Genomic DNA, 115343 nt, shown 5'->3' with positions numbered 1-115343 from the left:
GCGTCAAAATCAGTAATTTCGGCTGTAACTGTTTGACCAGTAACCGTCACTTTAAAGAATTTATCAGCTTCACCCTTGATAACTGGAGTACCTTTAATCGTCAAACGCTCATCAACATCATCAAAAATGACAAATTTCTTATACGTAGAAATTTCCTTTGGCAAGATTGATTTCACGTTGTAAGTGTAATCCGCTTCTGGCAAGACGACCGCATTATCAAGCGTGTCATTGATTTTCTTAGAAACATTTGGAGCATCAGCTGGTGGAGTAACTGGAACTTCTTCTGTTTCTTTCTTCTGACTTGGTTTATCACCAACTGTCAAGGTCGCCTTGTTCGGAATAGAACCAGCTGTGTTCGTTGGAGTCACATACTTCGCAAGTTCTTCTCCCTTCACCCCTTCTTTGATGCGGGCTTTGATTTCTAATGTGACCTCTTTGCCTGCATAATTAAGTAGAGCGTCTTTAGCGATGGTTGCGACAACAAGCCCCTTGTTTGTGTTAGCTTTCTCAACAGTAGTCACAGCAATTACTTTATCTTCTTTACCTGCAACAAGCACTTTTATGTCTTTCACAGTCAAGATATCTTCAAGGTCATCACTGATATCAAACTTTGTAAAGCCGGTCACATTTTGCGGAACAGTTACTTTTACTTGATAAGTGAATTCTTGATCCAGACCTGTAAGATCTAAGCTCGCTTGATTATCAACTGTTTTCGTTGGGGTTGGTGTTTCACCTGGTGGGGTAACTGTTACAGGCTCAGTTTCTTTTTTCGTTGTGAAATCATTATTAATAGTGAAACTTGCGGTATTCGGTACTTTAACTATACCGTTTGTTATGTAAGCCTTCAAGTTTGCACCTGCAACAATTTTAGCTTTGAAAGTAACGAGAACAGATTGTCCTACGTTGTTCTTCAAATGTTCTGCCGATAGGCTGACATTTAATGTTTTACCTGTTGCAGTAACGGTCGTGGCAGCCGTGACATCCACTCCATTGATATGAACAGTTGCACCACCTTTTTCACCATCAAATGCGAGAACATCTTTAAGTGTATCGCTAATAACAAAATTACTTGCCCCAGCAGGTACTTGTGTTTCGATTGTATAAGTGAAAGTTTCCGTACTTTCTATTAAGTCATAATGTTTCTTATTATTGACTTTCTTATCAATAGATGGAGGAGGGGTTACAACAACTGGTGGGGTTGGGGGAGTTTCTTTGTCTCCACCGCTTGATGGATTGTTATATACGATTTTTGAAGTATTTGGAATGTCATCAAATGTGTTACCAGCTTTAATTTTAGCAGGAATGACCAACTCTACAGTGTCATTACCCGACAAAAGAACAAAGTTACCAGCTTTTACTGATGCAGTAACAGTATTCGTTGCAGAGTCATATTTTACGTCGAAAAACGCGGAGTGCGGAGCTTTTACAAACGGCGCTTGAGAGCCCGTCAACTCTAAACGCTCATCAAGTTTATCTACAATCGTATAAGTCTTATAAGATTGAATATTGCTAGGCAGTTTCGTTTTGATATTGAAGTTAAATGTTTCATCGGATTTAATTGTATCCAACCTATCCAGATTATCATTAATCTTCTTACTTACAGAGGGCTCATCCCTAGGTGTCACATAAACCGTATTAGATTCTTGAGATTTGCCGTTGAGCTCTACTGTAGCTTTATTCGGTACTTTAATCTCGCCATTCACAACATACTTAGAAAGTTCTGCTTTATCACGAATTTTCGCTTTAATTGTCAACTTAATAACCGCTGGCTCCTTTGAGCCTTTCATAGCGGCTGTGATTTGACGAGCTATGGCACGTCCTGTAAAATCTGATTTCGATAATTCAAGTTTTACAGTATTTTCCTTAATAACCAACCTGTCAGTAAGAGCGGATATTTCTTTTCCGTTAACAGTGATTTTAGCTCCACCTTTACCATAAGTTGATACAAACTCTAACTCTGGAACCAATGTATCAGAAAGTACATAACTATCCGCTAGTCCCGGCCAAGTAGATTCGACATTATAGAAGTACTCTTGCGAACGACTATCCAGATTTAATTGACTTTGATCTTTTACATAGCTAGCCCCGGTCCCTTCAATAGATTGAACATCTTTTTTGATATCTGTCTTAACAGGGGGAAGTACATACACTGTATTTGAACGACGAGTTTGAGCAGATGGATCACTTGGATCCTCCGAACCATTCCAAATAATGTTTGCTTGGTTCAGTAACCCCAGTCCATTATTTTCTTGAAGGATTTTCTTGTATTCATTTGGATTATTATCAGATGAATACTCGTCTTTCAATTTTGCTTCAATAACTAAATAATAACGTTGGAACTTGTGCTTGCCGTATTTCCCTTCCTTGACAGTATCAGTATTGATACCTGGTTCTTCAGGAATCGTCGCATATACAATTGTTCGCTCTTTACCAGTAGCCACGTCTGTCGCAACTTTTGTATGCACGGTAAATTTATTTAGACGATCACCATTGACATCTGTTACATATGCATTTTTATATTCAACACGATAGTCCAATCGGTCAACCAACATTGCATTCTTATTAAATTCAAGTGGAGCATTATTCATGCGATACAGAATTTTATAAGTAAAGCTTTCATTATCCGTCGTTAAGTTTGCGGCATAGGATTGTTTGTTTTTTATGATTGGATCATCAACAGTGCCGAGATCGTTGCTTGCATCTGTATCTTTCACATCTTTAGAAACGCTTGGGTAACAATATTTCAAGTCAGTCACTTCAACATTTGTCGGAGTCTTTGAACCAATTGTTGCCGTTTCGTAAGTTCCAACCTTAAATTTACCTGTTAACTGACCAACTTCAACGTTTTTCTTACTTGGGACGTAGTCTTCATCAGGAACAACCTCATCTTCCTCAGAGATATTTGGCGCATCTTCAACGCGTTTTAACTCATAATCAAATTTATTATCTCCCGATTTGAATACATTTTCAGGTACAGAAATAGTGACCGTTTGACCGGTTTGTTTTACCGTTCCACGAATCTCAGTGGCCGGATTTTTTACTGTATCAACGATTTTTTTCTGATTTATCGTAACAGACTCGACAGTATAGCCTTCTGTTACCGTGAACTCACCTGATACATCTTCTTTCACAAGGGCTTGAGCCACTGCCTTTAGGATTTTATCCGAAAACGCTTTTGCGTCCGATTGTTCGTTCACATAATACTTATCATTTGTTGCAATAGATTGTAAAGCTTCGTGGAAAACTTGTTGTACACTACGTGCATCCCCTGTATCTACGCCTGTGCCTGCAAAGCCGTTTTGATAGACAGTACCATATGATCCACCAGTAGTGAAACTCTTCACATCTTCCCAGAAACCAACAACTACTGCACCATCATTCTTACTATTTCCATCATTTGATGTGACTAATGCTTTAAGCTTATCTCCCGCTACTGACAATTCTTTTGCACGTGCAAGGTAGTTCTGCGAAGCTTCAGGGACATAGCGATCCGAGTCGACAACTCCCTGCTGTTGGAAGTATTTCTGCAAAACACTATCCCTATAGGAACTTCTTTCAAGTATTACTTTTCCATCTTTTCGTGTCCCGTTCGCAACTCCGTCAGTAACTAATAAAAATACCGTTTTACGATTGTTCCTCATATCCCCTTTGACACTATTGTACTTCGCAATTGTATCTTCAATCGCTGGAACAGTTGGGGTACCACCATTTGTAGCAAATGCATTAATAGCCTTGTTAATATCGGTAGTATTCGTCATCAGAGGAGAACTTTTAAATTGATAAATATATCTGGGATCTGTTTGTTGGTTGGTTGACTTTCCTGAAGAAAACTTTGTATCAACTGGCGTAGACCATCGCCCTGTCCGCGAATCATAGACCCAATCGTAGAAGTCGGTCGCATCAATCCCCTGATAGGTATTGATCATAACACGGTCAGTTGTCGCTTCATTACCCGTAAATACTAAACGTGGATTATTTTCATCATATTCTTCTAGACTAACTGGCTTAGTCAACTCTTTAAGGGCAGACTGCACATGATGAATCGTATCTTTAAAAGAGCCCGATGTGTCCTGCAAGATAACCAAATCAATCGGCTGACGCGGTAATGTCCACGACACCTTCTCAGTCGTCTCAATCTTAACAGCACATCCCTCTTGCATAGCCTTTGTATTAGTTCCTACTGTGTTCAATTCCACAGCATTCGCAAGACTTCCCCCGATTATACCTAATCCTATTATACCAATTGTCCACAGAGACACTATCCAATTAGTAAGCTGCTTTAACCTACTAGCTTTTGTTTTCTTACTCATAAATCCCTTTCTATCCTTTTCTCCTTCTCTTTACTACCGACAATAAAATTCCTCCAAGAAAACTTACGCCAAGCATTGTCAATACAGAGGATTTATATCCTGTTTCTGGTAATGCTTTTTTATTGACAAGCGGTACTACAGTTTTATCTTCCACTTTAGACTTAGACTCTGTTTTTTCTGTTGTCACGTTCGGAACAGACGCCTTTTTCGTACCAACCTTGACTACCTTGGTAACCGCTGGAGTAGTAACCATGTCACTCTTCACCACTCGACCTGTTTCCACACCATCCGTTTTGGTTACAGTGTAGACAATCGTGCGGACGCCTGAACGACCTTCTGTAGCTACAACTGCCTTGCCTTCTTCAAGGTTTGGATCATTCTCACGAACAGTTTCAAAAGCAACAACTTCTGTTTCTGTCACGTCTTCGGTGATCACAACTGGAACAACTGCCTTCTTCGTACCAACCTTGACCACCTTGGTAACCGCTGGAGTAGTAACCATGTCACTCTTCACCACTCGACCTGTTTCCACACCATCCGTTTTGGTTACAGTGTAGACAATCGTGCGGACGCCTGAACGACCTTCTGTAGCTACAACTGCCTTGCCTTCTTCAAGGTTTGGATCATTCTCACGAACAGTTTCAAAAGCAACAACTTCTGTTTCTGTCACGTCTTCGGTGGTCACAACTGGAACAACTGCCTTCTTCGTACCAACCTTGACCACCTTGGTAACCGCTGGAGTAGTAACCATGTCACTCTTCACCACTCGACCTGTTTCCACACCATCCGTTTTGGTTACAGTGTAGACAATCGTGCGGACGCCTGAACGACCTTCTGTAGCTACAACTTCCTTGCCTTCTTCAAGGTTTGGATCATTCTCACGAACAGTTTCAAAAGCAACAACTTCTGTTTCTGTCACGTCTTCGGTGGTCACAACTAGTGTACCTCCACCATTTAAACGAGAAACTAAATTTTCCCAACGTAGAGCTTGAGCTTTCCCCTCGGTCGTTTTAGCTAAATATGACTTCCAACGCGACACCTGTTCTGTCTCATCCTCAACTAAATAGCGAGCTTCCTCGGGATTGCTATCAATAAGAGATTCCAATTCATTATTGAGTTCTGTAAAATCTTTGATTGCTTTTAGTTGTTCAGCATCTGGCAAAATTTCATCCTCTGGAGGAGTATCCTCTTCAGCTCGTACTACACCTGCGTTATTACCAAGGTGAAGATTTTGAAGAGTCGCCACAGAAAGGACATTAGTAGAAAATAAAGTGACTACTGATGCAATTGCGAATTTTTTCATTCTTTTGTTCATTGATTTCTCCTTTTTAAAATTAACACAAACAATAACTATTGGCTTCAACCAACACACAACCACACAAAGGTTCTTGGCATATTGAGTTTACCAAACTCTCCCGCATACTGAACCTCATTTTATTGTAGCCCTACAAACCGGCTACCGATTTAACCTTTTATACACGAGTTGTCAACTAGTTTGATGCTTTTTAACAACAAAAAAGTAGACAAACCAAACCTTGTCTGTCTCTGTGTTCATAAAAGGCTCTCTAAAGCCCCCCTTTATTGTATTAGTCTTGTAAATATGTATATCATAAAAAATACATTTATGCAACTACTTTGAATTCCCAGTATATCCCATTTTTAACAGTCAACTCCCATACTATACATCGTATAGTATTTTTATGTCGAATTATCCCTAAAACAAGGCCTTAAAACCGTAAAACATTTTCATATTATTCATAATTGCCCTATATATTTTTTTATAGCCTTCCATGTATTTCATCTAAAGTGAATTGTACGTAAGTAAAAAAAAGAGAGACAAATCAGTATTTCCTGATTTGTCTGCATCAATAATCAATATAAAACTCATCTAAACAGATACACTACATAATTGAATAATTTTTATTATAGAGAAATATTCCTCTTCTTATATCTGTACTTAATACCAAATTTTCAATTACATATAAATCATCGTCATTCGTTTAAAGCTATTTCGCTTAATGCACAAGTACATTTACTCCATTTGGGTCAAATAATTTAGCTTTTATATCTTTGGTAAATGGTGTGACAGTTGCAAGTTTACACATAGCACTTCCTCGACATTCTTCAATGTCAGCAGTCGCTGTCAATATTCCGATAATCTCCCCATTTAAATAAACAGCGGATCCTGAATTTTGCTCAGCAACATAAAAATCTACTGTTAAAGTACCATCAGCTTCAACCGCTAGAACACGCCCCGAGGTTTTTGTAAGATCTCCATAGAAATAATTCGAGTAACCAACAGTTGTAACTTCTTTCCCTACTAATTGTTGTAAATCTGAATAAACAGCTAGGCGAACATTACTTGTATCCAAATTTATAGTTTTAGGTTCTGTAACCGTCGTAATACTTACATCATTCTTCAAATCTGTAAAGCCGCTATATCCAGGCATTGGTTTAAAAGGGTTCTTACTCAAAAAATTCTTTTTATACATCTTAAAGTCTACAGGGTGAGTACTGCCATTTGATTCAGCTTCTGCACTCTTCGTTTTTTTCGAATCCCCATCGCGAGTAGTTACACAGTGTCCAGCCGATAAAAACAGTCTGTCGCCAATATAGGTACCTGTACAACGCATCACACGCCCATCACCCTTTGTAATATTCCAAGCATAAGTCAAACTATTCGGAAACTGCCCGCGCTCTTGTTCAGAAACCGGTTCTCGTAGATAGTCTGCTGAAACCGCTGGTATGAATCCCAAGACAACAACAACTGATAATAAACTAGTAAGAAACGTTCCTATTATCTTTTTCATGATTTTACCTCATTCATTTTCTCCTCTCTGTTCAGATGAGCCTTTTATGTCATTTTAACACACTTCTAACAATATGTAAACGTTTTCTTATTTGTAGAAGACAAAAATCTAAAGAAATCAAATAAAATTTCCCTAAAATATATCCTTTCAATACTATACATATGTACGTTATTACAAAAAACTCTCTAATCGGGACATTACTAATTCACGCCCTAATAAATAAATCGTATCTGGCAATTCTGGTCCATGCATTTCACCTGAAACGGCAATACGGATTGGCATGAAAAGGTTTTTCCCTTTAATGCCTGTTTCTTTTTGAACAGCCTTGATTTGTGGGAAGATATTTTCTGATTTGAAATCTTCATCTGACATTGCTGCCAATTTTTCTTTAAAGCTGTTAAGAACAGTTGGCACTGTTTCAGCTGCCATGACTTCTTTTTCAGCTTCTGTTAATTCCGGGAAGTCTGCAAAGAAGAGGTCAGTCAATGGCACGATTTCATCAACAGATTTCATTTGTGGTTTGTAGAGTTCAACCATTTTTTCCGCTTTATCAGTCAAACGACCAGTTTCTTCCAAGAAAGGTTTTGCCATGTCAAAAATCGTTGAAAGTTCTGCATTTTTGATGTACTCGTTGCTCATCCAGTCCAATTTCTTCTGGTCGAAGGCGGCTGGTGATTTGCTGAGACGGTTTTCATCAAAGAGTTTAATCAATTTTTCACGTGAGAAAATCTCATCTTCACCACCTGGGTTCCAACCAAGGAGAGCGATAAAGTTGAAGACAGCTTCTGGAAGGTAACCTTTTTGACGATAATCTTCGATAAATTGAAGGGTATTGGTGTCACGTTTAGACAATTTTTTACCCGTTTCAGAGTTGATAATCAATGTCATGTGACCAAATTGAGGCGCATCCCAACCAAGAGCTTCATAAACCATCAATTGTTTTGGTGTGTTTGCAATGTGGTCGTCTCCACGGATAACGTGTGAGATTTGCATATCATGGTCATCGATAACTACGGCGAAGTTGTAAGTTGGGTAACCATCGCGTTTTTGGATAACCCAGTCACCACCGATGTTACCACCTTCAAACTCGATATCACCTTTAACGATATCCGTCCATTTGTAGATACCAGTTTCGTTAACGGCGATACGAACAGTTGGCACGATACCAGCAGCTTCACGTTCAGTAATGTAGGTTGCTTTTTCATCCTCAGACATGCCAAGGTATTCGTTAATATAGCGAGGTGTTTCACCAGCAGCTTCTTGACGTTCACGCTCCGCAGCTAATTCTTCTTCCGTCACGTAAGATTTATAAGCTTTTCCTTCTGCCAATAATTGGTCGATGTATTTTTGGTAAAGGTCGAGACGTTCTGACTGACGGTAGTTTTCATGTGTTTCGGGGCTTTCATCCCAATCCATTCCCAACCATTTAAGGTTTTCAAGCTGAGAACGTTCCCCATCTTCCACATGACGTTTACGGTCAGTGTCTTCGATACGGATGATAAAATCACCACCGTAGTGACGTGCGTATAGATAGTTGAAAAGCGCCGTACGCGCATTACCGATATGTAGCAATCCAGTTGGACTTGGTGCGTAACGCACACGAATTTTATTTGCCATGATGCATTCTCCTGTAAAATTTACGTTCCCTACATTATATCAAAAATAGCCCCAAGACAAAAGCCTTAGCGCCATAAAGAATTTTAGATATAGTAAACCGTCAAGCGGCTAAAGACATAGTCTCCACTGACAACCAATGTTTTATCAGTTGGTAGACCGCTTGGATTGGCTTCAATTGAGCTAAAGACGCGGTCTCCTGTAAATTCTACTTTCCAATTTCTTGGAACAAAAAGTTTAACACTTGAGAAGGCAGCATCCCCAGAGTAGCTAGCTGTATCACCCAGAATAATAGCCTGATCAAAATAGATAGACGTGCCAGAGAAGACGACATCTCCGCCAATATTGACAAAATTATCGTCATTGACATAACGAGTGGCGTTACCAAAAACGGTGTCCGAACTTTCTTTAAACTCAGGATTATTTGTCCAGCCCACAAATTTACCCTTTTTGCCCTTATAATACTTCATGCTGATTCTATTTGGTTTCAAAATCATGCTAAATCCGAAGTAAAGCAAGACGGTAACAATAATCAGCGTCCCTGTTCCCACTTGCAACCATTGAAAATGACCATTGAGCAAAATGAAGGTAATGGCCAAACCAATAAAACTCGCTTTAACATCCTTTCTAAAGGCGTTTTGAAGAGTTTCTACCCCAAAGAAAACAATCAAGGCTAGGCGCCATAATGGCATACCATAGCTAAGAAAGGATAGCTGGTCTCTAAATAAGATGGCCACCGCTAAGACAATCAAACCAATTCCTGTTAGTGTTTTTTTCATTTTCCTACCTCATTTCCTGCAATTTTTCTTTTAATAATTGATAATAGTGCCGCGAGGCGTGCACCTGCTTCTGCGTCTGATAAAACTGAACTGTGCTGGTTCCCGAAAAGGATTTGTCCAGGGCATAAATCTGTCGGATATTGGCAATGGCGGACTTGGCAACTCGACAAAAACTTGTCGGAAGATAATCTTCTAATTCGTAGAGTTTCAAGCGCACTTCATAGGCATTGTCCTTGGTGTGACCAAAAATCTTGTTTCCATCCGTTTCAAAGAATAGAATCTCCTCCAGTGGAAGAAAAAATTCGCTGGTTCCTTTATAAAAAATAAGCGGCTTTCGATCTAGCTTTGCCAGCGCTTCTTGAATCTGCTGAACCTGCGGAGTCAGTTGACTAGTTCGCAACACAATTTCCATCTCCTCACAAGTCGGATCCATTTCAATACGAATCTTCATGCCATCTCCTCTCTCTGGTTTTTCAATCCTAAGCTATGTACTCATTATAGCAAGTCCGTCCACATTTTCAAGTCTTTTTCAGTAAGCGGTAGATATACAAGGTTAAGTGGTGTAGAACGGTAAGTAAAAAGAGCCCTGATTTTTTCATCTAGGCTCTTATTCTATTCGTAAAATGTTCCCTTTTAAGAATTTCCAGTTGGAATAAAGGGTTTGAGTTGATTGACAAACTGTTCCAAATTGAGACTTTGAATATAGACCTCGCCGTAACCTCTAAATGTATTGACCACTCCTTCACCAGTACCGATAGACTGCATAAAGCCATTTTCTAGATGAATGTCATAGTCCAGACTGGTGCTCCAAGCCACGACATGGGCATTGTCAATGGTGATGCTATTGCCATTGAGCTCCATTTTCTTAATTGAGCCAAAACTATTGGCTAAAAGCGTTCCTTCCCCTTCTGTTGTCATGACAAAGAAGCCACCCTGTCCACCAAACAAGGCACGTCCCACACTTTGTCGCTCCATTTTATACTGGGCTGAGCCGTCCAATGCCAAAAAAGCACCATCATTCAAGCGGTATTGATTGACTCCGAGCTCAAGTGCAATCACTTGACCTGGTGTGTTGGGTGCTAAGGCCAGCTTGCCATCGTTCCCGTTAGAAATTGCCTGGGTGATAAACATAGACTCACCAGACACCATAGAACGTCCGATAGCTCCTACCAGTTTTCCCAAACCTGATCCGCGTCCATTGAGTCGAGTATTGAGAGTCACACTTGGTGTGTGGTAGACCATGCTTCCTTGCTGGATGTAGGCTGACTCCCCTGCCTCAAGCTCAATTTCTACCAAGGGAAATTGCATTGTAGGGTCAATAGTGTATTTCATGCGATTATCTGACATAGTGTGCTCCTTTTATATCGAGGAAATGACATGTGACTAGAGAAATTCTAGTTTTTGTCGTTTTGTACTATTTTTATAACACAATTATAATCCTCGACTTAGAATCTGTCAACTGATAACTAAAAAACAAGCCTATCTTTGTTAGAATTTGGCTTGTCTGATGGTTTATTTAACTGCTGCTACAATCAATCATCCACTGCGATAATCCGACCGGTATCTACATCATAGTAGGCACCATTTATCTCCACATCGTCTGGAATTAAGGGAGATTTTCTCAATAGCTCCATGTCTTCACGAACACTCTCTTCAATATCCGTAAAGGGTAAAAAGTCTTGACCAGTGACATCTACACCCATCTCTTGGTGGATATGTCTTGCAAAACTTTCATTTGTAAATGTCTGCGCGCCACAGTCCGTATGGTGGAGAAGGACAATTTCGCGCGTCCCCATTTGCTGCTGGGAAATGACCAGCGAACGAATCATATCATCCGTCACGCGCCCACCTGCATTCCGCAAAATATGGGCATCCCCCAAGGCTAGTCCAAGAGCCTGGGCAACGTGAAGCCGTGAGTCCATACAGGTCACAATGGCTACTTTTGTCTTAGGCTTCAGCGACAAATGCTGGGTACCATGTAAATCAACATAGGCTTGATTAGCCTTCATAAAATTTTGAAAGTAGGACATAAGAGGTCTCCTTTTAGAGAAATTGTTTGGTTATCAAACTAGTACCTCCTTATCTTATCACTTTTCATCCCATTTGTCCGACTCAAGCTCTCAGGCAAAGACTAGCTTCAAGACCTCACTCAGCGTTGTGACACCGACAACTTGAATATCTTTTGTCGGTTGAATACCGGCTAAAGAATTTTTAGGGGCATAAACCTTGGTGAATCCAAGTTTAGCTGCTTCGTTGATACGCTGCTCGATTCGATTGACGCGACGGATTTCTCCTGTCAAGCCAATTTCCCCGATGAAGCACTCCTGAGGATTGGTCGGCTTATCCTTATAGGATGATGCAATGGCCACCGCCACAGCTAGGTCAATTGCCGGTTCATCCAAACGCACGCCACCAGCCGATTTGAGGTAGGCATCTTGATTTTGCAAGAGGAGGCCGGCGCGTTTTTCCAAGACTGCCATGATGAGACTCGCCCGATTAAAGTCCAAACCCGTCGTCGTCCGTTTTGCATTGCCAAACATAGTCGGCGTCACCAAGGCTTGCACCTCAGCTAGAATTGGACGTGTTCCCTCCATAGTCACCACAATAGCTGACCCTGTCGCACCATCCAAGCGTTCTTCCAAGAAGACTTCGCTTGGGTTGGTCACTTCAACCAATCCCTGAGACTGCATTTCAAAAATACCAATTTCATTCGTTGAACCGAAGCGATTTTTCACAGCCCGTAAGATACGGAAGGTATGCTGGCGCTCCCCTTCAAAATAGAGCACCGTATCCACCATATGCTCCAGCGTCCGTGGTCCAGCCAAGGTTCCTTCCTTGGTCATGTGTCCAACGATAAAGGTCGCGATGTTATTTGTCTTGGCAATCTGCATGAGCTCATTGGTCACTTCCCGTACTTGAGAGACTGACCCCTGCACACTGGAAATGTCCGGGCTCATAATGGTCTGAATGGAGTCAATAACCAAAAAATCTGGCTTGATTTTCTCGATCTCCGTGCGAATAGATTGCATATTGGTCTCGGCATAGAGATAAAACTCGCTATCAATGTCCCCCAAGCGCTCCGCACGCAGCTTGATTTGTTGGGCAGATTCTTCCCCAGATACATAGAGAACTGTTCCGATCGTCGATAGCTGAGTGGATACTTGCAAGAGCAAGGTGGACTTGCCGATACCAGGATCCCCGCCAATCAAAACCAGACTTCCTGGAACGACACCACCGCCAAGTACGCGGTTGAATTCATCCATCTCCGTTTTCGTGCGCGCAACTTGGATTGAGGAAACCTCGTTGAGCTTCATCGGTCGTATCTTTTCACCCGTCAATGAGACGCGTTCATTTTTAACTTCTGCCACTTCCACTTCCTCGACAAAGCTAGACCAGGCACCACAGTTGGGGCATCGTCCCAAATACTTTGGTGAATGGTACTCACAATTTTGACAGACAAAGGTCGTTTTTTTCTTAGCCATTCATTCCTCTTTCTTTCATGAAACAAGGGTAACTTATTGCAAGTACCCTATTGATTATTCGTATTTAATTGCCTGTCGAACCAAATCCACCTGTCCGCACGCCATCTGCATCATCGCCATCAGCCATCAAAAATGGTGCAAAAACAGCTTGGACAATCCGTTCTCCCACTTCTAGTGTAACCGTCTCATCGGTGATGTTTTTCATTTGAGCAAAAATATGACCTTCATTTCCAGCGTTGCCATAATAGTCTCCGTCAATCACCCCAACCGAGTTGATGAGCACCAAGCCTTTTTTACGAGGATTGGATGAGCGATCATACAAGTAGAGTACCTCGCTGGGCTGCATGTAGGCCTTGACACCCGTCGGTACTAGCTGGATTTCTCCGGGTGCAATCGTCGTTTCGACCGCCACCTTCAGGTCATAGCCAGCCGCATGAGCCGTCTCTCTTTTTGGCAATAAATTTTTATCTGTAAAGGCACTAACTAATTCAAATCCACGAATTTTCATCTTTTCTCCTCAAAGCGTTTTTTTCATTATACTATACCTGAGCTTCTGAAGAAATAAAAAAGTCCGAATCTCGAACTTTTCAACAGGCAATAAAAAATCGCATCAAAAGGATTGGAATGAGCTGCCTTTTGGCAAGCCTGCTTCCCGTCTAACAGGAGTTAATTTGGGGTTTCTATCGTTACACGAGAATCATGCTAGGATACAAGTAAAAACACTTGATGGCTCCCTTTCATGCGATAAATCTATTTTACCATCTTTTTTCAATAATTTACAAATATATAAATTTTAATGCTTACATAAATTTAGTTTATGTAACTTTCAACATATTTAAGATAACAAAAATAGCCAACTTGGCTATTTTTGTTTATTTTGATTATTCAAAGACAAACTGATTGTGGTAGAGTTCCGCGTAGAATCCACCCAATTTCAGCAATTCGTGGTGATTGCCTTGCTCAATGACCTCTCCATCTTTTAGGACGATAATTTGGTCCGCATTGAGGATGGTTTTGAGGCGGTGAGCAATGACAAAACTTGTCCGTCCAGCGATAATGGTTTCCATGGCTGCTTGGATTTTAGACTCTGTCACCGTGTCTACATTGGATGTTGCTTCGTCCAAAATCAAAACTTGTGGGTCTGTTAAAAGTGTACGAGCAATGGAAATCAGCTGTTTCTGTCCAGTCGAGAAAACATTTTGCTCGTCGTCAACATGAGTCTCGTATCCATCTGGCAAACTCATAATAAAATCATGAATATGAGTGGCACGCGCTGCTGTTTCAATCATTTCTTGGCTGATATTTTCCCCACCAAAAGCAATGTTTTCTGCGATGGTGCCTGAGAACAAGACCGACTCCTGTAGCACGATGCCGACATGTTGGCGCAAGCTATTGAGCTCATACTCGCGAATATCGCGCCCATCAAACTTAATAGCTCCTCCATTAACGTCGTAAAAGCGGTTGATGAGGTTCATGATGGTCGTTTTTCCTGAACCAGTTGGTCCGACAACAGCTGTCATCTGACCTTTCGGCACAGTAATGGTCACGTCGCGAAGGATTGGCTTGCCTTCCACGTAAGAAAAGTCTACGTGGTCAATTTCGACCTTGTCTGTCAGCTCGGTAAAGGCTGGTGTCGCTTGTGGCCGTACTTCCTCCGGCTCGTCAAACATTTCTTGAATGCGGTGAGCACCTGTGAAGGCTAACTGCATTTCCGCCCAGCTGGCAGCAATTTGCATCATTGGTTGATAATATTGCTGCGAATATTGGACAAAGGTCACAACTAGACCAAGTCCTGCGGCTACTGACAAGCTCTTGTCCTGCAGTACCATGCTAGAACCTGCAAAGATTACAATGGCTGTGTTAATCAAACTCAAACCATTCATCACTGGGAAAAGAAGACCTGAGAAAATTCTCCCTTTAAAAGTTGCCTTGCGTACTTTTTCATTTTGCTCTAGGAATCCGTCAATGACTTGCTCCTGCAAGCCTTGAACGATAATGGCTTTCTGACCTGAGATATTTTCATCCATGTAGGCATTGAGTTTTCCTACTTCTTTTTGCTGCAGATCCGTATATTTTCGAGCGGTCTTGATGATAAAGAAGAGGAAGAGAAGAGCAATCGGCGTCGTGGCTGTCGTGACCAAGGCAAGCTTGGCATTTTGCAGGAACATCATGACGAGAATTCCAACATAAAGCACCGCTTGCGTAACCACCGTTACTGCTGATTGGTTGAAGGCATTTTGAATATTGTCCAAATCAGACGTGAAGCGAGAAAGGATTTCTCCATCTTGATGACGGTCAAAAAAGGAAACGGTCAATCGTTCCAATTTCCCGAACAACCCCTTACGCATTTCATTAGTAGAATTGGCAATAACCCGTGTAAACAAGAGCGAGTAAACCATAGAAGCGCCAGCCATGAGGACAACTGCTAAGAGTAAATTGTGCAAAGTGGCAAAAAATGCGCTGGTATCCGCTCCACCATCTTGAACAAAATGAGTCAATTCTGTCACCGCTCGTCCCATATAGACCGGCGAGAGAACTTGCATGGCAACCGAAGCAATCACCGCTAAGAAAATGATGAAAAACTGAAGTTTATAGCGTTTAAAATAAGACCAGAAAAAACGTGCTGTCTGCATTAGTCTTCCTCCTTTCCTTTTTGCGTTTCAAAAATTTCTCGGTAAACAGCATTTCCTACTACCAATTCGGCGTGGGTCCCTTGCCCGATCAAACGTCCTTCATCCAAGACCAAAATCTTATCCGCTTTGACAACAGACGAGATTTTCTGTGCAATAATGATGGTCGTTGTATCCTTCAAATCATGAACCAGAGCTTCTTGAACCAATTTTTCAGACTTGGCGTCTAGGGCTGAAGTCGAGTCATCCAAAATCAAGATTTTTGGATTGGAAACGAGACCGCGAGCAATGGACATCCGTTGCTTCTGACCGCCTGAGAAGTTGTTACCGCGCTCTTCGACTTGACTGTCGTATTGGTCCGGCATCCGGGTAATAAATTCACGCGCTTGAGCAATCCGAGCCGCACGTTCAATCTCGGTATCATGTGCATCTAATTTCCCTTGACGGATATTGGAAGCCACCGTTCCCGTAAAGAGAATGGCTTTTTGCAAAACAATCGATACCGTATCACGCAACGTCGATTGGCTGATGGTTTTTATATCAACTCCGCCGATTTTAATCTGACCTGCTTGTGGGTCAAACAAACGTGGAATGAGCTGGGCCAAGGTTGACTTACCAGCACCCGTCGCACCGACGACACCAATCATCTGACCCGCTTCAATCTCAAATGAGATATTTTTCAAGGTCGGATATTCATCGTGTGGATAGGTAAAGGTCACATTTTCAAATGAAATAGTCCCCGCTACGTCCGTGACACCATTTTCCTCAAAGGTCATGGCTGGATCCGTATCCAAGACTTCCTTGATCCGATTGATGGAAACCATGGCACGAGTGATATTGCTTCCCATAAATCCTACCATGATAATGGCAAACATGATTTGCATCAGGTAGGTATTGAAAGAAGCCAACTTAGTCACTGCATCTGGCTGACTGCCTGTCATCGTGTAAACCACGTAAATTGTCGCATAGATGGCAAGATAGGAAACCAGCATGAAGACCGGCTCTAGAAAGGCGAAACCAGTTCCGATAAAGAGATTTTGTTCCAAAAGTTCGTCAGAAACTTTCTGAAATTTATCAGCTTGATTTTTCTCTTGAACGAAAGATTTTACGACACGAACGCCACGAAGATTTTCCTTGGCAATGGCGTTAATCTGGTCCATCAGCTTTTGGAAAATAGCAAAGCGTGGCCCCATAATCCCCATAATGACCATCATAGCGATAGCAATCAAGACAATCATCAGCACAACAATCCACCACAATTGCGGCAGAGTCGTCAAGGCCAGAACCGTTGCACCGATAAATAAAATCGGCATGCGCAAGAGAACCTGGAAGGCCATCATCAGCAAGTTTTGTACTTGGTTGATGTCGTTTGTCATCCGAACAACCAGATTTCCAGCATTGAATTCTTCAATATTGGCATAGGAAAAGGTTTGAATTTTACGAAAAACCTTCTCCCGCAAATCTGCTGCGACAGACTGGGAAACGTAGGATGCTAGAACTGTATTCAAAGCTCCGGCAGCTAGACCGATAACCGCAATGACCAAGAGCCAGACTCCTAATCGCATAATTTCAGATTGCTGATTTGCCGTGACAGCAGCCAAGACATTCTGTAAAAAACGCGGTTGCAAGAGGCTACTAAGGACATAGATGAGAATCATCCCAACTGACCCGATAGCCTGCCATTTGTACTTTTTCAAGAGATGAAAGAGCATAATTTCTCCTTATGTAAATATTAACTATCTTTCCATAGTAACATAAGATGGGAAAACTGACAAATTACACATGCTGCTGAAAAGGCTTTTATCCTTTCGCTTTTTATCAATAAATATGGTAAAATGGAATGAATAGACTAGGCTAGGAGAATCCGAATGGAAAAACAAAAAATTGCAGTCTTAGGGCCAGGTTCTTGGGGAACAGCCCTCTCTCAAGTATTAAACGACAATGGACATGAAGTACGCATCTGGGGAAATGTCCCTGAACAAATCGATGAAATCAACCAAAAACACACCAATACACGCTATTTCAAAGATGTGGTATTAGACGAAACTATCAAGGCCTATACAGACTTAGCGCAAGCCCTAGATGGTGTAGATGCCGTCCTCTTTGTTGTCCCAACAAAAGTAACTCGCCTTGTTGCCAAGCAAGTCGCTGAAACGCTAGACCACAAAGTTATTATCATGCACGCTTCAAAAGGATTGGAACCAGATACGCACAAGCGTCTTTCTCAAGTTTTGGAAGAAGAAATTCCAGCAAGTCTTCGCTCTGAAATCGTTGCTGTATCCGGACCAAGTCATGCTGAGGAAACAATCGTTCGTGATATTACCTTGATTTCAGCAGCTTCAAAAGACTTGGATACTGCCAAGTACGTGCAAAATCTCTTCAGCAACCACTACTTCCGCCTCTATACCAATAATGACGTTATCGGTGTGGAAACAGCCGGCGCTTTGAAAAATATCATCGCAGTTGGTGCTGGTGCTCTTCACGGTCTTGGCTACGGCGACAATGCCAAAGCAGCTATCATCGCTCGTGGATTGACTGAAATCACACGTCTCGGTGTTCAACTAGGCGCAAATCCCCTGACTTACAGCGGTCTATCTGGTGTGGGGGACTTGATTGTAACCGGAACTTCTGTGCATTCACGTAACTGGCGTGCAGGTAATCAGCTCGGTCGCGGTGAAAAATTAGAAGATATCGAGCGCAACATGGGCATGGTCATCGAAGGAATTTCCACTACAAAAGCAGCTTACGAATTAGCTCAAGAACTCGGTGTCTATATGCCAATCACCCAAGCCATCTACAGTGTTATCTACCAAGGTACTACAATCGACCAAGCTATCAAAACCATCATGTCTAGCGAATTCCGCGAAGAAAACGAATGGTCTTAATCTCAACAATTATTACATTATCTCAAAGGAGACAATATGACAAAAAAAGTTAGAAAAGCAGTCATTCCAGCTGCTGGTTTGGGAACTCGTTTCCTCCCTGCTACCAAAGCATTGGCAAAAGAAATGTTGCCAATCGTTGATAAACCAACCATCCAATTTATCGTTGAAGAAGCCCTCAAATCTGGCATTGAAGATATTTTGGTGGTGACTGGTAAGTCAAAACGTTCTATTGAAGACCACTTTGACTCAAACTTTGAATTGGAGTACAATCTCAAAGAAAAAGGAAAAACGGATTTACTAAAATTAGTTGACGAAACAACTGGTATCCGACTTCACTTCATCCGTCAAAGTCATCCTCGTGGCCTTGGTGATGCCGTTCTTCAAGCCAAAGCTTTCGTTGGAAATGAGCCATTTGTCGTTATGCTTGGTGATGACCTAATGGACATCAACGGTACAAGCACACCACTGACAAAACAACTAATTAACGACTTCAAACATACACATGCATCTACTATCGCTGTTATGCCTGTCCCACACGAAGAAGTGTCAGCTTACGGTGTCATCGCTCCTCAAGGTGAAGGCGTAAATGGTCTTTACAGCGTTGAAACTTTCGTGGAAAAACCCGCTCCAGAAGATGCTCCTTCTGACTTGGCAATCATTGGTCGCTACCTCTTGACGCCTGAAATTTTTGATATTTTGGAAAATCAAAAACCTGGTGCCGGTAACGAAATCCAATTGACAGATGCCATCGATACCCTCAATAAAACACAGCGCGTATTTGCCCGTGAATTCAAAGGCAACCGCTATGATGTCGGAGATAAATTTGGCTACATGAAGACATCAATTGACTACGGACTCAACCACCCTCAAACCAAAGATGATTTGAAAAAATACATCATCGAATTAGGGAAGGAATTAGAAGCAACTGAGAAATAGAAAATAGGCTCGGAATTTCCGAGCCTATTTTATTCCCCAAAAGAGAAGGAAGCCTGTCAACAGAATGTAGCCTCCCGCTGCAAGCCATCGTTGTTGCTTGGTAAAGAGCCAGGGTTCTCTAGGTAAGGCCAAAATAAATGCACACAAGACACCTCCGACTAAGCCACCAATATGACCTGCAACGCTGATATTGGGAGTGATAGCTGTCACAATCAGATTGGCAATCAGCAAGCCCACATAACGCTGACCCAAAAAACGGACATAGGCACTGCGAGACTGGTAACGGAGCACCGCCATTACCCCAAACAAGCCAAACAAAGACGTCGAAGCCCCTGCTGCAACAACAGTTGGAGTGAAACACAAGATAAATACATTTCCTAATAAGCCAGACAAAAGATAGAGGGCTAAAAAATGCCAACTCCCCAATATATCTTCCACCTGATAACCAAAAATCAGCAAGGTGAAACTATTGAAGAGGAAATGTTCCCAGCCAATATGAACAAAAATTGGCGTCACCAACCGCCATATCTGCGTGATGTCTTGCTCCACAGCAAGCCCCAACAAGCCTCCGAAGTCAAAAATCGTCTGTGCGCTAGTCGCTTGTCCAAAACGAAAAATTTGCATCGCCAAAAATACAGCCGTCGTAATAGCCAATAAACTATTTGTAATAGGATATTCTTTCTTAAATACTTGTCCCATCTCATCCTCCTTAAAATACTGTAATAGTAGCACAATTCCAGTTGCTGGGCAAGTTTACTTGATTTTTACTAATCATGCCTGTAAAATCATGATATAATGACGGTTGAAAAAGGAGAAAAACGTGCACGATTTAACTAAAGGAAATCCTCTACGAGTCATATTAGCTTTTACCATCCCGCTGCTAATCGGTAGCTTTTTTCAGTTGGCCTACAACTTCGCCGATAGTATGATTGTCGGGCACACACTTGGTCAGACATCTTTTGCGGCTGTCGGAGCAACGGGCAGTCTAACCTTCTTGATTATTGGTTTTGCTCAAGGGCTAACTTCGGGATTGTGTATTGTCACCTCCCAAAAATTTGGTGCAGGTGATGAGGCTGGGATCCGTTCTAGTTTTGTGCATGGCTTGTTCTATTCCATTCTAGTCAGCCTTGTCCTGACGGTACTCTCCTTGATATGGTTGAAGCCTCTCCTGGTCCTCATGCAGACTCCTGACAAACTCATCGAGCATTCTCATCGTTTCTTGCTAGCTATTTTTGGTGGAATGGTCTTTACGATTTTGTTTAACTACCTCTCTAGCGCTGTGCGGGCTTTGGGCAATTCAAAAACGCCCTTAGTCGCTCTGGTCATCGCTTGCTGCATCAATGTTGCCTTGGACTTTATCTTCATCCTCAACTTTCATATGGGTGTCTTTGGGGCAGGCTTAGCAACTGTGATTGCTCAGATTTTCTCGGTAGTTTACTTGTTGGTCTATATTCATTTTCGGGTGCCCTATTTCCAAGTAAAAATGAGCGATTTATATCTGGATAGGGACAACCTCAAGCACCATGCTAGACTAGGATTTCCCATGGCTTTTCAAGCAAGTATCATCGCTCTTGGCTCCATTACACTGCAGGTCACTCTCAATAAACTGGGGACAGATGCCGTTGCAGCGCAAGCCATTGCCAGTAAAACCGACCAACTTGCCATGCTCCCTATGATCAACCTAGGGCTGGCAATCTCTACTTTCAGTGCCCAGAATTATGGCGCTAAAAAATACCAGCGCATCCTCGACGGACTCAAGAAGACCCTGCTCATCAATATTATCTGGGCTATCTTCTTTGCTATTATACTGGTGGTCTTTAACCGCTTCTTCTCCAATCTTTTCTTATCCGATGGCAATCCTGCGGTCTTCCACCTGGCCTTGGTCTACTATGTTATCAACGGCTCTTGTTATTGGATTCTGGCCATTCTCTTCATCCTACGTAGTTTTATTCAGGGGTTGGGATATGGATTTGTGCCAACCTTGGCTGGGTTTATGGAATTAATTATGCGGGCTGGCGTCGCTATTATTGGGTTGATTTACTTCGGCTTCAATGGTGTTGCAGCTGCGAATCCTGCCGCTTGGATTGGAAGTGTGCTCGTACTCATTCCAAGTACGTTGATTTTAAGAAAAAAATTACAAAAAGAAGCCCTTCATTAGGCTTCTTTTTTAGGTGTTAAAACAGTCTGAACTGCTATATCAAATGATTCTGCCTCAAATGCCTGGACTTGAAAATCGTAGATGGTACTGACTGTTTTCCCCTGGAAATCAGCTAGATAACGATCATAAAATCCGCCGCCATATCCGATACGAAAGCCAGCATCGTTCCATGCCAATCCTGGCACATGAATCAAGTCAATAGCTGACTTTTCCACAATCTCCCCTGAAATCGGCTCAGGTACTCCAAATGCAGAAGTCTGAATCGCTCCAGCATCATAGACCATAAAAATCATTTTCCGTCCCGGCAAGACCTTGGGAACGACCACTCGTTTTCCATCTGCTAAGGCTTGGGCAATCAAGTGTTGGGTGTTAAACTCAAGCTCTGTGGACAAGTAGGTTGCTATCGTTTTGGCTGTTTGATAGGCAGAAATATGAGTAAAGTGTTGCAAGAGTAACTCATCTCGACGATTTTTCCCTTCTTTTTCCTGCTTTTTCAGAAAAGATAGCATCTGCGCTCGAAGCTCTTTTTTCTCCATCTCAACCCGCTTTCTTCTTCAAAAATGCTCCGATATGCTCAACGCCAAAGGCAAGGGCTGCCTCATCTGGGCTCATCATGGGATGGTGAAGAGCGTATGGAGTATCAATTCCTAACCAAAACATAACGCCAGGCACTTTATTCAAAAGATAACCAAAATCCTCTCCCGTCATAGCCGGTAGGCAGTCAATCAAATTGACACCATTCTGCTCTGCAAAGAAAGTCATCAGGTCAGCTGCCAAGGCTAGATTATTCTCCACAGGTAGATAGCCTCCCTGCTTGAGCTCCACATCCACCTGCATGTCAAATGCGGCCGCAACACCATGAGCAATCGTCCGTACACGGTCCTGTATGAGCAGACTCATGTCCTGCGTCAAGCTACGAATGGTTCCGTGCAAGAAAGCTTCATCTGCGATGACATTGTTGGTCGTACCAGCTCTCATGGCGCCAAAGGTCACAACCCCACCTTGGATGGGATCTACATTGCGGCTTACGACCGTCTGTACTTGAGTCACAAAATGCGCTGCAGCAACCAGAGCATCATTGGCCATATGAGGAAAGGCCGCATGTCCACCTTTTCCTTTAAAGGTAATCTTCATCTCACAGGTTCCCGCAAAAAGTGTTCCTGTATTGGTCGCAATATCGCCCACCTTCAAATCTGGTCGCACATGAAGGCCATAAAATTCATCCGGCAACCAGTCGCCAAAGGCGCTGTCTTCATACATGAGCATACCACCTGCTTCATTTTCCTCAGCAGGCTGAAAGAGAAAGAGAACATTTTCCTTGGGTTGCTTCTGCACCAGTTCATTGAGCAAACCGAGCGCAACCGTCATGTGCATATCATGACCACAGGCATGCATCCGCCCTTCATGGGTACTGGCAAAGGCTAAACCCGTCTGCTCCACAATAGGCAAGCCATCAATATCTGTCCGCCAGCCAATAGTTTTTTCTGGATTTGACCCCTTTACGAAAACCAAAATTCCTGTTCGCCAAGTCCGCTTTTCCACAAAATCCTTACCTACTGTTATGTCAGCAATATGTTCTAACAAGTAAGCCTGTGTCTTAAACTCCTCAAGCCCAATTTCAGGAATTTGATGCAAGTCCCGACGAATCTTTATCAAATCTAGTGTCATTCTCTATCCTTTCGAAGAAAAGCCTGTGTCACCACAAGCTTTTTCTAATTGATTACAAATTACGGAGAGCGTCTTCCAAGGCTGTTTTTTGTTGTGTTTGCGCATCAATTTCCTTGATAATACGAGCTGGCACACCAGCCACAACCACATTTTCAGGGACGTCTTGAGTTACAATCGCGCCAGCCGCTACGACTGATCCGCTGCCAACCTGAACGCCTTCAATAACAACGGCATTGGCTCCCACCAAGACATTGTCGCCGATGCGCACCGGCTCAGCTGATGCAGGCTCAATCACACCTGCAAGTACAGCTCCCGCACCGATGTGGCTATTTTTCCCAACTGTGGCACGACCTCCAAGGATAGCACCCATATCAATCATCGTACCCTCCCCAATTTCAGCGCCAATGTTGATCACAGCACCCATCATGATAACAGCATTGTCACCGATGGTCACTTGGTCTCGGATAATGGCACCTGGCTCAATACGCGCATTAATCGCACGTTTATCAAGCAAGGGCACAGCAGAATTGCGGCCATCTTGCTCTACGACATAGTCCTTGTTTTCAGTCAAGTTAGCAAGCAAAGGCTGGATGTCTTTCCAATCACCAAACAGAACATTTCCAAGCTTAGTCACTGTTTCAGGCACGGCCGCAGCCAAGTCTCCCTCAAAAGTCACCTTGACAGTCGTTTTCTTCACAGCATTACCGATAAAAGCAATAATTTCTTGCGCAGTCATTTTTTGTGCAGTCATACATTTCCCTCTTTCAAAGATTTTACCTTTTTAGTATATCAAAAATTCAGAAAATTTGGAAATTTGATATTAAAAAAAGATTTCTGGATCCAGAAATCTTTTTTTAAATTAATTTTTTGCAAATTTTTTCAACGTTCTTAAATAGAGAGAACCACCAATAATTGCTAAAATTCCGCCAATCCATCCAAGAAAAGGAGTCAAAGAAACTGCTCCCCCAACAATCAAAAGAACGCTCGGAGCCGCTCCAACTCTCTCATCTCCTTTATAGTAGGCAATTCCAACTATCCCCAATACTAAAAGTGCGATTTTCACAATGTATACAAAAGTGGTCATCACTCCAGTTGCAGCAACTCCTAAAATAAACCAAATTCCAAACAGAAGGAAAATTCCTCCAACTAAACCTAAAATTCCGTTTGCCAATGCTAATGTTTTTGTTTTCAATTTATTTTCTCCTTACTATTGTAGTGATGCAGCAATGGTATCTACAGTTTGTTTTAAATTATCTCTATAATCTTTCAAAAACTTAACCAAAGTATCTTTGCCAATAATTTTTGTGTCCTTAATGGATTCATACTGTGCTTTTTGTTGTTCAAAAGCTGCTTGGTTTTCTTGCTTCATTTTTTCAATGGTTGCTCCGCCATCATCCAGAGCAGTTCCCGCAATGGTATTCCCATAATTTGTATAATACTCATCTAAAATTTTCTGATACATATCTAGATAATTACTATAAGTAACCATACTCTCAATGGTAGCATCTGATGTATCTGCTGCAACGAAGTTAGACTCAACTTTTTCAGAAGATACTTCTGAACTTGCAGAACTCGAACTCAAAGAAGCTGCTGCATCTTTTAATTTCGATGATGTGGTCGAACAGGCCGTTAATGCAGTGATAGCCAGCACTGACATAAAGGCTAATTTGATTCTTTTCATAAAAATCTCCTTTTATATAAAACTATTCCCATTTATTATATATATAATTTGTCAAGCGTTTTCTTTATTGATATGAAGCCATTCCCACCAAAAAAGTAGGCATTTCTACCTACTTTTCTCTATTTTTCGAAGTTCCGGGCAAAGTCTTCCATGAGTTCTAGGATAATGGCTTCCTGGTATTCTTTTTCAGGTTGGTCACTCCATACGGCAAACATTGCACCCCACTGAGGAATTTCCCCCGGTTCCTGACTTGGTAGTTGGTCAAGTGGCACTTGAGCCACCCCTGCCTTGGTTTGCGCGACATGATAGAAACCATCTTCTTCTACCAAACGACCTAAAACGTGGTACCATTTGTCACTTGTATTGAGAAGGACGTGGCCTCGCTGGTGTAACAGGGCTGGCTTCGCAACGTCATAGCCTTCCCAGCCGCTTGTCCAGTAAGAAATCATGACATCCTTATCTAGAGGATAGGTTGTGTCACCTGCAAAATAGAAACCATCATTGAAGACAATCGGTGTCATGCCGAATGATTTTACCAAGCTGGCTAGGTCATTCACATAGGCGATAAAGTTTTTGTACTCCCCAGCTTGTTGGAGGGCGGAAAATCCATTGGTAATGCCTTTAGCGGCAGCCGCTTCAACATACAGGTCATTTGCGAACTCATCCGCACCAATGGTAAAATAATCTGACTTATCTCTAAAGTAGACCAAGTATTTACTGAGCAATTCTTTTACAAAAGCGCAGGCTACTTCATTGTCCAAATCTAGCGTCTGCCTGGATGTCATGTCGCCATAATGGTGGCGTGGACTCTCAACACCTAAGTGCTCCATAGCTGTCAACATGGCATTCATGTGCCCTGGTGAATTGATAGCTGGAATGAAACCCAGACCCAACTCGGCCGCTTGATGAATCAGACTTGTCAATTCTCCCTCTGTCAAATACCGACCATTGTCTTCTGCATAATAGCATTCGTTACCAATACGGATGGCTTCAACTACTGCATCATGAGGATAGGATTGCCCTGCTACTTCAAGGGACATATCGTCAAGAACAAAGCGTAGGCCTTCATTTCCCAACAAGAGATGAATATCCGTGTAGCCAAGCTGGGCAGCTTTTGCTACTAGAGTTTTCAACTCTTCTAGTGAGAAATATTTTCGACCTGCATCCAGTGAAAAAATGCGTCTACCTGTCGCTGTCATAAGAACCTCCGAAATTCTCGTTTTTTCTGTATTATAAACTGCAATCAGCTAGAAAGCCCTCCACATTCTTTATTAACTACTCTACAAAACATAGAGAAAACTGACCTCAAACGAAGTCAGTTTTTTGTGTTCTTTTCTTACAAGCTATTGACCACGTTCACAACATTTTCTACTGTGAAGCCGTAGTTTTCGATAACTGTCGCTGCTGGAGCTGATGCACCAAACTTGTCGATACCGATGACTTGTCCATCAAGACCGACATATTTGTACCAGCTTTGTGTTGCAGCCATTTCAATCGCTACACGGCGGCGAACTGCATTTGGCAATACTTCTTCTTTGTAAGCTGCATCTTGTGCATCAAAGAGTTCAGTAGATGGTACAGAAACCACGCGCACTTTTGTGCCAGCTGCTTCCAATTCTTTAGCTGCTGCAACAGCAAGGTTGACCTCTGAACCTGAAGCAAGAAGGAGCGTATCAAAGCCAGGAGTTTCATAAACAACGTAAGCGCCTTTGGCAACTTTATCAAAGTCTGTACCTTCTTCTACAGTCAAGTTTTGACGTGTCAAGACAAGAGCAGTCGGAGTTGTTGTGCTTGTCAATGCTAGGTACCAAGCCGCTTGTGTTTCACGCGCATCTGCTGGGCGGATAACGTTCAAGTTCGGCATAGCACGAAGTCCAGCCAAGTGCTCGATTGGCTCATGAGTTGGGCCATCTTCACCAACGGCGATAGAGTCATGTGTGAAGACATATGTCACTGGAAGACCTTGTAAAGCTGATAAACGAATCGCTGCTTTTACGTAGTCTGAGAAGACGAAGAATGTACCACCGTAAACACGAAGTCCACCGTGAGCAGCCATACCATTCAAAATAGTACCCATGGCAAACTCGCGTACACCAAATTGAATATTGCGGTTCAGTGGGTTTGCTGCATCTTGCAAGCCGTCTGCTTTGATGTAGGTCATATTTGAATGAGCCAAGTCTGCAGAACCTCCAAGGAAGTTTGGCATCACATCTGCAGCTACGTTCAAGGCATCTTGTGATGAATTACGAGTTGCTTGTGAGAAACCTGCTTCCAAAGCTGGGAAGTCTTCTGGTTTGATAGCAACCGGGTCTTTACCTGACAAGATAGCTGTTACTTCTTCTGCCAATTCTGGGAAGGCCGCCTTGTAGTCTGCAACTAATGTTTCCCAAGCAGCGTAGCTTTCTGCACCACGGTCTGTCACATTTTCTTTGAAATCTGCATATACTTCTGCAGGTACTTCAAATGGCGCATAGTCCCAACCAAGATTTGCACGAGTTGCTGTTGCTTCTTCAGCACCAAGAGGAGCGCCGTGTGAAGCATTTGAGCCTGCTTTTGCTGGTGAACCATAACCGATAACTGTTTTCACTTCAATCAAGCTTGGTTTGCCAGCAACTTTTGCTTCTTCGATAGCTGCATGAATAGCATCAACATCTGTACCGTCTTCTACCAAAGCTGTGTGCCAGCCGTATGCATCGTAACGTGCACGGACATTTTCTGTGAAGGCGTCTTTTGTTTCACCGTCCAAACAGATGTTATTTGAATCGTAAAGCACGACCAATTTGTCCAGTTTTTGCAAACCTGCATAAGAAGCTGCTTCTGAAGAAACACCTTCCATCAAGTCGCCATCGCCACAGATAACATAGGTGTAATGGTCAAAGAGGTTGTAGCCTTCTTTATTGTATTTTGCAGCAAGAAAACGTTCTGCCTGTGCAAAACCAACTGCTGTCGAAATCCCTTGTCCAAGAGGACCTGTCGTCGCATCAACACCTGCTGTATGACCAAATTCTGGGTGACCTGGTGTTTTTGAACCCCATTGACGGAAGTTTTTGATCTCATCCATGCTCACATCCGCAAAGCCAGACAAGTGCAAGAGTGCGTAAAGCAACATTGAACCATGACCTGCTGATAGGACAAAGCGATCGCGGTTAATCCAGTTTGGTTGCGCTGGATTGATGCGCATGTGTTTAGTAAAGAGGCTGTAAGCCATTGGCGCAGCACCCATTACAATTCCTGGGTGACCTGATTTTGATTTTTCAATTGCATCGATTCCAAGGAAACGAATCGCATTTACAGAAAGAATTGACATAAGTTCCTCCTAATTTTAAGATAGCTCTATTATACCATAAAGCGTTTTCTAATGTGATATTTTATAAAATGGAAACCTAGGACTTTTGCCCTAGGTTCACATGATAGATTACAAAAGTGATTTGAATTGAATATCTGAATCTTCTAAGAAGTAGTCATCAAATCCACGTGGGTGGTGGTATTCAATGCGGTCTTTATCAAGCGGATAAGTGTACTTGCCGCCCACTTCCCAGATGAATGGATGGAATTTGTATTGCAGGCGTTCTTTGCGCATTTTCCATAGTTCAATGATTTCATCTGTTGATGCCATGAAGTTTGACCAGATGTCGTAGTGAACTGGGATGATGACTTCTGCACCGAGATTTTCAGCCATCCGAAGAAGGTCAATAGATGTCATCTTGTCTTGGATACCGATTGGGTTGTCACCGTAGTTATTGATAGCAACGTCAATCTTGAAGTCACGACCGTGTTTTGCAAAGTAGTTTGAGAAGTGTGAATCTGCACCGTGGTAAATCGTCCCACCAGGTGTTTCAAAGACGTAGTTAACAGCCTTAGATGCCATGAGTTCGTCTGTCACTGGAAGACCTTTCAAGCTATTGCCATTTTCTTCGTAACCTTCAATTGGAAGGGTTACAAGACAGGTACGGTCAAAAGATTCGAGAGCTGTAATTTTAATGTCTTTAAATTCAAAACTGTCGCCTGGTTTGACCACTTGAATGCGGTCTTCTGGCACGCCCCAGCCTTTCCAAATTTCTGCACAGCCGCTTGGTCCGACAAATTTTACATGGTTCAGTTTTGGATTGTTGAGAATGGCAGCTGATGTTGAGATGTCCATGTGGTCAGAGTGAACGTGTGACACGAGATAGTAGTCCAGTTCATTGATGGCAAATGGATCAATGACCATTGGTTGCACACGAAGGTTTGGTTGGAGTTTACGAACACCTGCCATATTCGCCATTTGATGTCCCCAAATCATGTCTTTGACTTTTTTTGTTGCTTTCCCACGGTTAGCCCAAAGGTCCATAACCACGTTGGCACCGCCAGGTGTTTTAATCCAAACACCACAGTTGCCTAGCCACCACATAGCAAAGTTGCCTTCTGGCACCACTTCTTCTTCGATTTCTTCATTGAGCCAAGTTCCCCATTCTGGAAACGTTGAGAGAATCCATGATTCACGTGTAATTTCTTGTACTTTACCCATCAGACTATCCTCCTGATAATTGTTTTTGATGTTTCTTATATGATAAGTATAGCGCTGATAGCCCTTTCAAAAAAGACCAAGAAGTACACAGTCAAGTGTTCAAAAGTGGACCTTCTGGCACTAAAAATACCCAGTTGGCTACCAACTGAGTTCCAAAATTTATGACTCATGAACCGCTTCAAGCAGCAATTCACGATGAATTAATTGTTCAATTTTCGAGCGAAGAACGTAAGCAGATTTGTCATCTTTGACATAGTGCTTGATGTAGCGATCTAGTTGCTGACGCAAATCCTGATGATTGTCTCGACCTTGTTGGCGAACAAAACGGAGCAATCTCACCGTGTCCGCATCCGTCAATATCGGATGCACAACCAATGTCGGCTGCTTTGCATCCAAGGCATCCGTCGTTGAAATCAGCAAGTCAGCTGTGATTAAGTCACGCACGCTGTTAAACTGCTCGGTCGTAAAAACCGCTTCAATCGTTTGCTTTGGCAAGTACCGTTGACACTGCTTTAGAAGTAGTTTTTGAATAGCAATCCCCTCATCACAGACGATAATGAGTCGCTGTGCCTTTGGGCAATACTCACTCCGTCTCAACTCCCCGCCCAGATGGATGGTCAGATAGGCAATATCATCATCACTCAAACGGATAAACCAAGCCTCTTCCAACACCTCTGAACAAGCCTTGGTCATTTCAAAAAGCTCGGTGTATTTTTCCTTAATATGGTCCGTCAAAGGATTACTTGATAAAATACCGTACGTTTTCCGATACAGAAGCGCCTTGCAATGGGTCAATAATTGATGCAGTAACTCCGAACGGTGTTCAAATACCAAGCCATATCGTGCAGTTAATTCGTCTAAAAAGACCCCCAACATCAAGCGCATTTCATCATAATCACGACTCTCCAAGTGGCTGTCTTTTTCCTTACGAAATGACAAAAGCAACATCGCAATGATAGAGACCTCAATCTCATCCAGCTCAAAGTCAAACGAATCACTCAAACTCGCCCTTAACTGCTGGGCAATCTCGTATTCTTTCCTCTGTAGAATTAAATTAAAGTCACGTAAATAGGCAGCTTTTAAGTCCTCATCCAAAGCCATATTACGGTAACTAAGCAGGATATACGGGAGGCTAAATTGCATAAATGCCTTGTCCTGCTGACCAATCTTCTTCCCCCATTGGCTCTGAGCCTGAGTTAGAAAATTACTGATAAAATCCACTAACTCTCTCGAAAAATACGATTCGATGGCTACAAATTCTTCCATTTTCCTCTGGAAAAAATCCCAAAAATGATCACTTCGTTGCCAATAAATCGTATTGAGCAAATAATACAGACTTTGGAATTTTGTCAGAGGGTGCCCTTCTAAAAGGTAGCCACTTGATTTTGTGGCAATCAGCTGGAGTTGGTAGGATTCTTCCGTCAGGCGATCTCGGATGAGGCTGAGGTCATGAAGTGTGGTGTTGCGCGATACATCGGTCAACTGCATGAGCTTGTCGATGGTCACGCGCTCCATTGAAACCGCGATATAGGTCTGCATCAACTGCAAACGCTCATCGATATTCATGACATAGGAGTAATCATCCACTTCGGCCAAGAGGTGCCTACAGGCTTCCTTTTGTGGCTCATCTAAAACAACGCCCACACGAGGATAGGCTATGATTTGTGCCACATCTTTTGGAAGTGCGTCATTCACTTTATCTAAATGATAGTAAATCTTCCGACGTGATTGCCCTAAAGCTTGGGATATAGTCATAACCGTCTCTGGAGACTCTAACTTAAGCAAATACAGCAAGAGCTCGTGACTTTTTTTATCCAATAACATCTGTGCACTCCTTTCTTTAACCCTCTGCTACAAAGGTTATTATTTCAATGACAATTTTTTAGACTGTAGTCTTATTCTACCATATTTAGCACTTGTTGTGAGCGCTATCCTTTACAGGTAAAAAGAGGCTGGAACATTACCAGCTTCTTTTTGATTATGCATTGGACTAGTGTACTCAGTGTGCATCACCCTTTTGTCCATAATAGGCATTTGGCCCGTGTTTACGGAGATAGTGCTTGTCCATGATGTATTTTGGCGCTGGCTCAACACGTGGATTGATTTGCTCGGTGAAGCGGTTCATCTTAGCCACTTCTTCAAGCACCACTGAGTGATAAACTGCCTGCGCTGGGTCTTTGCCCCAAGTGAATGGTCCGTGATTGCGAACGACAATACCTGGCACTGCCATTGGGTCTAAGCCACGACGGGCGAATTCTTCGATGATAACTGCTCCTGTCTCTTTTTCATAAGCAGAGTTGACTTCATCTTCGCTCAAGCTACGCGCACATGGTACTGGTCCATAAAAATAGTCCGCATGCGTTGTCCCATAAAATGGAATGTCACGCCCTGCTTGTGCCCAACCCACCGCTTCAGTTGAGTGAGTATGCACGATACCTCCAACCTCTGACCAAACCTTGTAAAGCTGCACGTGTGTTGGTAAATCGGATGACGGATTGAGGTCCCCTTCAATGACATTCCCATCAAGGTCTGTCACTACCATATTTTCAGGAGTCAACTTGTCATAGTCAACGCCACTTGGCTTAATAACAATGCGTCCGAGTTCACGGCAAATTTCAGAGACATTGCCCCAGGTGAATTTGACCAAACCATGTTCTGGTAAGGATTTATTGGCTGCACAGACGCGCTCGCGCATTTCTTGTAAATCTTTTGGCATTAGCGTAACCCCGCTTTCTCGATGAGTGGGTAGAGATAGGCTTGCGCTTCTTGGATGGCAGCTCTTGTCTCTTCCACTGTTTCACAATTTTCAGACCACATTTCAATCAAGAATGGTCCTTTGTAATTGGTCTTTTTGATGACCCCAAACATGTTTTCCCAGTCTACACAGCCCTGACCAAATGGCACGTCTCGGAACTGACCTTTTGAGGTTTCCGTGACCGCATAAGTGTCCTTGAGGTGAAGGGCTGCAATGGAGCGGTGTCCATTGTAAAACTCACTCCAAATATCATTGTGCCAAGCTGAGACATTGCCCGTATCTGGGTAAACGAAAAGATAAGGAGAATCAATTTCTTTTTCGACTGCCAGGTACTTCTCAATAGAATTGATAAAGGGATCATCCATGATTTCAATCGACAACATGACTTGTGCTTCTTCAGCCCAGTCGCAAGCGGTACGTAAATTTTTAATAAAGCGAGCACGTGTTTCAGGTGATTTTTCTTCGTAGTAGACGTCATAGCCAGCTAGCTGGATCGTGCGGACACCCAAGTCTTGCGCTAACTCAATGCATTTTTTCATCAAGTCAAGCGAGGTTACCTCCACCTCAGGATCGTTTGACCCTAGTGGATAACGACGGTGCCCTGAAAAGCAAATGGTTGGAATGCGAACACCTGTCTCGTAAATGGCTTTGACAACTTCCAAACGCTCAGCTTTTGTCCAGTCGAGACGAGCGAGGCGAGCATCTGATTCATCAACCGACATTTCAACAAAGTCAAATCCTAACTCTTTTGCAAAATTAAGGCGTTCAAGCCAGCTGAAGTGCTTCGGCGTCGCCTTTTCATAAATACCAATTGGTCGTGTCATAGACCTCACCCCCAGATACGTCTGATTTCGTCTTTAAAGTCACGAGCAGCTTGGGCTGGATTTTCAGCTTCTGTGATGCCACGTCCTGCGATAAAGGTAAAGACATCTACACCTTCAAAGAGTTTCAAGGTATCCACATCAAGACCACCTGTGACAGACACACGGAAGCCCATGTCAACCAATTTTTTCACCTTAGTCAAGTCTTTTTCACCCCAAGTTTCGCCTGCAAGTAGGGCATCACGTGATTGGTGGTAGATGGCTTGTGAGATACCTGCGTCAAGCCATTGTTGAGCTTGTTCGTAAGTCCAGTCGCCATAGAGTTCCACTTGGATTTCTCCCTTTTCGCCACGTTCTTCCTTGATGGCTTTTAGGGCTGCTTTCATAGTTGGAATAGTCGCTGAGCAGATACACGTCATCCAGTCTGCACCACGTTTGGCATTGTTTTTGGCAACTGTTCCTCCAGCATCAGCACACTTAGTGTCTGCCACGATGATTTTTTCAGGGAAAAGGCTGCGCAAGACTTCAACGAGTTCTGAGCCAACTTGAAGCAAGCAAACGGTGCCTGCCTCAATCACATCAACCTCTGCACCAACTGAAACAGCTGCTGTAATCGCCCCTTTCAAATCAGAATGGTCAAGGGCAACTTGTAAATTTGGAATGTGTTTTGTCATAGTATTATCCTCTCTTTATCTTGTCTTATCGTCTTTTGTTAGCTTTCCAAATCCATACCTTCTAAGAATGGACTTGATTTTGATTCTTCAACCATTGCCAGTACTTCTTCGGCTGTTTTGCAATTTACCAAACGCTCGATTGAATTTTCTAACTCGAACAAAGCCACGATTTGCGGAATGGCTACTGTCGTATGGATATCTGCCGATGTTGCTGCGAGGCAAAGCAAGACAGAAACTTCCTTGCCATCTGAGAAAGTCACAGGCTCAGTGAGGGTAATGAGTGAGAAAGCGTCACGATTGACCCCGACACCTGCTTGAGCATGTGGCATAGCCATGCCCGGCATCAAAATGTAGTACGGTCCGTATTCCTCAGTTGATGCGATGATGGCTTCGTAGTATTCTTCCGTAGCCGCACCGCTTTCAATCAAGGGTTCCACAGATTTATGAACCGCTTCTTGCCACGTCTTCGCAGACAAGCCCAGACGAATGGATTGATTGTCAATAAATGATGATTTGAGATTCATGGAAATTCTCCCTATTTATCTTCTAAAGAGAAGGTGCTCTCAATCGTCTTGAAAGCACCCACTTGTTATTCGCTTACAAAACTGCTTGCAATTTTGTTTTGATTTCATTGTCATCCATCAAGTTGTCAAGACCAACAAGATGACCTTTTGTACGACCAGCCAATTCATGGATGAGGTGATTTGACGCAATCACGATATCATATCCTACTGCGAGACCTTTTGCTTCACCTACTGAGCAAGACGCAGATTGGATATCTGTCACACCGAGTTCACGAAGGGCTTTTTCAACTTTCATTTTAATGACCATCGATGAGCCCATGCCATTTCCACATGCTGTAAGAACTTTAACCATTGTGTTTTCCTCCTATAAAGAAATCTTCCATTTATTGTGCTTCACCACGATAGTAAGCTTCTTTGTCTTTTGCTTTTGCAAATTGCAATTGTGGGATTGCAAGCAAGAAGACACAGACAATCACGTAACCAGCAATTCCTAGGTATTTGAATAAGTAGCCAAATGGCAACCAAGGAATTTCAAAGTCGATATTTCCATGGTAACCACCAGTCAAGCTCAGCAAACCAACTGCAACTGCACCAAGCGCTACTTGAATAACACCTGAAATGAAGGACAGACTTGCTGCAGCTTTCCAACCACCGCGTTTGTCAGCGTAAACTGCAATGGCTGCATTGTCGAAGAATACTGGAACGAAACCAGTGATGATCAAAATTGGATTTTTGAAAATAACGAGAAGTGCGATCGTAATCAATTGACCGATCAAACCAAAAGCAAATCCTGAAAGTACTGCATTTGAAGAACCAAAGCCGTATGAAGCTGCAACGTCAACCGCTGGGAATGAACCAGGGAGCAATTTGTTTGAAATACCTTGGAAGGCATTTGTCAATTCAGCAACGAACATACGTACACCTTGCATCAAGATAAACAAGTAAACTGAGAATGTAAGTGATGTTTGTAGGATATACATGAAGAATGCTTGTTTTGCTGGGTTAAAGGCACCAGCACCAATGAGTTCTGCATTGGACATGATTTCTGGGCCAAGGACAGCAAGGATACCACCAAAGAAGACAAGCATCAATGTTGCAGAAGCAACGACTGTATCGTGGAAAATGCCCAAGAATGTTGGCAATTTCAAGTTGTCCAAGTTATCTTCTTCTTTACCGAAGAATGGTGCAACCTTGTCGACAAACCAGATAGCAAATTGTTGTTGGTGTCCAATGGCAAATCCACCGCCACCAGTCAAGCGTTGGGTTGGTTCAACAGTCATATTTGAGCTGACAGCCCAGTAAAGACCACAGATGATACCAACTGCCCAAGCGCCGAAGGCATTTTGAAAGGCTGGAATCAAAAGCAAGACAAATACTGAAATAGTTGCTGCTTGTTGAACCATGATGTGACCAGTGATGAAAAGAGTCCGTACTTTCGTCACTTTGCGAAGAGCAACGAGCAGGATATTGACACCAAAACCAATCAGCAAAGCTGTTGTCGCCACACTGATGAAGCCCATGGTTTCCAATTTCGCATTGGCAGCTGCCAAACCAAAGTAAGGGTCGATAACGGCTGCTTCCAAGCTAAATTTCTTAGCCAGGGCAACGAGGATTGGACGGAATGTCGTTACCAAACCACCGGCACCAACGTTCAAAATTAAATAACCAACAGTGGCCTTGATGAAGCCTGCAAACACTTCATGAAATGGCTTTTTCAGGAGAAGGTATCCTATTAAAACCAAGAGACCAACGAAGAAGGCTGGGTTCTGCAAGATATTTTGCGAGAACCAATTTAGGGGAGCTAGGAATAAATCCATGATAACTACCTCTTTTCTTTTATTTGTTTTCTATAGGTTCATTATAGTTTTTGTAAGCGTTTTAAAAAAGACCAATAAGTACACACCCAAGTGTGCAAAACTAGACTTTTCATTTTCACCTATAATAAAATGGCTTGGAAAACGCAAAAGAAAAAGGCTAGGTCAGTTAGACCTTGCCTTTTCTGGTTGGATATTTCCATTGGAAATCCAATTTATTTTAACAACATGTTAGCTCCGCCGCCGTAGACAGACTCCCAATCCGATTGAAAATCTACTACCGCCTTTTGAACCGCAGGAGTCTCGACAGCATTCCACAACAACTCTGGATTGACCGTAACACAATGCCCACCCAATGTTAAAGTGTGATTAACTTGCGCTATATTTTTATAGCTCGCTCCTAAAATTTTTGTCACAACTTTTCTATCTCGAATATATTCTACAATAGCTGTCATCGTATCTGTCATGTCACTATTCAGATTTTCCATACGATTGTAGTAAGGAGCGATATAATCCGCACCAGCCTCAATAGCTAGAAAAGCTTGTATTTTTGAATAAATTGCTGTCGCCGTAACTCCAACACCTCTATTTTTGAGAGTCTTTATTACTTTTAAACCCTCTGTTGTCACCGGAACTTTAATAAAAACTGTCGCATCTATTTCCTTTAAAATACAATCGGCTTCTTCTAGCATTGTATCCGCATCTGTCCCAACAACTTGTACATGAAGCGTTTTTTCTGGTCCAATAATTTTTCGAATTTCTCTTAGATGAGTATAGGTGTCAACCTTTCCCACCTTTTTCAAAATAGATGGATTTGTTGTTACACCTTCAATCGGAAAAATTTCTTGATATCGTTGAATGTCTGCAAGATTTGCACTATCTAATAGAAAGGCCATATTCCCTCCTTATGCAACTATTTGGATAAGGCTTCCTTCTTTTAATTGCGGTAATGTTTCTGCCTGGATGTGAAGAGTCCCTGGCAGACTGCCTTCTTCACTACCATCTAGAGAAACTGTAATATGCCCTAAATTAGCAAGATTCGTTTCTACCAAATTCCCAACTGCTGTGATAGGATAGGCAACACCATCTACCAACAATTTCCCACCGATTTGAATTTCTCCAGCAAGATTTTTATTGTCAATGGTGAAACAATACTCTGCCAAATCAACCGGGGCACCTGCACCAAAAAGAATAAACATATTTGCCTCAGAGAGCATCCCTTCAGCCTCTGGACCAATACCTACAATATGTGTCTCAAATAATGTTGTCATTACAATTCCCTTCTCTGTTTTCTCCTTCTATTTTAACTATACATACCAAAACTTGCAATCCATGCTACGATAACACGAGGAACACCGTTCAAGAAACGTGAGTAAAGCACAGATGGCACACCAACTTCTACTGTTTCAGCTTCTGCTTCTGACAAACCAAGCGCCACCGGAATAAAGTCACAACCGTTTTGTGTATTGATGGCAAACAAAGCTGGTAATGCCATTTGTGGTGGAATGTGACCTTTACCAATTTCAACACCAATCAAGGTACCAATAATTTGAGAAATGACTGCACCAGGACCTAAGAGAGGTGACAGAAATGGTAGTGAACAAATAAAACCAATAATCACTAATCCCCAGACATTTCCTGTCAGTGGAACCATTAATTTCGCAATCCAATTTCCGACACCAGAACCATTGATGATCCCAATCAGCAACGATACAAAAGCCATGAATGGCAAAATAGTATTCAACATAGTTTGGATTGCATCACGTGCAGCCTGATTAAAGATGGCTACAACCTTACCAGCTCCCATACCGATACGTGCTACAAAGCTTGTTTCTGCACGTTGCTCTGTAATTTTCTTGCTAGTATCATAAGTCGCTTGTTTTGGAGTTGAAACTTTTTCGACTGCTACTCCTGTTTCAGTTGCTGGTGTAATTTGATCAACCCCAACAGCAGATACATAGATTTCTTCAGTGATGTACTGAGCTAATGGACCGCTTTTTCCTGTCGCAACAATATTGATAGTTGGAATACCTTTTTTAGGATAAATTCCACAGCGAAGGGTTCCACCACAATCTACAATTGCTAAAGCAATTTCTTCATCCGGAATAGAAGTTTTAAAGCCATTTACAGCTTCCATACCTGTCAATTCTACAATTTTATCCACAATCTCTGGTTTTTCACCACCACCTGTGATATAGATAAATTTATGTTTTTCTTCTGTTGGTGTAATGACTAAGGGACCACCAAAACCGCCACTACCTTTAACAACTTTAATGCTATTATATGCCATTTTCTTATCCTCTTTCTCTTATTAGCTCAACGTTTTGCTCAATGTAACGCCTTGTTGTTTACATACCCAGGCAGTTGTAAAGTCAGTTACCCAACCACCCACAGCATTCATCACAAGACCAACCAACATATAACGAATCGCCAAATCCATTGTACTTAGACCGAGTGTTTCAAGACCAGAAGCGATTCCCAACCAAACAAATAATTCACCTGGATTGATATGAGGGAATACACCGTTTGAAGTGTGACAGAATTGCATTTGAGCTGCAACAAAACTTGGTTTGTAGTACTCTGGCAAGAAGCGTCCCATACTGATGGCCATTGGATTTCCAAGCATAAAGGCTGAAATGAATGGAAGAATCATGTACCGACTCACTGGATTTTTAGCAGATGCTTCTGCTAATTTATTAACCTTTTCTTCTCCTAAAAGTGCAATCAGTGCATTCATTGCTACCAAAAGCATCAGTACAACTGGTACAATTCCAGTCATCCAACTAATGAAAGTCTCGCCCCCTGATTGGAACAATTTCATGAAACCTTCTGCAAATTTTGTAATGTAGTTCATAATCAAACTCCTTTATTTATGATTAAATTGTAGTTTAAACCGTGTTTTTAAGAGCTGCCATTGGCTAGTTACATCCAATAATGGTGCAGATTTAGGAACTTCTTTGTAGTTTCCTGCTTCCACACGTAGATAGAGCTCACGCGCATCCTCTATCGCGATTTGTAGTAATTTATTTTCCTTACGTACCAGAGGGTTGTATGTGTCAAAGTAATGAATATCTTGTCCAACATAATCAGGCATGGGTTTAAATTGAGCTAAGACAGTTACTCCCTGCATCTTACGTGCATCTAACACCATCCCGTTAGCATCCACAGCGAACATGACAATCGTCCCTGATTTAATTTTTCCAGCTCGACGTCCAATCGCAACACACCCTTTCTTTCGTAATTCTGAGTAGGTCTTATTGAAATTCTTCAATTGCTGTAACCCCAATATAATTTGCAAAACATAGGCTACAATTACAACTGCCCCGAATATATAAATACTATTCATATTGTCCTCCTAGTCCATCTCCCTGATACTCTGCAAAGCAGTCATAAATGGAAAACCCAACCGTTCTTTAATTTGTGATTTCTGTTCTAAACGAAATGTATTATCAAATATTTGATAGAGTAAATCTTGGTGCTCTTCGCTCAATTCTTCTGGAATTAGTAATAAAATAAAATCTGTAATCTCTTGACCATGAATGGTCATCAAAGAAACTTCATCATTTTCTGGTACTAATAATGTAATTTGTGAAAGACCGCTGACTGTTAAATGTGGAAAAGCGAAGCCATTGTCAGAAATTGCTGAGTGCTTTTTCTCTTTTGCAATCAACTTATGAACCGCTTCTGGCATCAAAAATCCCTTATCTACCAATGTGTCCAACAAAGTTTGTAAATTGACTTCGTAAGATGCTTCTTTTATAAAATCAACCGTCAATACCTGACCATATAATTGAATTTTTCGAGCCAACACCATCCTCTCGATACTTTCACGCTCTGCTTGATTTTCTTTCGTTACCCACGTCAAGGATAAAAAAGATTGAAATAGCTCTTGACTGCAAAGTAAATTATCCGTAAAAATCAGATCATACCGTTTTTCTAACTCTTCATACGGTTGATGATTCGTAAATTCAAGAAAATCCAATTGAACATCTCTGCCGAACAAACGAACTATCTCTTGTTCCACAAGTTGGTTAAATGAAAGTCCTGCTTGAGTAATGACTGCAATCCGTGAAATCAAAGGTTTACTATTTCTAGCTAGTAGCAAATCCATCCATACAGCCAAAAGAACACTTTCTTTTTCTGAAATGCGCATGTGAAGGGCTGCTCCCAATTGTTGTAGAAAAAACTGAGCAACAACTGTCGAAAATGAAGATCGCATCAACTGTTCACGAAGCCCTACTTCTGAAAATTCCCATTGCATGGTACTTCGATTTAACAAATAAATCAGATGTTGCTCCAGTAATTGAGCGCTTTCGTTAACTGCCAACTGAATTCCAAATTCTTCAACCGTTCGTCGCAAGGTATCCTGTACAACTTCCATAACATCCGAACGATGAATTTCTGCAGGTAACAAACCAATCTGCATCGGAAAAGTTAAAAAATCTTTTTCAGCTTCTGTGATCGAACGCTGCCAATAATATTCCAAAATTTCGTAGAATATTGTCGGTAAATCCAACTGATTTTGTCTTGTAAACCACTTAAGTTGTTCTAGGTCCACTGGCTTATCTTTGCGTATCCAGGTGATTTTCATGGTATATAAAAAGCTTTTTTGTACATCCAAAGGAAGATTCTTACTTAAAACAAAGTCACGATAAGTCTCATTAACTTCGCTTGGCAATTCAATGTCGTCTTCAACATAATCCATCACTTCATACAGATAGAGCAATCGTTTTGACAGTTCTGCACCATCTAGGCGAATTCCAATCCCCGTTTTAGAAGTCAATGCTAATCCATACCTCTCCAAAACGAGCTTCATTTTGGCCATATCTCGACTGAGGCTTCTTCGGCTGATCCCTAGTTGATCTGCTATATCATCTGCAGAAATATAACCATCAACTGCAAGTAAGGTTTTAAAGAAAATAGCTTGTCTTTTATGAAATGAATTTAAATCTGTTGACAGCAATAATTGTTCTGATATCAGCAAGCGAAACGCCTCTGAATCATAGATAAATAACGAAAGTTGTTCTCCCTTTTCCTGTATAGAAAAAATGTGACCATAGCTATAGAGTAAACTCTCTACCAACAATTTAATTGATCGTTTAGAAAGTTGAAGTCTAGAGCTTATCTTCTCGTAATGTACATGTGGATGAGAAGACAAATAATATAGTAATTCTTTTTTGTTTCGTTCTAGACTCATAGTTCTCCATTTCTAGCCTCTTGTCTTACCTCCTGCCACATTAGTCGTTACCCCAGTAATATAGCTTGCCCGGTCTGACAAATAATAGCAAACCAAGTCAGCAACTTCGCTCAAACGCCCACTGCGTCCCAATGGAATGGTGCTAGTATTACTGTAACCTGCGCGGAGTTCTTCAACTGTTTTACCACGTGTGTATGCGAGGGCACTCTCGTATGCGGGAGTACGTAATCCTGTCGCTTCCATAATGCCCGGAGCAATACCTACTACTCGAATTTGATGCTTGGCTAGTTCCTTGGCCCAAGACCGTGTCAATGAATAAACAGCACCTTTTGTGGCTGCATAGATACTTTGTCCTTCGCTACCTTCAAGTCCTGCTTCCGAAGCCATGTTGATAATAACTCCTTCTTTTTTAGCAACCAAAATGCGCGCTACCGCTTGCGATACGAAGAACAGACCCTTGATATTGATTCCCACCATCTTATCAAACTTGGCCTCATCTAACTCATAAGTTCCTTGTGGCTGGGCTGCATCTACTAGTAAGCTTGGGAGGTTAATCCCTGCATTGTTCACTAGACCATCAATCGTGCCAAAACGCTCAATTACCCTATCAACTGAATCCTGAACCGCTAAAGCACTTGACACATCCGTCTCTACAAATAACAAATTTTCATCTTGAAAATCTGAGTCTCGAATATCGAAATTTGCAACTTTAGCTCCTTGTTCTAATAAGCTCTGAACAATAGCAAGACCAATTCCCGAGCTACCTCCCGTCACAACATAGACCTTGTCACGGATTCCTAACCAATCTGACATACGCTTTCCTCCTAATGTCTTTTTCAACATTATTATAGAATGAAAGCGATTAATACTTAAGGACATTATTTTTTTCGCTTTTAAAAAGATATGTCCTTAACTCGTAAATTATCATACATAACAAGTATATCAAAGCAATTTACCCGATTCAATACAAAAAAATCCCCAGTCATTCGACTGGAGATTTCGGTTTTATCGGTTACAAACGTGCATTCAATTCTGCTGCAAGTTCTTCAAATCCTGGTTTGCCAAGAAGGGCAAACATGTTTTTCTTGTAAGCTTCTACACCTGGTTGGTCAAATGGGTTAACACCGTTGAGGTAACCTGAAAGACCGATAGCCAATTCGAAGAAGTAAATCACATAACCAAGAGTGTACTCGTCTTGTTGTGGAAGTGTCACAAACATATTTGGCACGCCACCGTCTGTGTGAGCAAGGAGAACGCCGTCTGTTGCTTTTTTGTTTACAAAGTCAACGTCTTTACCTTGGAGGTAACCAAGGCCATCCAAGTCTGCTTCTTCAGTTGGGATTGTGATGTTCTTGCGTGGTTTTTCTACACGAACAACTGTTTCAAACATGTTGCGGTAGCCTTCTTGGATAAATTGTCCAAGTGAGTGCAAGTCTGTTGAAAAGTTTGCTGAAGTTGGATAGATACCTTTTTGGTCTTTACCTTCTGACTCACCTGCCAATTGTTTCCACCATTCTGAGAAGTATTGGAGAGATGGCTCATAGTTAGCAAGAACTTCTGTCACATACCCTTTTCTGTAAAGGATGTTACGAACAACTGCATATTGGTAAGATTCATTTTCTGAAATCTTGTTTGATGAATAGTGCTTACGAGCGTCATTAGCACCTTCCATCAATTTTGTAATATCAGCGCCAGAAGCTGCGATTGGCAAAAGACCTACAGCTGTCAATACTGTAAAGCGTCCACCTACGCTATCTGGAACAACAAATGTTTCCCAACCGTTAGCATCTGCTTCAACTTTTACAGCACCTTTTACGCGGTCAGTTGTCGCATAGATACGTTTGTTCGCTTCTTCTTTACCGTATTTTTCAACCAAAAGTTCTTTGAAGACACGGAAAGCAATAGCTGGCTCAGTAGTCGTACCTGATTTAGAGATAACGTTAACTGAGAAGTCTTTGTCTTTTACATATTCTACGAGGTCTGCAAGGTAGTTTGAAGAAATTGAATTTCCTGCGTAAAGAATTTGTGGTGCTTTGCGCTCTTCAGCAGTTTGCAAGTTCACAAATGATGTGTTTAAGAAGTCAATTGCCGCACGCGCGCCAAGGTATGAACCACCGATACCAATGACCACCAAGACTTGGCTGTCTGATTGGATTTTCTTAGCTGCTTCTTGGATACGAGCAAACTCTTCCTTGTCGTAATTTTCAGGAAGGTCGAGCCAACCCAACATTTCTGCTCCTTGTCCTGTACCTTCACGCAAAGCTGCATCTGCTGCTGTTACGTGCATTTGTAGGTAGTCTAGCTCATGTGGTGCTACAAATTGGTCCAAGACCTTTGAGTAGTCAAATTTAATATGTGCCATAGTAATCCTCCATTTTTGAATCTATTCTATGATACCGCTTTACAAGCGATTTTTCAAGTAGTTTGTTAACTTTTACACATTTTCAAGAAATTTTCATAAAGCAAAAGAGCACACACCTGACATCGCTTAGGGCTGCTGGATTCCTCCCCTGACCCGCTTCACGCGCAAATGTTGCTCCAAAGAGTATTATACCACAAATCTCAGTTTATGCAAGTTCGGTACCTGCTCATTGTTAATAATAATATACAACTCTATCTAGTAAGTAAGAAGGCAACATCTACCAATCAAGAAGTAACTAATCAAAAACATTGCCGTTGATAACAGCTCTGAGTTTGCATCTTTGAGTGAACTTGACAATATCCAACATCCTTACACTAGACGAAACATCAAAGCGTTATCATTCTGATTACCAATGAAACCAAAAACGATGGTTAAAGTAACCGCCAAAACGATTAGAGACAATTACTAATCCATAGCACTGAAAACACTATAAAACAAATCTAAGAAATCATTAAACAAGAATACTTCACAAGCGGGGGATACCCAGTCAATACAAATCTAAAGGTATCATGAACTTGTCAACGGATTCCTCAGAGAATTTATCTCTAAGGAGAAACTACTGACGCTCATTACAGCAGAAAATTGATCTAAGCTAACTTCATATCTCAACCAAAAACTGAAAAATGTGTTTCAAACAGTCAACTATTTACCAGATAAAACTTATCACACTTAGCTTAATATTCTTTAAAAACTATTTTTTATCGGTTGAGGCAACTTCCTCCTTTGGAGTATTTTCCGAAATGTCTCCTCCCTTAACTTCTGGGAAGTTTTGGGCAATAGCTTGTGGAATACCTTCGCTATTAGGAACAAGCTCTTCTTGTGGAATATGGTTTTTGCTGACATCAATCGTTTGGAGGCTTTGGTTAGTCTCTGACAATTTCAAAGTTTCAATCGTATTGTTTGAAGCATTCAGGTTTTCAAGAGCCGTATAATGATTGATTCCTTCCAAGTTTGTCAGTTGATTGCCAGAAACATTTAGAGTTTCAACAGAAGTCTGCTCACCGTCAATTGCTAAAGTTTCGATATGATTTCTTTCCACAGAGAGAGTCTTCAGCTTCTCTGCTTCTTCCACTCCCTTAAGATTGGTCAACTGGTTCTCAGTCAAATTCAATTCACGCAGGCTTGGATTGTTTTTTAAGAATTCAAGATTAGAAACCTTACTATTAGTTGCTGTCAATTCTTCCAATTTCTCTGCCTTCAAGGTTGACAAGTCAATTTTTTCATTGTAGGACAGGAACAAACGATTAAGTTTGTCTTTGTTAGAAAGCGCAGAAATATCTGAAAGGTTGTTGTGTTCCAAACTTACAGCTGTCAAATTGGTCAGATGGGAAATCGGTGTCAAGTCAGAAATGCGGTTATAGTCCAAATTCAAGGATTCTAGCTTGCTTAACTGACTTAGAGGGCTGAGGTCTGTCAAATTATTCCCAGCCGCCGCAACAACTTTCAAATGAGTAAAGTCTTTCAAGAAGGACAGGTCTGTAATCTCATTTTGAGAAATATCAATGCCTTCCAGCTGGGGCAACTCTTTTAGGAAGGTAAAGTCCTTAATACCTGTCTGCGTCATCCAGATCTGTTTCAAGTTCTTAAACTGCAAAACCGGTCTAACATCATCAATCTTTGTAAAACCAATACCCAAGACTTCAAGATTTGGCATCAAATCCAAGTTCTTTCGTTTCAAAGGATCTGTACGCTGACCAATATTGAGGTATTTAACCGTCAACAACCATTCTTTCATCCGTTCAGGGTCAGTTTCTGTCGAAGGAAATGGTTGATCTGCTGTCGCATGAAGAATATCTTCGATAATTTCGTCATCAAAACCTAATGATTTTAAGGTAGCCATCCCGATTTTATCATGGGCATGAGGATCTTGATGAGGATCATCAATCGGCTTTCCAATATCAACCTTATCAATCAAAATCGCATGGGAATGGTCACCGTGGGGATAGACAAAAACTGGTCCATCTTCGGTGTCTGCCACTTTGATACTGTCCGCTGAAAGACCCAAAATATGAGCCAAATATTCTTTCTTTGACTGAATTTGCTTGGCAGTTTCATCTTCTTGAGGTTTTTGAGGGCTAACAGGTGGTAAATCTTTCTCTGTCACAGTTCCCAAGACCTGATATTCTTTCCGAGCTACTTCAAGGTAGACCTGAGGAATATGGCTTTCCCATTTACTAGCAACCAAATGACTATAAGGAATCAGGTGGGTGTGACCATGATGGTCTACCAGCAGACCTAAACTTGTCTGACCTTGAACGCCACTACCATTAAATTGAAAACCGTCACTGGTTGGATAATCGACACCTGGGAATCTCTTCTTAACAGATGGTACCGATGGTATCTGACTACCGTTTGACTGATTTTTTTTAGAACTTGGAGCCAAAGCCTGTCCTGTCTCACCACTGTTAAGATGTCCTAGAGGCCTTGGACTGACCTTAGGGAGCTCTGTTCCTGAAAGGTCTTTTTTCCAGATATAGTGGAAATGATCCCCATGTCGTACCGTGTAGCCATTTTCATCTTCGGCAACAATATCCTTAGGATCAAAAACATAGCCATCATCTAGTGTCACACCAGAAGAAACCTTCTCACCAGTTTTTTTTGTGCTGGCGCTAGTACCGCTGCCAGATTGGTTAGGAATTAAGTAAGCCCATTTGCTATTCTGTAAATCCTTATAGAAAATAAAGTGAGAGTGTCCATCATGGTCAATGACAAGCCCGTCATCCGTCTTACTGATAATTTGTGACTCTTTTTCAAATAAGAATCCATCATCTGTTGGAAAATCAATACCTGCAACACCCTTGGCATCCATTCTCTTTTGATTTTTTGTTAATTTTTTAGCGTATTTCAGAGAGATAATATTGGCATCTTTTTCTTTCGGGTAATAATGATAATGGCCGTTAACAGAAATAATGTAACCCTGCTCAACCTTATAGAAAATATCTTCTTTTTTAAAGGTATAGGACTTATCTGGGAGGGTCTCTTTCAAGAACATCGCCCTATACGGAACTTGCCCTTGAACAAAATAGGAATCTCCTCCTTGGAGTCGCAGATAGCCTTCCTTTTTAATGGCAGTTACGACAACAAGCTCTTCTTCCGAAACCTTATCGGTTTTTGAAACCTGCTTTTCCACTTTATATGACTGGTTAGTGGTTTGTTTTTGTTCGATATGACAAGCTGTCAAAACAAGTTGACAAGACAGCGTAATTCCTACCAAATACATAATACGATTGTTTTTCTTCACAACGTCTCCTTTTGTTAACTAGTTGTTATTTAACTAGTTAAGTTTAACCTTATTCACCAATTTTGTCAATATCAATCTAAAAATTATTCCCGCTTATATCACTATTTGACTCTTGTTGGGCTAAAAGTTTAGCCACTTTTTTCTTTTTCCGCCCCTGCCGAAAAAAATCTTTCATAAGGATCGTACATTCTTCAGCAAGAACACCTGTCTCCACCTCAACTCGATGATTGAGGCGTTGGTCTGTCAAGATATGGTAGAGGCTTCCTGCTCCCCCAAACTTTTGATTGGCCGCGCCATAAATGACCTGAGGAATGCGCGCCAACCCAATCGCACCGCTGCACATAACACAGGGCTCGATGGTCACAAACAAGGTTGCATCCAGTAAACGCCAGTTGCCTTCCGTCGCATTGGCTTCATTGATGGCCATGATTTCTGCATGCATAATGGCTTGATTGAGTTCCTCACGCGCATTGTGCCCACGCCCGATAATCCGTCCCTCTTTGACAATAACGCAGCCAATGGGAATCTCCTCTTTGGCCAAGGATTTCTCTGCCTCTTTCAAGGCCTTCCTCATATAATACTCTTTTTCTTCTTGTGTAAATTCCATGACAATAGTATATCACAAAAAGACCAGCACGGAGCTGGACTATTTTATCATTCCTTGATCCAAGTAACTTCCCAGAGATAAATTCCCTCGTAATTCGTTTCTTTATGATGAGCATCTAATATATCGAAGCTTAATTGTCCATTCTTATTTACCGCTGAATCTACTACAATAATCTCACCAGCATGTAAACCAAAGTTATCTGAGGTCGTTTTTTTAAGAACTGCTTCTTTTATGTGGTAACCCTCAGGAGCAGGCAATTGCACTACCTCACCTCCACGGATACGTTGCCCACTGATAAGGTGGCTCCCCGCAGGTCCTTGTGTTCCTTTAAAAATAAGCGATTGGTCAGCTGAAATATTTACAACCTGAACCCTATAGCCTGTCAATTCCTTTCCCGAGCTTTCTGGAACTTTTGGAGTTGAATCAGATCCCGAGCCTTCTGGAACTTTTGGAGCTGAATCAGATCCCGAGCTTTCTGGAACTTTTGGAGCCGAATCAGATTTTTTTGCACTCAAAGCCATAAATGCAACACCTTCTTGTGACCAACCGCGAGTTGCCAAGACCGCGTACTCATTGGCATCTTTCGTGTAAAGGTGCTTTTTGAGACCACGGTTATACAAGCGGTAAACAGGCGTTTCTCCAAATGAACGGAAGGCTACACCTTCTTGTGACCAACCGCGAGTTTCCAAAACAGCATACTCATTGGCATCTTTAGTGTAAAGGTGTACTTTCAGACCACGGTTGTACAAGCGGTAAACAGGCTCACCTTGCTGATCTTCAGTATTCCAAGCCACACCCTCTTGTGACCAACCACGAGTTCCCAAAACAGCGTATTCGTTTGTATCTTTTGTATAAAGGTGCACTTTAAGACCTTTATTATATAGACGATAGAGCGGTGTATCTGCTTGAACAGTTGTGCCAAGCATTCCAACAAAGAGCATTGCTGCCAATGCCAATAACATGTTTTTCTTTTTCATATTAAACCCCTTTCGTTTTTATTATAACGAATATTTCCTATAAAACAACCTTTATAATTTAGCAGTAACCGACCATTCACATTCGTTTTTATGTATCAAATTTGTTTATTATGGTTTTTATAGGTTATTTACGAACCTATTTTTTACCGAACATTTTGTTCGTTTCTGTTTTTCTTATAAAAGAAGCGTCTTTCTAAATCAGTGTTCATATTTTGATTTTTTTTAAAAAAATAAGAGAGAGGCCCACCTCTCTCTTATGCTATTTTGATATGCAGTGCTTATTTCACCACGATGTTGACCAATTTATTTGGCACTGCGATAACCTTGATGACTTCTTTACCTTCAATTTCAGCTTTGACCTTGTCGTTTGCAAGAGCCGCAGCTTCTAATTCTTCCTTGCTCAAGTCTTTGGCAACCGTCAATTTAGCTTTGACTTTACCTTTAATTTGGACAACGATTTCGACTTCGTTTTCAACCAGTTTCGACTCGTCCCATGTTGGCCATGCCACGTATGAGATTGATTCACCCGATGCGGTCAAACCTTGCCACAACTCTTCTGCCAAGTGTGGTGCAAATGGTGCAATCAACTGAACAAAGCCTTTAGCGTAGTCTGCAAAGAGTTTGTCTTCTTTGTTTGCTGCGTTAACAAAGACCATGAGTTGGGCAATGGCTGTGTTGAACTTCATTTGCTCAATCTGCTCTGTCACCGCTTTAACAGTCTCATTGTAAACCTTGTCCAAAGCGCCGCTATTTTCCGCAGAAATCTCCTTAGTTGTCATCAAGCGGTAAACGCGATCTAGAAACTTGCGTGACCCTTCGAGACCTTCTTCGCTCCAAGCAATGGAAGCGTCAAGTGGACCCATGAACATTTCGTAAACACGGAGGGTGTCGGCACCGTATTGCTCAACTACATCATCAGGATTGACAACGTTCTTGAGGGATTTAGACATCTTAGCAGGTGCTTGTTCGAGCTCTTCGCCTGTTTCGATGTTGAAGAAGCCACCGTCGCGTTTTTCAACCTTGTCTGTGGCAACAAGGGCGCCACGGTTATCTCGGTAGCTTGTTCCCAAAATCATGCCTTGGTTAAAGAGTTTTTGGAATGGCTCTTTGGTTGGTACCACACCGAGGTCATAGAGGAATTTGTGCCAGAAACGGGCATAAAGCAGGTGAAGAACAGCATGCTCTGCACCACCAACATAGATATCGACTGGCAACCAAGCTTTAAGCAGCTCTTCGTCAGCTAGTTTTTCATCATTGTGTGGGTCGATGTAGCGAAGGAAGTACCAGCTTGAACCAGCCCATTGCGGCATGGTGTTGGTTTCACGACGTCCTTTGACACCATCTTCACGAGTGACTTCCAGCCAGTCAGTCAGGTTGGCAAGTGGTGACTCACCTGTACCTGAAGGCTTGATGTCTTTGGTCACTGGAAGAACAAGTGGCAATTCGCTTTCTGGAACAGCTGTTGATGTACCATCTTCCCAATGGATGATTGGAATTGGTTCACCCCAATAACGTTGGCGACTGAAAAGCCAATCACGAAGGCGGTAGTTAATTTGTTTCTTACCGTAACCATTTTCCTCAAGGAAGTCAACCATCTTGTTGATGGCTTCTTCTTTGTTGAGGCCGTCAAGGAATTCAGAATTGATGTGCAGACCGTCTTCTGTATAAGCTGCTTCTTGTACATCCCCACCTTCAAGGACTGGAATAATGTCAAGACCGAATTGCTTCGCGAAATCCCAGTCGCGTTCATCATGCGCAGGAACCGCCATGATGGCACCAGTACCGTAGCTTGCAAGCACATAGTCAGAAATCCAGATTGGAATTTCGCGACCATTGACAGGGTTGATAGCATAGGCACCTGTCCAAACACCAGTTTTCTCTTTGGCAAGGTCTGTACGAGCAAGGTCAGATTTTAGGCTTGCTTGGCGTTTGTATTCGGCTACGCTTTCTGCTTGTTCAGGAGAAGTGATGGCGTCCACCAAGTCATGTTCTGGAGCCATAACAGCGTATGTCGCACCAAATAATGTATCAGGGCGAGTTGTAAAGACGGTGAAGTCCTTATCCGTACCGGCCACTTTGAAGGTCACATGCGCACCCGTTGATTTGCCAATCCAGTTGCGTTGCATGTCCTTGATTGATTCTGGCCAGTCTACTTCTTCCAAATCTTCAAGCAAACGTTCGGCGTAGGCTGTGATTTTAAGCATCCATTGGCGCATTGGTTTGCGGACAACTGGGTAACCACCACGTTCAGATGTTCCGTCAGGAAGCACTTCTTCGTTGGCGATGGCTGTTCCCAATTCTTCAACCCAGTTTACAGGCACTTCAGCTTCATAAGCCAAGCCTTTTTCGTAGAGTTTTGTGAAAATCCATTGTGTCCATTTGTAGTAATTTGGGTCAGTAGTATTGACTTCACGGTCCCAGTCGTATGAGAAGCCGAGAGCGTTGATTTGGCGCTTAAAGTTAGCAATGTTTTCCGCTGTAAATTCAGCAGGGTCATTACCAGTGTCCATAGCGTACTGCTCAGCTGGAAGACCAAAAGCGTCCCACCCCATTGGGTGAAGCACGTTGAAACCTTGCGCACGTTTGTAACGGCTAAGGATGTCCGTCGCTGTGTACCCTTCTGGGTGACCTACGTGAAGACCAGCACCTGATGGATATGGGAACATGTCAAGAGCGTAAAAATTAGGTTTTTCCGCGTCCGTTCCCGTTTTAAATGTTTCATTTTGAGCCCAGAAGGCTTGCCATTTCGGCTCAATTTCTTTGTGATTAAAGTTTGCCATATTGATGTTCTCCAAAAAATATCGTTCTTTTTATTATAACATGAATAATAGTAATAAAAAAGCTGAAAATCCACGCCAATAACTGCTTTTCACAAAATTTTCTTGACAAGGAGACCAACTTCCTCTATACTAATTCCAAATGACATACTGCTTTAATCATGTCCCGTGAGGCATATAAGCGCTACAAGAGGTTTTCAGCATTGACTACCTACTATTTTTGTGGACGTTTACTGGCTCAAGGACTTTCCTTGAGTTTTTTCTTTGCGCATGTGACAAGCAGCATGGCATGATTGTTTTTAAAGGTCTTGTTTGGACTTTTATGCCATTTAATAAAGCTGGCCCGTGAGCCATCATTAAAGGAGAAGACGAAATGTCATCATTACAACTTGATAAAAACAATTGGCGTGCTTTGACCGCTGCCATTGTTGCTTCTGGAACTGACGATTTGAACGTTATGTTTCTGGCTTTTTCCATGTCCACGATTATATCGGACCTATCTATCTCGGCAGCTCAAGCAGGCTGGATTGGCACCATTACCAATCTCGGGATGCTGGTCGGTGGACTACTCTTTGGACTCTTGGCTGACCGCTACAACAAGTTCAAGATTTTCAAGCTAACCATTCTCATTTTCTCAGTAGCGACAGGTTTGATTTTCTTTACAAAGAGCTTGCCTTACCTCTACCTCATGCGCTTTATCGCAGGAATCGGGGTTGGCGGCGAGTACGGTATTGCCATTGCCATCATGGCGGGTATCGTCCCTCCAAGTAAGATGGGGCGTATTTCCTCACTCAACGGCATCGCTGGTCAAGTCGGATCTATCAGCTCTGCTCTCTTAGCTGGATGGCTCGCACCTGCTCTTGGTTGGAAAGGCCTCTTCCTCTTTGGACTACTTCCCATCCTGCTACTCGTCTGGATGCAACTAAGTATCAACGACCAAGCAATCAATGATAACGGGAATACTGCTGCAGAGAAAAAAGAGCCGATTAACATCCACGAACTCTTCAAAACACCAGCTATCGCTGCGCAAACAATTGCCCTCATGGTCATGACAACTGTCAAATTGCGGGCTACTTCGGCATGATGAACTGGCTTCCAACCATTATCCAGACCAGTCTCAATATTTCTGTCAAAAATTCATCTCTATGGATGATTGCAACTATTCTTGGTATGTGCGTTGGGATGCTGGTCTTTGGTCAATTGCTAGATAAATTTGGACCAAGACTCGTATACGGTATCTTCTTGCTAGCTTCTGCCGTCTGCGTCTACCTCTTTCAATTCGCCAATTCTATGGCAGCCATGCTCGTTGGCGGAGCCATTGTCGGATTCTTTGTCAATGGGATGTTTGCGGGCTACGGCGCTATGATTACCCGACTCTATCCCCACCATATCCGCTCAACTGCAAACAATGTCATTCTAAATGTCGGTCGTGCTGTCGGTGGCTTCTCCTCTGTTATCATTGGAATGATTCTTGATGCCTCTAGCGTATCCATGGTGATGGTATTCCTTGCAAGCCTCTACGTCATCAGCTTCCTTGCTATGATGGGCATCCGCAATCTCACGCCAAAAATGTATACCAAGCCCACAACAATTTCCTAGACAAACCAAACCCACCAGAACAGCAGTTTTGGTGGGTATTTAGTTTGCTAAATATTTTTCTAAATCAGGTAATCTATCCCGCGTATCTTCCAAACCACGGTCATAAATTTCTTGGAGTTTATCCAGATCTTTTTCAAGTCGGCCAATTTTTAGTTTTTCCTGCGGACGGAAGACAAACAATTCTCCAGCTTCTTCCAACTCAATCACGCGCTCGACAGCTTGATTGTAATGTTTGTAGCGCATAGAAGCAACTTTTACAAAGTTTGGATACTTGCGATAAAGTAGCTTGTAAGCTCGTCCACTAGATGGTTTTTTCCGGTATTCTTTTGGCTGAGTCAGGACCACGATGAGTTTGTCAAAACCAAGGCTGCGTGCAAACTCGACCGGAATACTGTCTGACAATCCACCATCGAGGTATTGCTTCCCTTGCCATTCGACCATTTTGGAGACGATAGGCAGAGCTGAGCTTGCCCGAAAAATCTCCATTTGCTCAAAAACATTATCAATCTTGAAGTAAGCTGGCTGACCAGATGACATTTCCGTTGCGACCGCATAAAAATCAACACCAGATTGTTCAAAAGCCTGCTCATCAAACACATCTAGTTTCATCGGAATTTCGTAGTAGGTAAAGTCTTTGTTAACCATATTTCCCGTCTTCAACCAAGAGCCAAAACTCATATAGTTTGGATAGGAAATGTATTTCTTATTGTAGCGAAGGGCCCGACCACGCTGACCAGACACAAAGTTGACACCAAACAAGGCTCCAGCTGATACTCCGACAAGGCCATCTACCTTGATGCCCGCGTCCAAAAAAGCATCCAGAACTCCAGCTGTGTAGAGCCCACGCATGCCGCCACCTTCTAAGACCAATCCTACTCTCATCGTGTTCCCTCTTTTCTTTTAGTTTTTATTATAGCAAAAAAGCAGAAAACTCTCTTTAATTTACTATAAAAAAAGCCGAGCTTACGCTCAGCTTATTCTTGTGATTCTTCTTGTTTGACTTGCTGGATATACTTGTAAATAGATACTTCTGACATCCGGAAAGCTTCTGCTGTTTTAGAAACTGAATCCTTAAAGTCAAAGAATCCTTTCTTGTAAAGCGAACGGACAATGGCAATCTTTTCAGTGCGTGTCATCCGGTGCTTGGTCAAATCTTTCCCTTGGGTTTCACGAATAATAATATCTTCAATCAATTGGTCTGCTGTTTCATAGAAGTTTTCAATTGCTGAGAAACTGATTTGCTCAGCTGGTTCATCTGTCAATTGGAGAGATTCTTTCAAACTAATCAAAGTGCTTTCAAATAGATTTTTCAGAGCAAGTAATTTTGTCTTGTCAACATTTACACAGATAGCTCCGATTAGTTGACCTTCATCCTTAATAAAGTAGCTTGACGAATACATTTCTTTCCCGGCAGCTGTTCTTGTGCGGTAATTGACAACGTAATCCTCCTCCAAATAAACCTTTGATTGTAAGATTTCCAAAATCAAGTCCGTAGCTGGCGCACCAACTTGGCGACCTGATAGGTTATTCTTAATGTAAACCAAAGAATGATCTAACCCTTCTGTAAAATCTTGAAGTACAATCTCTGTCTCTTTCCCCATAACTTTTGCAAAAAAGTCAATTAGGGGTGGGTAGGGATTAAGTCTTGCGTCCATTTTAACCTCATCTTTCTACGCAAAAAACGATCATTTATATTTAAACTCATTGTAGCATAATTATCTTAAAACTCAATCATTAAAGCACTAATTTTTATGAAAATCATGAAATTTTCACAAATTATATTTTTCTTTATCGCTTTATCAAATAGTCTATAAAACAGGTATTTTCAGACTATTCAATAAAATTACAAAAGACAATTTTTCACAAATTAATGATAAATTTTCTTTCTGCTTTAGCTACTGAATCCTTTTCTATCGTAAGAATTTGAAATAGACAAAAGCCAGATTATTCATCTGACTTCTTTTTTTACCAAATAATGACACGTTCTTCTGCTGCGCGCCACATGCCGTCGCCTTCTTTGACATCGAAGGTCTCGATAAAGTCATCGAAGTTTGGCAATTGCACATTGGTCCGTAATTTACCCGGAGCATGCACATCGACTGAGATCAAGAGTTGAAGGTACTCTTCACGTGCCTTCATACGCCAAATACGCGCAAAGTTGGTGAAGTATTCTTCAGCTGAGAAATCGGCATCTTTCTTGGCTGCTTCAAGTGCTGCCGCAAGACCACCTAGGTCGGCTACATTTTCGGAAACCGTTAATTTCCCGTTAACCTTGCCACCTGCAAAGTCAATCCCGTCAAACTGAGCTACGACCTTGTCTGTGCGTTCTTGGAAGGCTGCGTAATCCTCTTCTGTCCACCAGTTATTCAGACTACCATGCTCGTCAAAAGATGCACCGTTGGTATCAAAAGCGTGTGAAATTTCATGGGCAATCACGGCTCCAATACCGCCATAGTTGGCTGACGAAGACTGATCCAAGCTGTAAAATGGTGCTTGTAAGATGGCAGCTGGGAAGACAATCTGGTTTTGTTGTGGGTCATAGTAAGCGTTAACCATGTGAGCAGGCATGTGCCACTCGCTGCGGTCTACAGGCTGATTCCACTGACTCCACGTATGCGCAATCGAAATCTTAGCCAAGTTTTGTGCATTTTCTACCAAGCTAAGATTTTCGTCGATAATTTTCTTGCTATAGGTTTCTGGCAATTTTTCTGGATAACCGATATGTGGCGTGATGACATTTAATTTTGTAATGGCTTTGTCACGCGTTTCAGGTTTGAGCCAGTCATTTTTCGCTAAGCGGTCCTTATAAACCTCAATCATAGTGGCTACTTTTTCTTCCACATCTGCCTTAGCTTCTGGGGAGAATTTTTCAGCTGCATACCAGAGACCGAGTGCTTGACTGTAAGGTCCTTGCGCAAGATAGTAAGCCGCTTTCTTCTTGTCCATGGCCTGAGGCGTACCAGACAAGGCACGACTGTAACTACCTGCAAGCACACGAATCTCATCTGTCAAATAGCTGACATAGTCAACCGCAGCATTTTGCACCAAGCTAGCCTTAAGCAGTGGCCAATTCTGTTCAGAATAAAACTCTGCTGCAAAGTCTGTCCAAAAACGTTCTTCTGGTACGATAACCTTGTCAGGTTTTTGACCCAAAATAGCTGTGAAAATGGCGTCCAGTGGCAACTCTGGTGTCAACTGTGTAAAGTCAGCCCAGTCGTATGGATGATAGAGTTTGACATACTCTGAAGACTCTTCGCTTGAGAGGACGTACTTGGCAACTTTTGCATCCAAGGCCATGCATTTATCCAAGATATCCGCGACATCTTCAGCTGTAAAGCCGAATTTGGGAAGAAGTTCTTCCTGCATTTCACGCCACTTGGCAAGCAATTCCTTGCCTTTTTCATTATCATCAGCGTAGTAAGTCGTATCTGGCAAGATTGTATGCGGAGCGTAAGCCCAAAGGACATTCATCTGTGCATTCATGAAGTCTGGAGATACACCAAATGGAAGATAATTTGGCTTACCAGCCAACTCATACTCTGCAATTTTTTCAGCAAACTCAGCAAATGAACCCAAGGCCTTGTATTCTGCAATCAAGTCTTGCACAGGCTCTGTTCCCAGTGCTTCACGTTTGTCAAAATCAGCAACCATCTTGTGGAACTTGACAAAATTTTGGAGAACAGCATCCTCTGGCAAGTCTTGTCCTGCCAACCAAGCATCTGTTTTGTCCATCATCAAGTCTTCAATCTCGTCCGCCAAGTCTGAAAATCCACCTGTACGAGGCTTATCATCAGGAATAACAGCTGTTTTCGCCCATTCGCCATTGATTGCTTCGTAAAAATCATCTTGTAAACGTACCATTTCAATTCCTCCGTTTCTTTCTATACTATCTTAGCAAAATTGACTTAGATTTTCACTTCCCAACTAGGCTTTCTTTATTTTTCTAAGAATCATGCTCAAGCAAAACATCACGAGGCTGATACTGACACAAGTCCCTGATAAAGTGAGGTCCAGTTTATTACCCACAAAAAATCCTAGACTAGCTGTCAAGAGGCCGCTCAATTGACCAAACAGTAAAAATTGACCAAAGTGACGAGACCAAGGTAAGACTGTCATAGCTGGTGCTACCAAAAAGACAATGACCGTCATAGAACCCACAGCATCAAAGGCCAAAACCGTTGTCAGAGATACAAATAGTAAAATTGCAAGTCGTATGGACTTGCCAGCCACACCCGAGAGGTGAGCCTGCCGTTTATCGAAGAGATAGAGTTTGAGATGTTGATAAGAAAGCAGGAAAAAAACGAGATTGGCCAGCAAGGTGATGCTAGACTTAAAGACCGAAACCGGGATTGAAAATCCTAGGAAATCCATTCGATGGAGAGGTGCAAAAATCACTTCCCCCATCAAAACCATGTCCACATCGATGTGGACATTTCGTGCAAAAACGGAAATCAAGATAACAGCCAAGGCAAAGAAAAAGGAAAAAACTAGCCCTGTTGCCGCATCGTACTGTATTTTTTGGCTATGCAAAAAGTCAATGGACAAAACAGCTAAAACCCCAAACACCGTCGCTCCCAACATAAGAAGAGGGGAATCTAGGCTATTGCTGATGAAAAATCCCAAGACAATTCCCAGTAAGACTGAATGCGATAGGGCATCTGCTAGCAGGGATTGATTTTGCAAGACCAACAAGGAACCGATGAGACCGCAAGAAGAAGAAACCAATACTAAAACTAACCAAACTTCAAACACGAGTATTCTCCTTCCTTACATAGGTCACATAGAAAAAGGCAAGTAGGGTGACAAACGTCATACACACAATAATACTTGGCCCCGTCGACAACCCCGACACAGCCGAGCTAACCCAGGTTCCCAAAAAGGCAGAAATAACTGCTGACACGGAAGACAAGAGTAAGACACGACGATAATTTCGACCAAGGAGTAGACCAAAAACTGCTGGAGCAATTAAAAAACTACTCATCAAGACTGCCCCGACCACCTTCAAACCAACAGAAATTAAGCAAATCATCAAGAACATGGTTAGTCGTTTGAGAAAGGTCACACGAACCCCGACCAATTCTGCAAATCGTGCATCAAAGAGATAGAGCTTAAATCCTTGATAGCAGACAAAGAAGAGACCTAAGCAAATCACCGCTACCACACAAATCAAGAGAATATCATCTTTTTGGATAAAAGCCGCCTGCCCGAATAAATAGGTCGCAAGCCCTGCTTGAGAAGCCCGAGAATAATGCGCATTCCCCTGAATGTAATTTTTCAAGACCATTCCAAGACCGAAAAAGGAGGCCGATACGAGGGCTAAAATATTGATGAGACTATGTCGGCTATTTTTATTGACCCATTGAACCAAGGCATAAGAAAGATAGCCAGACAAGACAGACCCCAGCATGAGCAAGAGTGGATTGCGCGATTGAAAGAGGATAAAGGAAAAGACAACTCCTGGGTAGGCCGCATGTCCCAAGCTATCCCCAATCATACTTTGCTTGGTCAACACGCTAATAGTACCAACCATGCTAGAGGCAAACGCTAGCAAACAGGTTCCCAAGGCGACTGTCCAAAAGGAATATTCTGTCAAAAGAGAAAACATGGTATCACTCTCCTCCTTTGGTCAGAAAGAAATCACCCATAGCGCCATAAGTAGCCTGATAATGACTTGTCGTCAAGACTTGGTCCACTGAACCGCTGGCTACAACCGTACGATTCAACCAGACAAGATAGTCAAAATAATCCGCAACGGTTGTCAAATCATGATGAATCACAATCGATGTTTTTCCCTCAGCCTGAAATTCTTTTAGCGTATCCATGATGATTGCCTCTGTAATCTGGTCAATCCCAGCCAGAGGCTCATCCATGAGATAGACTTGCGCTTCCTGTGCCAAGGCACGAGCTATAAAGACCCGCTGGCGCTGACCACCTGATAATTGGTCAACCTGACGGTAACGCAAATCTTGCAGGTTCATACGCTCAAGCGCAGCCTCTACGATTTCCTTGTCTTTCTTTCCAGGACGTTTGAGCCAGTTAGCTATATGAGCATAGCGCCCCATGAGAACAATCTCAAAAACCGTTGCAGGGAATTGCCAATTGACCTGACTGGCTTGAGGGATATAGGCTAACTTTTTCTGAATCAACTGACCAAGCTGATCGGACTGTCCCAAGAGCGACACCTGTCCTGTCACTTGTCCTTCTAATCCTAATATAGCTTTCATCAAACTAGATTTACCTGCTCCATTTGGCCCGACAATAGCGGTTCTACTCCCATCAGGAATGACCAAATTCACATTTTCCAAAGCGGAAACCGAACCATAGGTCAAGTTCACTCCCTGCATTTCAAGGGCTGCTTCCATGATAATCCTACTTTCTACTAAAAGAGAGTGGGACAAAAATCGTGATTTCGTAGAAATCGATCCCCTCACTTTTTATTTTTAGGTTTGGGCTGAAACAGTCTATTCCCAGACTGTTTCACTCCCACCTCCGCACAGTTGACTAGCTTCAAAGGTCCAAGATGAGCTTTGAAGGTTGGAGATAGAACTGACGAAGTTAGTTACAAGATTCGAAATTGCTTGCGCAGCAAGGAATGAGAGCATTCAGTCAACCCCTGCGTCAAACTGTTCAACCTGAAAAAGTCGGAGAGTTTAGAACTTTCATCCCGCTCCCTGACTTTTTATGCAATTATTATTTTATTTCAATGATGATACGATGAGGTTGATATTGTGTTTGTACATATCAATGTATGTATCCCCGTCTTCACCTTCTGGTGCCAAGGAATCTGAGAACAATTCTTTTCCTTCGCCAGTCACAACATCTACCTTACCACCTTTAGCGGCAACTGCTTCTTGTAGTTTTTTCATACGCTCAGGGTTAGTTGTAGACTCTGTAAAGATTGCTTTCACTTTGTGGTCAATGATCAAATTCACTGTATCAATCATATCGCTATTCGCAACTTCTGAGTCTGTGCTGACACCTTGAGGTGCATACAGTGTGAAATCGTAACGCGCAGCGAAGTAGTTAAAGGCATCATGTGGTGTTACCAAGTAACGGCTGTTTTCTGGGATAACGCTCAATTCTTTGCGTACCCAAGCGTCCAAGTCATCCAGTTGAGCAAGATATGATTTTTCATTTTCTTTGATTTTTTCTGCTTTAGCAGGAAGCAATTCTTGCAGTTGAGCTGACGCGACTTTAACCGCTGATTGGTAGAGGCTAATATCAAACCAAAAATGTGGATCGACGATTTTTTTCCCATCCTCTTCCATTGTGTTAATTTTATCTTTAGGGAAGTTTTTGGTTACTGCAACACCTGTTTGTTCCAAGGCATCAACCATTTTTCCTTCAAAGTGCAAGCCGTGGTAAAGTACCAAGTCTGCATTTTTCAACTTATTGAGGTCGCTTGATTTTGCGACATAAAGGTGTGGATCTTCGCCAGCTGGAATGATTAATTCGCGCTTGACATCGTCACCCGCCAACTGGTAAACCATATCGTAAAGGAACGATGTGGTTACCGTTACAGTTGGTTTTTCGCTTGATTTTTTTTGAGTTGTTGTGGATTGACAAGCAAACAAAACACAACACGACATTACGGCAAGCAAACTTGCAATGATTTTCTTTAACATAGAAACTCCTTTTTATGTTATGTGTATTATATTATTAGGTACACCTAATTCATTGTTTAATATATATTAAAAAAGATGATTTGTCAACCTTTTCTATTATTTTTTGATATAATAACAATGAAAGTGAGCAAAGATGACACCAAATAAAGAAGATTATTTAAAATGTATTTACGAATTGGGGCTAGACGGACAAAAGATTACCAACAAAAAAATTGCTGAAACCATGCAATTTTCTGCGCCAGCTGTCTCTGAAATGATGAAGAAACTCCTAGCCGAAGGATTGGTCCAAAAAGATGATCAACTTGGTTACCGCTTGGAAGTTCAAGGACAAAAAATGGTTGCCGACCTTTATCGGAAGCATCGGCTGATTGAAGTATTCTTGGTCAATCAACTGGGCTACTCAGCCGAAGAAGTCCACGAAGAAGCCGAGGTACTAGAACATACCATTTCAGACCTTTTCGTTGAACGACTAGATGCTGTACTCGGTTTTCCACAAATCTGTCCACACGGTGGTACCATTCCAAGAAAAGACCAGCCCTTAGTTGAACGGTACTCAACCAAACTGGCCCATGTGACAGATATCGGCCCTTACCGACTCTTGCGCGTCAAAGACTTTTACCAACTCTTGCAGTATCTGGAACAGCATCAGCTAGCGGTTGGAGACCAATTGGACGTGCTCGAAATTGACCTTACATTTAGCCAGACCATCACCATAGCCTACAAAGGGAAGCAACTCACCATCCCTTTGAGCATTGCAGAAGTTTTATATGTAGAAAAAGAAAAAAGCTGAGAATTTTCTCAGCTTTTTTTAGTTTTTCGTGTCCAGCACAATGGTCACAGGACCATCGTTGACTAGGGAGACCTGCATGTCGGCGCCAAATACCCCGGTTTCGACAGGAACAAGGGTTGCTAGGGCTTGATTGAAGCGATTGTAAAATTCGCTAGCCATGTCTGGTTTGGCCGCTCCTGTAAAAGCAGGACGGTTGCCTTTTTTAGTGTCCGCAAACAGTGTAAATTGGGATATGGATAAGATAGAACCTTGAATATCTTGCACAGACAGGTTCATCTTGCCAGCTTCATCGGAGAAAATGCGCATATTGACAATTTTCCGAACGGCATAATCCATATCTTCCTGGGTGTCCTCAGGACCAACTCCCACCAAGAGCAGCAAGCCCTGACCAATCTCTCCAACTTTTTTCTCATCGATTGTCACCGCTGCTTGAGAGACACGTTGTATGATAATTTTCATCTTTCTCGCCTTATTTGTTTGAAATCTTACCCATTGGTCCGTTTGACAGAATAAACTTCTGGCACAGACTTAATCTTGTCTACCAAACTTGTCAGACTAGCTAGGTTTGGAATACCAAAGGAAACATGAATCGTTGCGTACTTCATATCCTTAGTTGGTTGAGCGCTGACTGTCGAAATATTCTTACTTGAATTTGTCAATACTTTCAAGACATCATTCAAGAGACCTGAACGATTGAGCCCGTAGATATCAATGTGGGCCACGTATTCCTTGACAGAATGCTCATCTTCCCAATCAACATCAATCAAACGGTCTTCGTAATTATCCTGAGCCTTGAGATTCATACAGTCTGCGCGGTGAACAGCGACACCACGCCCCTTGGTAATGTAACCGACGATCTCGTCACCTGGTACGGGATTACAGCATTTGGCAATCCGAATCAAGAGACCTGAAGCTCCTTCGATAACAACCCCGCCTTCATGGCGGATTTTCATGCTGTCCTTGCTGGCTTGTTTGACCTCACCACCATTGACCAATTCATCCGCTTCTGCCTTAGCTTTTGCCCGCTCAGCCTCTCTCCGCTCTTTTTCCGTTAAGCGATTAAAGACAGACATGGCAGAAATTTCACCAAAACCAACTGCTGCAAACAAGGACTCATCCGTCTTGTAGCTGGTCTTCTGCAAGACTTCATCCATGTGCTTGCGGTCAAAGTATTGGTTGGCCACATAACCATGCTCCTGCAAGAGCGTCTGCAACATTTCACGTCCTTTAGAGACAGACAGTTCCTTGTCTTGATTTTTGAAAAATTGCTTGATTTTATTCCGAGCCTTGTGGGTTTTAACGATATTGACCCAGTCACGACTTGGCCCAAATGAATTCGCATTGGTTACAATCTCGACCTGATCCCCTGTGTGGAGTTTCGTCGTCAAAGGCACCATTCGACCATTGACCTTGGCACCCGTTGCCCGCTCCCCGACCTTGGTATGGATTTCATAGGCAAAGTCAATAGGAACAGAGTCCTTAGGCAATTCACGAACCGTTCCATCCGGTGTGAAGACGTAGATTCGCTCGGTGAAAATATCGTCCTTGACAGAGTCGACAAAGGTCTTGGCATCTCCTGCATCAGCTTGAAGTTCAATCAGATTGTTGATCCATTTGAGCTCGCTTTGTTTGGCAACTGCATCGCCTCCGCGTTTGTAAGCCCAGTGAGCCGCAACCCCGTATTCGGCTACTTGGTGCATTTCACGGGTTCTGATTTGAAACTCAATGGGACCTTTAGGTCCGTAAACCGTCGTATGAATAGACTGATAGCCATTGGCCTTTGGATTGGCAATATAATCCTTGAAACGTCCTGGCATTGGACGCCACAACTCATGAATATAGCCCAGCATAGCATAGACATCGCTCGGCGTTTCCATGACACAGCGAATAGCAATCAAGTCATAGAGCTCATCAAACCGCTTCTTCTTGTCGTGCATTTTACGGTAAATGGAGTAAATGTGCTTTGGTCGACCGTAAATATGACCTTCCAAGTGGCGATCACGCGCATAACTCTCAATCTTATCCACAACCTCTGTCACCAAGGCCTCCCGCTCACGGCGCTTCTCTGTCATCATGCGGGTAATCTTGTAAAATTCAATCTCGTTGAGATAGCGGAAAGACATATCTTCCAATTCCCACTTGATAGAAGAAATCCCCAAGCGGTGCGCAAGTGGAGCATATATTTCCATGGTTTCTCGTGAAATCCGCTCTTGCTTGTCCTTGCGTAAGTGCTTAAGAGTACGCATATTATGCAAGCGGTCTGCTAATTTGACCAAAATCACACGCATGTCTTTGGACATGGCGATGAGCATCTTGCGGTGGTTTTCTGCCAATTGCTCTTCGTGGCTCTTGTACTCGACTTTCCCTAACTTGGTCACTCCATCTACGATTAAACGAACCTCTGGACCAAATTCATTTTCCATGTCTTCTAAAGTCGTATCCGTATCTTCTACCACATCATGCAAAAAACCGCAGGCAACTGTGACTGCGTCTAGCTTGAGTCCCGCTAAAATACCTGCCACCTGGATAGGATGGACAATATAAGGTTCGCCTGACTGACGGAATTGCTCCTTGTGAGCCTCAACCGCATAATACAATGCCTTTTCTACAAACTTCACATCTTCTTCTGGCATGTAGGCGCGAGTCAGTTCTACAACTTCCTCCCCCGTAAGATTGACTTCCTTCATTTCAGTTCTCTCCTCATTTATTTCTACTATTTTACCATTTTAAAGTAAAAAGAAAAAGGCAAGGATTCAAAACTAGCTGATTATTTATCCACTTTTATGGTACACTGAATGTGACGATTTTAAGGAGTTTTAACATGATTGATGTAGAAGAAATTTTAGCCACCATGCAGCCCAACCAAAAGGTCAACTATGATCGCGTTATGCAAGAAATGGTCAAGGTCTGGCAAAGCAAAAATGAGCGGCCACGAATTCTCATGCACGTGTGCTGCGCCCCTTGTAGCACCTACACACTCGAATACCTGACTCAGTGGGCCGACGTAACGATCTATTTTGCAAATTCTAACATTCATCCCAAGGCTGAATATAAGCGTCGCTCCTATGTTACACAAAAATTCGTCCATGATTTCAATCAGCAAACAGGACAACGTGTTCAATTCCTTGCTGCCGACTATGTGCCAAATGAATTTTTTAAAACGGTGCATGGATTGGAAAAAGAGCCAGAAGGCGGCGACCGCTGCCGGGTTTGCTACGATTACCGCTTAGATAAGACCGCACAACAGGCGGTGGAGCTGGGATTTGACTACTTTGGCAGTGCCCTTACCATCAGTCCACACAAAAATTCACAGACCATCAACGCCGTCGGTATCGAAGTCCAGCAGGTCTACAATACGCAGTATTTGCCAAGTGATTTCAAGAAAAATCAAGGTTACAAGCGCTCAGTTGAAATGTGCAACGAATACGACATCTACCGCCAATGCTACTGTGGATGCGTGTTTGCTGCGCAGGCTCAAGGGATTGACTTGGTTCAGATCAAAAAAGACGCCCAACTCTTCCTGGCAGATAAAAATACGGCGCACGATTATGCTCATATCCGCTTCACCTTCAACGGAAAAGAATATTAAAAAGTCTGGATTTCCCAGACTTTTTCTTTGTCTTTATTTGGCTAATTCAAATGCATAACTGACAGCTGACAAGGCATAGAGCGGTGCAGTCTCTGTCCGCATGATGCGTGGTCCCAAGCCGACTTTGAGGGCTCCAGCCGCTTCAAAGACCTCAACTTCCTCAGGTGAAATGCCACCTTCTGGTCCGAAGATGAAGAGGAGGTTTTGTCCTGCCTCTGCCTGCGCTAATTCACGTACCAGTACAGCTTGTTCCCCTTCCTTGGCTGATTCTTCATAAGCGATGAAAATCTTATCAAAGTCTGCCAGCTTTTTCAGAAAATCAGCTTTCTTCTCAATCAAAGTCACTTCTGGGACCAAGTTGCGTTTGGATTGCTCCGCTGCTCCCAACACGATTTTGTCTAATTTTTCTTGGCGTTTGGCCAATTTTTTCCCGTCCCATTTAACGACTGACCAGTCGGCTGGGAAGGCCCAGAGGGCTGCTGCGCCTAGCTCGGTTACCTTTTGTGCGACAAATTCTAGCTTGTCCCCTTTTGGAAAGCCTGAAGCAATTGTCACTTGGACTGGTAATTCTACATTATCGGATAGTGCTTCTATGATTTCAAAGGAATGGGCTGCGCTGTCCAACACTTTTGCCAAGCGCTTTATATGATCGTTGAAGACCAACACTACCTCATCTCCCTCGGTCAGCCGCATAACGTTAAACATGTGCTTCACCGTGTCTTTGTCTGTGATAGTGACTGGATTTTCCGCTCTGCTATTTACAAAATACTGCTGCATCCTAGCCTCCGATGACGCCTGAAATGTCGTCCGTTTTCTTGAAGATGACACAGTTCCACTCGCCCTGCTTCATGTGAGTCTCAAGGAAAAAGCCTGCCTTTTCTGCCGCATCAATGACCATTTGACACTTCTCAGCGATAATGCCAGACATGATGAGATAGCCCTCGTCCTTAACCAATCGATAAGCGTCGTCCGTCAAGTGGATGAGGATGTCCGCAAGGATATTAGCCACGATGACCTCAGCCTCAATAGCAACACCCTTGAGCAAGTCACCAGCCGCCACGTGAATGTTTTCTGTCCCGTCGTTTAGGTCAATATTTTCCTGTGCCACGCGCACCGCCACGTCATCTAGGTCGTAGGCATAAATATCTTTGGCACCGAGAAGGGAACTTGCGATTGAAAGCACACCAGAACCAGTTCCCACGTCAATAACCGTTTCGCCACCGCGTAAGATTTGCTCAAGCGCAAAAAGGCTCATTTTTGTAGTTGGGTGCGTTCCTGTACCAAAAGCCATGCCTGGGTCAAGTTTGATGAGCTTTTCACCGCTTGACGCCACATAGTCTTCTGTCCAACTTGGGACGATAGTCAAATCATGGGTAATCCGAGCAGGCTCGTAATATTTTTTCCAGTTTTCAGCCCAATCTTCCTCGGCCAGTTCCTGTGTATTGAGTGCGATTTCCCCTGTTTCCACACCGAAACCAGTCAACTCTGCCAAGCGTTCATTGACCTGCGCCCTAACTGCCTCAATATCTGCCGTTTCTGGATAGTAAGCCGTGATAGTTACCATATCGGACTGCTCAATCTCAGGGTACAATTCCCCAAAACGGTCCTCCTGCCCAATGTAGTCGGCGCTATCATCAATCGCCACACCAGCACTCCCAGACTCAATTAAAATATTGGAAGCCGCTTCCTCAGCCTCACGATTGACCGTGATGGTTAGTTCTTTCCATGCGTTCATAAAATACCTCTCTAATTTCTATAAAATCAATCACATATTCCCCAATAATAACCATCTGGATCATAGACACAAAGCCTCCTATCATCGTCATAGTGATATGGATACTTTTCCTTATCAAGAGTTGCAGGTAAATATTGATAAGTGCGTCCCAAACAGATGGTTAACTTGACATTTTGTTGTACCGGCTCAACACTAATTTTTTCCACCAACCTGACTATTCCAATTTGAGAATCTTCCCATGCATTCGAGAGAACGTGTAAACCGCTTTCTCTATTTTCATATAGTTCTGATAAATGCAACAATTCACAGTAAAAATATCGGGACTTTTCCCAATTTGAAATAGATAATTCTGAAACTAATGAATAGTACCTCATCTCAATACCTCGGATACCCGTAAAACTCCGTCTCCGTCAACTCAGCTCTGCCTTTTTCAAAAGTTTCTGCATCCCAGTTGAGACCAAATTCTGGGATGGTATCGTCACGCAAGAAGTCCATAAGGTCGCTGAGTCCTTCTGTTGCGACGTCGTTTAATATTTGAGAAAAGTAGGCTAAAAATTCACGCGATAAACCTTTTTTTGGCTCATAAGGTACGGCTACTAAATAATCTTCCGCATCAAATTTTGTCTTTTCAGGGTTGTAAAAGAGCACATAATCTTCAAAAATGATGTCTTCTGCTGAGACTTCCCCCGCTTCATCAACGGTTTCCACTTCTGATTGATTTTGCGCTTCGAGGACAAACGTCACCTCTACCGCATGGTTTTTCTTGTCCCAATTCATGGCGAAGTCAAAGTCTAAGTGCTTCTCCAACTCCTCTTCTAATACTGATAAAAATCCAAATTTAGCCATTTCTCAACTCTCTTTTCTAATTTATAGTATAATTTTATTATAACATGATTGAGGGAGAAAAACATGAGGATAAGAGAAATCACGGACAGTGACCTAGAGGCTTATGTCCACCTGCAAAATACTGGCTGGACAGTGCAGACTTCTCCCGTCTATCAGCGGATATTCACCGTCGAACAAGTAAGCAAATCGCTGAAGAATCAGGGAAATACCCTAGTCGCAGAAATCGATAATCACATGGTCGGAGCCTTAGACTACTCTCCTTTTTACCCTTTTGAATCAGGAAAACACGTTCTGATATTTGGCATCCTCGTGGCAGAACCATCCCGTGTTCAGGGCATTGGTAGAGCATTGATGGAGAGTTTTTTGACTCGTGCCACAGAACTTGGCTACAAAAAAATTGCCATGCATGTCATGGGGACAAGTCCCGAAGCTGTCGCTTTTTATGAAAACTATGGTTTTCAAGTTGAAGCCTGTCTCACCGACCATTTCTACCTAGAAGGGCAGTATGTCGACGGCTTGATTTTTGGAAAATGGATAGGAGAAGACCATGCTTGATAATCTCGCTCTTCGGATGCGCCCTCGGACTATTGATGAAGTCATTGGACAGACTCATCTGGTAGGTGCTGGAAAAATTATCCGCCGTATGGTGGAGGCCAATCGTCTGTCTTCCATGATTCTCTATGGGCCTCCTGGTATCGGAAAAACGTCCATTGCATCAGCTATCGCAGGCACCACTCAGTATGCCTTTCGGACCTTCAATGCCACTACTGACACCAAAAAACGCCTACAAGAAATCGCAGAAGAAGCTAAATTTTCAGGCGTCCTCGTCCTTCTCCTCGATGAAATTCACCGCCTAGACAAGACCAAACAAGACTTTCTGCTTCCTCTCTTGGAGAATGGCAACATCATCATGATTGGTGCTACCACTGAAAATCCATTTTTCTCCGTAACGCCTGCCATCCGCTCGCGAGTACAGATTTTCGAGCTAGAGCCCCTCTCCAACGAAGACGTCAAAAAAGCAGTTCAGAACGTGCTTGACGACAAGGAACGTGGCTTTACATTTGAGGTTATCTTGGACGAAGAAGCACTTGATTTTATCGCGACAGCTACCAACGGTGACCTGCGGTCTGCCTATAACTCGCTAGACCTAGCCGTTCTCTCAACTCCTGAAGATGCCGACGGAAGGCGACACATCACGCTGGATATCATGGAAAATTCCCTGCAGCGCAGCTACATTACCATGGACAAAGATGGCGATGGGCACTACGACGTCCTCTCTGCCCTGCAAAAATCCATTCGCGGCTCCGATGTGGATGCCAGTCTGCACTATGCTGCACGTTTGGTGGAGGCAGGAGATTTACCGAGCTTGGCCCGCAGGCTAACGGTCATCGCCTATGAGGATATTGGCCTGGCCAATCCCGAAGCACAGATACACACCGTGACCGCCCTTGATGCGGCACAAAAAATCGGCTTCCCAGAAGCACGTATCCTCATTGCCAATGTTGTCATTGATCTGGCGCTTTCGCCCAAGTCCAACTCAGCCTATCTAGCCATGGATGCCGCACTAGCCGACCTACGAAAATCTGGAAATCTCCCTATTCCACGTCACTTACGCGACGGACATTATGCTGACAGCAAGGAGTTGGGCAATGCCCAAACCTACCTCTACCCGCATTCCTATCCGGAAAAATGGGTTGACCAGCAATACCTGCCTGATAAGATAAAAACTGCTCACTACTTCTCTGCCAATGAAACTGGAAAATACGAGCGTGCACTTGGTTTGACACAAGAAAAAATAAAAAATTTGAAAGCTGGAAAATCTAGTTCTGCCAAGGGATGAGACAGATTTTGATTGAGACCGTTTCCAATTTTTCATTTTTCCTCTTGAATTTTTTAGAAATTGTGATAAGATAAATGTACAGAATAAATGCTGTGGTATACGAATCCGTATCTAAGTGTTGACCGACTATTTTTGTATTACTAGGGAAACTAAGGTTTTCTGGCAGTATGCAGGCCGTCTCACACGGAAGCGACTAAGTCAGAAACGCGTTGCCCACCTGCTTATAAGCGTGCGGGATCAATACAAATCACGGGTCACCGGTACCAATACAGCTTTTTAGCCTCCTTAGCTCAGTTGGTAGAGCAGTAGACTCTTAATCTATGGGTCGCAGGTTCGAGCCCTGCAGGGGGCATTGTTGAACATGAGGAAAAGCCTGATTTGTCGGGCTTTTTTGCTTATCTGAAGTAAATTTGTTCAAGTAACTTGATGACACAAACTTTGTGTAACTAAAAAATGAAGCTAAGTTCTGCACTAGCTTCATTTTTATATTCAATGCCTTTTATTCTCCGAATTCTTCTTTTACAACATTCAGCGCGCGTTCGATGACTGCGTGCATGTCGTAGTATTTGTAATCCGCCAAGCGGCCACAGAAGATGACCTTGTCCCTCATGGCTGTCGCTTTTTCTTGATAGCAAGCATAGATGGCGTTGTTTGTCGCATCATTGATTGGATAATAGGGCTCGTCCCCACGTTTCCAATCAGCAGGGTATTCGCGAGTGATGACCGTCTTTGGCTGCGTCCCAAACTCAAAATGCTTGTGCTCGATAATCCGTGTATAGGGCACTTCACCTTCTGTATAGTTGACAACTGCATTTCCTTGGAAATTTTCCATATCCAATACTTCGTGCTCAAAATGCAAACCACGGTACTCCAACTGCCCAAACTCATAGTCAAAATACTGGTCAATCATACCTGTAAAAACAACTTTTTCAGCGCTGGCTTCCAAGTCAGCACGGTGAGCAAAAAAATCCACCTCCAGCTCTAAGTCAATGCCTTCCAGCATCTTTTCGATGATGACATTGTAGCCACCGATTGGGATCCCTTGGTAGCGGTCGTTGAAGTAGTTATTGTCAAATGTGAATCGAACAGGCAGACGCTTGATGATAAATGGCGGCAAATCTGTCGCAGAGCGGCCCCATTGCTTTTCTGTATAGCCCTTAATCAAGGTCTGATAGACATCTTGACCAATCAACTTGATGGCTTGTTCCTCCAAGTTTTTGGGCTCCGTATCCTGTAAATGCGCTGTCTGTTCTGCAATTTTATCCTTGACCTCTTGCGGCGTCTTGGTTCCCCACATAGCATAAAATGTATTCATATTGAAAGGAAGATTGTAGAGTTTTCCTTGATAATTAGCCACTGGAGAGTTGATATAGTGATTAAATTCCGTAAATTGATTAACGTAATCCCAGATTGCCTGATTGGACGTATGGAAGATATGTGCTCCGTACTTGTGAACGTTAATTCCTTCAACATTTTCACAGTAGATATTGCCACCGATATGGTTGCGCTTGTCAATCACCTTAACCTTTTTCCCGCGCTTAGTCGCCTCATAGGCAAAAATTGCTCCCGACAAACCCGCACCAACAATCAAATAATCGTACATTTTCTTCTCTCTTTCTTCTATCGCCATGCCATTATACCATATTTTAAATAGAAAAAAGAACCTGGGACTCAGTCCTGGGTTCTTGATTTTTTATAATTTTAGCAGTTTGACGCAGAGGTTGACATGTTCTCATTCCTTGCTATGCAAGCAATTTCGAATAGTTGAGGCTAACTTTGTTAACCTTATCTCCAGCCTCCTTGGATCTTTAAAGCTAGTCAACTGAACTGTGCGGTGATGGGTTAAAAAGGTCTGGGAGATCTTTTTAATCTGGAAATAGAGCTTGCAAAGCAAGTGTCAACAAAATCGATTTCTGTGAAATCACGATTGAGTCCCACGCTCATTCTTCTCGTTTGATTTGCTCAAAATTCGCCTTGCCATCATTGAGTTTGTCCCAGATGACAACTTCTCCCTGTGCCAACGATTTTTGTACATCAATAATGCGCTGATTGGACGACCCTCTGAACTGCAACATGAGATTTTTCTTGGTGCGGTCAAAGCGCCCATCTACCAAAATATCAATCAGATTCAACAATTCTAGCTTGTCATCGGTCTCCAGCATCATCTCCTCCCACATATAGCCTGTCCAAGACCAGATGTCTTTTTCAGGCAATTCCCGGCGAATCCGCTTGACCAAGGGCAAGAGAATACCTGTATTGAGAAAAGGCTCACCACCCAGCAAGGTCAATCCCTGCACATAAGGCTGTGCCAAGTCCGCCATAATCTGCTCTTCCAGTTCTTTGGTGTAAGGAATCCCCGCCTTGAAAGACCAGGTCGCTACATTGTAGCAACCCTCACAATGAAACATACAGCCCGCCACATAGAGCGAATTCCGCACACCTTCACCATCCACAAAGTTAAAAGCCTTATAGTCGATGATGCGCCCCTGACTCAGTTCAGACGACTTCCATTCCTGAGGCTGTGGATTGTTCATGTGACTCCTCCTTTGCTCTAGATTACCCTATCCAGTACCTTTCTGTCCCCTCGCGGACATCCTCAAAAACACCGCTATTAGCGATAATCACCGCTCGACTGGCTGGATTGTCCACGCTACAAGTGACCAGCACCTTTTGGATGTTTTTGGACATAGCTGCGCTGATACCTTGTTCTAGCATAGCTTTGGCGTAACCTTTACCACGCGCTTCTGGCTTGACTGAGTAACCAATATGCCCACCATGGTTGAGCAAATGGTCATTCAAACGCAAGCGGAGGCTGAGGAAACCAATGGCTTCCTCGCCTACAAATCCTACAAACTGGATAGCAGGCACCCAGCCCTCAGGGATGTTTAGCCCCATCTCCGCGTCAGCATTGCCAGCAATCCAAGCTTCGTAGTCGAAGTTGTCCGCATCCCAGAAACCACCATCGTGAGCGGATCCCGCTTCTTCAAAAGCCCGCATCAAGGCTAAAATGGCTTCTTTATCGGCCAAGGTTGGTCTACGTAGTTCCATTACTTTTTCTTTCCAGCTTTTTTCAGCAATTCTTGCACGCGCGATTTTTTGTCTGATTTGACGGTTGAGTGTTTCTCGTGAAACTTCTCCACACGCTGCATTCCTTTATAATCTAATTGAAATTTTCCCATTTTCTCTAATTTCCTGGTGTTTTAATCGTTGACCCATTCATGTGTTTAACACGGGCTGAGATTTCCTTGTGGCGTCCGTTTACCATTGGACGAGCCTGAGGATTGCCCAGATAGCCGCAGGTACGTTTGACCACATCGACGGTTTTAGGATCGGTGTTGCCACAATTTGGGCACTTAAAACCACGCTCTGTTGGCTCAAAATCGCCTTCAAAATCGCACTTGTAACAGCGATCAATCGGTGTATTGGTTCCCAAATAACCGACACGGTCATAGGCATAGTCCCAAACGGCTTCCAAAGCTTTGGGATTTTGCTGCAAGACAGGGTACTCGCAATAGTGGATAAAGCCGCCACTGGCACCCGCTTCTGGATACACCTTTTCAAAGTCCAATTTTTCAAATGGCGTCGGATTCTTGCGCACGTCGTAGTGGAAAGAGTTGGTGTAATATTCCTTGTCCGTGATGTCTGCAACTGGTCCAAATTTCTCCGCATCCAAGCGACAGAAGCGGTCTGTCAAACTTTCAGATGGCGTTGAGTAGACCGAGAAGTGATAATCGTATTCATCAGACCAATCCGCACAGAGTTCCTTCATCTGACGAACGATGTCAACGGTGAAGTCTTTTGCAACCTCATTTTTCTCCCAATCACCACCATAAAAGACTGTTGCCACCTCGTAAAGGCCGATATAGCCCAGCGAAACCGTTGCGCGACGATGTCTAAAGAGGTCGTCTACGTTGTCGTATTTCCCAAGGCGATTGCCAAATGCGCCGTATTGATACAAAATTGGTGCGTTGGCTGGCGTCGCTTCTTTAACACGTTCTACACGGTAGACCAGAGCATCTTTTGCAATTGCCATCCGTTCCTTGAAAATATCCCAAAACTTATCCATGTCCCCTTTGGATTCCAAGGCGATTCGTGGAAGATTGACCGTCACAACCCCAAGATTCATTCGACCAGAGTTGACTTCTAGGCCGTTTTCATCCTTCCAGCCTTGTAAAAATGAACGACAACCCATAGGTGCCTTAAAGGAACCTGTCAAGTCAATAATCTTATCATAGGACAACATGTCTGGGTACATGCGCTTGGTCGCGCACTCCAAAGCTAATTGTTTGATGTCATAGTTGGGCGAATCCGGCTCAAGATTGAGTCCACGTTTAACTGTGAAAATCAACTTCGGAAAGATAGCCGTACGGTGTTCTGACCCCAATCCCTTAATCCGAATTTCCAAGATGGCTTTTTGAATCTCGCGCTCAAACCAGTTGGTACCAAGACCAAAACCGAGCGAGGTGAAGGGCGTTTGACCATTGGAAGTAAAGAGAGTGTTGATCTCATATTCTAAGGACTGCATAGCATCATAGATATCTTTACGCGTCTTAGCACGCGCATACTCTTCCCGCTTATCCTCAGCCACCCAAACTTCCGCATCCTTGAGGTGCTTCTGATAATTCAGCTCCGCATAAGGTGCTAAAAATTCATCAATTCGGTCAGCAGTACAACCACCGTACTGACTAGAGGCAACATTTGCGATAATTTGTGAGATTTGCGCTGTCGCAGTTTGGATAGACTTGGGACTCTCGACCTCAGCATTCCCAATCTTAAAACCGTTGGCCAACATGCCTTTGAAATCTATGAGACAGCAGTTGGTCATAGGCGTATACGGACTATAATCCAAGTCATGATAGTGAATATCGCCCTTTTGATGTGCATTAGCCACATGGGCAGGCAACATTTTTAGACCGATCGATTTACCGACAATGCCTGCGGTCAAGTCACGTTGCGTGTTAAAGACGTCGCTATCTTTGTTAGCATTTTCGTTGACGACAGTCTGGTCTTTGTTGAGCAATTTATCAATCGTAAAATTGATATCGGTCGCCTTTGCCCGTTCAAAATCACGCTTGGTACGATAATGGATATACTCGTTGGCAATGGCGTATTCATTTGCCTGCAAGAGCTCGTGTTCCACGATATTTTGAATCTCGTAAATCTTGATATTTTGTGGGAAGCGATCCGAAATCTCTGCGATAACGCGGTCACAGATACCCTTTAATTTCACTTCCATTAACGGAGACATGGGAACCACTTCCGCAGTCGCTTTCAGCAAAGCCTCGTAAATCTTATCCTCGTCAAAAGCCACCCGACGGCCATCCCGCTTGATGACAACTGATGGTAAATCTTGTACTGCAACTACTACATTTTCCATATCATTTCTCCTTTAACTTACTGATATCTAGTCTACCACTTTAAAAAAATAAATCAATATATTGTGTAAAAAAAATAAAAAATAAATATTTTATACAATATATAGGAATTGCAAATATAAAAGAAAAGACTGTTTTCACAGCCTTTTTCACTTATTTCTTTTTATAAAGCGTAAGATGTGAGGTGCTTAAGTCCTCTTTTTCGTAGTTATCCTGCAAGACAGATTTGAGTTTTTCTGGCAAGGAAATCCCTTTATTGACCACCACATATTGTGCCTTGCCATTGTTCAAATCATAATCAAAAGCAGTTTTAGCCTCATTTGTCAAATATGGCTGGGCAGCAATAAACCGAGAGGATGAAAGATGACCTGAATCAAGATAGACCTCCGCACTGTTATCCCAGCTGTAAATCTCCGCATCTTTATCCGCATGAGTCTTAATGTAGCTGGCCACCTCTGTACGTTCCTTCGCCACTTGACCGTCCAAGGCAAATGCCAAAACTGGCTGCATTGGGATAAACAAGCACACGAGTATCGGAAGGAAAAATTGTGAGCGAAGATAGCTGTAGGGAGCAGGCTTTTCTTCCTCCTCAATCATCAACTCTTCCAGATCAAGACTTTCCTTTTTCTCCTCCACAGAGGAAAGGGCCATGACAAAACCACAAGGCAACAATAAAATAAATTGACTCAAATCAATCACTGGATTGCCTAAAATAAAGACAATTTGCACCAAGAAGGTTAAAATAACAACCATCTTGATAGCCAAATGCTTACCAGACGCCATAGAAGCCAAGGCCATGATAAAATTCTTCAGGAAGCCAGTCAGGAACAAGATCAACAAGACAATCCCTGCAACCCACAATATCGTTGCAGACATGAAATTCAACTGCAGATTGTAAAAGAATGTCTGAGAGATGGCCACACCCAATATCTGCTTCACGAAGGTATAGTAACCAACAGAGTATATTATAAGTAAGAAGCCAAATAAACTTGCCAAAAATTGGTAGACAGCGCGCGCTTTACGACCATAGCGAATATTGTAAACGAATAAAACTAAGCTCGCCACAATCCACAAGATCACACTCTTTGGATAAATCATGAAGACCAAGGCTGCATCAATTCCGTACAGGATGAAAGCCTCGTCCCGCACCGCATTTTCAAAATAACGAACCAAAAACCAAAGGCTGGTCAACACAAATGGCAAGGCAAAAATGGTTGCATAGAGACCACCAAAGCCCAAGGCCAGTACAAACAGGTAAAACCACACACTCAACTGAGTGGCCGTTTCACGGCTTTGGCTAAAATAGGCCATTAATTTGTAGAAGTAGACACCCGCGATCACCAAGGCGATAAACTGTAATCCGACGAGCACCAGTGGATTTCCTAGAAACGTGCCTAAGAAAGTCAACAGATGGTACAGAAGACCATTGTTACTGAAGAAGTCTCCGTAGGGACTCTGACCGGCTTTCATAGCCATTCCCGCATACAGGGTATGAGTCTGAAGATTATTAGCCAATCCTGTAAATAAAGGATTGCCCACACTCAAAAAACTAAGGATGAGACTCCATAGTAGAGCCGGAAAAAAGCGACCCGGTACTAGATTTTTCTTAAATTCATGATTAAAAGATTCAGATTCAACTGTCTCACGACGACGTCGTCCTCTTTTCTGTGAACGTCTGGACAGATTTTCTGTTCCTACTGTATCGATTTCTGTCATGTTACTCTCCTTGGTGTAATGAATTCATTATACCAAAAAGTCTGATGTCTGTCATTTTCTCTCTGATTTGAGATGCAATTTAGCATAGCGCTCCAATTCACGGAAAGTTAGCCATTTCTTCCCAGGATACTCTTCTTTATTTGTCTTTTGTTCACTCTTCATACCTATTTATTCGAAAAAAACTGCCCGAAGGCAGCCCTTATTTTTTCTGATAAATAGAAGCCTCTCCATCGTCTTCTGTCAAGGTTAATTTGTCCCCTTCCAACCGATAAGTATGATAGTCCTCGCCGATACGGAGTTGGTTCTTAGCCGTATCAACCGTCACTTGCTCAACTTCTTTTTCTCCATCTTTTTCAAGCGTTTCTAAACTACCTTGCCCTTTGGAAATTGTCAAAGTCTTGGTTTCGTCCATCTCTTCCAAAATATAAGTTCCATCAATGTCTGTCGCAGTAGTGCTGGATGACTGGGAACTTCTGACTTGGCTACTAGCTGCTGAGTGACCTACCTCACGGTCATCACAAGCTCCCAAGAATATCGCTGTTGCAGCGAGCAATAAAATTAAACCTCTTCGTTTCATTTACAAGCCTCCATTTCTATTTGTACAATTATTATTGTAGTATAGGACGTAAAAGAGTGTCAATTTTGACGCCTAGGTCTACAAAACAAAAAAGGCGGTATAACCGCTCTTTCTTTTATTCTTCTTCGTCTAAGAAGCTGTTGAATACTTCTTCGATCATGTCCCATTCTGCTGTTGCATCTTCTGGGATTGGTTGCAGGTCGCCTTCAGTACCGTTTTCATTTTCGATAAATGAGTAGGCTTGAATTTCAACTTCACCGTTTTCATCTTCTTCCGCACTTGCAGGAATCAAGAGAACGTAGTTTTTACCAAATTCTTCTTGACCATCAATTGTCAAAAGAATTTCAAATAATGTCTCATTACCTTGGTCGTCAACCAATGTAATCAACTCACGTTCGTCGTGATTGTGGTCGTGTTCATGATTGTGTGCCATGGTGGCCTCCTTAAAATGTTCTATCTAAATAATTTTGTAAAATCAACTGAGCAGCTAATTTATCAATAACCTTTTTACGCTTTCCGCGGCTGATATCTGCTTGTTCAATCAACATCCGCTCCGCAGCAACCGTCGTCAGACGCTCGTCTTGGTAATCTACTGACAAACCAAACAATTCGATGAGTTTATCGCCGTAAGCCTGACTGGCTTCGACACGAGGACCGCTCGTATTGTTCATATTCTTAGGTAAACCGACCACGAACTTATCGACCTTATAGTTTTTCACAAGATCCGCTAAACGCTCAAACCCAAACTCACCTTGGTCTTCATTAATTGGAATAATCTCTAACCCTTGGGCTGTAAAGCCTAATGGATCGGAAATGGCTACCCCAACCGTCTTAGAACCAACGTCTAATCCCATGATTCTCATTATAAATCAATCCCGTTTTCTTTCAGGTAGAAACGAACCAACTCTTCAACAATCTCATCACGTTCATATTTACGGATTTGATTCCGAGCATCGTTGTAACGAGGGATATAAGCTGGATCTCCACTCAATACATAACCAACGATTTGATTTATAGGGTTGTAACCTTTTTCATTTAGAGAGCTGTAAACATTTGTCAATGTTTGACTAATCTCTTGCTTATTACCATCATCCAAACGGAAACGAACTGTTTCTTCAGTGAATCCCATACTTACACCTTCCTTCAATCTATTTTACAGTCTATTATAGCACATTTTATCAGCGCTTTCAATGATAGGGCATCATTTGGAAAAGAAAACAGTCTGATTGTTTCAGACTGCTCACTTCATTACAAAGCTGCTCGCATACGCGCTTGAGCATTTTCAACATTCCGTACAGAACGAGGCAAAAATGCTCGAATATCGTCTTCTTTGTAGCCCACTTGCAGACGTTTTTCGTCAATCAGAATCGGACTTTTTAGAATACGAGGATTTTCCGTGATGAGGTCAATCACCTCATTGACACTTAATTCTTCGATATCACAGTTCAAACTCTTGGCATAGCGGTTTTTAGACGATACGATGCTGGCAATGCCGTTTTCTGTTTTGGCCAAAATTCGTAGAATTTCTTCTTTTGTGATGGATTCTTTGCCAAGATTATGCTCGTTATAAGATAATTGGTGAGCATTTAACCAATTTTTAGCTTTTTTACAACTCGTGCAACTAGATACAGTATAAATTTTAATCAATGTAGTATCTCCTTTGCTACCTATACTAAATACATTATAGACCATTATATCACAAATGAACTCGGTCTGGAGACCTATTTATAACTTTTTTAGCGTTTTGTCAAGCAAAAACCAGAGATTCCCGAAAAATCTCTGGTCAGTTGGTTAATCTTCTAATTCGATACCACCATCAAGGTCTAAGACCAAGTCTTGTTCTGCCACAACTTCTTCTGCTACTTCAACACTAGGTGATGCATCTTCTTCAATCAAACCATAGTGAATACGGATTTTACGATCAATTTCATCAAAGATAGCTGGATTATCTGCCAAGAATTTCTTAGCATTTTCAGAACCTTGACCAATCTTCTCACCATTGTAAGAATACCAGGCACCAGCCTTATTGATAATACCGAGATTACTTCCGATCTCAATCAATTCACCCGTACGTGAGATTCCTTCACCGTACATGATTTCCACAACGGCTTCCTTAAATGGAGGCGCCACCTTGTTCTTCACGATTTTGACTTTGGTTTCCTTACCAACATTGGTATCCCTTTGATCACCAGTACCCTTGATTTGCGTATTTCCACGAACATCAATACGAACAGAGGCGTAGAATTTCAAAGCACGTCCACCAGGTGTTGTTTCTGGATTACCAAACATAACGCCAACTTTTTCACGCAATTGGTTAATAAAGATCGCAATCGTTTTTGTTTTGTTGATAGACGCACCCAATTTACGCATAGCTTGGCTCATCATACGCGCTTGCAAACCAACGTGGCTATCACCGATGTCACCATCAATCTCTGCACGTGGTACAAGTGCTGCTACAGAGTCAACAACTACTAAGTCAACCGCTCCAGAGTCAATCAACTTACCAGCGATTTCAAGGCCTTGTTCTCCTGAATCTGGCTGTGACAAGAGCAACTCATCAATGTTAACCCCCAAAGCAGCTGCATAAGCTGGATCAAGTGCATGCTCCGCATCGATAAAGGCTGCAATTCCGCCCTCTTTTTGACATTGTGCTACTGCGTGAAGAGCGACAGTTGTCTTACCTGAGCTTTCAGGTCCATAAATCTCGACGATACGCCCTTTAGGATAACCACCTGCACCAAGAGCGATATCAATTGACAAGCTACCTGAGCTCATAACTTGAACTTTTTGCTCCGCACGTTCACCAAGACGCATGATAGAACCCTTACCAAAATCTTTTTCAATTGATTTTAGGGCGTCATCCAGAGCCTTCTTACGCTCATCGCCGAATTTTTTTGTAATATCTTCTAATTTTTTGCTAGGTTTTTTAGCCAAAATCATGTCTCCTATTTCTATTCAATTTAATTATTATAGCATTTTTTTACTCGTTTAGAAACTCTTACGCATATAGTCCAAAGCATGTAGGCAGGCAATTTCTCTTAGTTGTGGCAAGGCATATCCTCCTATATCAACAGACTGAGCTTGGCTGCCTTTTTCACTAGAAATCGCCAAAGAAAGACGAACTCGTTGAAGATTTTCCTGCGCTGAGGGTAAAAACTCTCCAAAGAGCGCTAAACCTAGACTAGCTCCTGTTTGCTGGCGAATCAAGTCTGCATGAGATTGAGCGGCATCTTTGCCATAAAGGGCTACAGAAAGGACTCGACCGCCCTCAAATACAGTCGTATCTGTCTCTACACTGGCAAGTTGATACTGTAGTAAACCTGCTGTCAAGTTTTCTGCAACTGCAAGGGTCTGCCCAGCAGAGGCTAATTCAGCCACTATCACTTTGGCTAAACTATTTTCTTCGCCGTAACCATAGAGGTAATCTGTCAACTTATCCTGACTCAAAATCTCTGCCTCGTAAGCATCTAGCTTGACCGTAGCTTCCTCAAAGCTACTAGCTTTGGTAGAGATACGCAGGGTGACTTCGCCGATTTTTGCATAAGGGGCAAGCGTTGGGTCTGTCTGATTCTCAATCATATCTTCCAAAACAGTCACCAGCTGACTCTCACCAATCCCAAAGAAACGCAATACCCTTGAATAAAGCTGACTCCCTTTTTCAGCCAAGATGGGCTGTAAACTTTGTGTAAACATAGGCTTTAATTCACTAGGTGGGCCTGGCAAGAGGATATAACGAACACCTTCTTGCTCAATGATGCCACCAACTGCTAATCCAGTTGGATTTTGCAATGGAATACTTCCCTCAACCAACTGAGCTTGCCTATCATTATTTGGTGTACGAAGACGACCTGAACGACTGACAAAAAATTGATCGAGCTTTTCCATAGCTTGATTGTCAAATACCAATTCTTTCTCCAAAAACTTGGCCAAAGTCTGCTTAGTCAAATCGTCAGCCGTCGGACCTAGCCCTCCACAGAGCACGACTAAATCACTCCGCTTACTGGCAATCCCTAATATGGACAAGAGTCGTTCTTCATTGTCTCCGACAGCCGTTTGGAAATAAACATCAATCCCCAATTCTGCAAATTTTTCAGATAAAAATTGGGTGTTTGTATTGACAATCTGACCTGTCAGAATCTCCGTCCCAACCGCAATGATTTCTGCTTTCATCTTGACCTCCTCACACAAACTATTCGTAAATTGATTTCATTGTAACAAAAAAAATAGCAAAATAGCTATTTTCACCACTCTTTCTTGAGTAAATTTCACTTCCACTCACACTCATCTTCATGGTCATTAATCAAGCCCGTTGCCTGCATAAAGGAATAAATGCAGACGAGACCGACAAACTTAAAGCCTCGTTTTTTCAGGTCTTTTGAGATTTGTTGGGAGAGGGCTGTTTGGGCTGGTACTTGATGATAATCTACTACGGTATTTACCCGCGGCTGACCATTAACATAGGACCAGATGAAACGGTCAAAAGTTCCAAACTCTGCCTGTACTTTCAAAAATGCCTGCGCATTGGCTCGGGTAGCATATAGTTTGGCTCGGTGGCGGATAATCGACGGATTGTCTAGTAAGGCATCCAAGTCTTGGTTCGTCATTTGAGCGACTTTTTTAATATCGTAATTGTGAAAAGCTTGACGAAAGGCGGCACGTTTATTGAGCACCGTTTCCCAAGATAGACCAGCCTGATAGGTTTTCAAACAAAGAAGTTCAAACAGTGCTTGCTCCTCATGGAGAGGTTTTCCCCATTCCTTATCATGGTAGGCAACATAAAGGAGATTGTCAATTTTTACCCACGAACATCTAGTCATAGCTATCCCTTCATCAGCATTTTCAAGCTAGAGCTGATATACTTGTCAGCTGTCTCGTTGGTGCCTTCAAAGAAGGTGCGGATTTTCTTGAGCTCGGCGGCTTTGTAACCCAGAGCCAGTAGGGCCTCCATGGCGTCGTCCAGCTCCTGGTTGCCTGCCGCCAGTGCTTTCGTAGCTTTGCCATTTTCCACCGGTGCTTCGACAAACTTACCAGCCAAGTCTAGAATCATCTGCTGAGCTGTCTTCTTGCCGATTTTAGGGAATTTCATGAGGTACTTGATGTCGCTGTTGTCGATGGCAGCCACAAGCCCTGCATTGTCATCTACTGCTACAATCGCAAGCGCTGTTGTCGGACCAATCCCTGAAACGGATATCAGTTTGAGAAAGACGTCTTTTTCCTCTTCTGTATGAAATCCAAAAAGCAGGTGAGCATCCTCACGGATCACTTGGTGCAGGTAAATCTGAACCTCCTGCTGCATCTGGTCTGAAAACGAATAGGGGTTGGCAACATTGATAATATAGCCCAAACCACCCGTTTCTACCACGATATACTTGGCAGTAATTTTACTTAATTTCCCTTTGATATAATCGTACATCTTCTCTCCTTAATCTTGAATATGGCGCATGTGCGCTGCTTTTAAAATAAGCCACAGACCCGTACTTGCTAAGAGTAGTAAACTAATCTGAACACCGATTTTTCCTGTAAAATGGCTGAGCGAAACCATACTACCTGCGATAATACTGGCAATCGGCTGAGTAATCGATAGAAAACCTGAGTAGGAGCCTATCTTATCTTGATTCATCATGTCAGCTCGCAAAACTTGACTGGCTGGAACGTTGATCATCTCCCCAAAGGTAAATCCAATCATAGAAAACAATAAAAGCCAGAAACTGTTGAAAGAGATATTCAAAAACATTCCAACAGCACAAATGACACTTCCGATGGTCAGCTGATGAAGTAGTGGCCACTTTTTAGTCCAACGATTGACTGTTGTCATCAAAAAGACAATCAAAAATGTATTGGTAAACACTGCAATACTCAGCATCTTGGCACCTGTAATGGTCTGGCCGAAGAGAACGATTTCTTGAAAATTTAGCTTAAGATTAACCGAGAAAAAATTGTCTACCTGAAGCCAAACAACGCTAGTCCCAATGCTCCCTAAGGTATAGATAACAAATGGTTTATCTACCAATACTTGACGGTAATTTTTAAAGGTTGAAAATAAGCCGTGCCCATGCTCGAAGGTCATACCGTCTGGTCTTGTCTCATCAAAACAAAAATGAGCTACCAAAAGGCAGATGACCGAAATCATCAATAGCACAAGCAAAAGTTGAAAGAAATAACGGTCATAAAATAGCCCTGCGATTCCCGCTCCCAGCATAACCGCAATATTGATCAGCCAGTAGCCAATGGTATAGACGAAGCGCCGATTGTGCTCATCTGTCAAGTCAACGGTCATGGCCTCATAGGCGGGAGAATAAAATTGGTGAGCAATCTCAATCATCAATATCCCAGCAAAAGTCAGCTGTGGCAAGACGTGATGGGGTAGATTGGCAACAACTGTAACCGCCCAACCCAAAACTGCCAAAAGTGAGCCTAGGTCAACCACTTTTTTACGTCCCCATGCATCGGACAAGTGTCCACCGTATAAGGTCGCAAAAAATCCGGATAATTGTGTCAAGATAATAAGAAAGCCTGTCATCAAATTACCAAAATAGCTAACATAATACATGGCCATAAATGGAAAAATAGCTGAACTAACCGTAATTGAAATAAATCGCAGTAGCTCTCGCAACTGTAATTGCCTTGGTAGGGCAAAAAACTCTTTCATGATATCTCTTTCTCTTAAAAATCTACTACAAAATGCCTTAGCAGTTACTTGTAATGTCGGTTGACAACATTGTCAACTTAATATTTCCCCAACTCCCTTAGGCTAGTGTGGTTTTCTTGGATCCGACGGAACATTTTTTCCATATCTCCACTTGTAAAATGAACCAAGACAGGCCGTCCGTGCGGGCAATTGTAGGGGTTTTTACATTGAGCCAACTGCACTAGCAAATCTCGGGCTGAGTAGTCATCTAAAGTATGATTGGCTTTAATCGACCGTTTACAACTCATCATAATGGCCAACTCTGCACGATACTTTTTGACAGAAACTTCATTGGTCAAGAGGAGCATATCACACATCTCGTAAATGCCTGACTCAATCTCTTCCTCTTTCATCCAGATAGGATGTTCACGTAGGATAAACGTATGATTTCCGTAAGGTTGTAAGAAGATACCTACTTCCTCTAGTAGAGTCATTTTTTCCTGTAATTGGATGGCATCTGATGGTGAAAATTCAAATAAATAGGGCACTAAAAGTTGCTGTAAAGAGCTGTCAACTTCTCCAATTTTTTCACGATAATATTCATACTTGACCCGCTCTTGAGCCGCATGCTGGTCAATGATGTAGAGACCACCCTTTCCTTGGGCGAATAAATAGGTCCCATGCATCTGACCGAAGTAGTCCAATTCTGGGAAAGTAGATGTTTCCTCATTTTCTAGGCTATCGAGCATTTTTTGTAGTTTGGCCTTGTTTGCAAAATCCAAGTTTTCGTGTTCATCATCTACCACCGTCTCTGGGCGTTGGGCTTGCTTGACCGCACTTGACTTGTCAACCGTACTGTCAATGGAGTTGACAGAGTTGTCAAGCACTTGAAAACTTGCTCGGCTCTCCTCAACCACTGGCTCTTTTACAAAGAAGTCTTGTCTCTGAGAGTCATAATAAAGGTTAGTTTGTTGCAAGGGAAGGCTAGTTTGGACTGGTTTTTCAGCACGACGAGTGCTAGATTTAGCTAGATTTTCCAAAGCATCTGGAATCAACTCCTGCTCTTTCAAAGCAGCAGCAATCGCTTCACGAATGACCTGCATCAGTTCTTTTTCTTTTGAGATCCGGACTTCCTGCTTGGTCGGATGGACATTGACATCCGCTAGATATGGGTCAATTTGAATGTCAATGATAGCAAGTGGAAAACGACCAACCATCAACTTCGAACCGTACCCATCTAAAATCGCACGATTGAGCAAGAAATTTTTAATGTAGCGACCATTGATAAAAATACTGATGTAATTTCGATTCGCACGTGTCAATTCTGGCAGAGACACATAGCCCGATACTTGAAAATCTAGGTCTTCTCCACTAATTTCAACCATTTTTTTAGCAGATGAAATGCCGTACACCCCTGCAATGGCTTGTCGTAAGTCACCTGTACCAGCTGTTTTCAACAGTTCACGACCGTCATTGATCAAAGTGAAGGCAACCTCTGGATGCGCCAAACCGAGACGATTGACCACATCGACAATATGCGCCAACTCCGCTTGCTGGCTCTTGATATACTTGAGACGCGCCGGAGTGTTGAAAAACAAATCTTCTACGCGAATCTGAGTCCCAACTGCGCGACTAATAGGTGCTTCGTGCTCAACGCGGCCGGCCGCCGACTCCAGCTTAACACCGTGCTGATGCTGGGCTGTTGCTGTCTCAATGCTGAGACGACTCACTGAGGCGATAGACGGCAGAGCCTCCCCACGAAAACCCAAAGTCCGAATACGAAAGAGGTCGGCTTGACTTTTTATTTTACTGGTGGCATGGCGACGCAAGGCTAGATTTACCTCATCTGGAGCAATCCCTTCGCCGTTGTCGATAATCTCAATCAGCTGAAGACCTGCTTCTTTGATGGATACTGTAATCTGATTAGCTCCCGCATCAATGGCATTTTCCATCAGTTCCTTGACTACGCTAGCAGGGCGTTCTATCACTTCTCCTGCTGCAATTTGGTTGGCTAAAATTTCTGGTAATTCAATAATTGTTGACATAAAACTCTCATTTCTAATTAGGACTATTATAGCAAAAAGAAAGAGAACAGTCTTTACTTAGACTGTCCCCAATTTTTCCATAGAAAATAGAGATTTGCCCCACAAAAAATGGTGATGAGAAATGGAACTAGGGCACTCGACCAATCAAATCCTTGGCTGATATTGTAGCAGAGATAGAGGAGATTGAATAGCAAGAAAAATCCGTAAAATACTGCTCGAATAATCTTCATGAAAACCTCCTTTTTTTCTCATTATAACAGAAATCCCTTACTTTTCCAAGGTCTGGTTGATCTCTGAGACACTCCGCTTCATTTGCCAGTAGTTAATGGCATAAACCAGAGCGTAAATCAGGCTAAATTCAATGAAGAACCAGAAAATATTGAGCCAGTAAACTTGAAACCAACCTCCTAAGATGGCACACGCCAGCATCCCCAATGAAGTGACAATAAAGTGCACCACATTCATCTGGAGTAAGCTCCAATCTTGTTCAAAAACAATACTGGCTGCTTGGAACAAGACACCAATCAAAGCCCAAAGACTAACCGCAATCAGCATGGTCAAGGCTGGGCTAAAATGAGTCGTGTAGTAGGCTCCGAAGGTTGAAAATGGATTGACGGGCATGTAGTTACTATCTGCATAAGCAAATGAATTTACCAGTGAAAAGATGGTGCCAATACTTGCGCCTGCTGAAGCAGCTAAAAGATATTTTTTCATAGTCCGATGGCCTCCTTAATTTGTTTGAGATAACGGCGAGAGGAATAGGTTACTGCGCCGTTTTTTAAGACGATTTTTACCAAGCCATTCCCCGTTAGGCTCAGATGGTCCAAATACCTTAAATTGATAATTTCTGATTGAGAAATTTGTAAAAAATCTCTCGGTAACAGCTCCGATGCCTGATAAAGTCGTAGGTGAGATGTGAATTCTTCCTTCTCTGTCTTGGCATAGAGAACTTTGTCTGCAAGATAGAGTTGATAGATATCCGTAATCGGCAGAAAATGAATGTCCTCTCCTCGACGAACAGTTAGCTGAGGAGTCTCGCCAAGTTGCTTGATGTAGTCTACTAGCTTGGTCACATCATCGCTCAGTTCTCTCGCCTCAATCCGTACCCTATCTTCTGTTAATCCTTGGTCTATTTGTAGATTTACTTTCATTCCTTCATCTCCCTTCTGACACTATTAAACACTATTCCTAGAGCCATTGCAATAGCTCTCAGCCATGTGGTCTATTTTGCCTTCTATATGGCAAAAACCCCGACTAAGTGGGGTTCTAAATTTCTTTTTTCAATTCTGCCAAAGCATTCATAGCTTCAAGTGGGGTCATGTTAAAGACATCCAGCTGACGCAATCTATCCAAAACGGGATGTTCTGGATTGTCAAAAAGGTCCAGCTGCTGAACTGGAAACGACTGAGTTTGGACAGGAGCTTCTTGTCCTTGATTTTCCAAGGTTTCAAGAATGGTTCCTGCACGCATCAGCAAATCTTCCGGCATACCGGCAATTTTCGCGACATGAATCCCGTAGGACTTATCCGCAGGTCCCGGGGCAATCTTATGGAGGAAGGTCACCTGACCATCTTGCTCCAAGGTCGACACATGTACATTTTCCAGCTGAGGCAGGCTATCACTCAAGGCTGTCAACTCATGGTAATGGGTCGCAAATAATGTCTTTGCCCCAATCCGGTCATGGATATACTCGATAATTGACTGGGCGAGAGCCATCCCGTCATAAGTCGCGGTCCCACGTCCCAACTCATCAAACAAAATCAATGATTTGTCCGTTGCTAGGCGAATGGCCTTGTTGGCCTCCATCATCTCCACCATAAAGGTCGATTGACCGCTCACCAGATCATCTGCTGCTCCAATCCGTGTGAAAATCGCATCAAATACCGGCAAGACTGCTTCCTGGGCTGGGACATAGGCTCCAATCTGGGCCAATACAACTATAACTGCCAACTGCCGCATGTAGGTTGATTTCCCTGACATATTTGGCCCTGTAATTAGCTGCATGTGAGTCGTCTTGTCCAAGAAAATGGAATTAGGAATGTAAGACTGAGCTCCCATCACTTTTTCCACAACCGCATGACGTCCATCACGAATGGCAATCTTACGCTCAGCTGTAAATCTTGGTCGAATGAGGTGTTGGCGCTCCGCAACAACCGCAAAAGCTTGCAGAACATCGACAGTCGCAATGGTCTGCGCTAGTGCTTGCAAGCGGCCGATGTATTTTTCCACCTCTTGTCGAATACGCATGAAAATATCGTATTCCAAGCTGGCAGATTTCTCACGTGCCTCTAGCATCTGACCCTCGACCTTGGCCAACTCCTCCGTACCATAGCGCTCAGAATTTTTCAGGGTTGCTTTTCGGAAAAAGTGGTCTGGCACACTGCCTAGATTTGAATTGGTCACGTGGAAGTAGTAGCCATCTTTTTTATTGTAATCAATTTTCAGGTTATGAATACCTGAATTCTCACGTTCCTTGGCTTCAATCTCTGCAATCCAACTCGTCCCTTCACGGAGTACAAGGCGATACTGGTCCAGAGTTTCATCAAATCCTGTCCGAATGATATTGCCCTCGGTGATGACCATAGGTGCATCTGGGTCAATAGCCGAGCTAATCAAGGCATGCAACTCAGGAATATTGTCCAATCCTAGAACCAAGCTTCCCAAGGCTTCATGACCAATCTGTTCTAAAATTCCACGGATAGCAGGTACATTGCCCAAAGTCTGCGCCAACTGCAACAAGTCTTTCGGAGTCGTCTTTCCAAACGACACACGGCTGGCTAACCGCTCGATATCGTAGACTCCTTTGAGGCTTTCCGTCAAATCGCTTCTCTCAAAAAAGTGGTCTAAAAATACCTGAACAATATCTTGTCTCTGCTGGATTTTCTCCTGATCAATCAGGGGTCTGTCAATCCAAGCACGCAAGAGACGTAAGCCCATCGCTGTCTTGGTTTCATCTAAAAACCAATAAAGACTGCCGTGTTTTTTTCCTGTTCGGGCATTTTCCAGCAGATCCAGACTCGACTTTGTAGCAAAATCCATTTGCACAAAGTCTTTGATTTCATAGCGGGCCACCTTCTGTAGGTGAATCAAATCCCGCAACTGAGTCCGATGTACATAGCTCAACAATTTACCCGCGACAGCTTTTTCCAAAGCAATCAAGGATTGATCTAGAAGCTGATCATCTTCCAGAGCCTCCAACTCGACCGACAAGAGAAGATTCATCTGACGCGATAGAATGTCTTCTTCGCTCTCTGATAAAGCATAGCCAAGGACCACTTCTCTAGCACGAAGATTGCGAATCTCACTGCATACGCTGGCAAAATCCGTCAAACTCGTCACGTAAAATTGACCCGTAGCCACATCCATATAAGCCAAGGCATAGCTCGCCCCCTGCTTATCAATCGCCACCAAAAAATTACTTTCCGCATCGGGCTTGAGAGAATCTACAACCGTACCAGGTGTGACAATCTGTACCACCTCGCGCTTAACGACACCGATAGCTGTCTTGGGATCTTCCATCTGCTCGGCGATGGCCACCTTGTGACCCAGCTCGACCAAGGTATCAATATACTGCTGGGCAGCATGGTAGGGAACCCCCGCCATAGGAATTGGATTTTCTGCATTTTTATTACGACTTGTGAGTGTCAACTCCAAAATCTGTGCTGCTTCCACCGCATCGTCATAAAAAAGCTCGTAAAAGTCACCCATTCGGAAAAGCAAAAAAGCATCTGGATGATTAGCTTTGATATCCAGATACTGCTGCATTCCTGGAGAAATTTTTTCTACTGCCATGCCCTTACTCCGCTAAAAATTGGTTGATTTCGTCTTCAACCTGCTTGGCAGCTTCTTCATTTCGGCAGATGACCAAGAGAGTGTCTGCTCCTGCAATCGTCCCCAGAATGCTCGACGGCTTTTCTGCGTCAATGATGTTGGCCATCAAGGCTGCCTCTCCAAGGTCAGAATGGAGCACCAAAACAAAGCTCGCACGTTCAACTTTATAAGCATATTGCGCCAAGAGTTTACTGAACTTTTCTTGCTCTTCTTTGATCGCTAGGGAGTAGTAAGAATGGCCATTTTCATAAATCTTGACCAAGCCAATCTCCCGCAAGTCACGTGACAAGGTTGTTTGCGTCACAGAAACGCCTGCTTTTTCTAGATTTTCTTGAATATCCACCTGACGGCTAATTTTTTCTTCACGGATCATCTGTTTGATGAGCTCATGACGTTCTGATTTATTCATTATTTACCTCTAAAATGTATAATTATATGCATATTATAACAAATTTACCGCTTTTTACCTAATACCAACTGAAAATTATGTTAAAATAGAATCAAGAATATTGGAGGAATCATTATGAATGACAAACAATTAGTGGCAGAGCGTTTGGCAGCCGTCATCCCTAGCTTGGATGTGGACCAAATTTTTGCCCTACTCGAAAAACCAAAATCATCTGATATGGGCGATATCGCCTTCCCAGCCTTTTCTTTAGCTAAAGTCGAACGCAAGGCGCCTCAAGCCATCGCAGCAGATATAGCTGAAAAAGTCGAGACTGAAGGCTTTGAAAAAGTTGTCGCTATGGGACCTTACTTAAACTTCTTCTTGGACAAGTCAGCAATCTCAGCAAAAGTTCTCCATACAGTTATCTCTGAGCAAGCAAACTATGGTCAACAAACTGTCGGAACTGGTAAAAGCGTGACATTTGACATGTCTAGTCCAAATATCGCAAAACCTTTCTCAGTAGGACATTTGCGCTCTACCGTTATCGCTGATGCTTTGGCTAATCTTTATACAAAAATGGGCTACCGCAGCTACCGTATTAACCACCTCGGTGACTGGGGCAAGCAATTTGGTCTTTTGATCGTAGCCTACAAACTGTGGGGTGACAAGGCTGCTGTTGAAGCAAATCCAATCGACGAACTCCTCAAATTGTACGTCCGTATCAATGCTGAAGCCGATGAAAATCCTGAATTGGACGAACAAGGACGTCAATGGTTCAAGAAATTGGAAGATGGCGACCAAGAAGCTTGGGACTTATGGAAATGGTTCCGTGATGAAAGTATGGTAGAATTTGACCGTATCTATAAAAAACTCGGTGTCACTTTCGACCACTACCACGGTGAGGCTTTCTACAACGATAAGATGGATGAAGGTATCCAGATTTTAGAAGAAAAAGGTCTTCTGAAAGAGTCCAAAGGTGCCATGATTGTTGACCTTGAAAAATACGACCTCCCACCTGCTCTTATCAAAAAATCAGACGGTGCTACCCTTTACATCACACGTGACATCGCGACAGCTATGTACCGTAAAAAGACTTTCGACTTTGTGAAAAATATCTACGTTGTTGGTCAAGAACAATCTCATCACTTCAAACAATTAAAAGCTGTTTTGAAGGAAATGGGCTTTGACTGGTCTGATGACATGGTTCACGTCTCATTTGGTTTGGTCACAAAAAACAAAAAAAAATTGTCCACTCGTAAAGGAAATATTATCCGCCTAGAACCTACTCTTGATGAAGCTGTTTCACGCGCCTTGACACAAATCGAAGCCAAAAATCCTGACCTTGAAAACAAGGACGAAGTGGCGCACCAAGTTGGGGTTGGAGCTGTGAAATTCTACGACCTCAAGACCGACCGCGACAATGGTTATGACTTCGATCTTGAGGCCATGGTATCTTTTGAAGGAGAAACTGGACCATACGTCCAATATGCTTACGCGCGTATCCAATCTATCTTGCGCAAGGCAAACTTCTCTGCAATTGAAGAGGCTGCTTACTCCCTCAACGATGCTGAAAGTTGGGAAATTATCAAACTCTTGCAAAACTTCTCTGCCAGCATCCAACGCGCAGCTGACAAATACGACCCATCTATCATCGCCAAATACGCGATCAACTTGGCACAAGCTTTCAACAAGTACTACGCGCATACACGTATCCTAGATGAAAATCCTGAGCGTGACAGCCGCTTGGCTCTTGCTTACGCAACAGGTATCGTTCTAAAAGAAGCCCTCCGCCTCCTCGGCGTTGCTGCTCCAGAAAAAATGTAAACAACAATCCCCCAGAGACCAATCTCTAGGGGATTTCTTTTGCAAAAAAAGCCCTGCTAACTAAGTAGCAGAGCTAGGAGTGAGCTTAGATATCTGTCGCGTTTTGCGCTGTATCTGGAAGAACTTTTGGTTTGCGAAGATGGAAGAAAACCGTTAAACCAAAGAAAAGTGCAAAGAGGGCAATTTTAGCGATATAACCACCTAAAATAGTCGCATTAGTCACACTTCGAAATGTCTCATCTGTCATCGTTTGAATTACTGCTCGACCTGCGACAAAGCTATAGGTACTTAAAATCAGAGTGCCAAATAAGTAACCAATATAAATATAAGAAGCTGTTTCCCCCTGTTTACGAACCAAATAAACAACTACCGCGACCATTGCTAACAAGAGGAGTACGGCAAAAATCTTCATAACCATATTAGACTGCAATTCCACTGACGCACGCGTCGTAGAAATCACCTCATCAACATTTGGAATACCTGCTTTTTCATAAGAATGACGAAGTTTTTCCTCATCAAAAGATGTAAAAAATACCGACCAAATACGCGAAAGGCTTGATAGGCCTGACAATACTGCAAAAACAATTAAATGTGTCCAACTCTTTTTCATAAGACACCTCCTTTTTATAAAACATTGTAAGCGTTTCTCTGAAAATTGTCAACACTAAAAAGAACCTGGGACTCAATCCTAGGTTCTATACTATTTATGAAAGTTTCCAGATGTCTTCGTTGTACTGAGCGATTGTACGGTCAGATGAGAAGAAGCCTGCTTTCGCGATATTAACAATAACTTTTTCAAGCCAGCTATCACGGTCTTCGTAGTTTGCCAACATTTGCTCTTTCACAGCGATGTAGTCTTCCAAGTCTAAGAGGGTCATAAACCAGTCTTTGACAATGAGCTCATTGTGGAGGCGTTCCAAACGTTCTGCATTTCCAAGGGCCAATACTTCGTCACTCACGATAAAGTCTACCAATGGTTTGATCGCATCTTTTTCGTAGAAATCACGAGATACATAACCTTGGTTATCATACAAGTCGATGACTGTTTGGCTATCTTGACCGAAGACATAGATGTTTTCATCGCCAACCAATTCATGGATTTCAACGTTAGCGCCGTCTTCTGTTCCCAAAGTAAGGGCACCATTAAGCATAAATTTCATGTTACCAGTACCAGATGCTTCTTTTGATGCAAGTGAAATTTGCTCTGAAATATCTGCTGCTGGAATGAGGAAGCTTGCTGCGGTTACGTTGTAGTTTTCAACCATAACGACTTGCAAGTGTGGTGCCACTTGTGGGTCATTGGCAATCAACTCAGACAAGCAAAGAATCAAGTGAATGATGTCTTGGGCAATGGTGTAAGCTGGTGCTGCTTTTCCTCCAAAGAATACGGTCAATGGACGAGCTGGGATGTTGCCAGCCTTGATATCCAAATACTTGTGAATCACATAAAGGGCATTCATCTGTTGGCGTTTGTACTCATGAAGACGTTTGATTTGGATGTCGAAGATAGAATTTGGATTGATGTTCACACCTTGATGTTGGTTCAAGAAACGTTGCAATTTGCGTTTGTTGTGTGTTTTGATTGATTCCAATTTTTCTTTAACAGCAGCATCTTCTTTGTAGTTGAGGAATTCTTCCAATTGAGCTGCGTCGCGATGGTAAGCTGTACCGAGTAAGCTATCCAAGTAGTGAGACAAGCTTGGGTTACAGTGCATGAGCCAACGACGGAAAGTAATACCGTTTGTTTTGTTGTTGAATTTTTCTGGATAAAGGTCGTAGAATGACTTGAGCTCAGAAGACTTAAGAATTTCTGTATGGAGGGCTGCTACACCGTTGACTGAATAGCCATAGTGAATATCCATATGTGCCATGTGCACACGACCAGATTCGTCAATGATATAAGTTGAGCTATCTGATACTTCTTCTTTCACACGACGGTCCAATTCTTCAATGATTGGTACCAAGTGTGGTACAACTTCTTGCAAGAAGTCCAATGGCCATTTTTCCAATGCTTCTGCCAAGATTGTGTGGTTTGTGTAGGCAGTCATTGATTTTACGATTGAAACAGCTTCATCAAAGTCGATACCACGGTCTGTCAAGAGACGGATAAGTTCTGGAATCACCATTGATGGGTGAGTATCGTTGATTTGTACGACAGCGTAGTCTGCCAAATCATGAAGGTTACTGCCTTTTTCAATCGCTTCGTCAATCAAGAGCTGAGCTGCATTTGACACCATGAAGTATTGTTGGAAGATACGGAGCAATTCTCCTTGACGGTCTGAGTCATCTGGATAGAGGAAGAGTGTCAAGTTCTTCAAGATATCTGTCTTATCAAAGTCAATGCCTTGACCAATAATGCTGCTATCTACAGAGGCCAAATCAAAGAGACGTAGGCGGTTTTTCGTTGCTGTTTTGTAACCTGGTACATCAATGTCATAAAGAGTAGAAGTCAAGTTAAAATGTGCGAAAGGTACTTGGTAAGAAACTGCTGATTTGGTCAACCAGCTGTGGTCCGTAATCCATTCGTTTGGTTCTGTAAATTGTTGGTTGTCTTGGAAAACTTGTTTGAAGAGACCGAAGTGGTAGTTGAGACCAACACCGTCACCGTTCAAGCCAAGTGTCGCAATTGAGTCAAGGAAACAAGCTGCCAAACGACCCAAACCACCATTTCCCAAAGATGGCTCTAATTCCATGCTTTCAATCTCAATCAGGTCTTTACCTGCTTCTGTCAATTGAGCTTTCACTTCATCGTAAAGTCCAAGGTTAATTAAGTTATTTGACAACAATTTACCAATCAAAAACTCAGCTGAAATGTAATAAACTTTTTTCTTGCCTTGATTGGTTGGTTTTGCAGAACTTGTTTGTTTGCTGAGTTCCAACAAAGCATAGTAAAGTTCTTGGTTATCGCATTCTTGAATGGTTTTATTGTATTTTTCCGAAATAAATCCTTGTAAATTAAGTGTCATTTTTTTCTCCATTTTTCTTGATCTTTAGTGAAATTTCGCCTCTGTATTGACGCGACGATAAGTTTCTGTATAGTCTAGCAATTCTGCTTCAATAGCTGGGGTCAATTGGTCTGCGGTCATGCGCCATACCCAGTTGCCGCCTAGAGTATTTGGCAAGTTCATACGTGTGGATGCATCCAAGTCTAGCAAGTCCTGCATAGTGATAACTGCCATAAAGGCCACAGATGAGAAGAGCATACGGAACATGGCTTGACGAACAGTTTCGTCTGGGCGACGATTGCTGTATTTGTCAAGGAAGTCACGTCCTTCTTGTCCCATTTCAGCTTCATACCAACCTTTTAGCGTGTGGTTATCGTGTGTTCCTGTGTAGGCCACCACATTGTTGCAATGGTTATGTGGCATTTCGATGCTGTCTCCATTTGGATTAAAGGCAAATTGCAAGACTTTCATACCAGGGAAGCCTGTTGTTTCACGCAATTCAATCACCTTGTCCGTTACAGAACCAAGATCTTCTGCGATGATATTCAAATCGCCGAGTTCAGCCTTGATGGTTTCAAAGAGTTCAAAACCTGGTGCCTCAACACGATAGCCGTTAACAGCTGTTTCTTCTCCCGCAGGGATTTCCCAGAAAGAAGCAAAGCCGATGAAGTGATCGATACGAACCATATCGTAGATTTTGAAGCTTTCACGAAGACGAGCAACCCACCAAGTAAAGCCATCTGCTTTCATCGCATCCCAGTCATAGATTGGATTGCCCCAAAGTTGACCAACTGCAGAAAATCCATCTGGTGGACAGCCGGCAACAACACTCGGACGACCTTCTTCGTCTGTCTTGAAGAATTGTGGATTTGCCCACATATCAGAAGAGTCTGCAGCGATATAAATCGGCATATCTCCGACAAATTCAATGCCGTGTTCATTTGCATAAGCTTTCAAAGCATGCCATTGGCTAAAGAAGAAGTACTGTGTCACACGGTGGTAGTCAATGGCATCCGCCAAACGAGCACGATAGTCTTCCAAGGCTTGCGGTTGACGCAAACGAATCGCATCGTCTTCCCATTCTGTCCAAGCCTTCAAATCAAAATGCTCTTTGATAGCCATGTACTCAGCAAATGTATCCAACCAATCTTTTTGTTCTTCTAAGAAAACTTGGTAGCCTGCTGGTGCATCTTGTTCTTTGAAACGAACAACTGCTTTCTCCAAGATAGGACGGCGTACTTGGAACAACTGAGCATAGTCTACCTGACTAGGATTGTCTCCAAAGAAAACTCCATCCAAGTCTTCTGCAGTAAGCAAGCCCTGCTCCACCAAGAAATCCAAATCAATAAAGTTGGTATTTCCTGCGAAGGCTGAAAATGATTGGTATGGAGAATCTCCATAACTTGTTGGACCCAGCGGTAAAATTTGCCAGTACCGTTGTTTTGTTCGTACTAGAAAATCAACAAAGTCATAGGCAGCTTTCCCCATAGAACCGATGCCATATCGACCTGGTAGAGACGAAATGTGCATGAGCACACCACTTTGACGTTCTTTCATATATAGTTTTACCTCACAATGAGTATCATTCCCCAAACGCGCAAACGTTTGCTTAGGACTATTATACATTGTTAGCGCTAACAATGCAAGAAAAAATTGATATTTTTGAAATTTAATAATTTTTTAGAACATTTCTTCTATTTTATTTTGCCTTTTCAATGTTTTTTAAAAAATCGTTTTTAAAAAAATATTCTCAAAAACACCAGAAAATACTTGCAAGCGTTTTCTGTTTGTGATATACTGCTAGTGAATAAGGAAAACGTTTGCGCTACCGCTCAAGCATTTCTAACAACAATAGGAGGTCCAATTATGAATTGGAAAAAATTGACTGTCGGCACTCTATCTCTTGCTTCTGTAGCAACTCTTGCTGCATGTGGTAATTCTTCTGATAAAAAGGCTGAGTCAGATTCTAAGACTCTGACAGTTTCTGTTGACAAGGGATACGTTGATTACATCAAGAGTATTAAAGGGAAATTTGAAAAAGACAATGGCGTAACCATCAAAGTAAAAGAAGAGGGTATGATTGACACTCTGGATAAATTACCTACTGATGGACCAACTGGTGGAGCTCCGGATATCTTTGTCGCTCCTTACGACCGCGTTGGAGGACTTGGTTCAGATGGACAAATTGCTGAAGTATCACTCAACAACAAAGATCAATTTGATAAAACAACTCAAAGCTTAGTAACTTTAAATGGCAAAGTCTACGGAGCGCCGGCTGTTATCGAAACGCTTGTTCTTTACTACAATAAAGACCTCATCAAAGAAGCTCCAAAAACATTTGCTGAGTTAGAAGCTCTTCAAAAAGATTCAAAATATGCATTTGCGGGTGAAGATGGCAAGGCAACTGGTTTCCTTGCTAACTGGACAAACTTCTATTATGCTTATGGCCTGTTAGCTGGTTATGATGGCTATGTCTTTGGTAAAGATGGTACGGATCCTAAAGATATCGGCCTTGGCAATGAAGGGGCTGTCAAAGGACTTGAATACGCTAAAACTTGGTATGATATGTGGCCTCAAGGTATGCAAGATACTACTAAAGCAGGTGACTTCATCAATGAACAATTTACAAAAGGTAAGACAGCTGCGATTATCGACGGACCTTGGGCAGCCAGTGCATTGAAAGAAGCTGGTGTCAATTATGGAGTAGCAACTATTCCAACACTTGCCAATGGCGGTAAATATAAAGCATTTGGTGGTGGTAAAGCTTGGGTTGTTTCAAACTACAGCAAAAACATGAAAGTTGCTCAAAAATTCCTTGACTACGTAACAAGCGAAGATAATCAAAAAGCCTTCTACGACAATACTCAAGAAATTCCAGCAAACACACTTGCTCGCACTTACGCTTCAGAAAAAGGTAACGAATTGACTTCAGCGGTTATCGCACAATTTGCCGATGCTCAACCAATGCCAAACATTCCTGAAATGGCGGAAGTATGGAATCCTGCAGCTACAATGTTCTTTGATGTGGCTTCAGGAAAGAAAGCTGCTAAAGACGCTGCCAAGGAAGCAACAAAAACTATTAAAGAAACGATTGAACAAAAATATGCTCAATAGGTTAGTACAGATATCACACTAGTCAAGTGTTCTGTATTACCAACAAAGAAAAAGCTGATTCAGATCTATTTCTGTTCAGTTTTTTCTCTCCTTGCTAAACTACCTTGGTTAGGAGAGAAAAGATTGAACAGACTCAAAAGAAAGGCTACTATGAACAAAGCAGGATTTTTACATATTCCAGACTCTAGATATTGTTTTGCAACTTCCGACTACGAATTAGTCATTCGTTTACGAGTCGCTAAAGAAGACAAGCATCTTCATTTTTCTCTCGTTTACGGCAACAAATACCATTACCATCTTGAACAAAAAGAAAAAAAACTTACACTCAAATACATAGATCATCTCCATGCCTATTATGAAGTAAAATTAACCTTGAGCGATTTACGTTTAGCTTATGTGTTTAGGTTTGAAGAGGACGGAAAAACCTACTATTTTAGTGAAAGTGGTATCACAGAGACCTATGACTTTAATTATGCTTTTTATGACTTTTTCCAAATGCCTTACATCAATCCAGTTGACGTCCATCAAGTAGTGGATTGGGCAGATAGTGCCGTCTTTTATCAAATCTTTGTTGACCGCTTTTCCCGCGGAGATATGGAGAAAGATGACGCATATATCAATATGGCTTGGACAGATAAACCATTGCCAACTAGCTTGGCTGGTGGGGATTTGGAAGGGATTCGTCAAAAATTATCCTACCTCAAAGAATTAGGGGTTAATACAGTTTATTTGACACCTATCTTCCAATCCAACAGCAATCACAAATATGATATCAACGATTACTATAGTGTAGACAAACATTTTGGTAGCAAATTCAGTTTGAAACAACTAATTGACGACTTACATGACTTAGATATGAAAATTGTATTGGATGCTGTCTTCAACCATAGTAGTGATTTGCTACCAGAGTTTCAGGATGTCCTTTCTAAAGGGAACGAATCTGTCTACTTTGATTGGTTCATGGTTCACGGCGACCACGTAGACCAAGAGAATCTCAATTATGAAACATTTGGAGCGGTGGCGCAAATGCCTAAATTAAACACTTCCAACCCCAAAGTTCAAGATTATCTACTAGAAATCACACGCTATTGGACACAAGAATTCCAATTAGACGGATGGCGCCTAGATGTATCGGATGAAGTTTCGCACGATTTTTGGAAACAATTTAGAAAAACTGTCAAAGCAATCAATCCAAACCTCATTATTATTGGTGAAAATTGGCATGATGCTTACCCGTATCTACAAGGTGACCAATATGATAGCATTATGAATTACGCATTCACCAAAGCTTGCTTAGATTATTTTGCAAACGATAACCTATCTTCTCAAGACATGGCAGAACGACTGAATCACATTCTCATGAGAAATACTGATGCAGTCAATCGCATGAATCTCAATCTCTTAGACTCACATGATACACACCGCTTCTTTACACAAGTTAACAAATCAGTTGATAAACTGCTAGCTGCTACAGCCCTTCTCTTTACTTTTACAGGGATCCCCTGCCTCTATTACGGTACTGAATTAGGAATGGAAGGGGGATATGACCCTGACTGCCGTAGAGGATTTAATTGGGATGAGACCAGCTGGAACCACGAATTGCTATCAAAAATGAAGCAGATTATCGCCTTGAAACAAAATAGCCTTATCCAAAATGGAGATATAGCAATCACTGCTACCAACAATCTCCTGTCGCTCAAACGTAGTTCTAAGGATTACACCTTAGAACTACTCATAAATAATGGGGAGGAGGCAGATGCCTATGTAGAAAATGTAATTGTCGAAAATGGTTTCTCTAACAATAAGTTAAAGAAAAATGGTTTCTTAATACACTTATCACCTCTCTAGGAGAAAATAACTATGAAAAAGAACAAGAAATATATCATCCCTACCTTAGCGACTATTGCACTATCTACTCTATTTAGCACTGTACAAGCTGATGAAGCAAATGCAGTCACAAATAAAGCAGACTTCTCAACCGATTCTATCTACCAAATTGTCACAGATCGATTTGCTGATGGCGATACTAGCAACAATGCACAAGGAGAATTATTCGATAAGGCTGACCCTCGTAAATATCACGGAGGTGACTGGCAGGGAATTATCTCAAAAATCAAAGATGGCTATTTGACCAAAATGGGAATTTCAGCAATCTGGATTTCTTCACCTGTAGAAAATATTGAAGTTATTGACCCATCTTCAAAAAGTGCTGCTTACCATGGTTATTGGGCTAAAGATTTTTTCCGTACAAACCAACACTTTGGTAGCATGGAAGATTTCAAAGAATTAGTGGCTGTGGCACACCAAAATGGTATCAAAATCGTCATCGATTTTGCACCTAACCACACATCAACTGCTGAATATCAAGGATTTACATTTCCAGAAGATGGTGCACTTTACCGAGATGGGAAATTAGTAGGGAAATTTAGTAGCGACAGCGAAAACATCTTCAATCATGAATCTTGGTCAGACAAACCTGATTTAGAAAATGGAATTTATCACAGCCTATATGGCCTCGCAGACTTGAATAATCTCAATCCAACAATTGATAACTATATGAAGGATGCTATTCAATTGTGGTTAGACATGGGAGTGGATGGTATTCGAGTAGATGCTGTTAAACATATGTCTCTTGGTTGGCAAAAAAACTGGTTGAGCAGCATCTATGAAAAGCATAATGTGTTTGCTTTTGGTGAATGGTTTGTCGGAGGAACTGACAATGACCCAGCAATGTCACAGTTTGCTAATACTAGTGGTATGAGTCTACTCGACTTTCGATTTGCAAATGCCGTTCGAAATTTGTATACTAATCTTTCAGCTTCAATGGGAGATTTCTATAACGTATTGAAAGCAACAGAGAACGATTACGAAGAGGTCAGTGACCAAGTTACATTCATCGATAATCACGATATGAAGCGTTTTTCAACTATAGTTAACGGGAATCAAATAGCTGTACATCAAGCTTATGCTCTCTTGCTGACCTCAAGAGGTGTTCCAAATCTTTACTACGGTAGTGAGCAGTACGCACAAGGCGAGGATGACCCAGCTAACCGTGGGGACATGACTAGCTTTGATCAAAATTCGCTAGCTTACCAAGTCATCAGTAAGTTAGCGCCACTCCGCAAAAGCAATCAAGGTCTGGCTTACGGAAATACACAAGAACGTTGGATTAACCAAGATGTCCTTGTTTTCGAGAGAAAATTCGGTGACCACGTTGCTTTGGTAGCTGTCAATAAAAACCAATCTCGTTCTTACCAAGTTACAGGCGCACATACGGATTTACCAGATGGAAAATACTCAGATAAATTGGATGGCATCTTAGGCGGTTCCGAATTAGTCGTTTCTTCATCTGGAGCTATCCAAGACTTTGAATTATCTCCTGGTGAAGTTGCAGTCTGGACCTTTGAAGGTAAAGGACAAGAATTGAACTTATCCGATGTAGACACCTCAATGGGCTTACCTGGCAATACAATCGTATTAACCGGACAAGGTTTTGGTACAAAAGCTGGAACTGTATCCTTCAATGATACTAACACACAAGTTCTTGAGTGGAACAATACTTTAATCAAGGTGAAAATTCCTCAACTAACAGCTGGTTCTTATGCTATTTCAGCAACAACTAGTGCAGGTACACGCAGCAATGCTTTCGCAAACTTTGAAGTGTTGTCTGGCAAACAAGTTCCTGTACGTTTGAAAATCAATAACTTCTCAACATCATGGGGAGAACAGCTATACCTAGTCGGAAATGTTCCTGAATTAGGTGGCGGAGACGTCAACAAAGCAATTGGGCCTCTCTTTAACCAAACACAATCAATAGCAAGTTACCCTAATTGGTTCTACGATGTTAGCCTTCCAAGCAACACAGACATTCAATATCAATTTGTCAAGAAAGATAGCAATGGCAATGTTGCATGGAAAAGCGATTACAGCAACTTCAAAACAGGAGATCAGGCTACCACCCTTACATTAAAAGAATAAATACGTAGTTTCAGAAAGGAGACACAATGGAACAAAAACAACAGAACCCTCGCCTAGCCATGTGGCTTTCCCTCATTCTAGGACTGGGGCAATTCTACAACAAACAGAAGGCGAAGGGGACTTTACTCCTTGCTGTCTTCTTTCTTGAATTAATTGAAATAGTTACCTTTGGTATCCCTGCTATCCACGGATTAATCACCCTCGGGGATACACCTGTTATTGATCACTCCCTATTCCTATTAATCAAGGGAGCAATGCAGCTAATTCTCTTCCTCGTAATGATTATCGTCCATATTATTTGTATGAGGGATGCAAAAAAGACGGCTGAAATGCTCAATCAAGGAATGAAAGTTCCTATGACAGCCAAAGAAACTCTGCAAACAATTTACGAGAACGGTTTTCCTTATTTATTAACAATTCCTGCTTATTTAGCCATGACTTTTGCTATTGTCTTTCCTGTATTAGTGACCATCTTTATCGCTTTTACAAACTACGACTTTAGACATATTCCTCCACAAAAATTACTGGATTGGGTTGGCTTCAAAAATTTTGTGAATATGGTCGAGCTTAGCACTTTCCGTAGTGCCTTCTCGTCTGTTTTATCTTGGACATTTATTTGGACTTTGGCAGCTTCTACCTTACAAATTGTAGTAGGTGTAGCTACTGCTATCATTGCAAATCAGCCATTCATCAAGTTCAAACGTGTATTCGGGGTCATTTTCCTCCTCCCTTGGGCTGTGCCTGCCTTTATTTCCATTATGAGTTTTGGAAACTTTTTCAATGACTCTATTGGTGCAATGAATGTGCAAGTTTTACCTTTCATTGAGAAAATTTTACCATTCCTTGACTTTGGGATTGTTCCTTGGAAAACAGATCCTACTTGGACAAAAATAGCTGTTGTAATGGTACAGGGTTGGCTTGGTTTCCCTTATATCTATATCTTGGTATCTGGTATTCTACAATCTATTCCATCTGACCTATATGAAGCAGCCATTATTGATGGTGCTAGTGCTTGGCAAAAATTCTGGAAAATTACACTTCCAATGATTTTAGCTGTAGCCGCTCCGACCTTTATTTCACAATATACTTTCAACTTTAACAACTTCTCTATCATCTACCTCTTTAATAACGGTGGACCTGGTAGCGTTGGTGGTGGTGCAGGTTCTACAGATATTTTGATTTCTTGGATTTACAAGTTGACTACTCAGACTTCACCTCAATTTTCAATGGCGTCTGCAGTTACTTTGATTATCTCACTGATTGTCATATCTGTATCCCTCATTACCTTTAAAAAATTCAATGCATTTGACATGGAGGACCGATAAATGACAGGAAAATTTCAAAAAAGTTCTCTAAAGCGTAATCGATTTCTCTCTCAATTCTTTACCTACGCTTATCTTATTCTACTGGCAATTATTATACTGTTTCCGATTTTAGTAACTGTTAGTTCAGCCTTTCGACCAGGAAATATCACCTCCTTTACCTTCACTCTGGATGGTGTTTGGACAGTAGAGAATTTCCGAAGACTGTTTACAGAAACTCTATATGGTCGTTGGTATATGAACACTTTGATTGTTGCCTTCTTCACGATGCTCATTCAAGTAACAGTCATTACTTTAACAGGCTATGCTTACAGTAGATATGACTTTGTGGGTCGTAAGAAAAGCTTGCTGTTTTTCTTGGTCATCCAAATGGTTCCTACCATGGCTGCCTTAACCGCCTATTTCGTTATGGCATGGCTCTTCAATGCCCTCAACCATTATTGGTTCCTAATCCTAATTTACGTAGGTGGTGGTATTCCAATGAACGCTTGGCTTATGAAAGGGTACTTTGATACTGTACCGTATGACCTTGACGAGTCTGCCAAGCTGGACGGAGCTGGTCATTTCAAGACCTTCTATCAAATCGTCCTCCCACTGGTAAAACCTATGATTGCCGTACAGGCCTTGTGGGCATTTATGGGACCATTTGGAGATTTCATGCTGGCAAAATTCTTACTTCGTTCACAAGAAAATTACACAGTAGCCGTCGGACTTCAAACGTTTATTATTGATGCTAAAAATCAAAAAGTAACTCTCTTTGCAGCTGGTGCTATCCTCATTGCTGTTCCAATCTCTATCCTCTTCTTCTTCCTACAAAAGAACTTTGTTTCTGGTTTGACAGATGGTGGTACGAAAGGATAGTTGACAAGTTTCCCTACAAACTTTATAGTAATGTAGAAAGCTTATTACACAAAAGAAAGTGGTGCAAGAGTACTTGTCCCATTTTCTTTTTCTGGTCATATGGACCTTAGAAAGGCATTTCTATGCTACCTTATCCATTTTCTTACTTTGCAAATACATTCTCAGCTCAGCGCATTTTTGCTGGTCGGAAGAGATTAAACTTTTGGAAAGGTCTGCTCACTAGTCTTTTTCTAATTGCACTTTTGGTGTTTCCAAATAGTCTGCACATCGCTCGTATGGATTCCTATCCCTTAGATACGATGATTCCTGGCATCTATAGCCCTCTGACTCCTCAAGTGATGGACGATTTGAAGCAGATTACGATTACTGATGGCAAACTCAGCTACACTGGAAAAGATCATGGGCAAGTCTATTTTGATGAAACTGCTCACCAGCTAAGCGGATTTTCCTACCAATTGGCCACCAAGCAGATTATCCTTCGAAATGACGACAAGACACTGGCTGAAATTTCATACAAAGATCTGAAAACTAGTGATTTCCAATCTAGAAAAGAGCTGACACAGGCTCTATCTAAGGCTTGGTTCAAGACAAACCGTGCCAGTATCACTCTTCTTCTAATCACCGTATCCAGTCTTCTTTTAGGAGTGAATTTCCTCATTTTGCTCTTGGGAGCAAGTGGTATTCTCTACCTAACTAAGCGGTCTAAATTGTTTGATTTTACGAGCTTTGGTCAATGTGTGACCTTTACTCTAAACTGCTTGGGCATTCCAACCCTAGTTGCCTGCTTAACTGGACTATTTGGTGTTCAGATTGCTAACCTTATCACAATACAAAATGCACTTTTTGTGCTACTCTTAATCTGGGTATTTTTCAAAACAAAATTCAAAGATCAAGCATAGGGAGGCAATTATGCGTACTACTATCAAAGACGTGGCAAAATTGGCTGGTGTCTCGCCATCTACTGTCACTCGCGTTATCCAAAATAGCTCTTCTATCAGCCAACAAACAAAAGACACTGTTCGCAAGGCCATGCAAGAGTTAAATTACCATCCAAATCTCAATGCTAGAAGCCTTGTCAGCAGCTACAGCCAAGTGATCGGGCTCATTCTCCCTGTGGAGTCGGACACCTTCTACCAAAATCCCTTCTTCCCTCAGGCTTTGCGGGGGATTTCTCAGGTTGCTGCAGACAACGGTTACGCCATCCAGATTAGTACAGGAAAAGATGATAATCAGCGATTAGAAGCTGTTTCTCAGATGGTTTACGGTCGTCGGGTGGATGGGCTGATTTTCCTCTATTCACAACCAGATGATCCGCTTGTCAAGTTAGCACTGCAGCATAACTTCCCGTTTCTCGTTTTAGGGAAGGCTATTTCTCCTTTTGTCTCTCTGGTGGACAATGACAATATTCAAGCATGCTATGAAGCAACCGAATATTTTATCAAAAAAGGATATAAAAACATTGGTTTTGTCGGTGGGAACAAGGAATTGGTCGTTTCACAAGACCGTTACGAAGGCTATAAACAAGCACTTAAAGCCTACGATATTCCACTTGAAGAATCCAAGGTCAAATTTTCTGCCGGTTTCCTTCTGGAAGATAATTCGTACAAGATTATTCAGAAATTGGTCAAACAACCTCTTGACGCCATCGTCACAACCGACACCATCGTAGCTGAAGGGGTCATGGCGTATCTAGATGAAATCGGACTCAAATTGCCGATCATCTCCTTTGACTCAGTTCGTCCAAAGGTAAAAGTCGATGCCTATGTCGATATCAACGCTGTAAAACTAGGACAAGAAGCACTCAAAACACTCCTACAAATCATCGGTGACAGCAAGGAAAATCGTCAAATCTGCTACCGTCAACTGATTCCACATACTATCATTGAACTTTAGAAAGGAATTTCTCGGCTCATGGCCTTACGTCAATTCAAAGCTTTTTTAGATACAGAACAGCTCATCCGTGTCCAAATGGATGCCAGCCTCCCACACGAAAACATGGTTTTCCGTCTGGAAAACGAAACAACCAACCTCCAACTAAAACTCCTCTCCACAGTTGAAGAACAAGATACGATTACCTTCCAACTGAAAAGCCCTCATAAAGTTGATTTGAAGTCTTTTTACACGATTCTTGACCAAGACCGTAACCACACAGAGTTGGCTTTTGGAGACATCGTCCGCAGCAAAGTCTTCGATAAAACTTTTGCCTACAAAGGCACAGACCTAGGTGCAACTTACAGCTCTAAGAGCACAACTTTCCGTTTTTGGGCCCCAATTTCAAGACAGGCTTTTGTGGTCATTGAGGGGACTCCTCATGCCATGGAAAAAGGAAAACAAGGCAGCTGGATAGCTACAGTTTCTGGCGACTTAGAGGGGAAAACTTACTGCTACCTTCACCGTGTCAATGGAGAATGGCTTGAAGTACATGACCCTTATGCACTTTCTTCGCAAGCCAATTCTGGCCATAGCTACATCGTCAATCCAGACAAATTCGTAAAACCACTCCCTCTTGAAAAGACGCTCCCGATTTCGCAAGCTATTATCTATGAAATGAGCGTCCGTGATTTTTCACAACAAAAAGAAGCAGGTTTCCAACATGCCAGTCAATTTATGGGCCTTACCGAATCTCCAACACTCGACGGACAAAGTATTGGTTTTGACTACGTGAAAAATCTTGGCATTACACACGTTCAGCTCATGCCTTTGTATGACTTTGGAAGTGTCGACGAAACGCAGCCTCAGACAGTTTACAACTGGGGCTACGACCCCGTTCAGTACAATGTTCCTGAAGGATCTTTCTCATCAAATCCAAACGATCCCTATGCACGAATCATCGAACTGCAAGAAGCCATCAACCACTACCACAAGGCTGGTATTGGAGTAACCATGGATGTTGTCTACAACCACGTTTACAACGCAGATACCTTCGCTTTTGAGCGCATCGTTCCAGGTTATTTCTTCCGCTATGACGACAAGCGTCAGCGCGTATCCGGTACCTTCTGCGGCAATGATGTGGCCAGTGAACGCGCCATGGTTGGACGTTACATTCGTCAATCTCTCAAGCAGTGGGTTGAACTCTATGGATTTGACGGTTTCCGCTTTGACCTTATGGGAATCCTTGACGCGGATACAATCAATGCAGCGGCTCAGGAATTGCGTGCTATCAATCCGGCTCTTTATCTCTATGGCGAAGGCTGGAAAATGGCTACCGGACTTGACTTTGATCAACTCGCTCATCAATATAATGCAAAAAAACTTCCTGATATCGCATTTTTCAACGATGACTACCGTGACAGCTTCAAAAAACTCATCCTCAATCCACAACGATTGGTTGAAAAGCAAGAGCACGAAAAAATACAAAATCTACTAGCTGCTAGCCGAAATGGACATTATATCAGTCCAGAGCAATCACTCAACTACATCGAGTGCCATGACAATGCAACTGCTTTTGACTATTTCCACATTGAGGATCCAAGTTGGACCGTTCATCAGCAAAAACGGGCAGCTAGCTTTGGTCTGCAGCTGACATTGATTGCTCAAGGAACAGCCTTCCTGCATAGCGGTCAAGAATTTTTCCGTACCAAGGATGAAATTGATAACACTTATAACATTCCTGATAGCGTTAACCGCCTCGATTGGACACGTGCGCTTACTTACCAAGAGCATGTTCAATTTATCAGTCGGCTCATCCAATTCCGCAAGGAACATCCTGTGATGACACAGGCAGATTACGATAGCATACACACGGTCAGCGATTTCTACTGGTTGACAGAGTTTGTACTCCGCTACACACTTCGCCAAGGCGATGAAGAATTGCAATTTATCATCAATTTTGCATCGACAGATTTTGAATTTGCAAAAGAAGCAGATCAAACCGTGCTATTCAACTATCCTCCGCTAGAAGCTCAAACGGAAGAACCATTCACTATCGCGGGTCAAAGCATCTGTATCTTAAGTAATTAAAAAACCACCAGTGGTGGTTTTTTTAATTTATTTCATCAACCAAATCTATAATTTTTCTACCAATCCGCTCAACATCATTTTGCAGACCGCGTAGTTCAAAATTATCAATGACTGGAAATCCGAAGCGCTCTGCATATTGCTTGGCAGTCAGACAATACTGATGATTAAAGTTTCGATTGCCCGAACCGACAATTCCTAAGCAGCGCTCGTGATTATCCTCATAGGCGATAAAATCACCCAAAGGATTTGTCAAAATCTCGGTATCACCATTGTCTACGCCATTTCCACCTTCGAGATAGGTAGGTAGAAAAGCCACAAAGGGGGCGTCTAAGGCGTAAAATGGTATTTCTTCCTTAACCAAATCCTTGACGTGAACAGACTCTATCTCCAAATCCGTCTGGAATTGAAAAAAACTGGTAAGGCGATTTACAAAACTCTGTGTATTGCCACTAAGGCTAATATAAACTAGATAAATTTTTTTCTTCATTGGGCTCCTTTCATTTTATTTTTTATAAATGCCCCTTACCTTATTCCAAGTCTACAAAACGGCCGATGATTTGCACGTTTTCAGACACGGATACAAAGGCTGCTGGGTCCGTTTTTTTCATATAAAACTTAAAATCATTGAATTCTGCACGAGTAATAACCGCCAGTAACACTGATTTTTTCTCGTGGTTGTAGGTCCCTTCGGCTTCATTGATACAGGTTACGCCGCGATGGAGTTTCTTATGCACCATCTTAATCACCGCATCAGGATGACTGGTGATAATCATAGCCTGCATTTTCTTTTGCTTGGTGTAAATGGCATCTGTCACTTGTGTCATGACAAACAGAGCCACCATAGAGTAGAGAGCAGATTGCCATCCAAAAAGGATACCTGCCCCTGCAATAATGAATGCATTGATAAAAAGAGAAATCTTTCCAACTGTACGCCCAGTTTTCCGACGAATCGTTAGACTGACAATATCCGTTCCACCGCTTGAAATGTTATTTTTCAGGGCAAATCCAATCCCTGTCCCGAGAAAGAGGCCACCGAAAATCGCATTGATCAAGGGATCGTGCGTCAGGGGAACAACAGGAATAAACTGAATAAAAAGGGAACTCATCGTTACCGTGATAAAGGTAAATATGGTAAATTTATGTCCAATCGTATACCAAGCCATAATCAACAAGGGCAGATTGATGGCATAAAAAGAAATTGAAATAGGAATCCCTGCGCCAAGCGTCCGTTCCGTTACGGTGTGGATAATCTGCGCCAGACCCGTCACACCTGTCGAGTAGACCTGACCTGACTGGTAGAAAAAGTTGACAGCAATACTAGACAAGAGACCATAGACGATGGAAGCGGATATTTTTTCCGCGTATTTTTCACGTGAAATACTACGTAAGGTTTTTAAAAGTCCAACCCTACGCGCACCTCTGCGTAGGAAATAGCGTAATTTCTTGATAAATGTGGTTTTTCTCACCATGTTTCTCCATGCAAAACGAGCCTAGGGCTCGTTTCTTTCTTATTCCGGTAAGTGAATGTGCAAGGCCAATTCATCCAATTGAGCACCTGAAACCGTACTTGGGGCCTGAGTCATCGGGTCGCTTGCTTTATTATTTTTAGGGAAGGCAATGACTTCGCGAATATTGTCCTTACCTGCCAAAATCATGACAAAGCGGTCAAGTCCAATCGCCACTCCACCATGTGGTGGGAATCCATAGTCCATGGCTTCTAACAAGAATCCAAATTGTTCCTTAGCTGACTCAGCTGTAAAGCCAAGCGCTTTGAACATCCGTTCTTGCATGTCTTTTTGGTTAATACGAAGGCTTCCGCCACCAAGCTCATAGCCATTCAAAACGATATCGTAGGCTACTGCTTTTACCTTAGCCAAATCACACTCTAACTCATGAGCAGACTCGTTTGTCGGCAAAGTGAAGGGATGGTGAGCTGACATGTAACGGCCCTCTTCTTCAGACCATTCAAACATTGGCCAATCCACAACCCACAAGAAGTTAAATTTAGCTTGGTCAATCAAGTCCAACTCTTTGGCAATGCGTGTGCGAAGCGCACCAAGTGTATTGTTGGCAACTTCCAATGTATCTGCTACAAACAAAACAAGGTCATTATCTTCAAGCTGTAAAGTTTCTGTCAACTTACTTTCCACACTTGTCAAGAATTTGGCAACTGGTCCTGCAAGAGCACTCTCTGCCACCTTAACCCAGGCAAGACCTTTGGCGCCGAACTGTTTTGCGACTTCTGTCAGCTTATCAATGTCTTTACGTGAATACTTGTCTGCATTATTTTTTACAACGATTGCTTTCACAACAGGTGCTTCTGAAAAGACTTTGAAGTCAACTTCCTTGACAACATCTGTCAAGTCTTGCAAGAGCATCTCAAAACGAGTATCCGGTTTATCTGAACCGTAGTTGTTCATGGCATCATCGTAGGCCATACGTGGGAAAGGAAGAGTGACGTCCATTCCTTTTGTTTCTTTCATGACACGGGCAATCATACCTTCAACGATGTCTTGAATTTCTTGGTCTGATAAGAAAGAAGTCTCCAAGTCAACTTGTGTAAACTCAGGTTGACGGTCACCACGGAGGTCTTCATCGCGGAAACATTTTACGATTTGGTAATAACGGTCAAAGCCAGCATTCATCAGCAGTTGCTTTGTAATCTGTGGACTTTGTGGCAAAGCGTAGAAATGACCTTGATTCACACGACTTGGTACCAAGTAGTCACGCGCGCCTTCTGGAGTTGATTTTGTCAACATTGGTGTTTCCACATCGATGAACTCCAATTCATCCAGGTAGTTACGGATAGAATGTGTCACTTTTGCACGTAATTTGAAGTTTTCAAGCATCTCTGGACGACGCAAGTCAAGGTAGCGGTAACGCATACGCGTGTCGTCATTAGCTTCAATACCATCTTTGATTTCAAATGGAGTTGTCTTGGCGCTGTTTAGAACTTCAAGAGTGTCGACTTTCAACTCGACCGCACCTGTTGCCAACTGATCATTAGCTTGTTCACGCGCAGCAACAGTACCTGTCACTTCAATGACATACTCGCTACGAAGAGTTTCTGCGGTTGCCATCACTTCTGGTGATACTTCCTCAGGATTGATGACCAACTGCATGATTCCTTCACGGTCACGAAGGTCGATAAAGATAAGACCTCCAAGGTCACGACGACGACCAACCCAACCTTTCAAGGTAATTTTATTTCCGATGTGCTCACTACGAACACGCCCAGCATACATAGAACGTTCCATATTTATCCTCTTTTTGCTTTATTCATTCCTTATTATTCTAACATAAAACAGCCTTAATTTGGACTATTTGGCGGATTTTCCTGACAAGAAATCATAAAAGCTGGAATTCTTTATCCAGCCTTTCACTTTTTATAAACCATATCCATATGCGGAATGCCGGCTTCCAAATACATGTCCGACACGGCTACAAATCCATGAGCCTGATAGAATTTTTTGAGATAGGTTTGGGCAGAAATTTTAATTGCCTCTTGTCCCATTTCCTCAGTTAGATACTGAATGGCAGTTTCTAGCATTGAGCCCGCAAGCTTCTGTCCACGGTATTCTGACTGAATCACCACTCGGCCAATAGAAGCTTCTGGAAATGTTAAACCTGGGGGTAAGATTCGCAGATAGCTGACAATCTTTCCATCGGCTTTGCCAAACAAATGGTGGCACTCCAGATCCACACCATCTACATCCTGATAAGCACACTCTTGCTCGACAACGAAGACTTCCGAACGCAATTCCAATAGCTGATACAATTCTTCCAGACTTAATTCTGAAAAAGACTTAACAGTCCAGTCCATACTGACTCCTTCTAAGGCAAGATATTGCCCGCACTCATATAAATATCGTACCACTCTGCGCGCGTCAATGTCACCTTCTCTGCCTGCGCAATATGAGCAATTCGCTCAGGGTTCATCGAGCCAACAATGGTTTGTATCTTAGCTGGGTGACGTAGAATCCAAGCCACTACAATCGCCTCATCAGAGACACCATATTGGCGAGCGTACTTGGAAATCGTTTCATTCAGTTGGGCATAAGCTGGATTTGCCGCGAAAATACCTTCTGACAAGCTGACTAAAAATGGTGACCAGGCTTGAATCGTAATCTTCTTGAGCTGACAATAATCAATCAGCCCTCCGTCGCGCATGGTGGCTGCATCATCTTTCATATTGACATGAAATCCTGCATCAATCATCGGTGTATGAGCAGGAGATAGCTGCAATTGATTAACTGCTATCGGCGTCTCCATATAGGATTGAAGCAACTCCATCTGGTAAATATTCTGGTTGCTAACACCGAAATGACGAACTTTCCCAGACGCTTTTAAGAGATGAAAAGCCTCGGTTACTTCTTCTGCTTCCATCAAGGCATCTGGACGATGCAAGGCCAATACATCGAGATAATCTGTCTCTAACCGTGATAAAATACCGTCTACTGACTGTAAAATATGCTCTTTTGAAAAGTCAAAATAGCCATCATGAATCCCACATTTGGACTGTAGAACGATGTCCTCTCTCTTTAGACCAACCTCCTTGACAGCAGCAGCAAAATTTCGTTCAGATTGTCCTCCGCCATAAATATCTGCATGGTCAAAAAAAGTAATTCCGTTTTCCAAGGCTGTATCTAGCACCCGACTTGCGTCCGCTACCGATAGAGCATCCATCCGCATACAACCTAAGGCAATCCTTGATACCTCTAGTCCAGTTTGTCCTAACACTTGCATGTTGTAACCCCTTTCTTTTTCCTTTCTATTATAGCACAAAGAAAAAGAAAAGCAGCTCTCGGGCTACTCTTCAGGAGATATATGAAAAAGAATACATTAAGTATAGTCAAACTTGCTTAACCTTTTCTTAAATATTAGTTGAATCCATAAATTTTCTTGGCAACTTTGTAAAGTGCATTGGATAATTTTCGGCCTGGATAGCCGTACAAATTGGTCAACTGGCCCAAAAGACCGTTACGAATGACTTTAAATAATTCTGGGTTATTATTTTCAATATATTCCCACAACTCTTGTTTTTTGGTCATGTGTTCTGCTGTTCCTGCACGATTGAGAAGGGCACAGGAAACAGTTGTAACAATCTCCACGTGATTGAGAAGATAGCTCCGCTGATCGCTAGAAGTAATTTCATCTAGTTTTAACTCATCAACCAAAATTTTATTGACTTTTAACTGCTGGTCAATCCGTTTAATCATAACAGATTCATTGACCGACTGGTCGTCACGACCGATAAAGTAGCGGTAAAAATCCACCGGCAAATAGTACATGGTCTTGATATGCTTGGAAGGTGTAAAGACAAAGATATTGTCCACGTAGAAGGTATGCTCAGGCAACTCTAATCCAATCTGACGCAAGAGCTCTGTCCGATAAATGAGCGAGTGCATCATCATGTATTGACCTTTTGAAAAAGCACCCATTTCATCCCAAGTAAAGACTTTTTCTACGGGCATAACATCCTTGTAGCTCATCGATTTTTTACGATTTTGGCCTTCTTTTTCATAGACAAAATTCGAGATAAACGCATCTACGAGATTGCCTTCGGATTCTAGTCTAGTCAAGGTTTCTAAAATCTTGATATAAGCACGCGCATCCACCCAGTCATCGCTGTCAACAACCTTATAGTACAGTCCACGCGCTTCTCGAAGACCTGTATTAACTGCTCCACCGTGACCCTTATTTTCCTGATAAATGGCACGCACATTTGGATATTTAACTGCCAATTCTTCTGCAATTTCTTGAGTTCGGTCACTTGAACCGTCATTGATAATCAAAATCTCTACTTGATCCCCACCTACAACTAAGGACGATACACAGTAGTGCAAGTAATCTTGAGCATTATAACTAGGGATGGCAATGGTTAATAATGTCATCTTTCTCTCCGTTTAACAAAGTTTCTGCCAACTACAACTAGCTGGCAGATATTTTTTATTTATTATAACACATTTTATGAAAGTTGTTTTTGGTAAACATTTTTTGCTCGGAAAGCTTTCCAAAGTTGACCCAATCCCTTGAAGAAATGACCGTTGACCATAACAAGTATGGCCGCAACCATTGCTTGGTCAATCTGGTCACCTGTCATCTTAGCAATCGCTCGGAAAGGCATATTGTAGAGGAAGAGGAGATTCAGATTTGGTGTTCCCTTTTCCTCGGCTTTTTTTAGGAGACGGTGTAAGATTTTATAAACCAAGCGTGCAAGACCACTCTTAGCATACTGCATTTTCATCAGCGGATCATTGAGACGAAGTTCTTGACCAACTTCCCAAGATTCTACTGGAACGGGATGACCAAGTAATTGGGCAAATTCTGCATCAGAAACAGCCGTGACTTGTCCACTCAAGTAGTGTGGAAGGTGACTTTGATCTGGTAATTGATTCGTCGTAGCCTCTTTTTTCAGCTGAGCAGTCAAGCGAATGTCTGCACTGCTAGCGCCCACATAGATTTGATAATCGCCACCTTCAACTTCAAATTGCTTGGTATCAACATTGAAATAACGGAAGCTATATTCATCAAAGGCTATAAAAATTTCTTGTGATTTTCCAGCCTCAAGGTAAATTTTTGTAAAACCTTTCAACTCTTTGGCAGGACGATAAAAGGCACTGTCCGCCTTACCAATATAGAGCTGTACGATTTCACTACCTGCCACTGAGCCTGTATTCGTCACCGTCAAGCGCAGACCATTTTCCTCAACAGTGAGGTCAGAATAGGCAAAATCTGTATAGGAAAGACCATAACCAAATGGATAGTGAACTGCTGCATTCACCTTATCAACGTAACGGTAGCCGACGTAGAAACCTTCGCGGTAGAGTGAGTAGTCCCCCGTCGCAGGAAATTCGCGGGACGATGGCAAATCAGCCAAGTCAATCGGATAAGTTTCACTTAATTTTCCGCTTGGATTGACCTTGCCTGTCAAGGCATCCAGCATGGCTGGTGCACCTGCTTGACCTGATAGATAGCCGTGAATGACCGCCTTTACACCACTGGTCCATGCCATATCCACAACTGACCCTGCCGATAAAACAACGACGATATTGGGATTAACCGCCTGCAATTTTTCTAACAGAGATAATTGATTGTGTGGCAGAGATAGATGGTGACGGTCCAAGCCCTCGCTTTCGCTGATTTCATCTAAGCCCATGTAAAGTAGAACTGTGTCTGCTTTTTTCGCCAAAGAAACAGCCTCATCAGCCAAGTTGGCATCTGCTTTATCAACTCGCTGGTAACCTTGGGCATAGCCTGCAAGCGTCAAGGGATAATCTTTCATGCAGTCAACCGTATTTTCTAGCTTTTTAGCGTTGATGAGCGAAGAACCTGCACCTTGGTAACGTGGATTTTGAGCAAATTCACCGATGACGGCGATTGATTTTTCTGGAGAAAGTGGCAGAATGTGGTCTTGATTTTTCAAGAGAACAATGCTGTCTGCTGCTGCCTTGCGTGCAATGGCATGCTGGTAATCATAGTCTGC

Annotated in this window: 101 protein-coding genes, 1 tRNA gene, 2 other RNA genes and 1 pseudogene (2 of these 105 cut by a window edge); 19 read left to right on the top strand and 86 right to left on the bottom strand. The window is 42.4% G+C overall.

Going from position 1 to position 115343, the window contains the following annotated elements; translation table 11 throughout:
- The 12 genes from J2T50_RS06290 to J2T50_RS06235 all read right to left on the bottom strand — a co-directional run.
- Positions 1-4160, bottom strand: partial view of an isopeptide-forming domain-containing fimbrial protein gene (locus J2T50_RS06290; RefSeq protein ID WP_253364825.1) — the 5' end (the start) only. It extends 4996 nt beyond the left edge of the window; only the first 4160 of its 9156 coding nucleotides appear in the window; the start codon lies at positions 4158-4160; the stop codon falls past the left edge of the window.
- Between the two features lie 160 nt (positions 4161-4320).
- Positions 4321-5625: a G5 domain-containing protein gene (locus J2T50_RS06285; RefSeq protein WP_253364823.1), complete on the bottom strand. Its 1305-nt coding sequence runs from the start codon at positions 5623-5625 to the stop codon at positions 4321-4323.
- 700 nt (positions 5626-6325) lie between these two features.
- A complete protein-coding gene (locus J2T50_RS06280; RefSeq protein WP_253364821.1) occupies positions 6326-7120 on the bottom strand; it encodes a trypsin-like serine peptidase in 795 nt (264 codons plus the stop codon).
- Positions 7121-7291: 171 nt separating this feature from the next.
- Complete coding sequence (gene gltX, locus J2T50_RS06275; RefSeq protein ID WP_253364819.1) at positions 7292-8737, bottom strand: glutamate--tRNA ligase; 1446 nt, start codon at positions 8735-8737, stop codon at positions 7292-7294.
- 83 nt (positions 8738-8820) lie between these two features.
- Positions 8821-9513 (bottom strand): LiaF transmembrane domain-containing protein, encoded by a 693-nt coding sequence (locus J2T50_RS06270; RefSeq protein WP_253364817.1) that lies wholly within the window; start codon positions 9511-9513, stop codon positions 8821-8823.
- Between the two features lie 4 nt (positions 9514-9517).
- Entirely contained in the window at positions 9518-9964 is a 447-nt protein-coding gene (locus tag J2T50_RS06265; protein WP_253364815.1) for a LytTR family DNA-binding domain-containing protein, read from the bottom strand.
- A gap of 182 nt (positions 9965-10146) precedes the next feature.
- Positions 10147-10860, bottom strand: a complete 714-nt coding sequence (locus J2T50_RS06260) for a TIGR00266 family protein (RefSeq protein WP_253364812.1) — start codon at positions 10858-10860, stop codon at positions 10147-10149.
- Between the two features lie 185 nt (positions 10861-11045).
- A complete protein-coding gene (locus tag J2T50_RS06255) occupies positions 11046-11543 on the bottom strand; it encodes a beta-class carbonic anhydrase (protein ID WP_253364810.1) in 498 nt (165 codons plus the stop codon).
- Positions 11544-11633: 90 nt separating this feature from the next.
- Positions 11634-12995 carry a DNA repair protein RadA gene (gene radA / locus J2T50_RS06250; RefSeq protein WP_253364807.1) on the bottom strand — a complete coding sequence of 454 codons (1362 nt, stop codon included), beginning with the start codon at positions 12993-12995 and terminating at the stop codon, positions 11634-11636.
- A 64-nt stretch (positions 12996-13059) separates the two neighbouring features.
- On the bottom strand, positions 13060-13503 hold the full coding sequence (locus tag J2T50_RS06245) for a dUTP diphosphatase (protein WP_253364806.1): 444 nt from the start codon (positions 13501-13503) through the stop codon (positions 13060-13062).
- A 373-nt stretch (positions 13504-13876) separates the two neighbouring features.
- Positions 13877-15628, bottom strand: a complete 1752-nt coding sequence (locus J2T50_RS06240) for an ABC transporter ATP-binding protein (protein ID WP_253364804.1) — start codon at positions 15626-15628, stop codon at positions 13877-13879.
- Positions 15628-17337: an ABC transporter ATP-binding protein gene (locus J2T50_RS06235; protein ID WP_253364802.1), complete on the bottom strand. Its 1710-nt coding sequence runs from the start codon at positions 17335-17337 to the stop codon at positions 15628-15630. Before J2T50_RS06235 ends, J2T50_RS06240 begins: the two co-directional genes overlap by 1 nt.
- A 156-nt stretch (positions 17338-17493) precedes the next feature.
- Here J2T50_RS06235 and J2T50_RS06230 point away from each other — a divergent pair, with 156 nt between their 5' ends.
- Positions 17494-18510: an NAD(P)H-dependent glycerol-3-phosphate dehydrogenase gene (locus tag J2T50_RS06230; RefSeq protein WP_253364800.1), complete on the top strand. Its 1017-nt coding sequence runs from the start codon at positions 17494-17496 to the stop codon at positions 18508-18510.
- A 36-nt stretch (positions 18511-18546) separates the two neighbouring features.
- Positions 18547-19446 (top strand): UTP--glucose-1-phosphate uridylyltransferase GalU, encoded by a 900-nt coding sequence (gene galU, locus J2T50_RS06225; RefSeq protein ID WP_253364798.1) that lies wholly within the window; start codon positions 18547-18549, stop codon positions 19444-19446.
- A 24-nt stretch (positions 19447-19470) separates the two neighbouring features.
- Here galU and J2T50_RS06220 read toward each other — a convergent pair whose 3' ends face one another.
- Positions 19471-20145: a rhomboid family intramembrane serine protease gene (locus J2T50_RS06220; RefSeq protein ID WP_253364796.1), complete on the bottom strand. Its 675-nt coding sequence runs from the start codon at positions 20143-20145 to the stop codon at positions 19471-19473.
- Between the two features lie 121 nt (positions 20146-20266).
- On the opposite strand from J2T50_RS06220, the gene J2T50_RS06215 reads away from it, so the two are divergent.
- On the top strand, positions 20267-21604 hold the full coding sequence (locus J2T50_RS06215; protein WP_253364794.1) for an MATE family efflux transporter: 1338 nt from the start codon (positions 20267-20269) through the stop codon (positions 21602-21604).
- Here J2T50_RS06215 and J2T50_RS06210 read toward each other — a convergent pair.
- The 28 genes from J2T50_RS06210 to leuS all read right to left on the bottom strand — a co-directional run bounded on the left by J2T50_RS06210 (position 21601) and on the right by leuS (position 51272).
- Complete coding sequence (locus J2T50_RS06210) at positions 21601-22140, bottom strand: 5-formyltetrahydrofolate cyclo-ligase (protein WP_253364792.1); 540 nt, start codon at positions 22138-22140, stop codon at positions 21601-21603. The genes J2T50_RS06215 and J2T50_RS06210 overlap by 4 nt on opposite strands.
- Before the next feature lies 1 nt (position 22141).
- Positions 22142-23272 carry an N-acetyldiaminopimelate deacetylase gene (locus tag J2T50_RS06205; protein ID WP_253364790.1) on the bottom strand — a complete coding sequence of 377 codons (1131 nt, stop codon included), beginning with the start codon at positions 23270-23272 and terminating at the stop codon, positions 22142-22144.
- A 52-nt stretch (positions 23273-23324) separates the two neighbouring features.
- Entirely contained in the window at positions 23325-24023 is a 699-nt protein-coding gene (gene dapD, locus J2T50_RS06200) for a 2,3,4,5-tetrahydropyridine-2,6-dicarboxylate N-acetyltransferase (protein WP_253364788.1), read from the bottom strand.
- Positions 24024-24131: 108 nt separating this feature from the next.
- Positions 24132-24464: a hypothetical protein gene (locus tag J2T50_RS06195; protein WP_253364786.1), complete on the bottom strand. Its 333-nt coding sequence runs from the start codon at positions 24462-24464 to the stop codon at positions 24132-24134.
- A 15-nt stretch (positions 24465-24479) separates the two neighbouring features.
- Entirely contained in the window at positions 24480-24953 is a 474-nt protein-coding gene (locus J2T50_RS06190) for a hypothetical protein (RefSeq protein ID WP_253364784.1), read from the bottom strand.
- A gap of 119 nt (positions 24954-25072) precedes the next feature.
- Entirely contained in the window at positions 25073-26152 is a 1080-nt protein-coding gene (locus J2T50_RS06185; RefSeq protein ID WP_253364782.1) for a beta-N-acetylhexosaminidase, read from the bottom strand.
- Between the two features lie 137 nt (positions 26153-26289).
- Positions 26290-28260: a transketolase gene (gene tkt / locus J2T50_RS06180; protein ID WP_253364780.1), complete on the bottom strand. Its 1971-nt coding sequence runs from the start codon at positions 28258-28260 to the stop codon at positions 26290-26292.
- Between the two features lie 108 nt (positions 28261-28368).
- Entirely contained in the window at positions 28369-29460 is a 1092-nt protein-coding gene (gene ulaG / locus J2T50_RS06175; RefSeq protein ID WP_253364778.1) for an L-ascorbate 6-phosphate lactonase, read from the bottom strand.
- Positions 29461-29619: 159 nt separating this feature from the next.
- Positions 29620-31284, bottom strand: a complete 1665-nt coding sequence (locus tag J2T50_RS06170; protein WP_253364776.1) for a BglG family transcription antiterminator — start codon at positions 31282-31284, stop codon at positions 29620-29622.
- Positions 31285-31459: 175 nt separating this feature from the next.
- Positions 31460-32176, bottom strand: coding sequence for an L-ribulose-5-phosphate 4-epimerase (locus J2T50_RS06165; protein WP_253364774.1), 717 nt, complete (start codon positions 32174-32176; stop codon positions 31460-31462).
- On the bottom strand, positions 32176-33039 hold the full coding sequence (locus tag J2T50_RS06160) for an L-ribulose-5-phosphate 3-epimerase (RefSeq protein ID WP_253364772.1): 864 nt from the start codon (positions 33037-33039) through the stop codon (positions 32176-32178). Before J2T50_RS06160 ends, J2T50_RS06165 begins: the two co-directional genes overlap by 1 nt.
- A gap of 5 nt (positions 33040-33044) precedes the next feature.
- The gene (locus J2T50_RS06155) at positions 33045-33710 is read right to left on the bottom strand and encodes a 3-keto-L-gulonate-6-phosphate decarboxylase UlaD (RefSeq protein WP_253364770.1); all 666 of its coding nucleotides are present in this window, start codon (positions 33708-33710) and stop codon (positions 33045-33047) included.
- A 38-nt stretch (positions 33711-33748) separates the two neighbouring features.
- Complete coding sequence (locus J2T50_RS06150; RefSeq protein ID WP_253364768.1) at positions 33749-34234, bottom strand: PTS sugar transporter subunit IIA; 486 nt, start codon at positions 34232-34234, stop codon at positions 33749-33751.
- A gap of 73 nt (positions 34235-34307) precedes the next feature.
- Positions 34308-34586: a PTS sugar transporter subunit IIB gene (locus J2T50_RS06145; RefSeq protein WP_253364766.1), complete on the bottom strand. Its 279-nt coding sequence runs from the start codon at positions 34584-34586 to the stop codon at positions 34308-34310.
- 31 nt (positions 34587-34617) lie between these two features.
- The gene (locus J2T50_RS06140; RefSeq protein WP_253364764.1) at positions 34618-36051 is read right to left on the bottom strand and encodes a PTS sugar transporter subunit IIC; all 1434 of its coding nucleotides are present in this window, start codon (positions 36049-36051) and stop codon (positions 34618-34620) included.
- Positions 36052-36263: 212 nt separating this feature from the next.
- A complete protein-coding gene (locus J2T50_RS06135) occupies positions 36264-36944 on the bottom strand; it encodes a fructose-6-phosphate aldolase (RefSeq protein ID WP_253364762.1) in 681 nt (226 codons plus the stop codon).
- A gap of 9 nt (positions 36945-36953) precedes the next feature.
- Positions 36954-37319: a PTS glucitol/sorbitol transporter subunit IIA gene (locus J2T50_RS06130; protein ID WP_253364760.1), complete on the bottom strand. Its 366-nt coding sequence runs from the start codon at positions 37317-37319 to the stop codon at positions 36954-36956.
- 32 nt (positions 37320-37351) lie between these two features.
- The gene (gene srlE, locus J2T50_RS06125; RefSeq protein WP_253364758.1) at positions 37352-38338 is read right to left on the bottom strand and encodes a PTS glucitol/sorbitol transporter subunit IIB; all 987 of its coding nucleotides are present in this window, start codon (positions 38336-38338) and stop codon (positions 37352-37354) included.
- A gap of 21 nt (positions 38339-38359) precedes the next feature.
- Positions 38360-38902 carry a PTS glucitol/sorbitol transporter subunit IIC gene (gene srlA / locus J2T50_RS06120; protein WP_253364756.1) on the bottom strand — a complete coding sequence of 181 codons (543 nt, stop codon included), beginning with the start codon at positions 38900-38902 and terminating at the stop codon, positions 38360-38362.
- A gap of 12 nt (positions 38903-38914) precedes the next feature.
- Positions 38915-39394, bottom strand: a complete 480-nt coding sequence (locus tag J2T50_RS06115) for a transcriptional regulator GutM (protein WP_253364754.1) — start codon at positions 39392-39394, stop codon at positions 38915-38917.
- Between the two features lie 9 nt (positions 39395-39403).
- Positions 39404-41245 (bottom strand): HTH domain-containing protein, encoded by a 1842-nt coding sequence (locus J2T50_RS06110; protein WP_253364752.1) that lies wholly within the window; start codon positions 41243-41245, stop codon positions 39404-39406.
- Positions 41246-41257: 12 nt separating this feature from the next.
- Complete coding sequence (locus J2T50_RS06105) at positions 41258-42058, bottom strand: SDR family oxidoreductase (protein ID WP_253364750.1); 801 nt, start codon at positions 42056-42058, stop codon at positions 41258-41260.
- 199 nt (positions 42059-42257) lie between these two features.
- Positions 42258-43607, bottom strand: a complete 1350-nt coding sequence (locus J2T50_RS06100; RefSeq protein WP_253364748.1) for a glucose-6-phosphate isomerase — start codon at positions 43605-43607, stop codon at positions 42258-42260.
- A 97-nt stretch (positions 43608-43704) separates the two neighbouring features.
- Positions 43705-43790, bottom strand: an RNA gene (gene ffs / locus J2T50_RS06095) — signal recognition particle sRNA small type.
- A 568-nt stretch (positions 43791-44358) separates the two neighbouring features.
- Positions 44359-46908: a pneumococcal-type histidine triad protein gene (locus tag J2T50_RS06090; protein ID WP_253364746.1), complete on the bottom strand. Its 2550-nt coding sequence runs from the start codon at positions 46906-46908 to the stop codon at positions 44359-44361.
- Positions 46909-46984: 76 nt separating this feature from the next.
- Positions 46985-47515, bottom strand: a complete 531-nt coding sequence (gene tadA, locus J2T50_RS06085; protein WP_253364744.1) for a tRNA adenosine(34) deaminase TadA — start codon at positions 47513-47515, stop codon at positions 46985-46987.
- Positions 47516-47562: 47 nt separating this feature from the next.
- Positions 47563-48492 carry a hypothetical protein gene (locus tag J2T50_RS06080; RefSeq protein ID WP_253364742.1) on the bottom strand — a complete coding sequence of 310 codons (930 nt, stop codon included), beginning with the start codon at positions 48490-48492 and terminating at the stop codon, positions 47563-47565.
- Between the two features lie 278 nt (positions 48493-48770).
- Positions 48771-51272: a leucine--tRNA ligase gene (leuS, locus tag J2T50_RS06075; RefSeq protein WP_253364740.1), complete on the bottom strand. Its 2502-nt coding sequence runs from the start codon at positions 51270-51272 to the stop codon at positions 48771-48773.
- A 370-nt stretch (positions 51273-51642) separates the two neighbouring features.
- On the opposite strand from leuS, the pseudogene J2T50_RS06070 reads away from it, so the two are divergent.
- Positions 51643-52868: pseudogene (locus tag J2T50_RS06070) on the top strand (MFS transporter).
- 39 nt (positions 52869-52907) lie between these two features.
- On the opposite strand, the gene J2T50_RS06065 reads toward J2T50_RS06070, so the two are convergent.
- From J2T50_RS06065 to J2T50_RS06035, 7 genes are all read right to left on the bottom strand, one after another.
- The gene (locus J2T50_RS06065) at positions 52908-53750 is read right to left on the bottom strand and encodes a patatin-like phospholipase family protein (protein ID WP_253364738.1); all 843 of its coding nucleotides are present in this window, start codon (positions 53748-53750) and stop codon (positions 52908-52910) included.
- A 92-nt stretch (positions 53751-53842) separates the two neighbouring features.
- Positions 53843-54523, bottom strand: a complete 681-nt coding sequence (locus tag J2T50_RS06060; protein ID WP_253364737.1) for a helix-turn-helix transcriptional regulator — start codon at positions 54521-54523, stop codon at positions 53843-53845.
- Positions 54524-54833: 310 nt separating this feature from the next.
- Positions 54834-56729 carry a M13 family metallopeptidase gene (locus tag J2T50_RS06055; RefSeq protein WP_253364735.1) on the bottom strand — a complete coding sequence of 632 codons (1896 nt, stop codon included), beginning with the start codon at positions 56727-56729 and terminating at the stop codon, positions 54834-54836.
- A 63-nt stretch (positions 56730-56792) separates the two neighbouring features.
- On the bottom strand, positions 56793-57620 hold the full coding sequence (locus J2T50_RS06050; RefSeq protein WP_253364733.1) for a metal ABC transporter permease: 828 nt from the start codon (positions 57618-57620) through the stop codon (positions 56793-56795).
- On the bottom strand, positions 57613-58473 hold the full coding sequence (locus tag J2T50_RS06045) for a metal ABC transporter permease (protein ID WP_253364730.1): 861 nt from the start codon (positions 58471-58473) through the stop codon (positions 57613-57615). The genes J2T50_RS06050 and J2T50_RS06045 overlap by 8 nt, the downstream gene beginning before the upstream one ends.
- 4 nt (positions 58474-58477) lie before the next feature.
- Positions 58478-59230, bottom strand: coding sequence for a metal ABC transporter ATP-binding protein (locus J2T50_RS06040; protein WP_253364728.1), 753 nt, complete (start codon positions 59228-59230; stop codon positions 58478-58480).
- A 333-nt stretch (positions 59231-59563) separates the two neighbouring features.
- The gene (locus J2T50_RS06035; RefSeq protein WP_253364726.1) at positions 59564-60493 is read right to left on the bottom strand and encodes a metal ABC transporter solute-binding protein, Zn/Mn family; all 930 of its coding nucleotides are present in this window, start codon (positions 60491-60493) and stop codon (positions 59564-59566) included.
- 133 nt (positions 60494-60626) lie between these two features.
- On the opposite strand from J2T50_RS06035, the gene J2T50_RS06030 reads away from it, so the two are divergent.
- Positions 60627-61283 carry a metal-dependent transcriptional regulator gene (locus J2T50_RS06030; RefSeq protein WP_253364724.1) on the top strand — a complete coding sequence of 219 codons (657 nt, stop codon included), beginning with the start codon at positions 60627-60629 and terminating at the stop codon, positions 61281-61283.
- A gap of 18 nt (positions 61284-61301) precedes the next feature.
- On the opposite strand, the gene dtd is transcribed toward J2T50_RS06030, so the two are convergent.
- Positions 61302-61742, bottom strand: a complete 441-nt coding sequence (gene dtd, locus J2T50_RS06025) for a D-aminoacyl-tRNA deacylase (RefSeq protein WP_253364722.1) — start codon at positions 61740-61742, stop codon at positions 61302-61304.
- 26 nt (positions 61743-61768) lie between these two features.
- Complete coding sequence (locus J2T50_RS06020) at positions 61769-63970, bottom strand: RelA/SpoT family protein (protein ID WP_253364721.1); 2202 nt, start codon at positions 63968-63970, stop codon at positions 61769-61771.
- A 134-nt stretch (positions 63971-64104) separates the two neighbouring features.
- Between J2T50_RS06020 and J2T50_RS06015 the strand changes: the two genes are divergently transcribed.
- Positions 64105-64872, top strand: coding sequence for an epoxyqueuosine reductase QueH (locus J2T50_RS06015; protein WP_253364720.1), 768 nt, complete (start codon positions 64105-64107; stop codon positions 64870-64872).
- A gap of 33 nt (positions 64873-64905) precedes the next feature.
- On the opposite strand, the gene J2T50_RS06010 is transcribed toward J2T50_RS06015, so the two are convergent.
- Genes J2T50_RS06010 through J2T50_RS05995 form a run of 4 tightly spaced genes read right to left on the bottom strand, consistent with a single transcriptional unit; the run spans position 64906 to position 67453 of the window.
- Positions 64906-65649 (bottom strand): 16S rRNA (uracil(1498)-N(3))-methyltransferase, encoded by a 744-nt coding sequence (locus J2T50_RS06010; protein ID WP_253364719.1) that lies wholly within the window; start codon positions 65647-65649, stop codon positions 64906-64908.
- A 1-nt stretch (position 65650) separates the two neighbouring features.
- A complete protein-coding gene (prmA, locus tag J2T50_RS06005; protein WP_253364718.1) occupies positions 65651-66607 on the bottom strand; it encodes a 50S ribosomal protein L11 methyltransferase in 957 nt (318 codons plus the stop codon).
- Positions 66608-66633: 26 nt separating this feature from the next.
- A complete protein-coding gene (locus J2T50_RS06000) occupies positions 66634-66981 on the bottom strand; it encodes a hypothetical protein (RefSeq protein WP_253364717.1) in 348 nt (115 codons plus the stop codon).
- 1 nt (position 66982) lies between these two features.
- Positions 66983-67453, bottom strand: coding sequence for a DUF3013 family protein (locus J2T50_RS05995; protein WP_253364716.1), 471 nt, complete (start codon positions 67451-67453; stop codon positions 66983-66985).
- 63 nt (positions 67454-67516) lie between these two features.
- Between J2T50_RS05995 and J2T50_RS05990 the strand changes: the two genes are divergently transcribed.
- The 4 genes from J2T50_RS05990 to J2T50_RS05975 all read left to right on the top strand — a co-directional run bounded on the left by J2T50_RS05990 (position 67517) and on the right by J2T50_RS05975 (position 69645).
- Complete coding sequence (locus J2T50_RS05990) at positions 67517-68008, top strand: GNAT family N-acetyltransferase (RefSeq protein ID WP_253364715.1); 492 nt, start codon at positions 67517-67519, stop codon at positions 68006-68008.
- Complete coding sequence (locus J2T50_RS05985; protein WP_253364713.1) at positions 68001-69293, top strand: replication-associated recombination protein A; 1293 nt, start codon at positions 68001-68003, stop codon at positions 69291-69293. The genes J2T50_RS05990 and J2T50_RS05985 overlap by 8 nt, the downstream gene beginning before the upstream one ends.
- 84 nt (positions 69294-69377) lie before the next feature.
- A non-coding RNA gene (gene ssrS / locus J2T50_RS05980) (6S RNA) lies at positions 69378-69572 on the top strand.
- Positions 69573-69645: transfer RNA gene (locus tag J2T50_RS05975), tRNA-Lys, on the top strand.
- A 147-nt stretch (positions 69646-69792) separates the two neighbouring features.
- Here J2T50_RS05975 and glf read toward each other — a convergent pair.
- From glf to argR, 22 genes are all read right to left on the bottom strand, one after another.
- On the bottom strand, positions 69793-70896 hold the full coding sequence (gene glf, locus J2T50_RS05970; RefSeq protein ID WP_253364994.1) for a UDP-galactopyranose mutase: 1104 nt from the start codon (positions 70894-70896) through the stop codon (positions 69793-69795).
- Between the two features lie 337 nt (positions 70897-71233).
- Positions 71234-71827, bottom strand: coding sequence for an anaerobic ribonucleoside-triphosphate reductase activating protein (gene nrdG, locus J2T50_RS05965; protein WP_253364711.1), 594 nt, complete (start codon positions 71825-71827; stop codon positions 71234-71236).
- A gap of 22 nt (positions 71828-71849) precedes the next feature.
- A complete protein-coding gene (locus tag J2T50_RS05960; protein WP_253364709.1) occupies positions 71850-72341 on the bottom strand; it encodes a GNAT family N-acetyltransferase in 492 nt (163 codons plus the stop codon).
- Positions 72341-72472, bottom strand: a complete 132-nt coding sequence (locus tag J2T50_RS10545; RefSeq protein WP_301282816.1) for a hypothetical protein — start codon at positions 72470-72472, stop codon at positions 72341-72343. The genes J2T50_RS05960 and J2T50_RS10545 overlap by 1 nt, the downstream gene beginning before the upstream one ends.
- A gap of 5 nt (positions 72473-72477) precedes the next feature.
- Positions 72478-74670, bottom strand: coding sequence for an anaerobic ribonucleoside-triphosphate reductase (gene nrdD, locus J2T50_RS05955; RefSeq protein WP_253364707.1), 2193 nt, complete (start codon positions 74668-74670; stop codon positions 72478-72480).
- 151 nt (positions 74671-74821) lie between these two features.
- Positions 74822-76384 carry a putative glycosyltransferase family protein gene (locus tag J2T50_RS05950; protein WP_253364705.1) on the bottom strand — a complete coding sequence of 521 codons (1563 nt, stop codon included), beginning with the start codon at positions 76382-76384 and terminating at the stop codon, positions 74822-74824.
- A 199-nt stretch (positions 76385-76583) separates the two neighbouring features.
- Positions 76584-76961, bottom strand: coding sequence for a hypothetical protein (locus J2T50_RS05945; protein ID WP_253364703.1), 378 nt, complete (start codon positions 76959-76961; stop codon positions 76584-76586).
- Between the two features lie 115 nt (positions 76962-77076).
- The gene (locus J2T50_RS05940; RefSeq protein WP_222347526.1) at positions 77077-77394 is read right to left on the bottom strand and encodes a DUF1292 domain-containing protein; all 318 of its coding nucleotides are present in this window, start codon (positions 77392-77394) and stop codon (positions 77077-77079) included.
- Positions 77395-77404: 10 nt separating this feature from the next.
- Positions 77405-77824, bottom strand: a complete 420-nt coding sequence (ruvX, locus tag J2T50_RS05935; protein WP_253364701.1) for a Holliday junction resolvase RuvX — start codon at positions 77822-77824, stop codon at positions 77405-77407.
- Entirely contained in the window at positions 77824-78090 is a 267-nt protein-coding gene (locus tag J2T50_RS05930; protein ID WP_253364699.1) for an IreB family regulatory phosphoprotein, read from the bottom strand. The genes ruvX and J2T50_RS05930 overlap by 1 nt, the downstream gene beginning before the upstream one ends.
- Positions 78091-78209: 119 nt before the next feature.
- Positions 78210-78608 carry a transcriptional regulator Spx gene (spx, locus tag J2T50_RS05925; protein WP_222347529.1) on the bottom strand — a complete coding sequence of 133 codons (399 nt, stop codon included), beginning with the start codon at positions 78606-78608 and terminating at the stop codon, positions 78210-78212.
- Between the two features lie 144 nt (positions 78609-78752).
- A complete protein-coding gene (recA, locus tag J2T50_RS05920) occupies positions 78753-79895 on the bottom strand; it encodes a recombinase RecA (RefSeq protein ID WP_253364691.1) in 1143 nt (380 codons plus the stop codon).
- Between the two features lie 54 nt (positions 79896-79949).
- Positions 79950-81131, bottom strand: a complete 1182-nt coding sequence (locus J2T50_RS05915) for a competence/damage-inducible protein A (protein ID WP_253364689.1) — start codon at positions 81129-81131, stop codon at positions 79950-79952.
- Positions 81132-81226: 95 nt separating this feature from the next.
- On the bottom strand, positions 81227-81778 hold the full coding sequence (locus J2T50_RS05910; RefSeq protein WP_253364687.1) for a DNA-3-methyladenine glycosylase I: 552 nt from the start codon (positions 81776-81778) through the stop codon (positions 81227-81229).
- Positions 81779-81780: 2 nt separating this feature from the next.
- Complete coding sequence (gene ruvA, locus J2T50_RS05905) at positions 81781-82374, bottom strand: Holliday junction branch migration protein RuvA (protein ID WP_253364685.1); 594 nt, start codon at positions 82372-82374, stop codon at positions 81781-81783.
- A gap of 9 nt (positions 82375-82383) precedes the next feature.
- Positions 82384-83610: an MFS transporter gene (locus tag J2T50_RS05900; RefSeq protein WP_253364683.1), complete on the bottom strand. Its 1227-nt coding sequence runs from the start codon at positions 83608-83610 to the stop codon at positions 82384-82386.
- A gap of 77 nt (positions 83611-83687) precedes the next feature.
- Positions 83688-85634, bottom strand: coding sequence for a DNA mismatch repair endonuclease MutL (gene mutL / locus J2T50_RS05895; RefSeq protein ID WP_253364681.1), 1947 nt, complete (start codon positions 85632-85634; stop codon positions 83688-83690).
- A gap of 53 nt (positions 85635-85687) precedes the next feature.
- Entirely contained in the window at positions 85688-85864 is a 177-nt protein-coding gene (locus tag J2T50_RS05890) for a hypothetical protein (protein ID WP_253364676.1), read from the bottom strand.
- 37 nt (positions 85865-85901) lie between these two features.
- Positions 85902-86348 carry a DUF3021 domain-containing protein gene (locus J2T50_RS05885; protein WP_253364674.1) on the bottom strand — a complete coding sequence of 149 codons (447 nt, stop codon included), beginning with the start codon at positions 86346-86348 and terminating at the stop codon, positions 85902-85904.
- Positions 86345-86785, bottom strand: a complete 441-nt coding sequence (locus J2T50_RS05880) for a LytTR family DNA-binding domain-containing protein (protein ID WP_253364672.1) — start codon at positions 86783-86785, stop codon at positions 86345-86347. Before J2T50_RS05880 ends, J2T50_RS05885 begins: the two co-directional genes overlap by 4 nt.
- A gap of 115 nt (positions 86786-86900) precedes the next feature.
- Positions 86901-89426: a DNA mismatch repair protein MutS gene (gene mutS, locus J2T50_RS05875; RefSeq protein WP_253364670.1), complete on the bottom strand. Its 2526-nt coding sequence runs from the start codon at positions 89424-89426 to the stop codon at positions 86901-86903.
- Between the two features lie 4 nt (positions 89427-89430).
- Positions 89431-89874 carry an arginine repressor gene (argR, locus tag J2T50_RS05870; RefSeq protein WP_253364667.1) on the bottom strand — a complete coding sequence of 148 codons (444 nt, stop codon included), beginning with the start codon at positions 89872-89874 and terminating at the stop codon, positions 89431-89433.
- Between the two features lie 114 nt (positions 89875-89988).
- Here argR and argS point away from each other — a divergent pair, with 114 nt between their 5' ends.
- Positions 89989-91677: an arginine--tRNA ligase gene (gene argS / locus J2T50_RS05865; protein ID WP_253364665.1), complete on the top strand. Its 1689-nt coding sequence runs from the start codon at positions 89989-89991 to the stop codon at positions 91675-91677.
- Between the two features lie 85 nt (positions 91678-91762).
- On the opposite strand, the gene J2T50_RS05860 is transcribed toward argS, so the two are convergent.
- The 3 genes from J2T50_RS05860 to malQ all read right to left on the bottom strand — a co-directional run bounded on the left by J2T50_RS05860 (position 91763) and on the right by malQ (position 96179).
- On the bottom strand, positions 91763-92287 hold the full coding sequence (locus J2T50_RS05860; protein ID WP_253364663.1) for an ABC transporter permease: 525 nt from the start codon (positions 92285-92287) through the stop codon (positions 91763-91765).
- 94 nt (positions 92288-92381) lie between these two features.
- Complete coding sequence (locus J2T50_RS05855; RefSeq protein WP_253364661.1) at positions 92382-94643, bottom strand: glycogen/starch/alpha-glucan phosphorylase; 2262 nt, start codon at positions 94641-94643, stop codon at positions 92382-92384.
- A gap of 24 nt (positions 94644-94667) precedes the next feature.
- Positions 94668-96179, bottom strand: a complete 1512-nt coding sequence (gene malQ, locus J2T50_RS05850; RefSeq protein WP_253364659.1) for a 4-alpha-glucanotransferase — start codon at positions 96177-96179, stop codon at positions 94668-94670.
- A gap of 309 nt (positions 96180-96488) precedes the next feature.
- Between malQ and J2T50_RS05845 the strand changes: the two genes are divergently transcribed.
- The 8 genes from J2T50_RS05845 (at position 96489) to pulA (ending at position 107857) form a co-directional block, all read left to right on the top strand.
- A complete protein-coding gene (locus J2T50_RS05845) occupies positions 96489-97736 on the top strand; it encodes an extracellular solute-binding protein (protein ID WP_253364658.1) in 1248 nt (415 codons plus the stop codon).
- A gap of 150 nt (positions 97737-97886) precedes the next feature.
- A complete protein-coding gene (locus J2T50_RS05840; protein WP_253364992.1) occupies positions 97887-99584 on the top strand; it encodes a glycoside hydrolase family 13 protein in 1698 nt (565 codons plus the stop codon).
- A 12-nt stretch (positions 99585-99596) separates the two neighbouring features.
- Positions 99597-101714, top strand: a complete 2118-nt coding sequence (locus tag J2T50_RS05835) for an alpha-amylase family glycosyl hydrolase (protein ID WP_253364656.1) — start codon at positions 99597-99599, stop codon at positions 101712-101714.
- Positions 101715-101740: 26 nt separating this feature from the next.
- Positions 101741-103039, top strand: a complete 1299-nt coding sequence (locus J2T50_RS05830; RefSeq protein ID WP_253364653.1) for a carbohydrate ABC transporter permease — start codon at positions 101741-101743, stop codon at positions 103037-103039.
- Entirely contained in the window at positions 103040-103897 is an 858-nt protein-coding gene (locus J2T50_RS05825; RefSeq protein ID WP_253364650.1) for a sugar ABC transporter permease, read from the top strand.
- Between the two features lie 122 nt (positions 103898-104019).
- Positions 104020-104796, top strand: coding sequence for a DUF1189 family protein (locus J2T50_RS05820; RefSeq protein WP_253364649.1), 777 nt, complete (start codon positions 104020-104022; stop codon positions 104794-104796).
- Positions 104797-104806: 10 nt separating this feature from the next.
- Complete coding sequence (locus J2T50_RS05815; protein WP_253364647.1) at positions 104807-105790, top strand: LacI family DNA-binding transcriptional regulator; 984 nt, start codon at positions 104807-104809, stop codon at positions 105788-105790.
- Positions 105791-105808: 18 nt separating this feature from the next.
- The gene (gene pulA, locus J2T50_RS05810; protein WP_253364645.1) at positions 105809-107857 is read left to right on the top strand and encodes a type I pullulanase; all 2049 of its coding nucleotides are present in this window, start codon (positions 105809-105811) and stop codon (positions 107855-107857) included.
- 22 nt (positions 107858-107879) lie between these two features.
- On the opposite strand, the gene nrdI is transcribed toward pulA, so the two are convergent.
- The 7 genes from nrdI to J2T50_RS05775 all read right to left on the bottom strand — a co-directional run.
- The gene (nrdI, locus tag J2T50_RS05805) at positions 107880-108344 is read right to left on the bottom strand and encodes a class Ib ribonucleoside-diphosphate reductase assembly flavoprotein NrdI (RefSeq protein WP_253364643.1); all 465 of its coding nucleotides are present in this window, start codon (positions 108342-108344) and stop codon (positions 107880-107882) included.
- A gap of 40 nt (positions 108345-108384) precedes the next feature.
- The gene (locus tag J2T50_RS05800) at positions 108385-109326 is read right to left on the bottom strand and encodes a YitT family protein (protein WP_253364640.1); all 942 of its coding nucleotides are present in this window, start codon (positions 109324-109326) and stop codon (positions 108385-108387) included.
- A gap of 39 nt (positions 109327-109365) precedes the next feature.
- A complete protein-coding gene (gene aspS / locus J2T50_RS05795; protein ID WP_253364638.1) occupies positions 109366-111114 on the bottom strand; it encodes an aspartate--tRNA ligase in 1749 nt (582 codons plus the stop codon).
- Between the two features lie 122 nt (positions 111115-111236).
- Positions 111237-111680 (bottom strand): GNAT family N-acetyltransferase, encoded by a 444-nt coding sequence (locus J2T50_RS05790; RefSeq protein WP_253364636.1) that lies wholly within the window; start codon positions 111678-111680, stop codon positions 111237-111239.
- 11 nt (positions 111681-111691) lie between these two features.
- Positions 111692-112603, bottom strand: coding sequence for an aldo/keto reductase (locus J2T50_RS05785; protein WP_253364634.1), 912 nt, complete (start codon positions 112601-112603; stop codon positions 111692-111694).
- A 134-nt stretch (positions 112604-112737) separates the two neighbouring features.
- On the bottom strand, positions 112738-113751 hold the full coding sequence (locus J2T50_RS05780) for a glycosyltransferase family 2 protein (RefSeq protein ID WP_253364632.1): 1014 nt from the start codon (positions 113749-113751) through the stop codon (positions 112738-112740).
- Positions 113752-113825: 74 nt separating this feature from the next.
- Positions 113826-115343, bottom strand: partial view of a glycoside hydrolase family 3 C-terminal domain-containing protein gene (locus J2T50_RS05775; RefSeq protein WP_253364630.1) — the 3' portion only. Its footprint extends 882 nt past the window's final position; 1518 of the gene's 2400 nt are visible here — the last part of the coding sequence; its start codon lies off the right edge, out of view; it ends in the stop codon at positions 113826-113828.

The sequence above is a fragment of the Streptococcus gallinaceus genome, from assembly GCF_024170225.1.
GTDB classification, from domain to species: domain Bacteria; phylum Bacillota; class Bacilli; order Lactobacillales; family Streptococcaceae; genus Streptococcus; species Streptococcus gallinaceus.
This window is presented reverse-complemented; position numbering and strand designations above follow the sequence as displayed.

What these genes read in the sequence shown, in the direction of transcription:
- J2T50_RS06285 (WP_253364823.1), bottom strand. Translation starts at nt 5,625, where the DNA reads ATGAACAAAAGAATGAAAAAATTCGCAATTGCATCAGTAGTCACTTTA.
- J2T50_RS06280 (WP_253364821.1), bottom strand. Translation starts at nt 7,120, where the DNA reads ATGAAAAAGATAATAGGAACGTTTCTTACTAGTTTATTATCAGTTGTT.
- gltX (WP_253364819.1), bottom strand. Translation starts at nt 8,737, where the DNA reads ATGGCAAATAAAATTCGTGTGCGTTACGCACCAAGTCCAACTGGATTG.
- J2T50_RS06270 (WP_253364817.1), bottom strand. Translation starts at nt 9,513, where the DNA reads ATGAAAAAAACACTAACAGGAATTGGTTTGATTGTCTTAGCGGTGGCC.
- J2T50_RS06265 (WP_253364815.1), bottom strand. Translation starts at nt 9,964, where the DNA reads ATGAAGATTCGTATTGAAATGGATCCGACTTGTGAGGAGATGGAAATT.
- J2T50_RS06260 (WP_253364812.1), bottom strand. Translation starts at nt 10,860, where the DNA reads ATGTCAGATAATCGCATGAAATACACTATTGACCCTACAATGCAATTT.
- J2T50_RS06255 (WP_253364810.1), bottom strand. Translation starts at nt 11,543, where the DNA reads ATGTCCTACTTTCAAAATTTTATGAAGGCTAATCAAGCCTATGTTGAT.
- radA (WP_253364807.1), bottom strand. Translation starts at nt 12,995, where the DNA reads ATGGCTAAGAAAAAAACGACCTTTGTCTGTCAAAATTGTGAGTACCAT.
- J2T50_RS06245 (WP_253364806.1), bottom strand. Translation starts at nt 13,503, where the DNA reads ATGAAAATTCGTGGATTTGAATTAGTTAGTGCCTTTACAGATAAAAAT.
- J2T50_RS06240 (WP_253364804.1), bottom strand. Translation starts at nt 15,628, where the DNA reads ATGCAGACAGCACGTTTTTTCTGGTCTTATTTTAAACGCTATAAACTT.
- J2T50_RS06235 (WP_253364802.1), bottom strand. Translation starts at nt 17,337, where the DNA reads ATGCTCTTTCATCTCTTGAAAAAGTACAAATGGCAGGCTATCGGGTCA.
- J2T50_RS06230 (WP_253364800.1), top strand. Translation starts at nt 17,494, where the DNA reads ATGGAAAAACAAAAAATTGCAGTCTTAGGGCCAGGTTCTTGGGGAACA.
- galU (WP_253364798.1), top strand. Translation starts at nt 18,547, where the DNA reads ATGACAAAAAAAGTTAGAAAAGCAGTCATTCCAGCTGCTGGTTTGGGA.
- J2T50_RS06220 (WP_253364796.1), bottom strand. Translation starts at nt 20,145, where the DNA reads ATGGGACAAGTATTTAAGAAAGAATATCCTATTACAAATAGTTTATTG.
- J2T50_RS06210 (WP_253364792.1), bottom strand. Translation starts at nt 22,140, where the DNA reads ATGGAGAAAAAAGAGCTTCGAGCGCAGATGCTATCTTTTCTGAAAAAG.
- J2T50_RS06205 (WP_253364790.1), bottom strand. Translation starts at nt 23,272, where the DNA reads ATGACACTAGATTTGATAAAGATTCGTCGGGACTTGCATCAAATTCCT.
- dapD (WP_253364788.1), bottom strand. Translation starts at nt 24,023, where the DNA reads ATGACTGCACAAAAAATGACTGCGCAAGAAATTATTGCTTTTATCGGT.
- J2T50_RS06190 (WP_253364784.1), bottom strand. Translation starts at nt 24,953, where the DNA reads ATGAAAAGAATCAAATTAGCCTTTATGTCAGTGCTGGCTATCACTGCA.
- J2T50_RS06185 (WP_253364782.1), bottom strand. Translation starts at nt 26,152, where the DNA reads ATGACAGCGACAGGTAGACGCATTTTTTCACTGGATGCAGGTCGAAAA.
- tkt (WP_253364780.1), bottom strand. Translation starts at nt 28,260, where the DNA reads ATGTCAATTCTTTCTGTAAATGCGATTCGTTTCCTTGGAATCGATGCA.
- ulaG (WP_253364778.1), bottom strand. Translation starts at nt 29,460, where the DNA reads ATGGGTAAAGTACAAGAAATTACACGTGAATCATGGATTCTCTCAACG.
- J2T50_RS06170 (WP_253364776.1), bottom strand. Translation starts at nt 31,284, where the DNA reads ATGTTATTGGATAAAAAAAGTCACGAGCTCTTGCTGTATTTGCTTAAG.
- J2T50_RS06165 (WP_253364774.1), bottom strand. Translation starts at nt 32,176, where the DNA reads ATGCCAAAAGATTTACAAGAAATGCGCGAGCGCGTCTGTGCAGCCAAT.
- J2T50_RS06160 (WP_253364772.1), bottom strand. Translation starts at nt 33,039, where the DNA reads ATGACACGACCAATTGGTATTTATGAAAAGGCGACGCCGAAGCACTTC.
- J2T50_RS06155 (WP_253364770.1), bottom strand. Translation starts at nt 33,710, where the DNA reads ATGACAAAACACATTCCAAATTTACAAGTTGCCCTTGACCATTCTGAT.
- J2T50_RS06150 (WP_253364768.1), bottom strand. Translation starts at nt 34,234, where the DNA reads ATGAATCTCAAATCATCATTTATTGACAATCAATCCATTCGTCTGGGC.
- J2T50_RS06145 (WP_253364766.1), bottom strand. Translation starts at nt 34,586, where the DNA reads ATGGTTAAAGTTCTTACAGCATGTGGAAATGGCATGGGCTCATCGATG.
- J2T50_RS06140 (WP_253364764.1), bottom strand. Translation starts at nt 36,051, where the DNA reads ATGGATTTATTCCTAGCTCCCCTAAATTGGTTCTCGCAAAATATCTTG.
- J2T50_RS06135 (WP_253364762.1), bottom strand. Translation starts at nt 36,944, where the DNA reads ATGGCCTTTCTATTAGATAGTGCAAATCTTGCAGACATTCAACGATAT.
- J2T50_RS06130 (WP_253364760.1), bottom strand. Translation starts at nt 37,319, where the DNA reads ATGACAACATTATTTGAGACACATATTGTAGGTATTGGTCCAGAGGCT.
- srlE (WP_253364758.1), bottom strand. Translation starts at nt 38,338, where the DNA reads ATGGCATATAATAGCATTAAAGTTGTTAAAGGTAGTGGCGGTTTTGGT.
- srlA (WP_253364756.1), bottom strand. Translation starts at nt 38,902, where the DNA reads ATGAACTACATTACAAAATTTGCAGAAGGTTTCATGAAATTGTTCCAA.
- J2T50_RS06115 (WP_253364754.1), bottom strand. Translation starts at nt 39,394, where the DNA reads ATGAATAGTATTTATATATTCGGGGCAGTTGTAATTGTAGCCTATGTT.
- J2T50_RS06110 (WP_253364752.1), bottom strand. Translation starts at nt 41,245, where the DNA reads ATGAGTCTAGAACGAAACAAAAAAGAATTACTATATTATTTGTCTTCT.
- J2T50_RS06105 (WP_253364750.1), bottom strand. Translation starts at nt 42,058, where the DNA reads ATGTCAGATTGGTTAGGAATCCGTGACAAGGTCTATGTTGTGACGGGA.
- J2T50_RS06100 (WP_253364748.1), bottom strand. Translation starts at nt 43,607, where the DNA reads ATGGCACATATTAAATTTGACTACTCAAAGGTCTTGGACCAATTTGTA.
- tadA (WP_253364744.1), bottom strand. Translation starts at nt 47,515, where the DNA reads ATGGAATTTACACAAGAAGAAAAAGAGTATTATATGAGGAAGGCCTTG.
- J2T50_RS06080 (WP_253364742.1), bottom strand. Translation starts at nt 48,492, where the DNA reads ATGAAAAAGAAAAACATGTTATTGGCATTGGCAGCAATGCTCTTTGTT.
- leuS (WP_253364740.1), bottom strand. Translation starts at nt 51,272, where the DNA reads ATGGCAAACTTTAATCACAAAGAAATTGAGCCGAAATGGCAAGCCTTC.
- J2T50_RS06065 (WP_253364738.1), bottom strand. Translation starts at nt 53,750, where the DNA reads ATGAGAGTAGGATTGGTCTTAGAAGGTGGCGGCATGCGTGGGCTCTAC.
- J2T50_RS06060 (WP_253364737.1), bottom strand. Translation starts at nt 54,523, where the DNA reads ATGGACGCAAGACTTAATCCCTACCCACCCCTAATTGACTTTTTTGCA.
- J2T50_RS06055 (WP_253364735.1), bottom strand. Translation starts at nt 56,729, where the DNA reads ATGGTACGTTTACAAGATGATTTTTACGAAGCAATCAATGGCGAATGG.
- J2T50_RS06045 (WP_253364730.1), bottom strand. Translation starts at nt 58,473, where the DNA reads ATGTTTTCTCTTTTGACAGAATATTCCTTTTGGACAGTCGCCTTGGGA.
- J2T50_RS06040 (WP_253364728.1), bottom strand. Translation starts at nt 59,230, where the DNA reads ATGGAAGCAGCCCTTGAAATGCAGGGAGTGAACTTGACCTATGGTTCG.
- J2T50_RS06035 (WP_253364726.1), bottom strand. Translation starts at nt 60,493, where the DNA reads ATGTTAAAGAAAATCATTGCAAGTTTGCTTGCCGTAATGTCGTGTTGT.
- J2T50_RS06030 (WP_253364724.1), top strand. Translation starts at nt 60,627, where the DNA reads ATGACACCAAATAAAGAAGATTATTTAAAATGTATTTACGAATTGGGG.
- dtd (WP_253364722.1), bottom strand. Translation starts at nt 61,742, where the DNA reads ATGAAAATTATCATACAACGTGTCTCTCAAGCAGCGGTGACAATCGAT.
- J2T50_RS06020 (WP_253364721.1), bottom strand. Translation starts at nt 63,970, where the DNA reads ATGAAGGAAGTCAATCTTACGGGGGAGGAAGTTGTAGAACTGACTCGC.
- J2T50_RS06015 (WP_253364720.1), top strand. Translation starts at nt 64,105, where the DNA reads ATGATTGATGTAGAAGAAATTTTAGCCACCATGCAGCCCAACCAAAAG.
- J2T50_RS06010 (WP_253364719.1), bottom strand. Translation starts at nt 65,649, where the DNA reads ATGCAGCAGTATTTTGTAAATAGCAGAGCGGAAAATCCAGTCACTATC.
- prmA (WP_253364718.1), bottom strand. Translation starts at nt 66,607, where the DNA reads ATGAACGCATGGAAAGAACTAACCATCACGGTCAATCGTGAGGCTGAG.
- J2T50_RS06000 (WP_253364717.1), bottom strand. Translation starts at nt 66,981, where the DNA reads ATGAGGTACTATTCATTAGTTTCAGAATTATCTATTTCAAATTGGGAA.
- J2T50_RS05995 (WP_253364716.1), bottom strand. Translation starts at nt 67,453, where the DNA reads ATGGCTAAATTTGGATTTTTATCAGTATTAGAAGAGGAGTTGGAGAAG.
- J2T50_RS05990 (WP_253364715.1), top strand. Translation starts at nt 67,517, where the DNA reads ATGAGGATAAGAGAAATCACGGACAGTGACCTAGAGGCTTATGTCCAC.
- J2T50_RS05985 (WP_253364713.1), top strand. Translation starts at nt 68,001, where the DNA reads ATGCTTGATAATCTCGCTCTTCGGATGCGCCCTCGGACTATTGATGAA.
- glf (WP_253364994.1), bottom strand. Translation starts at nt 70,896, where the DNA reads ATGTACGATTATTTGATTGTTGGTGCGGGTTTGTCGGGAGCAATTTTT.
- nrdG (WP_253364711.1), bottom strand. Translation starts at nt 71,827, where the DNA reads ATGAACAATCCACAGCCTCAGGAATGGAAGTCGTCTGAACTGAGTCAG.
- J2T50_RS05960 (WP_253364709.1), bottom strand. Translation starts at nt 72,341, where the DNA reads ATGGAACTACGTAGACCAACCTTGGCCGATAAAGAAGCCATTTTAGCC.
- J2T50_RS10545 (WP_301282816.1), bottom strand. Translation starts at nt 72,472, where the DNA reads ATGGGAAAATTTCAATTAGATTATAAAGGAATGCAGCGTGTGGAGAAG.
- nrdD (WP_253364707.1), bottom strand. Translation starts at nt 74,670, where the DNA reads ATGGAAAATGTAGTAGTTGCAGTACAAGATTTACCATCAGTTGTCATC.
- J2T50_RS05950 (WP_253364705.1), bottom strand. Translation starts at nt 76,384, where the DNA reads ATGACAGAAATCGATACAGTAGGAACAGAAAATCTGTCCAGACGTTCA.
- J2T50_RS05945 (WP_253364703.1), bottom strand. Translation starts at nt 76,961, where the DNA reads ATGAAACGAAGAGGTTTAATTTTATTGCTCGCTGCAACAGCGATATTC.
- J2T50_RS05940 (WP_222347526.1), bottom strand. Translation starts at nt 77,394, where the DNA reads ATGGCACACAATCATGAACACGACCACAATCACGACGAACGTGAGTTG.
- ruvX (WP_253364701.1), bottom strand. Translation starts at nt 77,824, where the DNA reads ATGAGAATCATGGGATTAGACGTTGGTTCTAAGACGGTTGGGGTAGCC.
- J2T50_RS05930 (WP_253364699.1), bottom strand. Translation starts at nt 78,090, where the DNA reads ATGGGATTCACTGAAGAAACAGTTCGTTTCCGTTTGGATGATGGTAAT.
- J2T50_RS05915 (WP_253364689.1), bottom strand. Translation starts at nt 81,131, where the DNA reads ATGAAAGCAGAAATCATTGCGGTTGGGACGGAGATTCTGACAGGTCAG.
- J2T50_RS05910 (WP_253364687.1), bottom strand. Translation starts at nt 81,778, where the DNA reads ATGACTAGATGTTCGTGGGTAAAAATTGACAATCTCCTTTATGTTGCC.
- ruvA (WP_253364685.1), bottom strand. Translation starts at nt 82,374, where the DNA reads ATGTACGATTATATCAAAGGGAAATTAAGTAAAATTACTGCCAAGTAT.
- J2T50_RS05900 (WP_253364683.1), bottom strand. Translation starts at nt 83,610, where the DNA reads ATGAAAGAGTTTTTTGCCCTACCAAGGCAATTACAGTTGCGAGAGCTA.
- mutL (WP_253364681.1), bottom strand. Translation starts at nt 85,634, where the DNA reads ATGTCAACAATTATTGAATTACCAGAAATTTTAGCCAACCAAATTGCA.
- J2T50_RS05890 (WP_253364676.1), bottom strand. Translation starts at nt 85,864, where the DNA reads ATGAAGATTATTCGAGCAGTATTTTACGGATTTTTCTTGCTATTCAAT.
- J2T50_RS05885 (WP_253364674.1), bottom strand. Translation starts at nt 86,348, where the DNA reads ATGAAAAAATATCTTTTAGCTGCTTCAGCAGGCGCAAGTATTGGCACC.
- J2T50_RS05880 (WP_253364672.1), bottom strand. Translation starts at nt 86,785, where the DNA reads ATGAAAGTAAATCTACAAATAGACCAAGGATTAACAGAAGATAGGGTA.
- mutS (WP_253364670.1), bottom strand. Translation starts at nt 89,426, where the DNA reads ATGGCAGTAGAAAAAATTTCTCCAGGAATGCAGCAGTATCTGGATATC.
- argR (WP_253364667.1), bottom strand. Translation starts at nt 89,874, where the DNA reads ATGAATAAATCAGAACGTCATGAGCTCATCAAACAGATGATCCGTGAA.
- argS (WP_253364665.1), top strand. Translation starts at nt 89,989, where the DNA reads ATGAATGACAAACAATTAGTGGCAGAGCGTTTGGCAGCCGTCATCCCT.
- J2T50_RS05860 (WP_253364663.1), bottom strand. Translation starts at nt 92,287, where the DNA reads ATGAAAAAGAGTTGGACACATTTAATTGTTTTTGCAGTATTGTCAGGC.
- J2T50_RS05855 (WP_253364661.1), bottom strand. Translation starts at nt 94,643, where the DNA reads ATGACACTTAATTTACAAGGATTTATTTCGGAAAAATACAATAAAACC.
- malQ (WP_253364659.1), bottom strand. Translation starts at nt 96,179, where the DNA reads ATGAAAGAACGTCAAAGTGGTGTGCTCATGCACATTTCGTCTCTACCA.
- J2T50_RS05845 (WP_253364658.1), top strand. Translation starts at nt 96,489, where the DNA reads ATGAATTGGAAAAAATTGACTGTCGGCACTCTATCTCTTGCTTCTGTA.
- J2T50_RS05840 (WP_253364992.1), top strand. Translation starts at nt 97,887, where the DNA reads ATGAACAAAGCAGGATTTTTACATATTCCAGACTCTAGATATTGTTTT.
- J2T50_RS05835 (WP_253364656.1), top strand. Translation starts at nt 99,597, where the DNA reads ATGAAAAAGAACAAGAAATATATCATCCCTACCTTAGCGACTATTGCA.
- J2T50_RS05830 (WP_253364653.1), top strand. Translation starts at nt 101,741, where the DNA reads ATGGAACAAAAACAACAGAACCCTCGCCTAGCCATGTGGCTTTCCCTC.
- J2T50_RS05825 (WP_253364650.1), top strand. Translation starts at nt 103,040, where the DNA reads ATGACAGGAAAATTTCAAAAAAGTTCTCTAAAGCGTAATCGATTTCTC.
- J2T50_RS05820 (WP_253364649.1), top strand. Translation starts at nt 104,020, where the DNA reads ATGCTACCTTATCCATTTTCTTACTTTGCAAATACATTCTCAGCTCAG.
- J2T50_RS05815 (WP_253364647.1), top strand. Translation starts at nt 104,807, where the DNA reads ATGCGTACTACTATCAAAGACGTGGCAAAATTGGCTGGTGTCTCGCCA.
- pulA (WP_253364645.1), top strand. Translation starts at nt 105,809, where the DNA reads ATGGCCTTACGTCAATTCAAAGCTTTTTTAGATACAGAACAGCTCATC.
- nrdI (WP_253364643.1), bottom strand. Translation starts at nt 108,344, where the DNA reads ATGAAGAAAAAAATTTATCTAGTTTATATTAGCCTTAGTGGCAATACA.
- J2T50_RS05800 (WP_253364640.1), bottom strand. Translation starts at nt 109,326, where the DNA reads ATGGTGAGAAAAACCACATTTATCAAGAAATTACGCTATTTCCTACGC.
- aspS (WP_253364638.1), bottom strand. Translation starts at nt 111,114, where the DNA reads ATGGAACGTTCTATGTATGCTGGGCGTGTTCGTAGTGAGCACATCGGA.
- J2T50_RS05790 (WP_253364636.1), bottom strand. Translation starts at nt 111,680, where the DNA reads ATGGACTGGACTGTTAAGTCTTTTTCAGAATTAAGTCTGGAAGAATTG.
- J2T50_RS05785 (WP_253364634.1), bottom strand. Translation starts at nt 112,603, where the DNA reads ATGCAAGTGTTAGGACAAACTGGACTAGAGGTATCAAGGATTGCCTTA.
- J2T50_RS05780 (WP_253364632.1), bottom strand. Translation starts at nt 113,751, where the DNA reads ATGACATTATTAACCATTGCCATCCCTAGTTATAATGCTCAAGATTAC.